Origin of the sequence: Streptomyces rapamycinicus NRRL 5491, assembly GCF_024298965.1 — a bacterium.
Taxonomy (GTDB): Bacteria; Actinomycetota; Actinomycetes; order Streptomycetales; family Streptomycetaceae; genus Streptomyces; species Streptomyces rapamycinicus.
In genome coordinates, this window is sequence record NZ_CP085193.1 from 9,139,598 (window position 1) to 9,253,185 (window position 113,588).

Annotated in this window: 96 protein-coding genes, 1 tRNA gene and 4 pseudogenes (1 of these 101 cut by a window edge); 51 read left to right on the top strand and 50 right to left on the bottom strand. The window is 72.0% G+C overall.

All coding sequences use genetic code 11. From position 1 onward, the window contains the following. Nucleotides 1-1,331, bottom strand: partial view of a homogentisate 1,2-dioxygenase gene (gene hmgA, locus LIV37_RS38470; protein ID WP_020872470.1) — the 5' portion only. Its footprint begins 103 nt before the window's first position; 1,331 of the gene's 1,434 nt are visible here — the first part of the coding sequence; its start codon is at nucleotides 1,329-1,331; the stop codon falls past the left edge of the window. A gap of 86 nt (nucleotides 1,332-1,417) precedes the next feature. Here hmgA and LIV37_RS38475 point away from each other — a divergent pair, with 86 nt between their 5' ends. The 4 genes from LIV37_RS38475 (at nucleotide 1,418) to LIV37_RS38490 (ending at nucleotide 7,417) form a co-directional block, all read left to right on the top strand. Continuing rightward, nucleotides 1,418-2,089, top strand: a complete 672-nt coding sequence (locus tag LIV37_RS38475) for a TetR/AcrR family transcriptional regulator (protein WP_020872471.1) — start codon at nucleotides 1,418-1,420, stop codon at nucleotides 2,087-2,089. A gap of 185 nt (nucleotides 2,090-2,274) precedes the next feature. Then, entirely contained in the window at nucleotides 2,275-4,503 is a 2,229-nt protein-coding gene (locus tag LIV37_RS38480) for a molybdopterin oxidoreductase family protein (RefSeq protein WP_020872472.1), read from the top strand. 121 nt (nucleotides 4,504-4,624) lie between these two features. Further along, nucleotides 4,625-6,115, top strand: coding sequence for a CitMHS family transporter (locus tag LIV37_RS38485; protein WP_020872473.1), 1,491 nt, complete (start codon nucleotides 4,625-4,627; stop codon nucleotides 6,113-6,115). A 3-nt stretch (nucleotides 6,116-6,118) separates the two neighbouring features. Next, complete coding sequence (locus LIV37_RS38490) at nucleotides 6,119-7,417, top strand: MFS transporter (protein ID WP_020872474.1); 1,299 nt, start codon at nucleotides 6,119-6,121, stop codon at nucleotides 7,415-7,417. Nucleotides 7,418-7,457: 40 nt separating this feature from the next. On the opposite strand, the gene LIV37_RS38495 is transcribed toward LIV37_RS38490, so the two are convergent. Beyond that, nucleotides 7,458-7,976, bottom strand: a complete 519-nt coding sequence (locus tag LIV37_RS38495) for a DUF402 domain-containing protein (protein ID WP_020872475.1) — start codon at nucleotides 7,974-7,976, stop codon at nucleotides 7,458-7,460. Between the two features lie 51 nt (nucleotides 7,977-8,027). On the opposite strand from LIV37_RS38495, the gene sigJ reads away from it, so the two are divergent. Together sigJ and LIV37_RS38505 are read left to right on the top strand one after the other, a co-directional pair. Continuing rightward, on the top strand, nucleotides 8,028-8,981 hold the full coding sequence (gene sigJ / locus LIV37_RS38500) for an RNA polymerase sigma factor SigJ (protein ID WP_020872476.1): 954 nt from the start codon (nucleotides 8,028-8,030) through the stop codon (nucleotides 8,979-8,981). Beyond that, nucleotides 8,978-9,760, top strand: coding sequence for an aminotransferase class IV (locus tag LIV37_RS38505; RefSeq protein ID WP_020872477.1), 783 nt, complete (start codon nucleotides 8,978-8,980; stop codon nucleotides 9,758-9,760). The genes sigJ and LIV37_RS38505 overlap by 4 nt, the downstream gene beginning before the upstream one ends. Nucleotides 9,761-10,302: 542 nt before the next feature. Here LIV37_RS38505 and LIV37_RS38510 read toward each other — a convergent pair. The 9 genes from LIV37_RS38510 to ispH form a co-directional block, all read right to left on the bottom strand. Further along, nucleotides 10,303-12,543: an MMPL family transporter gene (locus LIV37_RS38510; RefSeq protein WP_020872478.1), complete on the bottom strand. Its 2,241-nt coding sequence runs from the start codon at nucleotides 12,541-12,543 to the stop codon at nucleotides 10,303-10,305. A 97-nt stretch (nucleotides 12,544-12,640) separates the two neighbouring features. Further along, nucleotides 12,641-13,396 (bottom strand): transmembrane-type terpene cyclase, encoded by a 756-nt coding sequence (locus LIV37_RS38515; RefSeq protein WP_020872479.1) that lies wholly within the window; start codon nucleotides 13,394-13,396, stop codon nucleotides 12,641-12,643. Nucleotides 13,397-13,470: 74 nt separating this feature from the next. Next, nucleotides 13,471-15,090, bottom strand: coding sequence for a class I adenylate-forming enzyme family protein (locus LIV37_RS38520; protein ID WP_020872480.1), 1,620 nt, complete (start codon nucleotides 15,088-15,090; stop codon nucleotides 13,471-13,473). Between the two features lie 249 nt (nucleotides 15,091-15,339). Beyond that, nucleotides 15,340-16,308 carry a UbiA family prenyltransferase gene (locus LIV37_RS38525; protein WP_020872481.1) on the bottom strand — a complete coding sequence of 323 codons (969 nt, stop codon included), beginning with the start codon at nucleotides 16,306-16,308 and terminating at the stop codon, nucleotides 15,340-15,342. Then, on the bottom strand, nucleotides 16,305-17,513 hold the full coding sequence (locus tag LIV37_RS38530; RefSeq protein WP_020872482.1) for a 4-hydroxybenzoate 3-monooxygenase: 1,209 nt from the start codon (nucleotides 17,511-17,513) through the stop codon (nucleotides 16,305-16,307). The genes LIV37_RS38525 and LIV37_RS38530 overlap by 4 nt, the downstream gene beginning before the upstream one ends. A 10-nt stretch (nucleotides 17,514-17,523) precedes the next feature. Next, nucleotides 17,524-18,675 (bottom strand): flavodoxin-dependent (E)-4-hydroxy-3-methylbut-2-enyl-diphosphate synthase, encoded by a 1,152-nt coding sequence (gene ispG / locus LIV37_RS38535; protein ID WP_020872483.1) that lies wholly within the window; start codon nucleotides 18,673-18,675, stop codon nucleotides 17,524-17,526. Further along, nucleotides 18,672-20,570 carry a 1-deoxy-D-xylulose-5-phosphate synthase gene (dxs, locus tag LIV37_RS38540; protein WP_020872485.1) on the bottom strand — a complete coding sequence of 633 codons (1,899 nt, stop codon included), beginning with the start codon at nucleotides 20,568-20,570 and terminating at the stop codon, nucleotides 18,672-18,674. Before dxs ends, ispG begins: the two co-directional genes overlap by 4 nt. Before the next feature lie 64 nt (nucleotides 20,571-20,634). After that, nucleotides 20,635-21,693, bottom strand: a complete 1,059-nt coding sequence (locus tag LIV37_RS38545) for a polyprenyl synthetase family protein (protein ID WP_243146091.1) — start codon at nucleotides 21,691-21,693, stop codon at nucleotides 20,635-20,637. 11 nt (nucleotides 21,694-21,704) lie between these two features. Then, nucleotides 21,705-22,766, bottom strand: a complete 1,062-nt coding sequence (gene ispH, locus LIV37_RS38550) for a 4-hydroxy-3-methylbut-2-enyl diphosphate reductase (RefSeq protein ID WP_121824022.1) — start codon at nucleotides 22,764-22,766, stop codon at nucleotides 21,705-21,707. A gap of 755 nt (nucleotides 22,767-23,521) precedes the next feature. On the opposite strand from ispH, the gene LIV37_RS38555 reads away from it, so the two are divergent. The 3 genes from LIV37_RS38555 to LIV37_RS38565 are packed head-to-tail and all read left to right on the top strand — an operon-like array spanning nucleotide 23,522 to nucleotide 27,573. After that, the gene (locus tag LIV37_RS38555) at nucleotides 23,522-24,706 is read left to right on the top strand and encodes a 3-deoxy-7-phosphoheptulonate synthase (protein ID WP_121824021.1); all 1,185 of its coding nucleotides are present in this window, start codon (nucleotides 23,522-23,524) and stop codon (nucleotides 24,704-24,706) included. 43 nt (nucleotides 24,707-24,749) lie between these two features. Further along, a complete protein-coding gene (pabB, locus tag LIV37_RS38560) occupies nucleotides 24,750-26,882 on the top strand; it encodes an aminodeoxychorismate synthase component I (protein WP_020872489.1) in 2,133 nt (710 codons plus the stop codon). 55 nt (nucleotides 26,883-26,937) lie between these two features. After that, a complete protein-coding gene (locus LIV37_RS38565) occupies nucleotides 26,938-27,573 on the top strand; it encodes a TetR/AcrR family transcriptional regulator (protein ID WP_020872490.1) in 636 nt (211 codons plus the stop codon). Here the strand turns inward: LIV37_RS38565 and LIV37_RS38570 are convergent. Together LIV37_RS38570 and LIV37_RS38575 are read right to left on the bottom strand one after the other, a co-directional pair. Next, nucleotides 27,564-28,025 carry a MaoC family dehydratase gene (locus tag LIV37_RS38570; protein ID WP_020872491.1) on the bottom strand — a complete coding sequence of 154 codons (462 nt, stop codon included), beginning with the start codon at nucleotides 28,023-28,025 and terminating at the stop codon, nucleotides 27,564-27,566. The genes LIV37_RS38565 and LIV37_RS38570 overlap by 10 nt on opposite strands. 272 nt (nucleotides 28,026-28,297) lie before the next feature. Beyond that, nucleotides 28,298-28,909, bottom strand: coding sequence for a hypothetical protein (locus LIV37_RS38575; protein WP_020872492.1), 612 nt, complete (start codon nucleotides 28,907-28,909; stop codon nucleotides 28,298-28,300). Between the two features lie 200 nt (nucleotides 28,910-29,109). Here LIV37_RS38575 and LIV37_RS38580 point away from each other — a divergent pair, with 200 nt between their 5' ends. Then, entirely contained in the window at nucleotides 29,110-31,944 is a 2,835-nt protein-coding gene (locus LIV37_RS38580) for a penicillin acylase family protein (RefSeq protein ID WP_020872493.1), read from the top strand. 50 nt (nucleotides 31,945-31,994) lie between these two features. Here LIV37_RS38580 and LIV37_RS38585 read toward each other — a convergent pair whose 3' ends face one another. Further along, nucleotides 31,995-33,308, bottom strand: a complete 1,314-nt coding sequence (locus tag LIV37_RS38585; RefSeq protein WP_121824020.1) for a serine-threonine protein kinase — start codon at nucleotides 33,306-33,308, stop codon at nucleotides 31,995-31,997. A 299-nt stretch (nucleotides 33,309-33,607) separates the two neighbouring features. Here LIV37_RS38585 and LIV37_RS38590 point away from each other — a divergent pair, with 299 nt between their 5' ends. The 4 genes from LIV37_RS38590 (at nucleotide 33,608) to LIV37_RS38605 (ending at nucleotide 37,945) form a co-directional block, all read left to right on the top strand. Beyond that, nucleotides 33,608-34,648, top strand: coding sequence for a LysR family transcriptional regulator (locus LIV37_RS38590; RefSeq protein WP_020872495.1), 1,041 nt, complete (start codon nucleotides 33,608-33,610; stop codon nucleotides 34,646-34,648). A gap of 176 nt (nucleotides 34,649-34,824) precedes the next feature. Then, nucleotides 34,825-35,607 carry an SDR family oxidoreductase gene (locus LIV37_RS38595; RefSeq protein WP_020872496.1) on the top strand — a complete coding sequence of 261 codons (783 nt, stop codon included), beginning with the start codon at nucleotides 34,825-34,827 and terminating at the stop codon, nucleotides 35,605-35,607. Between the two features lie 70 nt (nucleotides 35,608-35,677). Next, a complete protein-coding gene (locus tag LIV37_RS38600) occupies nucleotides 35,678-37,321 on the top strand; it encodes a class I adenylate-forming enzyme family protein (protein WP_020872498.1) in 1,644 nt (547 codons plus the stop codon). A 30-nt stretch (nucleotides 37,322-37,351) separates the two neighbouring features. Then, on the top strand, nucleotides 37,352-37,945 hold the full coding sequence (locus LIV37_RS38605) for a TetR/AcrR family transcriptional regulator (protein WP_121825018.1): 594 nt from the start codon (nucleotides 37,352-37,354) through the stop codon (nucleotides 37,943-37,945). A gap of 125 nt (nucleotides 37,946-38,070) precedes the next feature. Here the strand turns inward: LIV37_RS38605 and LIV37_RS38610 are convergent, their stop codons facing one another. The 3 genes from LIV37_RS38610 to LIV37_RS38620 all read right to left on the bottom strand — a co-directional run bounded on the left by LIV37_RS38610 (nucleotide 38,071) and on the right by LIV37_RS38620 (nucleotide 41,037). After that, nucleotides 38,071-39,285, bottom strand: coding sequence for an acyl-CoA dehydrogenase family protein (locus LIV37_RS38610; protein WP_020872500.1), 1,215 nt, complete (start codon nucleotides 39,283-39,285; stop codon nucleotides 38,071-38,073). Between the two features lie 7 nt (nucleotides 39,286-39,292). Then, a complete protein-coding gene (locus LIV37_RS38615; protein ID WP_020872501.1) occupies nucleotides 39,293-40,315 on the bottom strand; it encodes a phosphotransferase family protein in 1,023 nt (340 codons plus the stop codon). A gap of 320 nt (nucleotides 40,316-40,635) precedes the next feature. Next, nucleotides 40,636-41,037: a winged helix-turn-helix transcriptional regulator gene (locus LIV37_RS38620; protein ID WP_020872502.1), complete on the bottom strand. Its 402-nt coding sequence runs from the start codon at nucleotides 41,035-41,037 to the stop codon at nucleotides 40,636-40,638. 122 nt (nucleotides 41,038-41,159) lie between these two features. Here LIV37_RS38620 and LIV37_RS38625 point away from each other — a divergent pair, with 122 nt between their 5' ends. Both LIV37_RS38625 and LIV37_RS38630 read left to right on the top strand, forming a co-directional pair. After that, complete coding sequence (locus LIV37_RS38625; RefSeq protein WP_020872503.1) at nucleotides 41,160-41,813, top strand: NADPH-dependent F420 reductase; 654 nt, start codon at nucleotides 41,160-41,162, stop codon at nucleotides 41,811-41,813. A 201-nt stretch (nucleotides 41,814-42,014) separates the two neighbouring features. Next, nucleotides 42,015-42,941, top strand: coding sequence for an NADP-dependent oxidoreductase (locus LIV37_RS38630; protein WP_020872504.1), 927 nt, complete (start codon nucleotides 42,015-42,017; stop codon nucleotides 42,939-42,941). A 477-nt stretch (nucleotides 42,942-43,418) separates the two neighbouring features. Here the strand turns inward: LIV37_RS38630 and LIV37_RS38635 are convergent, their stop codons facing one another. The 4 genes from LIV37_RS38635 to LIV37_RS38650 form a co-directional block, all read right to left on the bottom strand. Further along, a complete protein-coding gene (locus LIV37_RS38635) occupies nucleotides 43,419-43,757 on the bottom strand; it encodes a DUF202 domain-containing protein (RefSeq protein WP_020872505.1) in 339 nt (112 codons plus the stop codon). 18 nt (nucleotides 43,758-43,775) lie between these two features. Next, nucleotides 43,776-44,147 carry a YidH family protein gene (locus LIV37_RS38640; RefSeq protein ID WP_121825017.1) on the bottom strand — a complete coding sequence of 124 codons (372 nt, stop codon included), beginning with the start codon at nucleotides 44,145-44,147 and terminating at the stop codon, nucleotides 43,776-43,778. Between the two features lie 77 nt (nucleotides 44,148-44,224). After that, nucleotides 44,225-44,761, bottom strand: a complete 537-nt coding sequence (locus LIV37_RS38645; RefSeq protein ID WP_020872507.1) for an NUDIX domain-containing protein — start codon at nucleotides 44,759-44,761, stop codon at nucleotides 44,225-44,227. A gap of 29 nt (nucleotides 44,762-44,790) precedes the next feature. Beyond that, on the bottom strand, nucleotides 44,791-45,546 hold the full coding sequence (locus LIV37_RS38650) for a hypothetical protein (RefSeq protein WP_185058029.1): 756 nt from the start codon (nucleotides 45,544-45,546) through the stop codon (nucleotides 44,791-44,793). A gap of 312 nt (nucleotides 45,547-45,858) precedes the next feature. Between LIV37_RS38650 and LIV37_RS38655 the strand changes: the two genes are divergently transcribed. The 4 genes from LIV37_RS38655 (at nucleotide 45,859) to LIV37_RS38670 (ending at nucleotide 50,115) form a co-directional block, all read left to right on the top strand. After that, a complete protein-coding gene (locus LIV37_RS38655) occupies nucleotides 45,859-47,514 on the top strand; it encodes an FAD-binding dehydrogenase (protein ID WP_020872509.1) in 1,656 nt (551 codons plus the stop codon). Between the two features lie 148 nt (nucleotides 47,515-47,662). Then, the gene (locus tag LIV37_RS38660) at nucleotides 47,663-48,397 is read left to right on the top strand and encodes a molybdopterin-dependent oxidoreductase (RefSeq protein WP_020872510.1); all 735 of its coding nucleotides are present in this window, start codon (nucleotides 47,663-47,665) and stop codon (nucleotides 48,395-48,397) included. Next, nucleotides 48,381-49,064, top strand: a complete 684-nt coding sequence (locus tag LIV37_RS38665; RefSeq protein WP_121824019.1) for a cytochrome b/b6 domain-containing protein — start codon at nucleotides 48,381-48,383, stop codon at nucleotides 49,062-49,064. Before LIV37_RS38660 ends, LIV37_RS38665 begins: the two co-directional genes overlap by 17 nt. Before the next feature lie 61 nt (nucleotides 49,065-49,125). Beyond that, the gene (locus LIV37_RS38670) at nucleotides 49,126-50,115 is read left to right on the top strand and encodes a glycoside hydrolase family 6 protein (protein ID WP_020872512.1); all 990 of its coding nucleotides are present in this window, start codon (nucleotides 49,126-49,128) and stop codon (nucleotides 50,113-50,115) included. Here the strand turns inward: LIV37_RS38670 and LIV37_RS38675 are convergent. Beyond that, nucleotides 50,112-52,061 (bottom strand): glycosyltransferase family 2 protein, encoded by a 1,950-nt coding sequence (locus LIV37_RS38675; protein WP_243146090.1) that lies wholly within the window; start codon nucleotides 52,059-52,061, stop codon nucleotides 50,112-50,114. The genes LIV37_RS38670 and LIV37_RS38675 overlap by 4 nt on opposite strands. Nucleotides 52,062-52,338: 277 nt before the next feature. On the opposite strand from LIV37_RS38675, the gene LIV37_RS38680 reads away from it, so the two are divergent. Next, nucleotides 52,339-53,529, top strand: coding sequence for a glycosyltransferase (locus LIV37_RS38680; RefSeq protein WP_121824017.1), 1,191 nt, complete (start codon nucleotides 52,339-52,341; stop codon nucleotides 53,527-53,529). A 541-nt stretch (nucleotides 53,530-54,070) separates the two neighbouring features. Here LIV37_RS38680 and LIV37_RS38685 read toward each other — a convergent pair. Then, on the bottom strand, nucleotides 54,071-55,432 hold the full coding sequence (locus LIV37_RS38685; RefSeq protein ID WP_121824016.1) for an MFS transporter: 1,362 nt from the start codon (nucleotides 55,430-55,432) through the stop codon (nucleotides 54,071-54,073). A 46-nt stretch (nucleotides 55,433-55,478) separates the two neighbouring features. Then, complete coding sequence (locus LIV37_RS38690) at nucleotides 55,479-55,790, bottom strand: putative quinol monooxygenase (protein ID WP_121824015.1); 312 nt, start codon at nucleotides 55,788-55,790, stop codon at nucleotides 55,479-55,481. Between the two features lie 173 nt (nucleotides 55,791-55,963). Between LIV37_RS38690 and LIV37_RS38695 the strand changes: the two genes are divergently transcribed. The 6 genes and pseudogenes from LIV37_RS38695 to LIV37_RS38720 form a co-directional block, all read left to right on the top strand. Continuing rightward, the gene (locus LIV37_RS38695) at nucleotides 55,964-56,782 is read left to right on the top strand and encodes an Rv0792c family HTH-type transcriptional regulator (RefSeq protein WP_121824014.1); all 819 of its coding nucleotides are present in this window, start codon (nucleotides 55,964-55,966) and stop codon (nucleotides 56,780-56,782) included. Further along, nucleotides 56,779-57,840, top strand: coding sequence for a TIGR03619 family F420-dependent LLM class oxidoreductase (locus LIV37_RS38700; protein WP_020872515.1), 1,062 nt, complete (start codon nucleotides 56,779-56,781; stop codon nucleotides 57,838-57,840). The genes LIV37_RS38695 and LIV37_RS38700 overlap by 4 nt, the downstream gene beginning before the upstream one ends. Nucleotides 57,841-57,887: 47 nt before the next feature. Further along, nucleotides 57,888-58,631, top strand: a complete 744-nt coding sequence (locus LIV37_RS38705; protein ID WP_020872516.1) for a transglutaminase-like domain-containing protein — start codon at nucleotides 57,888-57,890, stop codon at nucleotides 58,629-58,631. Nucleotides 58,632-58,724: 93 nt separating this feature from the next. Next, nucleotides 58,725-60,134, top strand: coding sequence for an NAD-dependent succinate-semialdehyde dehydrogenase (locus tag LIV37_RS38710; protein ID WP_020872517.1), 1,410 nt, complete (start codon nucleotides 58,725-58,727; stop codon nucleotides 60,132-60,134). Between the two features lie 45 nt (nucleotides 60,135-60,179). Continuing rightward, complete coding sequence (gene npdG, locus LIV37_RS38715) at nucleotides 60,180-60,887, top strand: NADPH-dependent F420 reductase (RefSeq protein WP_020872518.1); 708 nt, start codon at nucleotides 60,180-60,182, stop codon at nucleotides 60,885-60,887. Nucleotides 60,888-61,020: 133 nt separating this feature from the next. Next, nucleotides 61,021-61,220: pseudogene (locus LIV37_RS38720) on the top strand (transposase); the annotation flags it as partial. A 282-nt stretch (nucleotides 61,221-61,502) separates the two neighbouring features. Here LIV37_RS38720 and LIV37_RS38725 read toward each other — a convergent pair. Next, nucleotides 61,503-62,443: pseudogene (locus LIV37_RS38725) on the bottom strand (AraC family transcriptional regulator). Nucleotides 62,444-62,524: 81 nt separating this feature from the next. Between LIV37_RS38725 and LIV37_RS38730 the strand changes: the two are divergent. Beyond that, on the top strand, nucleotides 62,525-63,382 hold the full coding sequence (locus LIV37_RS38730; RefSeq protein WP_243146089.1) for a Rossmann-fold NAD(P)-binding domain-containing protein: 858 nt from the start codon (nucleotides 62,525-62,527) through the stop codon (nucleotides 63,380-63,382). A gap of 36 nt (nucleotides 63,383-63,418) precedes the next feature. Here LIV37_RS38730 and LIV37_RS38735 read toward each other — a convergent pair whose 3' ends face one another. The 7 genes from LIV37_RS38735 to ribA form a co-directional block, all read right to left on the bottom strand. Next, a complete protein-coding gene (locus LIV37_RS38735; RefSeq protein WP_020872522.1) occupies nucleotides 63,419-65,953 on the bottom strand; it encodes a SpoIIE family protein phosphatase in 2,535 nt (844 codons plus the stop codon). Nucleotides 65,954-65,989: 36 nt separating this feature from the next. After that, complete coding sequence (locus LIV37_RS38740; RefSeq protein WP_020872523.1) at nucleotides 65,990-67,075, bottom strand: hypothetical protein; 1,086 nt, start codon at nucleotides 67,073-67,075, stop codon at nucleotides 65,990-65,992. Between the two features lie 21 nt (nucleotides 67,076-67,096). After that, nucleotides 67,097-68,011 (bottom strand): NAD(P)H-binding protein, encoded by a 915-nt coding sequence (locus LIV37_RS38745; protein ID WP_020872524.1) that lies wholly within the window; start codon nucleotides 68,009-68,011, stop codon nucleotides 67,097-67,099. 2 nt (nucleotides 68,012-68,013) lie between these two features. Continuing rightward, nucleotides 68,014-70,146 carry a xanthine dehydrogenase family protein molybdopterin-binding subunit gene (locus LIV37_RS38750; RefSeq protein WP_020872525.1) on the bottom strand — a complete coding sequence of 711 codons (2,133 nt, stop codon included), beginning with the start codon at nucleotides 70,144-70,146 and terminating at the stop codon, nucleotides 68,014-68,016. Next, entirely contained in the window at nucleotides 70,143-71,132 is a 990-nt protein-coding gene (locus LIV37_RS38755; protein ID WP_020872526.1) for an FAD binding domain-containing protein, read from the bottom strand. The genes LIV37_RS38750 and LIV37_RS38755 overlap by 4 nt, the downstream gene beginning before the upstream one ends. Then, on the bottom strand, nucleotides 71,129-71,635 hold the full coding sequence (locus tag LIV37_RS38760; RefSeq protein ID WP_020872527.1) for a (2Fe-2S)-binding protein: 507 nt from the start codon (nucleotides 71,633-71,635) through the stop codon (nucleotides 71,129-71,131). Before LIV37_RS38760 ends, LIV37_RS38755 begins: the two co-directional genes overlap by 4 nt. Nucleotides 71,636-71,815: 180 nt before the next feature. Continuing rightward, nucleotides 71,816-72,472: a GTP cyclohydrolase II gene (ribA, locus tag LIV37_RS38765; protein WP_121824011.1), complete on the bottom strand. Its 657-nt coding sequence runs from the start codon at nucleotides 72,470-72,472 to the stop codon at nucleotides 71,816-71,818. Nucleotides 72,473-72,569: 97 nt separating this feature from the next. Between ribA and LIV37_RS38770 the strand changes: the two genes are divergently transcribed. Further along, complete coding sequence (locus LIV37_RS38770; RefSeq protein WP_121824010.1) at nucleotides 72,570-73,319, top strand: creatininase family protein; 750 nt, start codon at nucleotides 72,570-72,572, stop codon at nucleotides 73,317-73,319. Continuing rightward, nucleotides 73,319-73,954: pseudogene (locus LIV37_RS38775) on the top strand (RibD family protein); the annotation flags it as partial. The gene LIV37_RS38770 and the pseudogene LIV37_RS38775, both read left to right, overlap by 1 nt. Before the next feature lie 279 nt (nucleotides 73,955-74,233). On the opposite strand, the pseudogene LIV37_RS38780 reads toward LIV37_RS38775, so the two are convergent. The 5 genes and pseudogenes from LIV37_RS38780 to LIV37_RS38800 form a co-directional block, all read right to left on the bottom strand. Beyond that, nucleotides 74,234-75,070 (bottom strand): annotated as a pseudogene (locus LIV37_RS38780) (lysylphosphatidylglycerol synthase transmembrane domain-containing protein); the annotation flags it as partial. Next, nucleotides 75,067-75,903 carry a class I SAM-dependent methyltransferase gene (locus tag LIV37_RS38785; RefSeq protein WP_020872531.1) on the bottom strand — a complete coding sequence of 279 codons (837 nt, stop codon included), beginning with the start codon at nucleotides 75,901-75,903 and terminating at the stop codon, nucleotides 75,067-75,069. The gene LIV37_RS38785 and the pseudogene LIV37_RS38780, both read right to left, overlap by 4 nt. After that, nucleotides 75,900-77,006 carry a glycosyltransferase family 4 protein gene (locus LIV37_RS38790; protein ID WP_121824008.1) on the bottom strand — a complete coding sequence of 369 codons (1,107 nt, stop codon included), beginning with the start codon at nucleotides 77,004-77,006 and terminating at the stop codon, nucleotides 75,900-75,902. The genes LIV37_RS38785 and LIV37_RS38790 overlap by 4 nt, the downstream gene beginning before the upstream one ends. Then, complete coding sequence (locus LIV37_RS38795) at nucleotides 77,003-77,401, bottom strand: 6-pyruvoyl trahydropterin synthase family protein (RefSeq protein WP_020872533.1); 399 nt, start codon at nucleotides 77,399-77,401, stop codon at nucleotides 77,003-77,005. Before LIV37_RS38795 ends, LIV37_RS38790 begins: the two co-directional genes overlap by 4 nt. 78 nt (nucleotides 77,402-77,479) lie before the next feature. Then, nucleotides 77,480-78,478 carry a zinc-dependent alcohol dehydrogenase gene (locus LIV37_RS38800; RefSeq protein WP_020872534.1) on the bottom strand — a complete coding sequence of 333 codons (999 nt, stop codon included), beginning with the start codon at nucleotides 78,476-78,478 and terminating at the stop codon, nucleotides 77,480-77,482. A 118-nt stretch (nucleotides 78,479-78,596) separates the two neighbouring features. On the opposite strand from LIV37_RS38800, the gene LIV37_RS38805 reads away from it, so the two are divergent. Further along, nucleotides 78,597-79,322 carry a CDP-alcohol phosphatidyltransferase family protein gene (locus LIV37_RS38805; protein ID WP_020872535.1) on the top strand — a complete coding sequence of 242 codons (726 nt, stop codon included), beginning with the start codon at nucleotides 78,597-78,599 and terminating at the stop codon, nucleotides 79,320-79,322. A gap of 93 nt (nucleotides 79,323-79,415) precedes the next feature. Here LIV37_RS38805 and LIV37_RS38810 read toward each other — a convergent pair whose 3' ends face one another. Beyond that, nucleotides 79,416-80,129, bottom strand: coding sequence for an SDR family oxidoreductase (locus LIV37_RS38810; protein ID WP_020872536.1), 714 nt, complete (start codon nucleotides 80,127-80,129; stop codon nucleotides 79,416-79,418). Between the two features lie 103 nt (nucleotides 80,130-80,232). Between LIV37_RS38810 and LIV37_RS38815 the strand changes: the two genes are divergently transcribed. The 4 genes from LIV37_RS38815 (at nucleotide 80,233) to LIV37_RS38835 (ending at nucleotide 83,137) form a co-directional block, all read left to right on the top strand. Then, entirely contained in the window at nucleotides 80,233-81,072 is an 840-nt protein-coding gene (locus LIV37_RS38815; RefSeq protein WP_121825016.1) for a helix-turn-helix transcriptional regulator, read from the top strand. A gap of 549 nt (nucleotides 81,073-81,621) precedes the next feature. Beyond that, complete coding sequence (locus LIV37_RS38825) at nucleotides 81,622-81,780, top strand: hypothetical protein (protein ID WP_020872538.1); 159 nt, start codon at nucleotides 81,622-81,624, stop codon at nucleotides 81,778-81,780. Continuing rightward, nucleotides 81,777-82,325 carry a sigma-70 family RNA polymerase sigma factor gene (locus tag LIV37_RS38830; protein ID WP_020872539.1) on the top strand — a complete coding sequence of 183 codons (549 nt, stop codon included), beginning with the start codon at nucleotides 81,777-81,779 and terminating at the stop codon, nucleotides 82,323-82,325. The genes LIV37_RS38825 and LIV37_RS38830 overlap by 4 nt, the downstream gene beginning before the upstream one ends. Beyond that, entirely contained in the window at nucleotides 82,322-83,137 is an 816-nt protein-coding gene (locus tag LIV37_RS38835; protein WP_020872540.1) for a hypothetical protein, read from the top strand. Before LIV37_RS38830 ends, LIV37_RS38835 begins: the two co-directional genes overlap by 4 nt. A gap of 126 nt (nucleotides 83,138-83,263) precedes the next feature. On the opposite strand, the gene LIV37_RS38840 is transcribed toward LIV37_RS38835, so the two are convergent. The 6 genes from LIV37_RS38840 to LIV37_RS38865 form a co-directional block, all read right to left on the bottom strand. After that, on the bottom strand, nucleotides 83,264-83,932 hold the full coding sequence (locus LIV37_RS38840; protein ID WP_020872541.1) for a potassium-transporting ATPase subunit C: 669 nt from the start codon (nucleotides 83,930-83,932) through the stop codon (nucleotides 83,264-83,266). A gap of 5 nt (nucleotides 83,933-83,937) precedes the next feature. Continuing rightward, complete coding sequence (kdpB, locus tag LIV37_RS38845; RefSeq protein WP_020872542.1) at nucleotides 83,938-86,103, bottom strand: potassium-transporting ATPase subunit KdpB; 2,166 nt, start codon at nucleotides 86,101-86,103, stop codon at nucleotides 83,938-83,940. Continuing rightward, complete coding sequence (kdpA, locus tag LIV37_RS38850) at nucleotides 86,103-87,764, bottom strand: potassium-transporting ATPase subunit KdpA (protein ID WP_020872543.1); 1,662 nt, start codon at nucleotides 87,762-87,764, stop codon at nucleotides 86,103-86,105. The genes kdpB and kdpA overlap by 1 nt, the downstream gene beginning before the upstream one ends. 8 nt (nucleotides 87,765-87,772) lie before the next feature. Then, the gene (gene kdpF, locus LIV37_RS38855; RefSeq protein ID WP_010351568.1) at nucleotides 87,773-87,862 is read right to left on the bottom strand and encodes a K(+)-transporting ATPase subunit F; all 90 of its coding nucleotides are present in this window, start codon (nucleotides 87,860-87,862) and stop codon (nucleotides 87,773-87,775) included. Then, nucleotides 87,859-88,056: a hypothetical protein gene (locus LIV37_RS38860; RefSeq protein WP_148717762.1), complete on the bottom strand. Its 198-nt coding sequence runs from the start codon at nucleotides 88,054-88,056 to the stop codon at nucleotides 87,859-87,861. Before LIV37_RS38860 ends, kdpF begins: the two co-directional genes overlap by 4 nt. A 198-nt stretch (nucleotides 88,057-88,254) precedes the next feature. Beyond that, nucleotides 88,255-88,342 (bottom strand) — tRNA-Leu (locus LIV37_RS38865). Between the two features lie 244 nt (nucleotides 88,343-88,586). On the opposite strand from LIV37_RS38865, the gene LIV37_RS38870 reads away from it, so the two are divergent. Further along, nucleotides 88,587-89,924 carry a M20/M25/M40 family metallo-hydrolase gene (locus LIV37_RS38870; RefSeq protein ID WP_020872545.1) on the top strand — a complete coding sequence of 446 codons (1,338 nt, stop codon included), beginning with the start codon at nucleotides 88,587-88,589 and terminating at the stop codon, nucleotides 89,922-89,924. Between the two features lie 362 nt (nucleotides 89,925-90,286). Next, nucleotides 90,287-91,195 (top strand): chaplin, encoded by a 909-nt coding sequence (locus tag LIV37_RS38875; RefSeq protein ID WP_020872546.1) that lies wholly within the window; start codon nucleotides 90,287-90,289, stop codon nucleotides 91,193-91,195. A gap of 183 nt (nucleotides 91,196-91,378) precedes the next feature. Here LIV37_RS38875 and LIV37_RS38880 read toward each other — a convergent pair whose 3' ends face one another. Then, the gene (locus LIV37_RS38880) at nucleotides 91,379-91,567 is read right to left on the bottom strand and encodes a DUF5703 family protein (protein ID WP_014059547.1); all 189 of its coding nucleotides are present in this window, start codon (nucleotides 91,565-91,567) and stop codon (nucleotides 91,379-91,381) included. A gap of 47 nt (nucleotides 91,568-91,614) precedes the next feature. Here LIV37_RS38880 and LIV37_RS38885 point away from each other — a divergent pair, with 47 nt between their 5' ends. Continuing rightward, nucleotides 91,615-92,313 (top strand): hypothetical protein, encoded by a 699-nt coding sequence (locus tag LIV37_RS38885; RefSeq protein WP_121824007.1) that lies wholly within the window; start codon nucleotides 91,615-91,617, stop codon nucleotides 92,311-92,313. Nucleotides 92,314-92,561: 248 nt separating this feature from the next. Here the strand turns inward: LIV37_RS38885 and LIV37_RS38890 are convergent, their stop codons facing one another. Both LIV37_RS38890 and LIV37_RS38895 read right to left on the bottom strand, forming a co-directional pair. After that, on the bottom strand, nucleotides 92,562-94,922 hold the full coding sequence (locus LIV37_RS38890; protein ID WP_121824006.1) for a helix-hairpin-helix domain-containing protein: 2,361 nt from the start codon (nucleotides 94,920-94,922) through the stop codon (nucleotides 92,562-92,564). After that, nucleotides 94,919-95,899 carry an aldo/keto reductase gene (locus LIV37_RS38895; RefSeq protein ID WP_020872549.1) on the bottom strand — a complete coding sequence of 327 codons (981 nt, stop codon included), beginning with the start codon at nucleotides 95,897-95,899 and terminating at the stop codon, nucleotides 94,919-94,921. Before LIV37_RS38895 ends, LIV37_RS38890 begins: the two co-directional genes overlap by 4 nt. Nucleotides 95,900-96,026: 127 nt before the next feature. Between LIV37_RS38895 and LIV37_RS38900 the strand changes: the two genes are divergently transcribed. Together LIV37_RS38900 and LIV37_RS38905 are read left to right on the top strand one after the other, a co-directional pair. Next, nucleotides 96,027-97,076 (top strand): LLM class F420-dependent oxidoreductase, encoded by a 1,050-nt coding sequence (locus LIV37_RS38900; protein WP_020872550.1) that lies wholly within the window; start codon nucleotides 96,027-96,029, stop codon nucleotides 97,074-97,076. Nucleotides 97,077-97,406: 330 nt separating this feature from the next. Next, nucleotides 97,407-98,216 carry a ferritin-like domain-containing protein gene (locus LIV37_RS38905; RefSeq protein WP_020872551.1) on the top strand — a complete coding sequence of 270 codons (810 nt, stop codon included), beginning with the start codon at nucleotides 97,407-97,409 and terminating at the stop codon, nucleotides 98,214-98,216. 20 nt (nucleotides 98,217-98,236) lie between these two features. Here the strand turns inward: LIV37_RS38905 and corA are convergent, their stop codons facing one another. Next, nucleotides 98,237-99,229 (bottom strand): magnesium/cobalt transporter CorA, encoded by a 993-nt coding sequence (gene corA, locus LIV37_RS38910; protein WP_020872552.1) that lies wholly within the window; start codon nucleotides 99,227-99,229, stop codon nucleotides 98,237-98,239. 96 nt (nucleotides 99,230-99,325) lie between these two features. Here corA and LIV37_RS38915 point away from each other — a divergent pair, with 96 nt between their 5' ends. The 4 genes from LIV37_RS38915 to mshC all read left to right on the top strand — a co-directional run bounded on the left by LIV37_RS38915 (nucleotide 99,326) and on the right by mshC (nucleotide 103,010). Next, on the top strand, nucleotides 99,326-100,021 hold the full coding sequence (locus LIV37_RS38915; RefSeq protein WP_020872553.1) for a histidine phosphatase family protein: 696 nt from the start codon (nucleotides 99,326-99,328) through the stop codon (nucleotides 100,019-100,021). 123 nt (nucleotides 100,022-100,144) lie between these two features. After that, nucleotides 100,145-100,735 carry a DUF3090 domain-containing protein gene (locus LIV37_RS38920; RefSeq protein ID WP_121824005.1) on the top strand — a complete coding sequence of 197 codons (591 nt, stop codon included), beginning with the start codon at nucleotides 100,145-100,147 and terminating at the stop codon, nucleotides 100,733-100,735. Further along, a complete protein-coding gene (locus LIV37_RS38925) occupies nucleotides 100,699-101,628 on the top strand; it encodes an SCO1664 family protein (RefSeq protein ID WP_121824004.1) in 930 nt (309 codons plus the stop codon). The genes LIV37_RS38920 and LIV37_RS38925 overlap by 37 nt, the downstream gene beginning before the upstream one ends. A gap of 152 nt (nucleotides 101,629-101,780) precedes the next feature. After that, nucleotides 101,781-103,010: a cysteine--1-D-myo-inosityl 2-amino-2-deoxy-alpha-D-glucopyranoside ligase gene (gene mshC, locus LIV37_RS38930; protein WP_020872556.1), complete on the top strand. Its 1,230-nt coding sequence runs from the start codon at nucleotides 101,781-101,783 to the stop codon at nucleotides 103,008-103,010. Between the two features lie 173 nt (nucleotides 103,011-103,183). Here the strand turns inward: mshC and LIV37_RS38935 are convergent, their stop codons facing one another. Further along, nucleotides 103,184-104,395 carry a PAC2 family protein gene (locus tag LIV37_RS38935; RefSeq protein ID WP_020872557.1) on the bottom strand — a complete coding sequence of 404 codons (1,212 nt, stop codon included), beginning with the start codon at nucleotides 104,393-104,395 and terminating at the stop codon, nucleotides 103,184-103,186. Between the two features lie 218 nt (nucleotides 104,396-104,613). Between LIV37_RS38935 and LIV37_RS38940 the strand changes: the two genes are divergently transcribed. From LIV37_RS38940 to LIV37_RS38970, 7 genes are all read left to right on the top strand, one after another. After that, the gene (locus LIV37_RS38940; RefSeq protein WP_121824003.1) at nucleotides 104,614-106,083 is read left to right on the top strand and encodes an enolase C-terminal domain-like protein; all 1,470 of its coding nucleotides are present in this window, start codon (nucleotides 104,614-104,616) and stop codon (nucleotides 106,081-106,083) included. After that, nucleotides 106,080-106,856: an SDR family NAD(P)-dependent oxidoreductase gene (locus LIV37_RS38945; RefSeq protein ID WP_020872559.1), complete on the top strand. Its 777-nt coding sequence runs from the start codon at nucleotides 106,080-106,082 to the stop codon at nucleotides 106,854-106,856. The genes LIV37_RS38940 and LIV37_RS38945 overlap by 4 nt, the downstream gene beginning before the upstream one ends. 99 nt (nucleotides 106,857-106,955) lie before the next feature. Further along, complete coding sequence (locus LIV37_RS38950) at nucleotides 106,956-107,990, top strand: sugar ABC transporter substrate-binding protein (RefSeq protein WP_020872560.1); 1,035 nt, start codon at nucleotides 106,956-106,958, stop codon at nucleotides 107,988-107,990. Between the two features lie 2 nt (nucleotides 107,991-107,992). Beyond that, entirely contained in the window at nucleotides 107,993-109,579 is a 1,587-nt protein-coding gene (locus LIV37_RS38955) for a sugar ABC transporter ATP-binding protein (protein ID WP_121824002.1), read from the top strand. After that, complete coding sequence (locus LIV37_RS38960) at nucleotides 109,576-110,610, top strand: ABC transporter permease (protein ID WP_020872562.1); 1,035 nt, start codon at nucleotides 109,576-109,578, stop codon at nucleotides 110,608-110,610. The genes LIV37_RS38955 and LIV37_RS38960 overlap by 4 nt, the downstream gene beginning before the upstream one ends. A 16-nt stretch (nucleotides 110,611-110,626) precedes the next feature. Beyond that, nucleotides 110,627-111,634, top strand: coding sequence for an aldo/keto reductase (locus tag LIV37_RS38965; RefSeq protein ID WP_020872563.1), 1,008 nt, complete (start codon nucleotides 110,627-110,629; stop codon nucleotides 111,632-111,634). Between the two features lie 25 nt (nucleotides 111,635-111,659). Next, nucleotides 111,660-112,511 (top strand): amidohydrolase family protein, encoded by an 852-nt coding sequence (locus tag LIV37_RS38970; protein ID WP_121825013.1) that lies wholly within the window; start codon nucleotides 111,660-111,662, stop codon nucleotides 112,509-112,511. Between the two features lie 262 nt (nucleotides 112,512-112,773). On the opposite strand, the gene LIV37_RS38975 is transcribed toward LIV37_RS38970, so the two are convergent. Then, nucleotides 112,774-113,445, bottom strand: coding sequence for a FadR/GntR family transcriptional regulator (locus LIV37_RS38975; protein WP_020872565.1), 672 nt, complete (start codon nucleotides 113,443-113,445; stop codon nucleotides 112,774-112,776). Nucleotides 113,446-113,588 lie beyond the last annotated feature (143 nt).

Below are 113,588 nucleotides of genomic sequence, written 5' to 3' on the forward strand. Positions count from 1 at the left end.
GTCTCGAACATGAAGGCAAGCCCGTCGTCCAGCCGGTGCGGCGCCAGCTCGGCCGCGCTCGCCCGCTCGAACGTCTCATGGTCCGGACCGTGCGCGGACATCATGTTGTGCAGCGAGCCACCGCCGGGTACGAAGCCCCCCGCGCCGCCGGTCTTCGCGTCGTACGCGCCCTCGATCAGCCCCATGTACTCGCTCATCACATTGCGGTGGAAGTACGGCGGCCGGAAGGTGTCCTCCCCGACCAGCCAGCGCGGGGCGAAGACCACGAAGTCCACGCCCGCGAGCCCGGGAGTGTCGGAGGGCGAGGTGAGGACCGTGAAGATGGACGGGTCCGGGTGGTCGTAGCTGATGGTGCCGAGCACATTGAAGCGGCGCAGGTCGTACACGTACGGCACATGGGTGCCGTGCCAGGCGACCACGTCCAGCGGCGAGTGGTCGTAGGTGGCGGCCCACAGATTGCCGCAGAACTTGTTGACCACCTCCACCGGGCGCTCCACGTCCTCGTACGCGGCGACCGGGGCGAGGAAGTCCCGGGGGTTCGCCAGCCCGTTGGCGCCGATCGGGCCGAGGTCGGGGAGGGTGAACGGGCGGCCGTAGTTCTCGCACACATAGCCGCGCACGGACGGCTCCAGGGGCTCCACCCGGAACCGCACCCCGCGCGGGATCAGCGCCACATGCCCCGGCTCGGCGCGCAGCAGCCCGAACTCGGTGTGCAGCAGCAGCCCGCCCCGCTCGGGGACGATCAGCAACTCGCCGTCCGCGTCGCTGAACACCCGGTCGGTCATGGGCGCGTTGGCGGCGTAGAGGTGGATGGCCATCCCCGCGCGCTGGGTGGCGTCGCCGTTGCCGCCCAGGGTCCACAGCCCGGCCAGGAAGTCGGTGCCCTCCGGCGGCTCCGGCAGCGGGTCCCAGCGCAGCCGGTTGGGGTCGGGCGCGGCCTCGGTGAACGGCGCCCCGCGGAGCGCGCCGCCCGCGACGCGGGTGAACGGCGGATGCGCGGCGGAGGGCCGGATGCGGTACAGCCAGGAGCGCCGGTTGGTGGCGCGCGGCTCGGTGAAGGCGCTGCCGCTCAGCTGCTCCGCGTAGAGCCCGAGCGGGGCGCGCTGGGGGGAGTTGCGGCCGATGGGCAGTGCGCCGGGCACGGCCTCGCTGCTGTGCTCATTGCCGAAACCGGAGGCGTAGACCAGCTCTTCGGCCGTCTTGCGCGCCCGCTCGATCCCCTGCTCGTGTCCTGGCTGGCTGACGTGCTGGCTGACGTGCTGACTGCCGTGCTGGCTGCCGTGCTGGTCGCCGTGTCGCCTGCCGTGCTGGATCCCCGTGCCGTCGCCCATCGCGCGCTCCCACCGCTCCGCCGCACACCACTAGTTTCCACTTGATTCCTATGTCAGACGATAGGAATCGAAACCCGGGCCCGTCAATGATCGGGCAGGATGGTGGCGTGCCCATACCGCCCCTCCGCCGCCATCCGGTCCAGCGCCGCAGCGCCGAGCGCCTCGGCCGGATCCTCGACGCGTGTGCCGAGCTCCTCGACGAGATCAGCTACGAAGAACTGAGCACCCGGGCCGTCGCCGAGCGCGCCAACGTGCCCATCGGCTCGGTCTACCGCTTCTTCTCCAACAAGCGGGCGATGGCCGAGGCCCTGGCCCACCGCAATCTGGACGAGTACGCCGAGCGGATCACCCGGCGGCTGGCCGCCTCGGACGCGGCCTCCGCCTCCGGCTCCGGGCCGGACGGGGGCGGCGGCTGGCGGGAGGCGATGGACGTCGTCGTGGACGAGTATCTGGCGATGAAGCGCGGGGCGCCGGGCTTCGCGCTCATCGAGTTCGGCCATCCGGTCCCGGCCACCGCGCCACCGGAGCAGCCCAACCACCTCGTGGCCGACCGGCTGCGGACACTGCTCGCCGACCGGCTCCGTGCGGGCGGGGACGAGGCGGTCGAGGAGCGGCTGCGGGTGGCCTTCCTGCTCGCGGTCGAGACGGCGGACGCGCTGCTGCGGCTGGCGTTCCGGATGGACCCGGAGGGCGATCCGGCGATCGTGGCGGAGACGAAGGAGCTGCTGCGCGCCTATCTGGCCCGGGTCCTGGACTGATCAGGGCTCCGCTTGGAGATCCGGGCTCCGCTCGGGGATCGGGGCTCCGCTCGGAGATCCGGTCGATCGGGATCCGGTCGATCGGGAGTGTTCCCGTCGATCCCTCCCCGACATGCCTACCAGTCGGTATGGTGAGCGGGTCCGGCGCGTCATCGCGGCCTCGCCGCCGTCCCTGGGAGAGACCGATGAGCACTGCCCCGCGTATCTGCCCGCTCTGCGAGGCCACCTGTGGGCTGACCCTCACCATCGACGAGGGGAGGGTGACCGGGGCGCGCGGCGATCGTGAGGACGTCTTCAGCCGTGGCTTCATCTGCCCCAAGGGCGCCGCGTTCGGGCAGCTCGACGCCGACCCCGACCGGCTGCGGCGCCCCCTCGTCCGCCGTGCCGGGCGCCTGGTCGAGACCGGCTGGGACGAGGCGTTCGCGGCCGTGGCGGAGGGGCTGGCCCCGCTGCTGCGCGAGCACGGGCCGCAGTCCGTGGGGGTCGTGCTCGGCAACCCCAATGTGCACACCGTGGCCGGAGGGCTCTATCCGCCGCTGCTGCTGGGCGCGCTGCGCACCCGTAACGTCTTCAGCGCCAGCACCCTCGACCAGATGCCCAAGCACGTCTCCAGCGGGCTGCTGTACGGCGACGCCAACGCGCTTCCGGTGCCCGACCTGGACCGTACGGACCATCTGCTGATGCTCGGCGCCAACCCGCTGGACTCCAACGGCAGTCTCTGCACCGCCCCCGACTTCCCCGGGCGGCTGCGCGCGCTACGGCGGCGCGGCGGCCGGCTGGTGGTGGTCGACCCCCGGCGCACCCGTACGGCCGCGCTGGCCGACCGCCATGTGGCGATCCGGCCCGGCACCGACGCCCTGCTGCTCTTCGCCATGGTGCAGGTGCTGTTCGCCGAGGACCTGGTGGCCCCGGGCCCGCTCGCCGAGCACGTCAGCGGGGTGGCGGAGGTGCGGCGGCTGGCCGCCGACTTCCCGCCGGAGGCGGTGGCCGAGGCGTGCGACGTGCCCGCCGGGGAGATCCGCGCCCTCACCCGTGACCTGGCCGCCGCGTCCCAGGGCGTGGTGTACGGGCGGGTCGGCTCCACCACCGTCGAGTTCGGCACCCTCACCAGCTGGCTGGTCGATGTGGTCAACGTGCTCATCGGGCAGCTGGACCGGCCCGGCGGCATGATGTTCCCGCTCGCCGCGACCGGCCGCCGGGAGCGCCCGGCGCGGCCCGGGAAGGGATTCGCGCTCGGCCGCTGGCACAGCCGGGTCAGCGGATACCCCGAGGCCAAGGGCGAACTGCCCACCGTCGCGCTCGCCGAGGAGATCGAGACCCCGGGCGAGGGGCGGATACGGGCGGTGCTGGCGCTCGCGGCCAACCCCGTGCTCTCCGCGCCGGACGGCGACCGCCTGGACCGGGCGCTGGCCGGACTCGACTTCATGGTCAGCGTCGATCCGTACCTCAACGAGACCTCGCGCCACGCCCATGTGGTGCTGCCCCCGCCGCCGCCCAGCCGCAGCCCCCACTTCGACTACGCCTTCAACAGCCTGGCCGTGCGCAACCAGGTCCGCTACACCCGCCCGGCGATCCCCCTGGAGGCGGACCGGCTGAGCGAGAGCGCCATCCTGGCGCGGCTGGTGCTGTGCGTGAGCGGGAACGACGGCGCCGACCCGGAGGCGGTGGACGCCATGGCGATCCAGGGGACCCTCGGCAAGGAGGCCGCCGACCCGTCGTCCCCGGTGCACGGACGCGAGCCCGGCGAGCTGGCCGCGCTGCTGACCGGGGTGGACGGCCCCGAGCGCCGACTGGACATGATGCTGCGGCTGGGCCCGTACGGCGACGGCTTCGGCGCCGACCCCGACGGGCTGAGCCTGGAGAAGCTGCTCGCCCATCCGCACGGCATCGACCTGGGCCCGCTGCGGCCGCGCGTCCCGGGGCTGCTGAAGACCCGCAGCGGCACGGTGGAGCTGTGCCCGGAGCCGCTGGCCGCCGATGTGGAGCGGCTGCGCCGGTCGCTGGCCGACCGGCCCTCGGGGCTGCTGCTGGTCGGCCGCCGCCATCTGCGCTCCAACAACAGCTGGATGCACAACGTCCCGGCCCTGATGGGCGGCAGCAACCGCTGCACCCTCCAGGTGCACCCCGAGGACGCCACCCGTCTTGGCCTGGCGGACGGCGGTCTGGCCCGGGTCAATGGCGAGGGCGGGGAGCTGGAGGTGCCGGTCGAGGTGACGGACGCGGTACGGGCCGGAGTGGTGAGCCTGCCGCACGGCTGGGGCCATGCCCGCCCCGGCGTCCGGCTGTCCGTGGCCGGGGCCCGGCCCGGGGTCAACGTCAACCAGCTCTTCGACGGCTCACGGCTGGATCCGCTCTCGGGGACGGCGGTGCTCAATGGCCACCCGGTGCGGGTATCACCCTCGCTACGGCACTGACCTGGGGTTTTGCGCTTATTGCTCACGCGTCAAGACCTTGTTAACGGAAAGTTGCCGCACCTAACGTCGCCTCGACCGCCAAATCTGGGGGAGTTCAAAGGCGAACGTGAGGTAGCCAACTATGCTGACCATCCTCGGCTTCGTCATGATCGCGACATTCCTTGTCCTGATCATGATGAAGAAGATGTCCCCGATGGGCGCCCTGGTGCTCATCCCCGCGCTGTTCTGTGTGCTTGTCGGGAAGGGGGCGCACCTCGGGGACTACGTCCTCAAGGGCGTCGGCGATCTGGCACCCACGGCCGCCATGCTGATGTTCGCGATCATCTACTTCGGGGTGATGATCGACGTCGGCCTCTTCGACCCGATCGTCCGGCTCATCCTGCGGTTCTGCAAGGCGGACCCGATGCGGGTGGTGGTCGGCACCGCGATCCTCGCGGCGATCGTCTCGCTCGACGGCGACGGCTCCACCACCTTCATGATCACCGTGTCGGCCATGGTGCCGCTCTACCGGCGGCTGAAGATGAGCCTCGTGGTGATGACCGGTGTCGCGGCCATGGCCAACGGCGTGATGAACACGCTGCCCTGGGGCGGCCCGACCGCCCGCGCCGCCACCGCGCTCAAGGTCGACGCCAGCGACATCTTCGTGCCGATGATCCCGGCCCTCGCGGTCGGTCTGCTCTTCGTCATCGCCCTCTCCTACGGCCTGGGCCTGCGGGAGCGCAAGCGGCTCGGCGTGCTGACGCTGGACGAGGTCACCGCCGGCGACCCGGAGCAGGTGCTGGTCGGCGCCGGCTCCGGCGGCAAGGGCGGCAAGGGCCGTAAGGGCGTCAAGGCCGCGCTGACCGGGGGCGGCGCGGGCTCCGGCACTGACGCGGAGGCCCGGCCCTCGAACGGCTCCGGTTCCTCGGACGGCTCCGGTTCCGGGGACGGCTCCGGCTCCTCCGACGCCTCCGACGAGGACGCCGACGAGTTCAAGGGGCTCGACCCCCACCGCGCCACCCTGCGCCCCAAGCTCTACTGGTTCAACGCGGCCCTGACCGTCGCCCTGCTCGCCCTGATGGTGACCGAGACCATGCCGATCCCGGTCCTCTTCCTGCTCGCCGCCGCCGTCGCGCTCACCGTCAACTTCCCGAACATGAACGACCAGAAGGCACGGGTGGCCGCGCACGCCGAGAACGTCGTCAACGTCTCCGGCATGGTCTTCGCCGCGGCCGTCTTCACCGGCGTCCTCACCGGCACCGGCATGGTCGAGCACATGGCCCGCTGGCTGGTCGACGGCGTCCCCGAGGGCATGGGCCCGCACATGGCCATCGTCACCGGTGTGCTGTCCCTCCCGCTCACCTACTTCATGTCCAACGACGGCTTCTACTTCGGCATCGTGCCGATCCTCGCCGAGGCCGGGGCCGCCCACGGGGTCTCCGCGCTGGAGATCGCCCGCGCCTCGCTCGTCGGACAGGCCCTGCACATGTCGAGCCCGCTGGTCCCCGCCGTCTACGTGCTCGTCGGCATGGCGAAGGTCGAATTCGGCGACCACACCCGGTTCACCGTGAAATGGGCGGCGCTCACCTCCCTGGTGGTGCTCGCCGCCGGTCTCGCCTTCGGCATCATCTGACCCGTGAAGATCTCGAAGCCCGGCAGGGGCTGGCTGCTGCGCCTGGTCATCGCCTTCTCGTTCACTCAGGGGGCGGTGAGCATGGCGCGGCCGGCCGTCTCCTACCGGGCGCTGGCGCTCGGTGCCGACGCCCGTGCCATCGGTGTGATCGCCGGTATCTACGCCCTGCTGCCGCTGTTCGCCGCCGTACCCCTCGGGCGGCGCACCGACCACGGGCGGTGCGCCCCGCTGCTGCCCATCGGGATGGCCCTCATCGCCACCGGCTGTGTGTTCAGCGGGAGGGCAGGGTCGCTGCCCGCGATGGCCGCGTGGAGCGGGGTGATGGGCCTCGGCCATCTGTCGTTCGTCATCGGCGCCCAGTCCATCGTGGCCCGCCAGAGCGCGCCCGAGGACCAGGACCGCAACTTCGGCCACTTCACCATCGGCGCCTCGTTCGGCCAGCTCATCGGGCCCATCGCGGCCGGTCTGGTGGTCTCCGAACACGACGGGGCGATGGGCCGCACCAGCGCCGCCGCGCTGTTCGTCTCCGCCGCCCTCGCGGCCCTCTCCGTCACCTCGCTGTGGCGCATCGAGCGCCGCCCCGACGGCACGGCGGCCGGGCCCGCCGAGGAGGCCCCGGCCCGCAAGGTCTCCGTACGGTCCATCCTGACCACCCGCGGGGTCGCCTCCGGCATGTTCATCAGCCTCGCGGTGCTCTCCGCCACCGACATCCTCACCGCCTATCTGCCGGTCGTCGGCGAACAGCGCGGCATCTCGCCCGCCGTCGTCGGAGTGCTGCTCAGCCTGCGCGCCGCCGCCACCGTGGCCTGCCGGCTCGCCATGACCCCGATGATCCGGCTGATGGGCCGCACCGTGCTGATGGCCGTCAGCTGTCTGGGCGCCGCGCTGCTGTGCGCGGGCATCGCCCTGCCGGTGCCCGCCTGGGCGCTCGGGGTGCTGCTGGCCGGGCTCGGCTTCTGCCTCGGCGTCGGCCAGCCGCTGTCGATGACGACCGTCGTCCAGGCGGCCCCCGAGGGGGCGCGCAGCACGGCCCTCGCGCTGCGGCTCACCGGCAACCGGCTCGGCCAGGTGGCCGCGCCCGCCTCCGCCGGTGTGCTCGCGGGGCTCGTGGGCACCGCCGCCCCCTTCGTCATGCTGGGCGGACTGCTGCTGATATCGGCGGCGATAGCCGTCCGGCCGCTGCGCGGGCGCCCGGCCGCGGGTCCCGCCGCGGACCGGCCGGTGGTGGAGAAGCCGCCTGCCAAGGGGCGTACGGAGGAGTCGACCTCGGCCTCGCGGGGCACGGGACGACCGCCCCGGTGAGCGGACGGTGCGACGGCGGTGAGCCGACCGCGAGATGGCCTCAGGGCCGCTCGCCGTCGACCATGGCCAGCCACGCCTTGGAGGCGTCCCCGAACGGCTCGGCGCGCCCGTCGACCGCCTCCATCAGCCACCGCCCCGCCGCCTCGGCCTCCGCTATGACGTCCGCCGGATAGCCGTACCGCACCTGGTGCTCGGCGAACTCGTCCTCGTCGTCCAGCAGGGTCGAGCCGTCCGTCCGCTTGCGGATCACATCGAGATCCAGGTCCACCATCGACACCTCGTGCGAGGAGAGCCACTCGGCGGGCGTGGCGATGTCGCAGTAGATCTCGGTCTCCCGGGGCGGGGCGTTGAACGCCGCGGTCCACCACGCGTCGCGCGGCAGGAGGACCACATGCGCGCAGGCGATCGGCACCATCGGGCCGTACCCCTTGCGCATGACGCCGCCGCCGGGCAGCCCCAGCCAGACCCCATGGTCGTCCTCGCCCAGCCTGCGCATCCGCAGGTTCCAGTGCAGAGAGCCGTCGTACTTGCGGTAGTTGACGGATACGAGATCTGGCATGAGCCGATCCTATGCGGTGGCCGGAGCGGCACGCCGCCTAATATCGATGCAATGAACACCCCCGTATCGCCGTGGAAGGACCGCGCGGGACCGCAGGACAGGCCGGTGCCGGATGCGGGGAGCGAGGACTTCCTCCACCATCGTGAGCTGCTCTTCTCCATCGTCTACAACATGCTCGGCACGGTCACCGACACCGAGGACGTGGTGCAGGAGACCTGGCTGTCCTGGGCGTCGGCCCAGGACAAGGAGATCGCCAACCCCCGGGCCTATCTGGTGCGGATCGCCGTCAACCACGCGCTCAGCCAGATGCGCCGCGCCCGCCGCCGCCGGGAGAGCTATATCGGTCCCTGGCTGCCCGAGCCCGTACTCACCGAACCGGACGCCCCCGACACCGCGATCCGCACCGAATCGGTGTCCCTGGCGATGCTGGTCGTCCTGGAGACCCTGACCCCCCTGCAGCGCGCGGTGTTCGTGCTGCGCGAGGCGTTCGCCTACGACCACGCGGAGATCGCCGCGATCCTGGGCCGCAGCCCGGCCGCCGTCCGCCAGCTCGCCCACCGCGCCAAGGAACGCGTCGAGGCCCGGCGGCCGCGCTACGACCTCGACCGCTCCACCCAGCGCATCGTCACCGAACGGTTCCTCGACGCGGCCATCGGCGGCGACCTCGACGCCCTGATGGACGTCCTGGCCCCCGAGGTGGCCATGTGGAGCGACGGCGGCGGCAAGCGCCGCGCCGCCCTCCGCGTGATCGAGGGCCGGGACAAGGTGGCCCGCCTGGTGGCCGCCGTCAGTGCCCAGCTGCCCACCTTCCACGCGCGCCCGGTGCAGATCAACGGGGGCCCGGGGGTGGTCCTGTTCATCGGCGGGACGCTGTACGCCGCCGCGGTGTTCGACCCCGCGCCCGACGGCGAGCGGGTGCGCGGCATCTACGGTCTGATCAACCCCGACAAACTCGGCCGACTCGCCGAGTCCGTCCACCCCCCGGCTGGAACACTGGCCCCATGACAGAGCTGAACGGGGAACCGGCGGGCATCCGCGAGCTGACGGCGCTGGCCATGACCAACTACGGCCACTTCACCACCATGCGGGTGCAGGACGGGCGGGTACGCGGACTCTCCCTCCACCTGGACCGGCTGGTACGGGACTGCGGTGTGCTGTTCGGCACCGACCCGGACCGCGACCGCATCCGCGAACTTGCCCGGCGCGCCGTCGCGGACACCGAGGGGCCGCTCACGGTCCGGGTGACCGTGTACGACCCCGACCTCGGCCTTGAGCGGCCCGGAGCCGACGCCACGCCGCGGATCCTGGTCACCACCCGGCCCCCTGCCGCGCCCGCACTGCCACCGCTGAGCGTGCGCACCGCACCGCACCACCGCGACCTGCCGGAGGTCAAACACGTCGGACTGTTCGGCCTGTTGCGGCTGCGCCGACTGGCCCAGCTCGACGGCTACGACGACGTACTGCTCACGGACGAGCGGGGCGCGGTGTCCGAGGGCGCGACCTGGAACGTGGGGTTCTTCGACGGCGATCGCCTGCTCTGGCCGGACGCCGCGTGCCTGCCAGGCGTCACCCAGGAACTGCTCCGCTGCGGCCACGGCGGACCGCAGCACACCGCGCGGATCGACCGTGAGCGGCTCGGCGAACTGCGCGCGGCGTTCGCCCTCAACGCGGGGGTGGGCGTACGGCCGATCCGGTCGATCGACGGGGTGGAGTTCGACCCGGAGCATCCCGTCCTGGCCACGCTGCGCAAGGAGTACGCCACGACGGAAGCGGAACCGCTGTAGGACGGCCCGCATGAGGGGCGCCCGGCGGACCGCACTGCCTGCGGCGGGCCTTCCCCCTCCCCGCCCCTCCCCGAAACTGGGGCTCCGCCCCAGACCCCGGTGGGGCTCTGCCCCGGGCCTCAGCGGGGCTCTGCCCCGGGCTCCGGTGGGGTTCCGTCCCGGGCCCCGGTGCGGGTCCGCCCCGGACCTCGGTGCGGGGTTTCGTCCCAGACGCCGGGCCGGGGCTTCGCCCTCTCCGGAGCAGCGGTCTGCGGCTCCGCCGCGCGGCGGCGGGTCCGGCCCGGGCCTCGGGGTCCAGGGGCGAAGCCCCTGCCACGCGGCGGAGCCGCATATCGATACCGCGGGAAGGGGCGGGGAGGGGACAGATCCGCCGGACGTCCCGGAGGCGGCCCGCGTGTGACGGCCCATGAGGGGGCGACGGCGTGAAACGGCCCGTGCCAGGCCGCCCGCATGCGGCGGGTCCGCCGCCCGGGGTGCCGGGCGGCGGACCCGTGAGCCGCCCGTGTGGTGGGTGGCGGACCCGCCGCATGCGGGGTGGGCCGTCAGCCGGTCAGGGCCCGGTCGCCGTCGTGGCGAGGGGCCGGGGCCGAGGGCTCCTCGCGCAGGCCGTACCGGCTGTGCAGCCGCCGCAGCGGCGCCGGGGCCCACCAGGTGGCGCGCCCGCCCAGCCGCATCGCGGCGGGCAGCACGGCCCCGCGGATCAGCGTCGCGTCCATCAGCACGGCCAGCGGCAGCCCGACCCCGTACGCCTTCACCAGCGAGATGCCGGAGACGGTGAAGGCCAGGAAGACCACCGAGATCGCCACCGCCGCCGCGGTCACGATGCGGCCGGTGCGTTCCAGGCCCTGGGCGACGGCGGCCGTGGGCGAGCCGGTCAGCTCGTACTCCTCGCGCATCCGGGACAGCAGGAAGACCTGGTAGTCCATCGCGAGCCCGAAGGCGAGGCCGAAGAGCATCACCGGGATCGTGGCGGCGATGTTACCGGTCGGGGTGAAGTCGCCGAACAGCCCGGCGAGATGGCCGTCCTGGAAGACCCAGACCAGCGCGCCGAAGGTGGCCGTCAGGCTGAGCGCGCTGAGCACGAGCGCGAGGAACGGCAGCATCACGCTTCCGGTCACCAGGAACAGCAGCACCAGCATGGTCAGCAGTACCGTGCCCAGGGCGTACGGAAGCCACTTCTCCAGGGCCGCCGCGGCGTCGTGGTTGGTGGCCGCGGCCCCGCCCACCAGCGCCTCGAACGGCGCCTTCTGCGAGCGGATCTCGCCGACCAGCCGGTCCGCGTCGTCCGCGCCGGCCGTCTCCGGCACCACGGAGAAGTAGACGGCGTCACCCGAGGCGAAGCGCGCGTACCGCTGGTCGGGCGGGGCGGCCTGGCGGCCCTCGGCGTAGGCGCCGGTGGCGGTGCGCACCGCGGCCACGTGCGGCAGCTGGGACAGCCGCTTGGCGTACGCGCCGACGGCCGCCCGGTCGGAGCCGCCCTCGGGCGCCACGACCTGGAGCGCGTTCTGCTCACTGCTGTCGAACTCGGCGCGTACGGTGTCGGCCACCTGACGTGCCGACGAGGACGCGGGCATCACCCGCTCGTCCGGCATGCCGAGGTTGATGCCGAGGAACGGCGCGCCGAGCAGCAGCAGGAACCCGGTCACGATGGTCACGATCGGCACCGGGCGCCGCATCACGGTGGTGGCCAGCCGGTGCCAGAAGCCGCTCTCCACGCTCCGGGCGGCGGCCGCCTCGGGGCTCACCCCGCGCCGCCTGCGGAACACCCGGCCCTTCTCGATGCGGTCACCGAGCAGCGCGAGCAGCGCCGGCAGCACGATGAGCGAGGACGCGCCGGACAGCAGCGCCGTGAGCGCCCCCGCGTAGCCCATGGACCGCACCGCCTGGAGCGGGAACCAGGCCATGGCCAGGGAGGATACGGCCACGGTCAGCGCCGAGAAGGTCACGGTGCGCCCGGCGGAGGTCAGCGTCGCCCGGATGGCGTCCGGCGGGGCGAGCCCCGACCGCAGCTCCTCGCGGTAGCGGCTGACCATCAGCAGGCTGTAGTCGATGGCCAGGCCCAGACCCAGCAGGGTCACCACGCTCGCCGCGAGCGAGCCGACCGTCGTGACGCTCGCCAGGATCCACGTCAGCCCCATCGTCAGCATCATCGCCACCAGGGCGACGGCCAGCGGCAGCGCCGCGGCCACCGCGCTGCCGAAGATGAACACGAGCGCGACCAGGGTGATCGGGATGGCGACCGTCTCACCGGTGGTGGCGTCCTTCTGGCCCTGTTCCAGCAGCTCCCGCTGGAACTTCGTATAGCCGCCGAACTTCACCTCCAGCCCGTCCCGCGAGCCCTCGTAACGGTCCGCCAGCTCGGCGACGCGCTTCTGCGAGGTGGTGTCGTCCCCGGTGACCGTGCCCATGATCAGGGCCTTGTGACCGCTCTTGCCGCGCAGCTGCGGGGCCTTCCCGGTGGTCCAGTAGGAGCTGACGTGTCCCACTCCGGGTTCCTTGCCCAGCTTCCGGGTGAGCTCGGTGCCCGCCGCCGTCACGGACGGGTCGTCCACCCGCCCCTCCGACGTCACCAGCAGCGTGAGGTTGGGCAGCCCCTGCCCGAACCTCTTGTCCAGCGCGGTGATCGCCCGCGATGACTCCGATTTCGGATCGTCGAAACCGCCCGCCGTCAGCTTGTCGAACAACGTCGTACTCGCCACCCCGCCGACCACGGCGAGCAGCAGGCCGACGACCAACACCGCCAGGCGCTTCCGCACGACGAAACCGGCCAGTCTGTCCAGCATTCCCTCTTCCTTCCTCAAGCGCACCGCGTCTGGAATCCCGTCACGGCATCCCAGACGCCGCGCCCCTCCCGGATGTGACATTCCCGGGCCGCGTCGCTCACCGGACGGCTGTCAGAACGCCGGGTTCGTCGGGGACCTCGGCCGGGCCTCGGTTCCAGGCCCACGGCGAGCGGCCCTCCTCGCGGACCTTGCGGTACAGCAGCACGCAGTAGGCCGCGTCGATGGTCCAGACGGTCAGGAAGAGGAAGATGAACAGGTGGTGGCCCGGGTACATCACCAGCACCGTCCAGCCCGCGAAGAACGATCCGATGCCCTTGGCGAGCGCCACGTACATCGACTGCCCGAGCGAGGAGCCACGGCGGTTGAGCATGAAGATGAAGGACAGGCTCAGGAACACGTTCAGCCCGGTGCCGGTGTAGATGCCGGTGGCGTCCTTGAGCTCATAGGTGGTCATGATGTGGAAGGCCGCGGACCAGGCGATGACGCCGAAGACCATCCACCGGAAGGCCCGCCGGCTCATACCGGGATAGTCCTTCCATCCGTAGGCCAGCGTCTGCCGGAGGATGAAGCAGTCGACCAGGAACCAGCTGAGGTTGATCGGGCGTTGCACATCGGCCTGGTCCAGGATGAGGGAGAGGGTGAACTCCCAGGCGAGGTTGACCTCGACCACGAAGACGGGAATCCCCACCCGCTTGTCCAGTTTGGCGCGGTAGATGGCGAGTCCGTACGCCACCAGCCAGCCCGATGCGCACGGGCCCATCAGGATCCAGAACAGCCAACTCGGCCGGTCCGCCTCCGGCAGCGTCACCGGGGCGACGTTCGGGAGGTCGATGAGAGCGGGCGGGAACCACACGGCTAATTACCCCTCGTTCATGGTGGATGGATTCGTCTCGCTGCGATTGCGTGGCGTTGCTTGTATTGCGCGGGTCAGGTCCACTGGCCGGTGCCGTAGGTGTCGCTGGAACCCAGCAGCTGTTCGCGCAGCTCCCCCCGGCGCACCTTCCAGGTGGCGGTGCGCGGCATCTCGTCCCAGGGGACGAGCCGGGGCTTGTCCATCTCGGGCAGGCCACGGCAGGCGCGGTCCCACTCCTGGGGGTCCAGGGCGTCGTCGCGCATGCACAGCACCGGGATCGGCAGCTGCCCGGGGACCCCGAGCACGATCACCTCGGAGGCCCGGTCCAGCCGGTCGAGCAGGGTGGACTCCAGCTCGATGCTGCTCATCCCGGGGATCATGTCGACCTCGCGGTCGATCAGCCGGATGCGGCCGTAGCCCGCGTACTCGCCCAGGTCGCCGGTGTTCCACCAGCGGCCCTGGTCCTTGGCGCGGTGCCGGTCGTCCTCGCCCAGATAGGTCAGACAGCGCGACTTGGTCCTCACCATCAGCAGCCCCGGCTTCCCCCGGGGCCGTTTGCGGCCGGTCTCCGGGTCCACGACCTTGACCCGGACCAGGGGCGGGAACCCGACGTTGGTGGCGTCGTGCGCCCGGGGCTTGCCCGGGCGGACCATGGAGCGGGTGGCCACCCCGGCGGCGATGCCCGCGATCTCCGACTGCCCCACGCCCCAGGCCCACAGCGGCAGCCGGACCCGGGAGGCGCCGAGGAACTTGCGGACCGTCCTGGGGTGCACCGCGTCGAAGGTGCTGATGAACCGCCGTACGCCCGCGAACAGTTCGGGCCGGGTGTCGGCCAGCTCCTCCCAGTACTGGAAGACGTTCGGACAGGCCTCAAGCGAGGTGGGCGGGTGCGCGGCCAGCATGCGTGCCACGTTCTCCAGACCCGGATCTGAGAGGATCACCATCTTCCGCGGCCCGCGGAACAGCGTCCCGTTGGTCCAGGACAGATTGCGGTTGTGGGCGAAGGAGATCCCGCTGGCCACCACGTCCTCCGGCCGGGAGGTCATCAGCGGCAGCCGGTAGGACTCGATGCGGAACGGCACGGCCGCGAGCGTGGTGGCGGGCGAGTGCACCACCAGCTTCGGCACGCCCGTGGTGCCGGAGGTGTGGGTGACCAGCATGGGCTCATGGCGGCCGCGGAACCGCACCGGCGGCCGGGCGCCGCCGCGCACATCGTCGATGCGCAGGGTTCCGCCGGGCAGCCCCGGGCGGTCCTCGCCGACGGCCACCAGCGTCATGCCCGGGTCGTCGAGCGCGATCTGGGCGGCGGTCATCCGGGCCAGCACCGTCGTGCCCATCACCAGCACCTTCGGGGAGATCCTGGTGAGCAGGGCGCGGATATGCGCCTCCGACCGGATGGGCGCGATCATCACCGGCAGCGCCCCGAGCCGGGCGGCGGCCGCGGCGAGCAGGATGAAGTCGTAGTGGTTCTCCTTGACGATGGCGAGCCGGTCGCCGTGGCGCAGCCCCGCCCCGTGCAGCCAGCCCGCGGCGTCCTCCACGGTCGCCGCCAGGGCGGGCACATCGAAGCGGGTGCCGGAGTCCGGGGCGATGTCGAAGGGCCGGTCCAGATGCATGACCGTCGGCCTGCCCCGTTCGGCGGCCCAGTGGAACAACCGGCCTACGTTGACGGGCCGTTGGGAACGCGCCGCCATGTTCATCTCCTTGTATAGGGGTGCGAACGGGTGGGACGGGGGGTACGGCTAGGGGGCGGATCTTTCCCCTACCCGCCCCTTCCCGCAGCCTCGATATGCGGCTCCGCCGCGTGGCAGGGGCTCTGCCCCTGGATCCCGGGGTTCTGGGGCGGAGCCCCAGTTGTGGGAAGGGGCGGGTAGGGGGGAAGCGCCGATATGCGGCTCCGCCGCGTGGCCCGCCGCAGGCGTACGCGTACCGTCGGACACCCCTTAGATCAGGACGTAGAGCGCGGGCGCCAGCAGACCCAGGAAGCCCAGGTCATAGGCGTACAGCCCGAGCTTGCGGGCGCTCAGCCAGCGCCCCCGCAGCGGGCCCTCGCGCAGCTGGGCCAAGTGGAGAGCGGTCGCGGGCAGCAGGGTCAGCAGGGTCCACCACGGCCACCGGGTGGCCAGGCCCAGGACGCAGATCAGCGTGGCCGAGGCCAGGAAGAAGACGGCCATGGCGGTCTTGTAGACCCGCGGCCCGGTCGACGCGGCCAGCGTCCGGCGGCCCACCGAGCGGTCCCCGTCGGCGTCGTTGACGTTGGAGTAGCTGCTCACCATGACCAGCCAGAGCCCCAGCAACACGCCCACCAGCACCGCGGGGGACGACCAGTGCCGCTCCACCGCCAGGTACGGGGCCAGCAGCCCGGCCGTGGTGGCCAGGCACAGCAGTGTCTCCGCACCGCCCCGGTGGTAGCTCAGCCGCAGTCCGGCCGAGTACTGCACGCTGAAGAAGAACCCGACCCCGTAGAGGAGGTACGCCACGGCCGGAGCACGCCAGTCCAGCGCCCAGAACGCGCCGGTCCCCGCGAGCACCGCGACCGAGGCCGCGCAGGCGATGAACCGCACCGCCTCGCGCTCGGTGACCGCCCCGCTGAGCAGCGGCTTGCCGCGGATGTCGCGCTTGGTGTCACCGGCCTTGTAGTTGCGGGCGTCGCTGCCGTTGCGGAAACCCACCAGGTCGTCGGTGGCGCAGGTGCAGGTGACGATGCCCATGGAGCCGAGCAGGAACAGCAGCATCGCGGCGGTGGTCCCGGGGCGGTCGCGCGCCTGCGGGCTCAGGGTGAGCCACGCCATGCCCCAACCGAAGTAGTTCTGGTACACGAAGATCTTCGACAGCCGGAACAGACCGCGCGCCACGTCCCCGCCGCGGCGGGTGCGCGCCGTCGTCCGGCTCTCACTCGTCAGCGAGGTCACGGCCGTCCTCCCCGGGCCGGGGTCCGCTCCCGCGCCAGGCCCACATAGTTCTCGGCGAAGTTCCGCGCGGCGGCGGGGGAGTGCGTCACGGCCTCGAGCCGGGCGTGCTGCAGCCGCTCGTCGAACACCCGGCCCTCGGTCGGCCGGTGCAGCAGCCGCGACATCCAGTCGGAGAACTCCTGCGCCTGCCAGACCCCGGGCAGACAGGCGGCCGAATAGCCGTCCAGCGGGCCGCGGTCGCCGGTTTCGTAGTACTCCCGGAAGGCCGCGGCGAGCACCTTGATGTCCGCCACGGCGAGGTTGAGCCCCTTGGCCGCCGTCGGCGGCACGATATGCGCGGCGTCCCCGGCCAGGAACAGCCGCCCGTAGCTCATCGGCTCGGTGACGAAGCCACGCAGCGCCACACAGCTCTTCTCCAGGACCGGCCCCTCGGCCAGCTCCGGGGCGCCGTCGATGTCCAGCCGGGTGTGCAGCTCCTTCCAGATCCGCTCATCGGGCCAGTTCTCCACCGACTCACCGGCCTCCACCTGGAGATAGAGCCGGCTCACCGCGGGGGAGCGCATGCTGTGCAGCGCGAAGCCGCGGCCGTGCACCGCGTAGATCAGCTCCTCGGCGGCGGGCGGGGCCTGGGCCAGCACCCCGAGCCAGGCGTACGGATAGGTGCGCTCGTAGGTCGTCAGCGCGCCGGGCGGCACGGAGCGGCGGGAGACCCCGTGGAATCCGTCGCAGCCCGCGACGAAGTCACAGGCGATCTCCACCGGTTCGCCCGCCACCGTGCAGCGCACGGCCGGTGTGTCCGTCTCCAGGCCCCGTGGTTCGACGTCGGGGACGTCGAACCACAGCCGCGCCCCGGCCGCCGTCCGGGCCCGGATCAGGTCCTTCACCAGCTCCTGCTGGCCGTACATGTGGACGGTCCGGCCGGTCAGCTCGGTGAAGGGCATCCGGTGGGCGCGGGAGCCGAACCGGAAGACGAAGCCCTCGTGGACCAGCCCCTCGCGGTCCAGCCGGTCCGCCAGACCGGCCTCGCGCAGGAAGTCCACGGTGCCGCCCTCCAGCAGCCCGGCCCGCACCCGCCTCTCCACATGACCGCGGCTCCGCCGCTCCAGCACGATCGAGTCCACCCCGTGGAGCTGGAGCAGATGGGACAGCAGCAGGCCGCCGGGGCCCGCCCCGATGATCGCGACCCGCGTTGTCAGGCGCTTCACGGATGCCCCCTCATCCCACGCTGACGGTGGGGGACTCGGGGGCGTCCTGCGGGCCCGCCTCCTCGGCCAGGCGCATGGCCTCCTCGATCAGGGTCTCCACGATCTTGCTCTCGGGGACGGTCTTGATGACCTTCCCCTTGACGAAGATCTGGCCCTTGCCATTGCCCGAGGCCACACCGAGATCGGCCTCCCGCGCCTCACCCGGGCCGTTGACCACACACCCCATCACCGCGACCCGCAGCGGCACTTCCATGCCCTCGAGACCGGCGGTGACCTGGTCGGCCAGCTTGTACACATCCACCTGGGCCCGGCCGCAGGAGGGACAGGAGACGATCTCCAGCTTGCGCGGCCGCAGATTGAGCGACTGCAGGATCTGGGTGCCGACCTTCACCTCCTCCATCGGAGGCGCCGACAGCGACACCCGGATGGTGTCACCGATGCCCTGCCGCAGCAGCGCGCCGAAGGCCACCGCCGACTTGACGGTGCCCTGGAACGCGGGGCCCGCCTCGGTCACCCCCAGGTGCAGCGGATAGTCGCAGGACTCGGCCAGCAGCTCATAGGCGCGCACCATGACCACCGGGTCGTTGTGCTTCACCGAGATCTTCAGATCGTGGAAGTCGTGCTCGGCGAAGAGCTCCGCCTCCCACAGCGCCGACTCCACCAGCGCCTCGGGGGTGGCCTTGCCGTGCTTGGCCATCAGCCGCGCGTCCAGCGAACCGGCGTTCACCCCGATACGGATCGGAGTGCCGTGGTCCTTCGCGGCGCGGGCGATCTCCTTGACCTTGTCGTCGAACTTCTTGATGTTCCCCGGGTTCACCCGCACCGCCGCGCACCCCGCCTCGATGGCGGCGAAGACGTACTTGGGCTGGAAGTGGATGTCGGCGATCACCGGGATCTTGGACTTGCGGGCGATCTGCGGCAGCGCGTCGGCGTCGTCCTGGCTTGGGCAGGCCACCCGGACGATGTCACAGCCGGTCGCGGTCAGCTCGGCGATCTGCTGGAGGGTGGCGTTGACATCGGCGGTGACGGTGGTCGTCATGGACTGCACGGAGACGGGGAAGTCGCTGCCGACCCCCACCGCGCCGACGTGGAGCTGGCGGGTGACACGGCGCTTGCCGAGCACCGGTGGCGGCGCGGCGGGCAGGCCGAGATCGACGGTCATCGGGAATCCTCCTCGAGGCGCCGGACGCCCGGCGCACGGTCGGCCGCGATCCGCATCCGGATCGAGCGGGCCAGGTCTTCGGGGCTCAGGCCGCATTCGGCGAGGATGTCGGCGCGTTTGCCGTGGTCCAGGAAGCGCTGCGGAATCCCGAAACCGGACACCGGGGCCGGGACACCGGCGTCGCGCAACTCCTGGGCGAGCAGCGAGCCGTAGCCGCCCACGCGCAGGTTGTCCTCGACGGTCACCACGAGCCGGTACTGCTCCGCCAGCTTGATCAGCGACGGGCCGACCGGTCTGAGCCAGGCCGGGTCCACCACCGTGACGCCCAGGCCCTCCTCGGTGAGCCGGCGCGCCGCCTCGCACGCCGTCCCGGCCATGGCGCCCACGGACACCATCAGGACGTCGTCGCCGGGGGAGCGGTGCAGCACATCGATGCCGTCGTGCTGGTCGACGGCGGGGATGTCGGGCCCCACCGGGCCCTTGGGGAACCGGATGGCGCTGGGTCCTTCGGTGATCGCCACCGCCTCGCGCAGCGCGGCGCGCAGACAGGCACCGTCGCGAGGTGCCGCGACCCGCAGGCCGGGCACGATCCCGAGCACCGACAGATCCCACATGCCGTTGTGGGACGCCCCGTCGTCACCGGTGACCCCGGCCCGGTCCAGGACGAACACCACCGGGCAGGAGTGCATCGCCACATCCATCAGCAGCTGGTCGAAGCCGCGGTTGAGGAACGTGGAGTACACGGCCACCACCGGCACCATCCCCGCCATGGCGAGCCCGGCGGCCGAGGTGATCGCGTGCTGCTCGGCGATGCCGACGTCGAAGACCCGGTCGGGGAACTCCTCGGCGTACGCCGCGAGCCCGGTGGGCTGGAGCATCGCCGCCGTCACCGCCACCACCTCGGGGCGCTCACGGCCGATCTCGACCAGCTCCGCGCCGAAGACCGAGGTCCAGGACGGGCCCGGGGAGCCCAGCGGCTCGCCGGTGGCCGGGTCGCTGGCACCCACCGCGTGGTGGTGGTCGCGCTCGTCGGCCTCCGCGCGCCGGTAGCCGTGGCCCTTACGGGTCAGACAGTGCACCACGACCGGCCCGCCGAACCCGGCGGCCTGCCGCAGGGCGGCCTCCACCGCCGCGATGTCGTGTCCGTCGACCGGCCCGAGGTACTTGAGGCCCAGGTCGGCGAAGAGCCCCTGCGGGGCCAGCATGTCCTTCAGCCCCGTCTTGACCGCGTGCAGCGCCTCGTAGAGCTTCGGGGCCGGCCGTAGCCGCTGCTTGGACCACTCCAGGAACCGCTCGTAGTCGGGGGAGGTGCGCAGACCCGCCAGATGGGTGGCGAGGCCGCCCGTGGTCGGCGCGTAGGAACGGCCGTTGTCGTTCACCACGATGATGACGGGACGGTCCGGGGCGCCCGAGATGTTGTTCAGCGCCTCCCAGGCCATGCCGCCGGTCAGCGCCCCGTCCCCGATGACGGCCACCACCGCGCGGTCGGTCTCGCCCCGCAGCCGGAACCCCTTGGCGAGGCCGTCGGCGTAGGACAGCACGGTGGAGGCGTGGCTGTTCTCGATGGTGTCGTGCTCGGACTCGGCCCGGCTGGGGTAGCCGGACAGGCCGCCCTTCTGCCGGAGCCGGTCGAAGCCCTCCCGGCGGCCGGTAAGGATCTTGTGCACATACGCCTGGTGTCCGGTGTCCCACAGGACGCGGTCCCGGGGGGAGTCGAAGACGCGGTGCAGGGCGATGGTGAGTTCGACGGTGCCCAGGTTGGGCCCCAGGTGGCCGCCGGTCCGCAGTACCTTGTCGATGAGGAAGTGCCTGATCTCACCGGCGAGATCGGTGAGTTGGCGGGCGTCCAGGTGCTTGATGTCGGCGGGACCGTGGATGGTCTCCAGCAGTGTCATCCGGGTTTGCTCCCTCCGCGTCGGTGGAGCCGGGCGCGGTCGCTGTCGGTGCCCATCGGTGGCCTCAGGCGCTCCGGTAGGCGACCTCGTGGGCCATGGCGGCCAGTTCCTCGCGCCACTCCGGCTCCAGCGGGGCCTCGGCCATGGCGCGGCAGGCCCGCTCCACGAGCCCGTCGATGTGCTTCTCGACGTCGTCGCGCACACCCGTCTCGATCAGCAGCTGCCGCAGGTGGTCGGCGCCCCGCAGCTGAGCGGGCACCAGCTCCCGGATGTGCGCGTTGCGCTGGATGGCCAGGGCCATCAGCAGCGTCATCTTGTGCTGCTCGAAGTCCAGACCGCTCGGCTTGCCGGTGACCTCGGAGTCCCCGAAGGCGTCCAGCAGGTCGTCCCGCAGCTGGAACGCCTCCCCGAGCGCCGCCCCGTACTCCTCGAAGGCCGGTGCCGCGTCGGCTCGGCCGGCCACGGCCGCGCCCAGCACCAGCGGGCGGTGGATGGTGTAGCGGCCGGACTTGGCGATGGCGATCCACCGCGAGGTCTCCGGGTCCGGTTCGAACTCCACGGACGCCGCGACGTCCATGTACTGGCCGATGATCAGCTCCGAGCGCAGCAGATGCCACTCGGCGGCCACCGCGGGCTCCACCTCGGCCATGATCTCGTCGGAGTAGACCAGGGCCAGATCGCCCGCCAGGATCGCCACGTTCTCCCCGAAGCGCTCCGCGGTGCCCTGCCATCCGCGCTCGCGGTGCAGCGCGGCCTGGCTGGTGTGCACGGTCGGTGCGCCGCGGCGCACCGCGGACTCGTCCATCACGTCGTCGTGGATCAGCGCGCAGGCGTGGAGCAGCTCCAGCGCGGCGGCGACGGGGATGACCCGGCCGTCCTCCGGATCGCCGCCGGCGGCCAGATAGCCGCTCAGGCAGAACGCCGGGCGCATCCGCTTGCCGCCCGCGTCGACCAGGTGGGCGATCGCGTCGATGGGGACGCTGGAGCGGGGGTCGAGACCGTGCCAGCGCTCGTACTCCGCGGACAGGAAGGTGTGCAGCCGCTCCTCGACCCGGGGCAGCAGGCTCATCAGCGTCCGGCGGGCGGTGCCGGCCGGGCCCGGGGCGGGTCGGGGGGTCGCCATCGTATGGACCGTCACTTCGTCCTCCTAGGGGTTCCGGCCGGTGCGTCCGATGGGACCTTCGACCAGGCGTCGTCGAGCCGTTCCCGGTCGTCGGACCGGATGCCGTCGGTGAGCGAGAGGGGCATGGAGAAGACCACGTCCTCGACGGCCGTGGACTCGATGTCGACCTGGTCATGGCCGAATTCGGCCAGCCGGTCGAGGAGTTGGTGGACGAGGGTGTCCGGGACGCTGGCGCCGGAGCTGACGCCGACGGTGGTCACGCCCTCCAGCCAGCGGTTGTCCAGCCGGGAGACGTCCGGGACCAGGTGGGCGGGGGTTCCGGCGTCGCGGGCGACATCGACCATCCGCTGGGAGTTGCTGGAGTTCTCCGAGCCCACCACCAGCACCAGATCGGCCTGCTGGGCGAGGGACTTGATGCCGTTCTGCCGGTTCTGGCTGGCGTAGCAGATGGTGTCGGTCCCGGGGCCGGCGATGTCGTCGAACCGCTCGGTGAGGGCGCGGACGATGCCGGCGGTCTCGTCCACCGACAGGGTGGTCTGGGTCAGATAGGCCACCGGGGTGTCCCGGGGCAGGTCCAGCCGTTCGACGTCCTCGACGGTCTCCACGACCAGGGTCTCCCGCGGTGCCTCTCCGCGGGTCCCTTCCGTTTCCTCGTGTTCCGCATGCCCCACGAGCAGCAGTACCCGGCCGTCCCTGACCATCCGGCGCGCCTGTTGGTGCACCTTGGCGACCAGAGGGCAGGTGGCGTCGATGACCTGCAGATCTCTTGTGGACGCGGCGGCGCGGACGGCGGGTGCGACACCGTGTGCGGAAAAGAGGCACACGGCCCCTTCGGGAACGTCGTATTCCGATTCCACAAAGCGTGCGCCCTTGCGCTCGAGGAGGCCGACGACGTAGTGGTTGTGGACGATCTGTTTTCGAACATAAATAGGCGGGCCGTATACCTCAAGTGCCCGCTCGACCATGGCAATGGCGCGGCGGACGCCCGCGCAGAAACCGCGGGGTTCGGCGAGGATGACGCGTTTGCGGGGCGCTCTCGTATCGGGCTGGGAGGTCTTCGTGCTTAAGTGCATGACGTATTGCTCCAACGCCGGCTTGCGGCTCGGATGAGAATGGGCGCGTCGCTGTGCGGCCATGCCGCCTAAGGCGGTCATGGCTTTGTCCTGGCGTTTGCGGATGGCTGCCGAAGCGTCGGCGGCCCAGCGGCAAGCAATTGCTCACACGGCCATAGAAGCCGGTCTGAGCTGGGAAGACGCCGAGAGAGCCGCTACCAGGAGGCAGGGCGTTAAGGACGGTCTCCGGAAGCCGGTGCCCGGAGCCGATGCGATGGAAGAGACATTCACTTACCCCCGTAAGTCTCATGTGATTTCTACGCCATCCGTTGCAGTGCCCCCACTGGATAAGCGCAGGTCGAAAACACTATAGAAGGCGAGTCTGAGTGCAAGTCTTACGCATGTGACCTTCGTCACATTCCGAAATATCGGCGGAACTGTCGCTTACGGTTACACCCCATTGCTAAGCTCCCTGCCGCGTTGAATCGACCGTGTCGTCGGCTGCGCAACGGGGGCTCTGAGCCGGAAATTCCGGTAGTAACCGCTGGTAATCCCTTCCCGGGTGATGAAGAAATTCACTCGAAGGAGTGACGGACGTATATCCATCATTTCTATCTCCGCTGGTCGCGGTTTTGCGACCCGGAGCGGATACGTCCGTTTCCTCGGTTCCGTCGACCCGTCCGGCCCGCCGGTTCGGGGACCCCACGGGTGTCCCGCGCCGCCTCGGCGCTTCAGCAGGATGTGTCCGGCCCGACCGACCAGTGGAGGCTCCGTTCATGACCGCTCCCGGCCCGACCGCGGAGAAGGTGACCGCTCAGCAGCCGCCGTGGCCCGACCCGGACCGGCTCGATGAGATCCGGCACGCCCTGAGCGGCCGCCCCGCGCTGATCCCCCCGGAGGAGACCGAGCAGCTCACCCGGCGGATGGCCGCCGTGCAGCGCGGCGAGGCCGCCGTCCTCCAGGGCGGGGACTGCGCCGAGCTGTTCGCCGACGCCGCGCCGCCGGTGGTGCGGCGCAAACTGGGGCAGCTGCGCGAGCTGTCCACGGCGATCCGCACCGGTCTCGGCCTCCCGGTGGTGACGATGGGCCGGATCGCGGGCCAGTACGCCAAGCCCAGATCGGCGCCGTACGACGTGCTCGCCGACGGCGGCCGGTTACCCGTCTACCGGGGGGACGCGGTCAACGGCGCCGCCGCCGATCCGCGCGCCCGGATCCCCGACCCGGACCGGCTGCTCACCGCCTACGACCGCGCGGCCGCCGTGCTGTCCACGATGCGGAACGAACAGACGGCCCACGACGACGCCGAGCGGATCCACGCCTCCCATGAACTGCTGCTGCTCCCCTACGAATTGCCCCTGATCCGGGCGGCCGCCGACGGCGGCGGCTTCGCCTCCTCCGCCCACTTCGGCTGGATCGGCGAGCGGACCAGGGACCCCGAGGGGCCGCACATCCGGCTGGCCGCCTCGATCCGCAACCCGGTCGGCGTCAAGGTGGGGCCGTCGGCGACCCCCGCGGACCTGGTGGAACTGGCCCGGCTGCTCAACCCCGGGCGCCGGCCCGGCCGGCTGACCTTCATCGTGCGCATGGGCGCGGACCGGATCGGCTGGCTGCTGCCGCCGCTGGTCGAGGCGGTCGCGGAGACCGGGATCCCGGTGGTCTGGCTGAGCGACCCCATGCACGGCAACACCATCCGCTCCGGAAGCGGTCACAAGACCAGAACCCTGTGGGCGATCCGCGACGAGATGGCCGCGTTCCACCGGATCCTGCGGGACCGCCGTCAGTGGCCCGGCGGGCTGCACCTGGAGATGACGCCGGAACCGGTCACCGAGTGCGTCGCGGAGGCCGGGGACGCCGGGCCCGCCGCGTTCCCCCGGTTCCGGTCCCCCTGTGACCCCCGGCTGAACCCCGAGCAGGCCGCCGAAACGGTCCACGCGTTCACCTCGCTGCTCCGCGCGGGGTGAACCGTGCCGGTCATCCTTAAGCTCCGATAGGTTCGAGGTTTCGATGCGCACGCTGCTGGTAGACAACTACGACTCCTTCACCTACAACCTGTTCCACTACCTGGCCGAGGTCAACGGCCGGGAGCCCGAGGTGATCCGGCACGACGACCCCGGCTGGAAGTCCGAGATGCTGCGGGACTTCGACAACGTCGTCATCTCCCCAGGACCCGGCAGCCCCGAGCGCGCGGCCGACTTCGGCGTCTGCCGTGACATCGTCCTCGAAGGCGGCCTGCCGCTGCTCGGCGTCTGCCTGGGCCACCAGGGGGTGGGCCTGCTGAGCGGCGCCCGGGTGGTCCGGGCCCCCGAGCCCCGGCACGGGCGGCTGTCCCGGGTGACGCACGACGGCACCGGTCTCTTCACCGGACTGCCCAGCCCCTTCGACGTCGTCCGCTACCACTCGCTCACCGTCACCGACCTGCCCGAGGAACTGCGGGCCACCGCCTGGACCGAGGACGGTGTGCTGATGGGGATCGCCCACCGCGAACGGCCCCTGTGGGGTGTGCAGTTCCACCCCGAGTCCATCTGCACCGAGCACGGCCGGCTGCTGCTGGACAACTTCGCCGGCCTCACCCGGTCCTGGCAGACCCGCGCGGAAGTGGAGCCGGCGGCGCGGCGGCGCGGCACACCCTCCACCCTCCGCGGCGGCGCGGAGCCCACCGCCGCGCCGCGCACCACCCCGCGCTCCCTGCGGGTGCTGGTGGAGACCCTGCCCACCCGCTGGTCCGACGAGGTCGTCTTCGACCGGCTCTTCCGCGCCGACGGACACGCCTTCTGGCTGGACAGCAGCGCCACCGGGGGCGAGCGCGGACGGTTCTCGATGATGGGCGACGCCTCCGGGCCGCTGGCCCGGGTCGCCACCGCCGACACCTGGGCGGGCACGGTCACCGTCACCGCGGGCGGCTCCCGCGAGGTGCTGCACGAGGAGTTCCTGACCTGGATCGAGCGCGACCTGCGCGCCGCCCGGGTCCAACTGCCCGCGCTGCCCTTCGACTTCGCCCTCGGCTGGACCGGATACCTCGGGTACGAGCTCAAGGCCGAATGCGGCGGTGAGCGGACCCACCGCTCCCCGGAGCCCGACGCCGCGATGGTCTTCGCGGACCGCGCCGTGGTGTTCGACCACCAGACCTCGACCACCTACCTCCTCGCCCTGGCGGAGGAGGGCGCGGAGCGGGGCGGCGAGGAGCAGGCCAGGACATGGCTGCGCGGGACCGCCGGGCGGCTGGCGGAGCTGGCCGGGCGGGAGCCCCGCCCCACCCCGCTCACCACCGGCCCGGACGAGGTGCGGCTGCGCCATGACCGCGAGCGCTACCTGGAGAAGATCGCCACCTGCCAGGAGCTGATCACCGCGGGGGAGACCTATGAGGTGTGCCTGACCAACATGGCCGAGGCCGAAGGACGGGTGGACCCGTGGGCCGCGTACCAGTATCTGCGCCGGCTCAGCCCCGCGCCGTTCGCCGCCCTGCTCCGCTTCGGCCCGCTGTCCGTGCTGAGCACCTCGCCCGAACGCTTTCTGCGGGTCTTCCGGGACGGCACCGTGGAGTCCCAGCCGATCAAGGGCACCCGGCCGCGCGGCGGCTCCCCGGCCGAGGACGAACTGCTGCGGGTGGACCTCGCGACCAGCGAGAAGGACCGCTCCGAGAACCTGATGATCGTCGATCTGGTGCGCAACGACCTCGGCCGCACCGCGGAGATCGGCTCGGTGCGGGTGCCCAGGATATTCGACGTCGAGACCTATGCGACGGTCCATCAGCTGGTCAGCACCGTACGCGCCACCCTGCGGCCGTCCACCTCCGCGGTCGAGAGCGTGCGCGCCGCCTTCCCCGGCGGGTCGATGACCGGTGCGCCCAAGATCCGCACGATGCAGATCATCGACGATCTGGAGGCCGGGCCGCGCGGGGTGTACTCCGGCGCCATCGGCTACTTCTCGCTGTCCGGGGCGTGCGATCTGAGCATCGTGATCCGCACCCTGGTGGTGACCCCGGAGCGGGTCAGGTACGGGGTGGGCGGGGCGATCGTGGCGCTGTCCGACCCGGACGAGGAGTTCGAGGAGACGGCCGTGAAGGCGACCCCGCTGCTGCGGCTGCTGGGCGCGGAGTTCCCCGGCCGGGTGGGCACCGAGACGGCGGCGGCCCGCTGAGCGTCCACCGGACAGGACCTAAGCGCTTGCTCACTCTCCGTGTAGGGTGTGCGCCATGGACGCGGAGCCCAAGAACACCGGAGGCAAGGTCGAGCCCTGGGGCGACATCACCCCCGACGCCGCCCGGCGGCTGGTGAGCGCCGCCGTGCACGCCTTCGCGGAGCGCGGCTACCACGCCACCACCACCCGGGACATCGCCAGCCGCGCCGGAATGAGCCCGGCCGCGCTCTACATCCACTACAAGACCAAGGAAGAGCTGCTCTACCAGATCAGCAAGGTCGGCCATGAGCGGGCCCTGACGATCGTGGAGCGGGCGCGGGACAGCGAAGGCACCCCCGCCGAGCGGCTGGCCGACGCCGTCCGCTCCTTCGTCCGCTGGCACGCCGAGCACCACACGACCGCGCGGGTGGTGCAGTACGAGCTCGGCGCGCTCGCGGAGGAGCACCACGCCGAGGTCATCGCGGTCCGCAAGGCCACGGACGGGGCGGTGCGCTCGATCATCGAGGACGGGGTGAAGGCGGGCGTCTTCGACGTCCCGGACGTCCGCGGCACCACGGTCGCGGTGCTGTCCCTGTGCATCGACGTCGCCCGCTGGTTCAACGCCGCCGGGCGCAGCACCCCCGACGAGGTCGGCGACCTCTACGCGGGTCTGGTGCTGCGCATGGTGGGGGCCGGCGGCGGTCAGCGGTAGAAGCGGACGACGGATTCCGCCGCACACACCGGCTTGTCGCCGCCCTCCCGCTCCACGGTCACCGTCAGCGTCATCTGGAGACCGTCCTTGACCTCGGCCACGTCCACGATCCGGCCGGTGGCGCGCAGCCGGGAGCCGACCGGGACGGGGGAGGGGAAACGGACCTTGTTGACCCCGTAGTTGATGCCCATGCTCACGCCCTCGACCCGCAGCAGCTGCGGGGTGAACGACGGCAGCAGGGACAGCGTCAGATAGCCGTGCGCGATCGTGGTGCCGAACGGACCGGCGGCCGCCCTCTCCGGGTCCACGTGGATCCACTGGTGGTCGCCGGTCGCGTCGGCGAACAGATCGACGCGCTTCTGGTCGACCTCCAGCCAGTCGCTGGGGCCGAGTTCCTCGCCGACCGCGGACCGCAGTTCATCGGGCGAGGTGAAGATCCTGGGCTCTGCCATGCGTGCCTCCCGGGCAACCACTCACTAAGCGACTGCTCAGCATGGTGGGCTGACCTGGGCGCTGTCAACGCGGCCCGCGCCGACGCGGCCGTCGGCGTGCGTCAGCTGTCGACGGCGAGTGTCGGCGATCGACGGCGAGTGTCAGCGGTCGAGGGCGAGTGTCAGCTGTCGACGGTGACCGACGGCGGTCTCAGGGGATTCCGGCGCGCTCGCCGGTCGTCCGGTTGTTCAAAGGGTCCGACGAGCGCGCTCCCGGCCGGGGCGGCCGGGTGTCATACGGCGGCGTACCGGCTCATCCGGACCACGCGCCGGGCCGCCGCCAGGGCCTCGGTGGTCAGCAGCGGCAGCGGCACCACGATGCCGCAGTCCGCGCAGACCGGCCCGGCCGAGGGATAGCGGTCCAGGTCCTCGCGCCAGACCAGGCTCGGTCGGATGCAGACCGGGCAGGCCGCCCCGGGGCCCGACTCCATCGCCGCGATCAGCCGTCGCAGCACATCGGCGAGGCGGTCGTCGGGGTGGGTCGAGGGGCTCTCGCAGGGAATGATGTCGCATCCGCCCCAGGTGCGCAGATGCCAGTCGTCGACAGCGCTCGGCTGCCGGATGCCGAGAAGTTTCTCCTGCCTGCGCCGGGCGGCGAAGTCCGCCTCGTACGCGAGCCACAGGGTGCGGGCCTCCTCGAGCTCCTCAAGGGCGGTGAGCAGTCCTAGGGGGTCCGGCCTGCGATCCTCCGGGGTGATCCCGGAGCGGGTGCACAGATGGTGCCAGGTCGCCCGGTGCCCGTACGGCGCGAACCGTTCCAGGCATTTGCGCAGCGATGTGCGCCGAGCGGTGATGTGTCTGCGTGGATTGCGAACCTCTCGGGCGAGTGCTCTGAAACCGGCCACTTCCTACCACCTCCGCGATTGCGGACCCGACTCGTTGTCGAATGGACGTAACGCAGCGCGATCCGGATCCATCGAATTCCCTGGATCTTCGCGGGCAGTCCTCATTGGTCCCCAAGCGGAAAGAAGTTGACGCCCGCTCATCTTCCGGGCCGCTAATACCGCCGGTAACCTCCGTCCGACGGCAATCGGGAGGAGCGCACATGCGACGACGAACCCCCAGGCCCACCAGAACCCGCAAGTTCACCAGTACCGTGCTCGCCGCGGCCGCCGCGCTCGGCCTCGGCATCGCCCTCGCGGCCCCGGTGCCCCAGCCGGCCCGGGCGGAGCCCGCCCCGGCGGCCGCCACCGACTACTGCCGGGGCCAGTGCTCCGACATCCTCCCACCGGGCGCCACGGGCAACGCCACCCTCGCCGACATCCTCGCCAACCGGGTGCTGGGCACCCACCCCGAGCACAGCGCCGACCAGCTCGGCCCGTACGGCGATCTGGCGAGCGGCTACCCCACCCTCACCGACGACAAGCTGAACAGCTTCTTCAACGACTCCTCCTTCGGGGTCCCCGCCGACCAGGTCGCCTCGGTGACCAAGCCGCGCGACGACGTCACGATCACCCGCGACAAGAAGACCGGCGTCCCGCACATCCAGGGCACCACCCGCGAGGGCACCGAGTTCGGCGCCGGATACGCCGCCGCCCAGGACCGGCTGTGGCTGATGGACCTCTTCCGCCACGTGGGCCGCGGCGAGCTGACCCCGTTCGCCGGCGGCGCCCCCGCCAACCAGGGCCTGGAACAGGACTTCTTCCGCCAGGCGCCGTACACCGAAGCGGACTACCAGGCGCAGATCGACTACATCCTCGCCCACGGCGGAGAGCGCGGCCGCCAGGCGCTGGCCGACGCCCAGGCGTATGTCGACGGCATCAACGCCTACGCCAAGAAGTCCAAGGACGGCCGGTACTTCCCCGGTGAGTACGTGCTCACCGGCCATATCGACGCGATCACCAACGCCGGTGAGATCCAGCCGTTCAAGCTCACCGACCTGATCGCGCTCGCCTCCGTCGTCGGCGCGCTCTTCGGCAACGGCGGGGGCGGCGAGGTGGAGGGCGCGCTCTCGCTGCTCGCCGCCCAGCAGAAGTACGGCCTCGCCGAGGGCACCAAGGTGTGGGAGTCCTTCCGGGAGCGCAACGACCCGGAGGCGGTGCTGACCGTACGGGACGGCAGCTTCCCGTACGCCGGGAAGCCCGCTGCGCCCAAGGGCACCGCCCTGCCCGACAGCGGCTCGGTCACCCCCGAACAGCTCGTCTACGACCGCGAGGGCGGCGCCGCCACCAAGGCCCGCACCCGGGTCAGGGCCCCCAAGTCGTCCCTGGAGCCGCTGCGCGGCATCTACGACGACGGAGTGCTGCCCCGCGATCTGTTCAGCCGGAAGAAGGGCATGTCCAACGCGCTCGTGGTCTCCGGCAAGTACACCGGGAGCGGCCACCCGGTGGCCGTCTTCGGCCCCCAGACCGGCTACTTCGCCCCGCAGCTGCTGATGCTCCAGGAGATCCAGGGCCCGGGGATCAGCGCCCGCGGCGCCTCCTTCGCGGGGGTCGGGATGTACGTCCAGCTCGGCCGGGGCCAGGACTACGCCTGGAGCGCCACCACCTCCGCCCAGGACATCACCGACACCTACGCGGTCGAGCTGTGCTCCCCGGACGGCTCCGCGCCGTCCAAGGACTCCACGTACTACCGCTATCGCGGCGCCTGTGTGCCGATGGACAAGCTGGAGCGGCGCAACGCCTGGAAGCCCACCCTCGCCGACTCCACCGCCGCCGGCTCGTACCGGATGCAGGTCTACCGCACCAACTACGGGCTGGTGACCCATCGCGCGACCGTCGGCGGCAAACCGGTGGCCTACACCATGCTGCGCTCCACCTACCGCCACGAGGCCGACTCCATCATCGGCTTCCAGATGCTCAACGACCCCGGCTATGTGACCGACGCCAAGTCCTTCCAGAGCGCGGCGCAGCACATCAACTACACCTTCAACTGGTTCTACGCCGACTCCCGGCAGACCGGGTACTACAACAGCGGGCTCAACCCGGTGCGCGCCGCGGACGTCGACTCCTCGCTGCCGGTGCAGGCCGAAACCGCCTATGAGTGGCGGGACTTCGACCCGAAGGACAACACCGCGGCCGCCACCCCGCCCGCCGAACACCCCCAGTCCATCGGCCAGGACTACTACATCAGCTGGAACAACAAACTGGCCAAGGACTACAGCGCGGCCGGGTTCGGCAACGGCTCGGTGCACCGCGGCAACCTCCTCGACGACCGGGTGCGCGCCCTGGTCCGCAAGGGCGGTGTCACCCGCTCCGCGCTCACCCGTGCCATGGCCGAGGCGGCCGTCACCGATCTGCGCGGTGAGGACGTGCTGCCGGAGCTGCTGAAGGTGGTGCGCTCGGGGCCCATCGACGACCCCCAGCTGGCGACCGCCGTACAGCAGCTGGACTCCTGGCAGTCGGCGGGCTCACAGCGCCATGAGACCAGCGCCGGATCGCACACCTACGGCCACGCCGACGCGGTGCGGATCATGGACGCCTGGTGGCCGCTGCTGGTCGAGGCCGAGTTCAAATCCGGCCTGGGCGACGGGCTCTACGACGCGCTGCGCACCAATCTGTCCGTCGACGAATCGCCCTCGGCCGGGCACGGCCCCACCGGCTCGCACGCCGGATCGTCCTTCCAGTACGGCTGGTGGTCCTATGTCGACAAGGACCTGCGCACGGTCCTCGGTGAGGACGTCAAGGGCCCGCTGGCCCGGCCGTACTGCGGCGGCGGGCAGCTGACCGCCTGCCGTGACGCCCTGCTGGCCAGCCTGAAGACGGCCGTGGGCAAGACCGCCGCCCAGGTCTACCCGGGGGACGACAACTGCTCCGCGGGCGACCAGTGGTGCGCCGACACCATCATCCAACGGCCCGTCGGCGGGCTCACCCACGACAAGATCAGCTGGCAGAACCGGCCCACCTTCCAGCAGGTGGTGGAGTTCCCGGCGCACCGCTGAGGCCATGAGGGCGGGGCCCCGCACCCGGCGGGGCCCCGCCCTCAGGACCGCTACCCCTCTCCGATCCGGCCCGCGCGCAGCACCACCCGGGCCAGCTCCTCATGGCAGATGTCGCTGTGTGCCCCGGCCGGCGGCACACCGTGCCGGACCACCTCCGAGACATCGACGCTCACATAGCCCCCGGCCGGGAACGGGCCGTCCAGCGCCTCGGCCAGCTCCAGCCGCCGGCAGTCCGCCACCGCCTGGACGCCGTCGTACCCGATCGCCCCCCAGCGGATGTCGCCCGGCAGCAGCGAGGCATCGTCCCAGGACACCCGCGACGCCACCGGGTACAGCAGCCCGAGCGCGGTGTCATGGCGCGAATGGCAGGACACCACGGGCCCGCCGACCCGGCGCGGGGCGTCGTGCAGCACCCCGCCGCGGTCGGCGGCGTGTGGCAGCCGCTCGGCGAAGGCGTAGTGCGAGAACGCCCCCTGGAGCAGGGTCACCGACGCCACCGTGACGCCCTCCTCCAGCCCGGTCAGCGCGAACGACACCAGCCGGCCGCCGAAGCTGTGGCCGACCAGATGGAGCCGCGGCGCGGGCCGCAGGGCCGCGAGGGCGCCGAGCACCGGCCCGAGGCCCTCGCGCCCGACCGTGCCGGCCCGCCGCTTCATCACGTAGTACGTCCCCTGGCGCAGCAGTTCGTGCGCCCCGTCCCAGAGCCCGCCGAGCCCGCTGTCGAAGACGGCGCGGTCCTCCGCGTCGGTCTTCCCGCGCGCCTCGGTGAGCGCCGCGGCGAACCGCTCGCAGACCTCGGTCACGTCCTCCCCGAACATCGCCGGTACGCCGTCCTCGTCCGGCTCCGCGTCGGTGTCCGCCGCGTCCCCCGCGCCGCCGGACATCGCGCGCACCCGCACCAGACCGCGCAGCAGCACCGCGAACTCGTCCAGCGCCGCCAGCCGTTCCGGCCGCTCGGCCAGCAGCTCCGCGAGGCGCGCCACGATCTGCTGCCGCCCCGGGAAGACCACCTCCAGCGCCCGGTGGGTCTCCGCGTCGAGCCCCGGGGGCGCCCCGGGCGCCTGCTCCCGGGGTAAGCCCCCGAGCGACTCGTCGGCGAACCGCATCGACGGCCACACCACTCCCACATAGCCCGGCCGCGCCGGGCCCGCCTCGCCGAGCAGCCCCGGGAAGGGCGCGAAGAAGCGGTCGTACAGTCGTGTGGCCATCGTCCGGGTGTTGTTCCAGCCGTGCGAGAACACCACCAGATCGGTGAGCTCCGCCTGCGCGGCCTGTTCCAGCAGCCGGTCAAGCTGCCGGGTGTCGACGTCCCCGTAGGCGTCGAATCTCAGCTCCCAGTACGGCCTTACGCTCATCCCCGTCATCGTTCTTTCCCCTCGGATGGTCCGATGTGCGTGCATCGTCCCAACTGCTCCGACCGCTGGCCATACGACACGCGTACGGTCGCCGTCGGACAATCGGCCAGCCGTTCGACTTACCCGGAATGGGACGGGCGGAACCTGGAATGTTGGGCTCCGTCATCATCCGGCGATAGGGAATTCCCGAATATCCATCGGAAGAATATCGCCGCTGTTCTCGGGATCAGTACATGACAAGGCGCTGCACTATGCTGCGAACGGAAACGTCATTGGGGTGCCGAATACTCTTCGAGCGGAAGGCCGGAATGCCCTTAAAGGATCGATGGCAGTACCCGACGGCGCTGCTGGACACCACGATGGACCAGCTCAGGACGTTGCTCGCGGTCCATGAGGCGGGTACCGCGCTGGGTGCCGCCCGGCTGCTGGGGCGGGAGCAGTCCAGTGTGCAGAAACAACTGGACACCCTGAACCGGAACTTCGGCGCACTGTGCGGAGAGCCGCTGGTGGTCAAACGGGGACGCAGTCAGAATGTGCTCTTCACCGCGACCGGGGAGTCACTCGCCGGACTCGCGCGCGGCACCCTGGAGGACTGGCGGGACGGGCTGCACGACTGCCGCCGCCGACTCGGCAGCCGGCTCGTGGTCGGCTCCACCCGTTACACCCTCGGCTTTCTGCTGAATGCCGTGGAGCTGGTCACCGAGGAATTCGACGGCCGGGGCGTCGAGCTCAAGGTCGAGCATGTGCGCACCCGGGATCTGCTCCAGCGGCTCGACGCCAAGGAGCTCGACCTGGTCTGCGGCAGCGTCCTCACCACGGCGGGCCACGACGACCGGCTGAGAGGCTTCGAGGTGATGGAGTGGCGGCGCAGCGGTCTTTCCCTGGTCACCAGCCTCGACGCCGAGGAACTGCCCGGGCCCTCGGTCCCGGTGAGCGAGCTGCCCCGGCTGCCGCTCGCGGTCTCGGCCGACGGCCTCATACCCGGCTTCCTGCGCGGCTGGTTCGGCGCCCGCTACCGCCAGGAACTGCACATCGCCGCCGAGATCGACACCGTGCAGTACGGACTTGAGCTGCTCTCCTCGGGGGTGCTGCGCGGCTGTGTGCTGGTCACCGAGGGCATCGGCGACGCGGTGGCCGACGGGCGGATCCGGGCCGGGGCCGGGCTGCGCACCCTGGAGCTGACCGACGGCATGGGCCCGGAGCTGGAAGTGCTGGTCGGGGTGTTCGTACGGGCCGGGGAGCGCTCCGCGCAGGACGCCGGCCATCCGCTCAATGTGCTGTGGAGCGCGCTCGCCGGGGAGAACGCGCGGTGGCGCAGCGTCATGCGCAAGGAGCGCCCCGGCCGGTAACCCGCCCGCCGTCGGCGGGTGATCCCTCGACCGTCGGTGGGTAATCCCTCGACCGTCTGCCGGTAACCCCTCGACCGTCCGCGGGGTGGCAGATGTGCCTCTTCCGTTTGCACATACCGACTGGTTAGTCTGCTGCGGCAGGAGCCTGACAGAGCCGATCCGAGGAGCTGCGAATCGTGGGTACCGTGCATGGGGCGCGTGTAGTGGTCACCGGAGCGGGCGGCGGCATCGGCGCCGCCCTCGCCCGGCGCTTCGCCGCCGAGGGCGCCCAGGTCGTGGTCAACGACCTCGACGCGGCCAAGGCCGCCTCCGTCGCCGGGGAGATCGGCGGGATCCCCGTCCCCGGTGACGCCTCCGGTGTCGTACCCGCGGCGCGCGAGGCGCTGGGCGGCGGCATCGACATCTTCTGCGCCAACGCGGGGGTCGGCCACGACGGCGGCCCCGAGGCCGACGAGGCGCTGTGGCAGCAGTCCTGGGACGTCAATGTGATGGCCCATGTGCGGGCCGCCCGGGAGCTGCTGCCCGAGTGGCTGGAGCGCGGCAGCGGCCGCTTCGTGGCCACCGTCTCCGCCGCCGGGATCCTCACCATGATCGGCTCGGCGCCGTACGCCGTCTCCAAGCACGCCGCGCTCGCCTTCGCCGAATGGCTCTCGGCCACCTACCGCCACCGCGGCATCGGCGTCCACGCCGTCTGCCCGCAGGGGGTGCGCACCGACATGCTCACCGCCTCCGGGACCGCCGGGGAGCTGGTGCTGGCGCCCACCGCGATCGAGCCCGAGCAGGTGGCCGACGCGGTCCTCGCGGGGATCGACGAGGAGCGCTTCCTGATCCTTCCGCACCCCGAGGTGGCCCGCCACTACGCCTCCCGCGCCGGTGACACCGACCGCTGGCTGGGTGGCATCAACAAGCTCCAGCGCAAGCTCGAAGAGGTCGAGGCGGCGTCCGGGACCTCGGGCTGACCCGGCGGCCGGTCGCTCCCGTATCTTCCCGCCCCACCACCCTCACCCCCGTCCAGACAGGGCCGCTCCCATGACCACGTACCAGGACCAGCCATGGCTCGCTCAGCTCAATGAGAAGCAGCGCCGGCCGATCGTCCCGCGGCCGAGTCCGCTGCACGCGTTCCGGGACGCCGTGCGCACCGCCCCCGACCATCCGGCGCTCGCCTACTTCGACGGACGGCTGACCTACCGGGAGGCCGACGAGCTCTCCGACGGCATTGCCGGCCATCTCGCCGAGCGCGGCTTCAGGCCCGGCGACCGCGTCGCGATCATGCTCCAGAACACCCCGCACTTCGTGCTCGCGCTGCTGGGGGCCTGGAAGGCGGGCGGTACGGTCGTCCCGGTCAACCCCATGTACAAGGGCGCCGAGCTCGCGCACATCCTCGGCGACGCCGAGGTGAGCGCCCTGGTCTGCTCCCGCCACGGCTGGGAGGACTACATACGCGACACGGCCGCCGCGTCCCCGGTGCGCATCGCCCTCACCGCCGACGCCCGCGACCTCCAGACCCGCGACGACGAGCGGGTACTGCGCGACCAGCCCATCCCGGTCCCCGAGGACACCCAGGATCTCCTCACCGTCGCCCGCGCCGGGGCCCGCCCGCCGTCCGTCCCCGCCCCGAGCCCCGATGACATCGCACTGATCAGCTACACCTCCGGGACCAGCGGCACCCCCAAGGGCGCCACCAACACCCACGGCAACATCTCCTACAACGCCGACCGGCAGCACCTCCTCCATGAGCTGCCCACCGGTTCGACGCTCTTCGCGCTCGCCCCGCTGTTCCACATCACCGGCATGGTCTGCCAGCTGTGCGCGTGCGTCTCCGGAGCCGGCACCCTGGCCCTGGCCTACCGCTTCGAGACCGGTGTCGTCCTCGACGCCTTCGCCGAGCACCGCCCCCTCTACACCGTGGGCCCCTCCACCGCCTTCATGGCGTTGATGGCCCACCCCCGGGCCACCCGCGACCACTTCTCGTCCTTCCGCATCATCTCCTCCGGCGGCGCCCCGCTGCCGCCCGCGCTGGTCGAACGGTTCCAGAGCGGCTTCGGCCCGTATCTGCACAACGGCTACGGCCTCACCGAGTGCACCGCGCCCTGCGCCAGCGTCCCGCCCGGGGTCCGCGCCCCCGTCGACCCGGTCTCCGGCACCCTCGCCGTCGGCGTCCCCGGCGCCGACACCGTCGTGCGCATCGCGGACGACGAGGGGCGGGACGTGCCGTTCGGCGAGCAGGGCGAGATCGTCGTCAGCGGCCCGATGGTGGTGCCCGGCTACTGGCGGCGGCCGGAGGCGACCGCGGCCGCCCTCCCGGACGGGGAACTGCGCACCGGCGACATCGGTTTCATGGACGAGGGCGGCTGGCTGTACGTGGTCGACCGCAAGAAGGACATGATCAACGCCTCGGGGTTCAAGGTGTGGCCGCGCGAGGTCGAGGACGTGCTCTACACTCACCCCGCCGTGCGGGAGGCGGCCGTCGTCGGCAAACCCGACGCGTACCGCGGCGAGACGGTCAAGGCCTATGTGAGCCTCCGATCAGGGGCCGAGGTCACACCGGACGAGCTGTCCGCGTACTGTGCGGAGCGGCTGGCCGCGTACAAGTACCCCCGCGAGGTGGAGATCCTGCCCGAGCTGCCGAAGACGACCAGTGGCAAGATCCTCCGGCGGGAACTGCGAGGATGAGAGAGAAGAGGAAGAGAACGGGTGGCGACCATGGCCAGAGCGACGGACGGTGACGGACAGCCGGTGCCACAGCGGCTGCTGGCCGCTGCCACCCGCCTCTTCGCGGAGCGGGGCTACGACCGGACGTCCGTACAGGAGATCGTCGAGGCGGCGGGCGTCACGAAGGGCGCGCTCTACCACTACTTCGGCTCCAAGGACGATCTGCTCCACGAGATCTACGGCCGGGTGCTCCGGCTGCAGCAGGAGCGGCTGGACGCCTTCGCGGACGCCGACGCGCCGGTGGAGACGCGGCTGCGGGAGGCGGCAGCCGATGTCGTGGTGACCACGATCGAGAACCTCGACGACGCGACCATCTTCTTCCGGTCGATGCACCAGCTCAGCCCGGAGAAGCACAAGCAGGTGCGCGCCGAACGGCGCCGCTACCACGAGCGGTTCCGCGCGCTGATCGAGGAGGGACAGCGGGCCGGGGTGTTCAGCTCCCGGACCCCGGCGGACCTGGTGGTGGACTACCACTTCGGCTCCGTCCACCACCTGGGCACGTGGTACCGGCCCGGCGGCCGCTGGGCCCCCCAGGAGGTCGCCGACCACCTGGCCGACCTCCTGATGCGCGCGCTACGGCCGTAATTCCAGCCCGTCCAGGGGGCACCTCCCAGCGGCAGCTGGGGGAGCTTGAGGACCGGGGGTCTGGGGGCGGGGCCCCCAGTTACGGGAAGGGGCGGGGTGGGGAACAAACCCCGCCCCCGCCCCGCCTACACGTACCGCTTCAACTCCCGCCGCGCCAGCGACCGCTGATGCACCTCGTCCGGCCCATCGGCCAGTCGCAACGTACGCGCGGCAGCCCACAGCTCGGCCAGCGGAAAGTCCTGGCTCACCCCACCCGCGCCATGCAACTGCACCGCCCGGTCCAGGATCTCCACCACCGTGCGCGGAGTCGCGATCTTGATGGCCTGGATCTCGGTGTGCGCCTCGCGGTTGCCCACCGTGTCCATCAGCCAGGCCGTCTTCAGCACCAGCAGCCGAAGCTGCTCGACCGCCACCCGCGCGTCCGCGATCCACTCGTGCACCTGCCCCTGCTGGGCGAGCGCCTTGCCGAACGCCTGCCGGGCCACCGCCCGTCGGCACATCAGCTCGATACCGCGCTCGGCCATGCCGATCAGCCGCATGCAGTGGTGGATCCGGCCGGGGCCGAGGCGGGCCTGGGCGATGGCGAAGCCGCCGCCCTCCTCGCCGATGAGGTTGCCGACCGGCACCCGCGCCCGGTCGAAGACCACCTCGGCGTGGCCGCCGTGGTAGTGGTCCTCGTAGCCGTACACCCGCATCGCCCGCCGCACCTCGACACCCGGGGTGTCGCGCGGCACCAGCACCATCGACTGCTGGCGGCGCACATCGGCGCCCTCCGGGTCGGTCTTGCCCATCACGATGAAGATCTTGCAGTCGGGGTTCATGGCCCCGGAGATGTACCACTTGCGCCCGGAGACCACGTAGTCGTCGCCGTCGCGCTCGATCCGGGTCTCGATGTTGGTCGCGTCGGACGAGGCGACCTCCGGCTCGGTCATCGCGAAGGCCGACCGGATCTCGCCCGCGAGCAGCGGCTCCAGCCACTGCTTGCGCTGCCGCTCGTCGCCGAACTGGGCGAGCACCTCCATGTTGCCGGTGTCGGGGGCGGCGCAGTTCAGGGCGGTGGGGGCCAGCTGGGGGCTGCGGCCGGTGATCTCCGCGAGCGGGGCGTACTGGAGATTGGTCAGCCCCGCGCCGTACTCGGCGTCGGGCAGGAAGAGGTTCCACAGGCCCTGGCGGCGGGCCTCGGCCTTGAGCTCCTCGACGATCGGCGGGGTCAGCCAGGGGGAGTCGAGGGCGGCCCGCTGCCGCTCGGCCACCGCCTCCGCGGGATGGACGTGCTCGTCCATGAAGGCGAGCAGCTTGGCGCGGAGCTCTTCGGTCCGGGCGTCGAATGCGAAGTCCATGACGGGATCAGCTCTCCTGGAGGGTGGTGAGGCCGTGGTCGATGAAGGCGGGGACGATGTCGCCGATGCGGTCGAAGCCCGCGCCGAGGGTCTGGCCGAGGGTGTAGCGGTAGTGGATGCCCTCGAGGATCACCGCCAGCTTGAAGTAGGCGAAGGCGGTGTACCAGGAGACGCCGCTGACATCGCGCCCCGAACCCTCGGCGTAGCGCTGGATCAGCTCGTCCGTGGAGGGGTGGCCGGGGGCGCCCTGGGTGGAGGAGATGGGGGAGTCGGCGAGATTCGGATGACCGCTGTACATCACGATCAGTCCGAGGTCGGTCAGCGGATCGCCGAGCGTGGACATCTCCCAGTCGAGGATCGCGGTGATCCGGTCGTCGGCGTTCACCAGGACGTTGTCGAGGCGGTAGTCGCCGTGCACGACCGTGGGCGCGGGGGAGGCCGGGAGCGCCTTGGCGAGCCGGGTGTGCAACTCGTCGATCCCGGCCATCTCACGGCTGCGCGAGGCGGTCAGCTGCTTGCCCCAGCGGCGCAGCTGCCGCTCCAGGAACCCCTCCGGGCGCCCGAAGTCACCGAGGCCGACCTCCGCCGGGTCGACGGAGTGCAGCGCCACGAGCGTGTCGACGAGGGAGAGCACCACCTCCCGGGTGCGCTCCGGACCGATGGCGGCGAGCTGCTCGGCGGTGCGGTACGGGGTGCCCTCGACGAACTCCATGACGTAGAAGGACGATCCGATCACCGACTCGTCCTCGCACAGCAGCACCGGCTCCGGCACCGGCACGGCGGTCGGGTGCAGGGCGCTGATCACCCGGTGCTCCCGCGCCATGTCATGGGCGGTGGCCAGCACATGGCCCAGCGGCGGACGGCGGACCACCCAGCGCGACGTCCCGTCGGTGACGGTATAGGTGAGATTCGAACGGCCGCCTTCGATCAGCTCGGCCCTCAGCGGCCCGCGCACCAGCCCCGCGCGTTCACGGTCGAGGTGGGCGCGGAGCCGTTCGAGGTCGAGCCCTGGGGGATTGCCTGCGTTCATCGAACCTCTCTCGTACTCGTATACGGGGAACGGGCGGGCCGTTCGTCCCGCCTCATGATGCCGACCAGTCGGTATGTAGTCCAGTGGGTCTCGGGTGCGGGGCGTGTGACGTGGCGGTTCGGAGGGGGCTGAGAGGGCGGGCTTGGGGTGGCCTCCCGGGGTGGGCCCGAGGTGGGCCCGCGAGCGGGCCTCCGGGGCGGGGCACCGGGGTGGGCCCTCGGAGCAGGCCACCGGAGCAGGCACCCGGGGCGGGCCCCCGGAGCAGGCGCCCGGGGGCAGGCTCCCGGGGCGGGCCCCCGGAGCAGGCCACCGGGCGGGGCCTACCGCCCCTGCCGACCTCGGCGCCGCTCGGCTCGTTCCTGGGCCTCGACCACCGCCTCCCCGTACGCCACCGACCAGGCGCCGAGCGCCTCGACCGGCCCCAGCAGGGTCTCCCCGAGTGGGGTCAGCCCGTACTCGACCCGGGGCGGCGCCTCCGCGTACCGGTGCCGCTCCACCAGCCCGTCGTCCTCCAGGCGGCGCAGGGTGTCGTTGAGCACCTTCGCGCTGATGCCGCCGATGGCCTCGCGCAGCTCGCCGGGGCGGCGCGGTCCCTCCCGCAGCCCGAAGATCACGACGGCGGTCCAGGTGCGGGCCAGCAGGTCGAAACCCAGCCGCGCCCGGCAGTCGGCGATGAATCCGTCCGGGGCGGTGGGCCGTGTCGGCGTCGCCGGTTCGCTCACTGATGACCTCCTGGCCGATGACCTCCTGGCCGCTGTCCTAGCGCATCCGTCGCACACCGCACGGTGTGCGACGGACTTCCTAGTGTCGCTGCCCTACGACGCGCGAGGATGAGGAGACCGCGATGCGGATCGGAGTGCTGGGCACGGGCAACATGGCCGACGCGCTGGGAACCCAGTGGGCACGGGCGGGCCACGAGCTGCTGATCGGCGGCCGCTCGCGGCCGAAGGCGGTGGCGCTGGCCGCGCGGATCGGCCACGGCGCGCGGGCGGGGAGCTTGCGCGAGGCCGCCGGATTCGGCGAGGTGACGCTGCTGGCGGTGGCGTACGAGGGCGTTGAGGCGGCCCTGGACGCGGCGGGCGCGGCCGAGGGGACGCTGTGCGGCCGGGCGCTGATCGACTGCACCAACGCGATCGTCCCCGGCCGCTTCACCCTCGCCACGGACGGCGGACCGGGCATGGCCGAGCGGATCGCCGCGCGTGCCGTCGGGGCACGGGTCGTGAAGGGGTTCTGCCACTGCGCGGACGCGGTGTGGCGGATGACCCCGCCGGTCTTCGCCGACGGCCCGCTGGGGGTTCCGCTGTGCGGGGACGACGAGGACGCCCTGGAGGCCGTACGGACCCTGGTCCGCGACATGGGCTGCGTACCGCTGGACGGCGGTGGCCTGGAGAGGGCCCGCCTGCTGGAGTCCACCGTGGCGTTTCTGCTGGGCTTCTGGTTCGGCGGGGTGGAGCCGCGCGCCGCGCTGCCGCCGCTGGCGGTGCAGGGGCGGGCGTAGCGGGCGGGGGTGGGCGGCGCGGATGGGTGCGGATGGGTGCGGATGGGTGCGGATTTGCGGTGGCGGTGGGCGAGCAGGAGCGTCGAAGGGGAGGGGCGGGCAAGAAGACGCCGGGACGGGGAACCCGCGAACGAAACCGCGAACCCACGAAGGAAGCCGCGAACCCGCGAACGAACCGCGAAGACCGCGAGGAGCACCACCATGAAGGCCATCAGCTACCGCCGCTACGGCGGCCCCGAGATCCTGGAGTACGGGGAGCGGCCGGAGCCCAAGGTCGGCCCCGACTCCGTGCTGATCAGGGTCAAGGCCGCCGCCGTGAACCCCGTCGACTGGAAGGCCCAGGCCGGATACCTCGAACCGGTCCTGGACGCGGTGTTCCCGGTCATCCCCGGCTGGGACGTCGCGGGGGTCGTGGAGCAGCCGGGCCCGGCGGTGACGGAGTTCCAGCCAGGTGACGAGGTGATCGGATACGTAAGGGAGGACTTCCTCTCCCGGGGCACCTGCGCCGAGTACGTGGCCGCACCCGTCCGCACCCTCGCCCGCAAACCGCGGAACCTCTCCTTCACGCAGGCCGCGGGCATCCCGCTGACGGGCCTGACGGCGTACCAGACGCTGGTGCGGGCGCTGAGGGTCGGCGAGGGCGACACGGTGCTGGTGCATGCGGGCGCGGGCGGGGTCGGCTCGATGGCGGTGCAGCTGGCCCGGCACATGGGGGCGCGGGTGATCGGCACGGCGGGGGAGCGCAACCACGAGTATCTGCGGGCGCTCGGGGCCGAGCCGACCGCGTACGGGGACGGGCTCGCCGACCGGGTCCGCGCCCTCGCCCCGAACGGGGTGGACGCCGTGCTCGACCTCGTCGGCGGCGACGCGCTCGCCGTCTCCTCCGAACTCCTCGCCCCCGAGGGCCGCCTGGCCTCCATCGCCGATCCCGCCGTCCTCGGCCTGGGCGGCCACTACGTCTTCGTCCGCCCCGACCCCAACGACCTCCAGGACCTCACCGACCTTGCCGAACGCGGCGCCCTCGGCGTCGAGGTCTCGGCGGTCTTCCCCCTCCAGAAGACGGCGGACGCGCAGCGTCTGAGCATGGAGGGCCACGTCAGGGGCAAGATCGCCATAACGGTGGACTGACCGGACGCCGCCTGCGGCGGGCCAAGCCCCCGGACCAAGGGGGCTCCGCCCCTTGAACCCTGCCAGGGCTCCGCCCCGGCCCCCGGAGCTCACGTGCCGACGGGGCCGCCTGCGGCGGGCTGAGCCCCCACCCCGCCCCTTCCCGAAACAAGGGGCTCCGCCCCTTGGACCCCGTCGGGCTTCGCCCGGGGACCCGACTGGGGTCTGCGGGTGTGCGGGGTTCGGGGCCCCGCCTCGGGCTCTGCGGCGTGCGGGACGGCGCGGGGTCGGCGTGCGCGCCGGCGTGGTTGGGGTCCGGGGCGGAGCCCCGGCGGGGTCAAGGGGCGGAGCCCCTTGTATCGGGAAGGGGCGGGGTGGGGAATCGCCCGCCGCAGGCGCCCCCGGCCCGCACCCGTGCCCCGGTCCGCACTCGCGCCCCCGGTCCGCACTCGCGCCCCCGGCCCCACCCAGCCGTACCCGCACCCGACCCAGCCACCCCTACCGCAGCGTCGCCGCCCCCAGCACCGCCAGCGCGACCGTGCAGGCGACGACGGCCGCGGCCGCCCGCGGGGACAGGGCGGGCGGCCGGGGCGCGTGCATGGCCCGGATGCGGAGGTGGGCCAGGGCCAGGAAGGCCAGCCAGGCCAGCACCACCAGGGCCAGGACCACGAGCGAGACCGGGTCGATACCGCTGTGCAGCGTCTGCCGCCCCGCGAGCGAGGCGGCCACCGCGCACGCGAGTGTCGTACGGCGCCACGCCAGCCGTGTCCGCTCCGGCTGGAGGCCGGGGTCCCGGTCCCGCGTTCGGGACCCGTCGGTCCCATTCCCTTCGGGCATTGCCTCACACCTCCCGGCTCACCCGCCCCACCCGAAGGCGGCCACGATCACCATCAGCAGTGCGACCACCCCGACCGCGAGCCCCAGCACGATCGGGAAGCGGGACGTCGGCAGGTCCTCGCCGCGCCGCATGGCCCGTTCGCAGCGGACCCAGTGGCTGATGGCCCGCAGGGCGCACAGCGCGCCAGCCGCCAGCAGCATGAGCGCGAGTGCGAGCCGCAGTGGGCGGCCGGTCTCCGGGAGGAACTGGTCGACCGCGAATCCGCCGCCGACCAGCGCCATCGCGGTGCGCAGCCAGGCCAGGAAGGTCCGTTCGTTGGCGAGCGAGAAGCGGTAGTCGGGGGTGCTGCCCTCCTCGCGCAGTCGCTCGGGCGCGAACCACAGCCGGATGTCCGAGACCGCTGAGAGGCGGCCACGGCCACCCGGCTCGGTGTGGCGGGAAGGCTCCGAAGGCCCGGAAGAGTCCGTCACCTTTCGACCTTCTCACGGCGCCACTCCACCAGCCGCTGGTACGCCTCCCACCCGTCCGGCACCCACTCCCACTCGGGCAGTCGCCGCGTCAGCTCCTCCTCGGTGAGGAACGTGTGCCAGGCGACCTCCTCGGCCTGCGGATCGACGGGCAGCTCGCAGCGCACCTCGTAGATCCGGCTCCACCAGGTGTGCTCGGGCGTCTCGTAGAGGAACGAGAACAGCGGTACGGGCTCGGGCAGCCCCCGCACCCCCAGCTCCTCCTCGGCCTCGCGCAGCGCCGCCTCGTCGTAGCCCTCGCCCGCGCCGACGACGCCGCCGACGAACATGTCGTACAGCGAGGGGAAGACCAGCTTCTCGGCGGTGCGGCGATGGACGAAGATCCGGCCCTGGGCGTCCCGCGCCTGGATGAAGACGCAGCGGTGGCGGAGCCGGTGGGCCATGGCGTCACCGCGTCGGGCCTGGCCCACCACGCGATCCCGCTCGTCCACGATGTCGAGCAGTTCGTTGGCGGAAAGCGGTTCCTGATCAGGCATACCGCCATACAAGCAGATCGGGGGCGCGGTCAGCGCCGGTGCCCACCGCCGTAGCCGCCCCCGTACTCGCCGCCGTAGCCGTTTCCGCCGCCATAGCCGTTGCCACCGCCGTGGCCGTTCCCGCCGCCATAGCCGCCGCCGTAGCCGTTCCCGCCCCCGTAACCGCCGCCTTGGCCTTGCCCCTGCCCCTGACCCTGCCCCGGTCCGTACGGTCCGGAGCCACCGTCCTGGCCGCGCTGCCTGGCCTGCTGCTCGGCCCAGCTGTCGAACGCCTCCACCGCGTCCTGCCAGTCGTCGTACTGCCCCGGTCCCCGGGACGACCAGCCCGGCCAGGAGGGGGTGGAGCGGCCCTTGCCGGACGACGGGGCCGCGGGCTTGTCCGGTGCGGAGTCGCCCGCCGGCGCCTGGGCCGTCGGCTGGGTGGCGGCCGGTGGCCGCGGCTTGGGCTTCTCGGCGCGGGCGCCGCGCAGCGGGGTCTCGCCCGCCGCCGCCTCGGCGTACGGGACGGCATGGCTCTCGGGCTCGTCCGGCGCGGCCGTCGAGCTGTCGTGGCCGGAGGCGGCCGTCGCCTGGCGGGCGTCCTTGCCCATGAGCATGAAGAGCGCGGTGGCCGCGCCGGTGGCCGACAGCAGAATCGCCCCGGCGGCCGCCTTGCGCCGGTTGTCCACCGCGCGGCGGCGGGCGTGCCGGGGGCCGACCACTTCGCCGCGGAGCACCTGTGCCTCGTCCGCGGGCGGCCCGGCTTCGACGGGCTGCGGGCCGGGTGTGATGAGCGTCGGGTTCACCACACGACGTTCGACATCGGGCCTCGGCCCTAAGTGCTCAACGGAGCGTTCAGCCATGGTCGATGATGATGCCCGTTTGGCCGAACCCTGTCCAATGTCGGTGAATGAATGTGACCTTTCGTTCCACGTCCAGGTTGCGCGGAGGGAGTTTGGCCGTCCGGCGCGGGGGCGGCAGCGGCTGGAAACCGCTCCCATACCCCGGGTTGACGCCGTACTGACCGGTAGGCAGGATCGCGGTCATGGCGCCGTCGGCACACCGCCGGCCCACCGTCGGCGAGCGTCGGCGGGCTCACGAGAACGGGACACCACACCATGGCGTACGACGCGGATGTCATCGTGGTCGGCGCGGGGCTCGCGGGCCTCGCGGCCACCGCCGAACTGGCCGACGCCGGTCGTAAGGTGATCCTGCTCGACCAGGAGCCCGAGCAGTCGCTCGGCGGCCAGGCCCACTGGTCCTTCGGTGGTCTCTTCCTCGTCGACTCACCCGAGCAGCGCCGGCTGCGCATCCGTGACAGCCACGAACTCGCCTGGCAGGACTGGCTGGGCACGGCCGGGTTCGACCGCGAGGAGGACCACTGGCCGCGCCGCTGGGCCGAGGCGTACGTGGACTTCGCGGCGGGCGAGAAGCGGTCCTGGCTGCACGCCCAGGGGCTGCGGCTGTTCCCGCTGGTCGGCTGGGCCGAGCGCGGCGGCTACGACGCGACCGGACACGGCAACTCCGTCCCCCGCTTCCACATCACCTGGGGCACCGGACCCGGCATCGTGGCCCCCTTCGAGCGGCGGGTGCGGGCGGCCGTCGCCCGTGGCCTGGTCGAGCTGCGCTTCCGGCACCGGGTGACGGGGCTGGCCCGCAGCACGGGCACGGTCGACACCGTCACCGGCGACATCCTGGAGCCCAGCCGGGCCGAGCGCGGCAGCCCCAGCAGCCGCGAGGTCACCGGCGCCTTCGAACTGCGCGCCCAAGCCGTGATCGTCACCTCCGGCGGCATCGGCGGCAACCACGACCTCGTCCGCGCCAACTGGCCCGAGCGGCTCGGCTCCCCGCCCGAGCAGATGATCTCCGGGGTCCCGGCCCATGTGGACGGCCATATGCTCGGCATCGCCGAGGGGGCCGGTGGACGGATCATCAACCGCGACCGGATGTGGCACTACACCGAGGGCATCCAGAACTGGAACCCCATCTGGCCCCGGCACGGCATCCGCATCCTGCCCGGCCCGTCCTCCCTGTGGTTCGACGCGCGCGGCAAGCGGTTGCCGGTGCCGCTGTTCCCCGGTTTCGACACCCTCGGCACGCTCGAGCACATCATGCGGACCGGCCACGACTACACCTGGTTCGTGCTCACCCAGAAGATCATCGAGAAGGAGTTCGCGCTCTCCGGCTCCGAGCAGAACCCGGACCTCACCGGCAAGAGCGTCCGCGGGGTGATCGGCCGCGGCCGGGCCGGGGCGCCGGGCCCGGTCCAGGCGTTCATGGACCACGGCGCGGACTTCATCGTCGAGCGGTCGCTGCCGGCGCTGGTCCGGCGGATGAACGAGCTCACCAAGGAGCCGCTCATCGACGAGGCCGAGCTGCGGCGGGAGATCGAGGCCCGGGACCGTGAGATCGCCAACCCCTACACCAAGGACCTCCAGGTCACCGCGTTGCGCGGGACCCGTAAGTACATCGCCGACCGCCTCATCCGCACCGCGGCGCCGCACCGCGTTCTCGACCCCAAGGCGGGCCCGCTGATCGCGGTGCGGCTGAACATCCTGACCCGTAAGACGCTCGGCGGCCTGGAGACCGACCTCTCCTCCCGCGTCCTGACCGAGGGCGGCGAACCGCTGCCCGGCGTCTACGCGGCCGGTGAGGCGGCGGGCTTCGGCGGCGGCGGAGTGCACGGCTACCGCTCCCTGGAGGGCACCTTCCTGGGCGGCTGCCTCTTCTCGGGCCGTACGGCGGGCCGCGCGGCGGCCGAGGCGGTGGGGTAGGCGGGGTAGACGGGGCAGGCGGGACAGGTGGGGCAGACGGTAGTGGCGTAACCCTCTCGTACGCCGCTCGCCCGCGGAGTCTTACCGAAGTCTGACGAATCCCGGCAGGAGATGGCGCACCACCCCCGCCCGGTGCTCTCATCAGTCCATGGACCCCAACACCGGTGCCGGACCGGACGGCGACGGCACGCCCGTCGGCCGGCGCCTCGTCCTCGGCATGCTGGGCCTCGGCGCGGGCGCGATGGCGGCGGCCCCCTGGCTCCAGGGCAGGCTGGAGACCGCCCTGGGCGCGGTGGCCGACAAGGACCCGACGGGGGTGACCGGACTCCTCCCCAACGGCGGGGGCTTCCGCTACTACTCCGTCACCTCCTCCGTGCCGCACAAGGACGACGGCTCCTACCGCCTCACCGTGGACGGACTCGTCGACAAGCCCGGCGCGTACCGCCTCGCCGATCTGCGCGCGCTGCCGCAGACCCGCCTGGTGCGCGATGTCCAGTGCGTCACCGGCTGGCGGGTGCCCGAGACCCCGTTCGAGGGGGTGCGGCTGTCGGCGCTGCTGGACGCCGCCGGAGTGCGCCGAGGGGCCAAGGCCGTCCGCTTCACCTGCTTCGACGGCGCGTACAGCGAGAGCCTGACCCTCGAGCAGGCGCGGCGGCCGGACGTACTGGTCACGCTGAAGCTGCGGGACAAGCCGCTCGGCCACTCCCACGGCGGGCCGGTGCGGCTGTATGTGGCGCCGATGTACTTCTACAAGTCGGCGAAATGGCTCTCCGGTATCACCGTCACCGATGAGGTGCGGCCCGGCTATTGGGAGGAGCGGGGCTATGACGTCGACGCCTGGGTCGGCAGGTCGAACGGACGCGACGATGACCCCACCGCCTGAGCGGACGACGGCCCCTCCGCCCCGGGCCGGGGAGCGGGACGGCGGCTCCCGGGTGCTCCGGTTCAGCCCCGCCGAGCGCTGGATCCACCGCACCACGGCCCTCCTGCTGGGCGCGTGTGTGGTCAGTGCGGCCTGCCTCTATCTGCCCGCGCTCGCCGAACTCGTCGGCCGGCGCGAGCTCGTCGTCACCGTCCATGAGTGGACCGGCATCCTGACGCCGCTCCCGGCCCTGCTCGGCCTCGTCTCCCGCGCCTTCCGCGCCGATCTCACCCGCCTCAACCGCTTCGGCCCGCACGACCGCCGCTGGCTGCGCGCGGCGCTGCGCCGCGACCACCGGCCCCAGGAGCGCCCGGCGGGGAAGTTCAACGCCGGGCAGAAGCTGTACGCGGGATACATCGCGGGCGCGGTGCTGGTGATGGCGGGCACCGGGCTGCTGATGTGGTTCACCGGTCTGGCCCCGCTGGTGTGGCGCACCAGCGCCACCTTCGTCCACGACTGGCTGGCGCTGGCCATCGGCATCGTCCTGCTCGGCCATATCGGCAAGGCGCTCGCCGATCCGGAGGCCCGGCGCGGGATGCGCACGGGCCGGGTCGAGCGGGCGTGGGCGGCCCGGGAGCACCCCCTGTGGCGTACGGACGAGGACGCGCGGGAGCGCCGACAGCGCTGAACCCACGACACCCGGTGCCATGATTCGTCGCATGCGAGAGAAAGGTGCAAGAACAAGCGTTATGCGGCTTTGGCTGCATGCCGCCGTATGCCTCGCGGTGATGCTTCCGCTGGGCGGATGCCGCATGTTCGAGTCCCCGCTGCGGCGCGGCGGCCTCTGGGTGAACCCGGACAGCCCCGCCGCCCGGCAGGCTCATGAGAGGGAACACGAGGGAAAGAACGGCGACGCCGCGCTCATCCGGCAGATCGCCCAGCAGCCGGTCGCCGAATGGTTCGGCCCGGCGCCGCCCCGGGAACGGGCCCGCTCCATCACCGAATCGGCGGCACGGACCGGGTCCACCCCCGTTCTGGTGGCCTATCACATCCCGTACCGCGACTGTGGGCGGTACTCGGCGGGCGGCGCGCGGAACCGCGCGGCCTACCGGTGGTGGATCGAGCAGTTCACGCTCGGCATCGGCGATCGCAGGGCGATCGTCGTCCTGGAGCCCGACGCGGTGGCCCAACTGGTCGACGGCTGTGTGCCGCGCAGGCTGCGCAAGGCCCGGCTGGAGATGCTGCGCGACGCGGTCGCCCTGTTCGCCGCGCTGCCCCGCGTCCAGGTGTACCTGGACGCGGGGAACCCGAGCTGGATCAAGAATCCGGCCCGGCTGGTGCGGCCGCTGCGCGAGGCCGGTATCGAGCAGGCGGACGGCTTCGCGCTGAACGTCTCCAACTTCCAGCCGACCCGCCGCACCAAGGCGTACGGCCATCGGCTCTCCACCGCCCTCGACAAGGCCCACTTCATCATCGACACCAGCCGCAACGGCAACGGCCCGCTGCGGGCCCGGGGTGCGGCCCGGCACGGCATCCGGGCGCGGGACCGCTGGTGCAACCCGCCGGGGCGGGCGCTGGGCGAGCCGCCCAGCACCCACACCGGGGACCGCCTCGTGGACGCCTATCTGTGGATCAAACGGCCCGGGGAGTCCGACGGCACCTGCAACGGCGGCCCTCCGGCGGGCCACTGGTGGACCAAGTACGCCCTCGACCTGGCCCGTAACGCCCCCCACCGCTAAGCGCTCCGCTGGAAGTGCCCTGACCTGCCGCCGGTCGGCTGCGGCGCCGTCGTGGCCGGTCGCGCCGTTCCCCGCGCCCCTTCGGGGCGCCTCTCCTTCGGTGTCGCGCAGGGGCCGGCCGCGTCGCGCGCCGTCGGTACCGTGCCACGCGCCGGACGCTTCCGGCCGCGGCGCAGCAGCCCCACCGACCAGATCGCCACCGGAGCCAGACACAGGGCCAGGGCGAGCACCGCCCACACCCGCATCACCGCATGGGTGTGCCCCAGGAAGAACGAACCGACCAGCGAGGAGCCGAACACCCCCGCCCACAGCAGATGGATACGGAACGTGGAGAGCCGGTCCGGGCTGGACGAGTCGCCCTTGGGCGTGACCACGAACCGGCTGGTACGCCGCAGCACCGCGTCGCACAGCGACTTGGCGTAGATCGGGGCGGACAGCGCCGAGAGCAGCATCCCGGCAAGCCCGCCGGAGCCCTCCGGCTCGTGCGGGGAGACGTTGTGCCGCCGGTTCCAGATGTACAGCCCGATCTGCAGCATCGCCGCGTCGCTGTAGAGCATCATCCACATCTCGGCCGGGATGTGGATCCCGGCGGCGCCCAGCACCAGGAACAGCGCGCACGACAGCGCGGAGAGGAGCCAGTTGACCGCGGTCATCGGGTAGTACGCGATCATCAGCGAGTAGTTCAGCAGCTTGCCCGGCGACAGGGTGAAAGGGCCCTTCCAGAACTGCTTGAGCACGGTCTCGTAGGTGCCGCGGCTCCACCGCATCTGCTGGGTGAAGAAGTCCGTCCAGGTGCTCGGCCCTTCGCCGACCGCGAGCACATCGGGGGTGTAGACCGAGCGCCACTTCTTCCGGGTCGCCGGGTTGCGGTGGCGGTGCAGTTCGAAACCGGTGGCCATGTCCTCGGTGATCGAGTCGTACAGTCCGCCGATCGAGCGCAGCGCGCTGATCCGCACCGCGTTGTTGGTGCCCACGAACATCGGGCCGCCATAGGCGTTTCCGGCCCGCTGGATCAGCGCGTGGAAAAGGAACTGCTGGCTTTCGGCGGCCTTGGTGACCGGGGTGTCGTAATTCCCGTAGACCTGCGGGCCGACCACGAAGGCGATATCCGGATCCCGGAAGTAACCCAGCATGCGCTCCAGGAAGTTGGGCAGCGGCACATGGTCGGTGTCCACACACGCCATGAATTCATAGCCGTCGCCGTGCGCGTCCAGCCAGGCGTTGTAATTCCCGTGCTTGGTCCGCGCCCGGAAAGCGCCCTTCGGCTGATTCCACTTCTTGATGCCCTTGCGCGAGAAGTGCCGTACGCCCAGCCGCTTGCACAGCGCCTTGACCTCGTCGTCGTCCCCCTCGTCGAGCAGCCAGACGTCCAGCGGCCCGGTGTGCCGGATCCGCACCGCCCCCTCCAGCGTGGCCCGCACCATCGCGATCGGCTCCTTGCCGGGCACGAAGCTGGTCAGGAACGCCACCCGGGTCCCCGGCGCGGCCACCACCGGCACCGGATCCCGCGCCACCAGCGTGGCATGGGCGTTGGAGACGACCGTGAACAGGCGAAACCCCTCGATCAGCGCGATCGAGACCAGCATCGCCAGATCCGCCGCCCGCTGCCACCCCGGCGCGTAGGCGCGCTCCACCCAGTGGTCCGGGTGCAGCAGCCACAGCAGCAGCACCGCCGAGCACACCGGCGCCGCGCACAGCAGCAGCGCGGCACGGATCCGGTGCGGCTCCTGCGCCAGCAGGCTCCGGCAGCGCACCCGGTAGGGGCGGTCCGTGGGGGCCTTGGTCAGCGGGCCCGCCAGCTCGCTGTACCGCTTGTACTCATACACCGGGGCGGGACGGTGGTGCGGGACGCGGGAATCCGACGCGGTACGCGCGGGCGGCGGCCCGGCTACGGCGCGTGCGGTGGTTTTCCGGGGGGAATCTCTGACGGGGGTCGGTGCAGACATCTGGGCACTCCCGCGGGGCTGGCTCGAACCGAATGTCGCGCCACGATGACCCATACGGGCCATATTCTTCAGGTCATCGCGCGAGATGAGAAGGTAACAATCCCATGGGGCATGAGCGCGCACATCGGATATTCGGCGCGCCATTGTTGACGGTCCGTAAGGCATCCACTCCGATGGCCCAGCGGCGCGCGTCTTACGTGATTTACATCCCGCCGTCTGGCAGGGTCGGCACCGATCGAAGCCCATCGGAATACGGAGGATGGGGCGCAGTCGCCCGATGAGAGTCCTGCACATCATCTCCCGCCTCGGGGCCGGAGGAGCCGAACAGCAACTGCGGCTGCTGCTGCGCCATGTGCCGGTCCGCTGTGACGTCATCGCCCTCTCGGGCCCCGGCGCCACCGCGCACGGCATCCGCGCGGACGGCGTCCCGGTCACCCATCTGCCCCTGGACGGCGGCCGCGAGCGGCAGCTCACCACCGTGCCGAGGCTGGTCCGGGTCATCCGGTCCGGCGGCTACGACCTGGTGCACACCCATCTGTACCGGGCCTGTGTGCTCGGCCGGATCGCCGCCCGGCTGGCCGGGGTGCGGGCGGTCATCGCCACCGAACACAGCCTGGGCGAACGGCGGATCGACGGCCGCCCGCTCAACGCCGCCCTCCGCGCCCGCTACCTCGCCGCCGAGCGGCTGGGCTCGGCGACCGTCGCCGTCTCGGCCGCCGTGGCCGACCGGCTGCGCGACTGGGGCGTGCCCAACCGCCGGATCCATCTGGTGCCCAACGGGATCGACGCCCGCCACTTCCGCTTCGAGCCGACCGCCCGGGCGGCCGCCCGCGCCCGTCTCGGCATCCCCGACCGGGCCTTCGTGGTCGGCGGGGTGGGCCGCCTGGTGGCGGACAAGCGGTTCGACACGGCGGTGCGGGCCGTCGCCGAGGTGCCGGACGCCCGGCTGCTGCTGGTCGGCGAGGGCCCCGAACGCCCCGCCCTTGAAGACCTGGCCGCCCGCCTCGGCATGGCCGACCGGGTCCGGCTGCTGGGGGAGCGCGACGGCGCGGTGGCCCCGGCCGACGACCGGCCCGCGGGGCTGCCCGCGCTGCTGGCCGCCATGGACGTCCTGGTCTCGCCGTCCGCCGAGGAGGCGTTCGGCCTCGCGGCACTGGAGGGGCTGGCCGCCGGGCTGCCGGTGCTGCACACCGTCTGCCCCGCCCTCGACGAACTGCCCGCCGGCGCCGCCCCCGCCGCCCGCCGTATCGCCCCCGGCCCGCCCGCCCTCGCCGCCGCCCTGCGCGCGCAGGGCGCCCAGGGCCCGCTGCGCTTCCCGGTCCCGGACGCCGTCGACCGCTACGACATCGCCCGCGCCGCCCGCCGCCTGATGGACCTCTACGACCGCACCACCACCTGCGGCCCGGACGGCTGCCTGCGGGTCCCCCCGGCCAGCCGCATGCCCCGGCGCGGCGCTCCCGCGGGCTGAGCTTGGCTCAACGTTGTGGGAACGAGCCCCGAGTTCGACGAACGGATCCGTCGGCTCTCGAACCAGTGGTACGGATCCGGCACCGCTGTCGCGGAGCAGTGGTCCCCGGGCTCTGACCGGCCATCGGGTGACTTGGGGCCGTCCGTCGAGTTTGTCGCCCGCATGACCGCGGTTGGCAACCTTGACGGACACTTCTTGTCTGTCGTCGGTCATGGTGCAGCAGGTCCGCATGCGCCTGGTCGTCCTGAAAGCAGACGGTCTGCGTCACGTGCCACCTGCAGCCCGACTCCATGTCGGTTGCCAGGCTTCACCTGGCGCGACTACACCCGGCTCGGGAAGTTCATGCTTGTCCGCTGCTCGATCGCCAGCCGACCGTATGGCTCGGGTGGGCGCCGTTGTGGATCACGGGCGCGGAGCCTTCGGGAGTCCTCCGGCGTTCTCGGCGCAGGGCCGGGTGGTGCTTGGCCGGCCAGGTGGTGTTCGCAGTTGGTCCCACCGGCTGCCGTTGTGCGGTCGTGGCCGGTGGGGACCTGGAAGCGGCTCACCGGGGGAGGGGTTGTCCCTTGGTCTCCGGCCCGACGAACCAGACGGTGGCGATGGCGATGGCGTACATCACCACTCCGACGATGGTGGCAGCGGCGGTGATCCCGCCGAGCAGGCTGATGAGCATTCCGGTGCCGAGGGTGACCAGTGCGTCGGCGATGCGTGCGGAGTTGAACACCGTGGAGATCGCTGTGGCGCGACCGGAGGTGGGGAACAGTTCGGGCATGTAGATGGGCATCCAGGCGAACTGGCCCAGGATGAAGAACCCGGCCACGGCTGCCACGGCCAGTGCCGCCTGCGGGGTGTGGACGGCGCAGAAGAAGACCGGGACGACGGCCGCGGATACGGAGTAGTAGAGGAGCATGGTGGGTTTTCGGCCCCAGCGGTCGGCCAGGTAACCGAGCAGGAGGTAGCCGGGTACGGAGGCGCCGTTGAAGACCAGGCCGGCGTTGGCACCCCATCGGGTGCCCGTCTCGCCGGTGTCCTTGGCGAGTTGGGCGGTGTATGCGGGGATCCAGGCCGACACGGCGTACAGGCCGATGACCGACACGACGGTCAGCACGAGCAGCCGCAGCCCGCGACGGCGCAGGTGGGGTTGGCTGAAGACGGCGGTGAAGGGGGAGCGCAGGAGTTCCCTGTCTGCGGCTGCGACGGTGTTGCCGGCTTCTTGGGCGGCTTTGGCCTTGCGCCGCCGGTCGCGGACCGAGGTCCACATCTCCGGGTCGCGGACGGCCCGCCGTACGTAGAGGACGATGAGTGCCGGGAGCGTGCCGATCAGGAAGAGGTAGCGCCAGGCGTTGTCGCCCACGGGCTCCAGCAGGTACCAGGCCAGTGCGGCGATGACCGCGCCGACGCCGAAGCCCGACTGAAGTACTGCGGCGGCTCGTCCTCGTGAACGGTCCGGCCAGAGTTCGCCGATCAGGGCGGTGGCACTGCCCCACTCCGCTCCCAGTCCCATGCCGGTGATGAAGCGCAGGGTGAGCAGCCACCAGTAGTCGGGTGCGAGTGCGGTCAGACCGGTGAAGAGGGCGTACCAGAGGATGGAGAGGATGAGGGTGCGGCGTCGGCCGAGTCGGTCGGCCGCGAAGCCGGCGAGGATCCCGCCGAGCGCCCAGCCGGCGAGGGTGGCCGCAAGCAGGCCGCTGACGTAGGTGGGAAGGTCTGCCAGCTGTGCTTCGGTGCCCACCGCCATGACGGCCGTGGGGCCGACGAGGACGAGGGCGTAGGTCTCGAACCCGTCGAAGGTCCATCCCAGCCAGGACGCGAACAGCGCACGGCGGCTGCTCTTGTCGATGTGGCGCACGGCTGGGGACGGGCCGAGAGTTCTGGGGGGCGACACGTCGTTTTGCAGGTCGGACATGGTGCTCTCCTTTGAGCGGTCGCGCGACGTCGTGACGTGCCCGTTGTCAGTCGATGACGTTGACCGGCCTGAGGACGGAGACCTCGACCGGTTTGGCGAGGAGGTCGGACAGCTGGGCGCGGTATGCCTTGTAGTGGGCCGTCGTGCGGTGCGCCTCCAGGGCCGCGGAGTCCTGGTAGCGCTCCAGGAGGACGAAGTCCGATGCTTCCGTCTCGGTGGTGTAGAGGTCGTAGGAGCGGCATCCCGGCTCGGCGCGGGTCGGGGCGATCATTCCTTCGAGCAGGGCCCGCAGCTGCGGAGCGCGGTCTGCGGCCGGGGTGAAGCGGGCGATCACGGTCACAGGGTTCTGGTCTGACACGGGGGGCTCCTTTGATTCCCGGCGGGGCTACTTGCGCCCACCAGATGTAAGACGTTATAAAACGTCTTATGAAGCTCGTCAAGGGTTCGGTGACTCCGCCGGCCGTGACACCCGAAGGGGTTGTTACGCGTCCGGGCCTGCTGCCGGGTTCAATACGACTTATGACATCTGACATGGGCAACGAGCCCCGCTTCGACCTGTCGGCCGCCGGATTCCGGATCGAACGGGGCCGGACACCGGCGACGACGCAGCTGGCGGAGCAGATCAAGGCACTGATCCTCAAGCAGCAACTGCCGCCGGGAACGCGGCTGCCCACGGAACGGGAGCTGATGGCTGAGACCGGTCTGAGCCGCATCACGGTCCGTGCCGCCGTGGGTGCACTGGAGTCGCAGGGCTGGGTGGTACGCAAGCAAGGACTGGGCACCTTCGTCTCCGAACCGGTGGACCAGGAGCTGTCCTCCGGCGTGCGCACCATCACCGAGGTCCTGCTCGAACAGGGCGTCACACCGCACATCGACGTCCTGGGCTTCGGGGTCGAATCCGCTGCGCCCCACGTCGCGCAGGTCCTCGGGGAGTCCGAGGTACTGACGATCCGGCGCCGGTACGGGGACGGGGAGAAGCCGGTCGCGCTCGTCACGATCCACCTCCCGACGCGGGTGCTGGAGGCGGCCGGGCCGCTGCGCTCCGGCGAACCCGCCACCGAGACCACGTACACGATGTGGGAGCAGCGCCTGGGGGTGCGGATCGCCCAGGCCCAGCACCAGATCCACGCGGCCGCGGCTTCTCCGGACGTCGCCGCGGCGCTGGAGATCGACGAGTCCGCACCCGTGCTCGTCCTGGAGCGGGTCAGCCTCGGCCACGACGACCGTCCACTGGAAGTCGTGATCTTCCACTACCGGCCGGAACGCTACGGATTCACCGTAACGCTTCCCCGCACCGTCTCCGGTGCCCCGGTCGGCATGACCGACATGACAGAAAGGCAACGTCCATGAACGACGACGATCCCTCCGGCGCGGGTCCCGCCCACGAGCCCGAGCCGCACATCGGGCTGATCCTGGCCCTGACCATCCGCGGCCTCGCCGTGGGCAACTATCCCGACATGGTCCGCGCCGCGCAGGCCGCCGAGTCCTACGGATTCGACTCCGTGTGGCTGTGCGACCACTTCCTGACCCTCAGCCCCGACGACTACGTCCGGGACGCGGGCATCACCGCCGGACCCGAGAGCGACGGCGATGCCCAGCAGAGCCGCTCGTCGTCGGTCCCGCTGCTCGAATGCTGGACCGCGCTGTCGGCCCTGTCCCGCGACACCACCACCGTGCGCCTGGGCACCAGTGTGCTGTGCAACTCCTACCGCTATCCCGCCGTGCTCGCCAAGATGGCCGCCACCCTCGATGTCATCTCCGGCGGCCGACTGGACCTGGGCATGGGAGCGGGCTGGTTCCAGCAGGAGTACGAGGCGTACGGCATCCCGTTCCCCCCGACCGGGGACCGGGTCACCGCGCTCGGCGAGTCGCTCCAGGTGATGCGCCAGGTGTGGACCGAGGCGCATCCGACCTTCCACGGCGACTTCTACAGCATCGACGGGGCGGTCTGCGATCCGCCCCCGCTCCAGCAGCCGCATCCGCCCTTGTGGGTGGGCGGCGAGGGACTGCGGGTCCACCGCACCGCCGCCCGGCACGCCAACGGCATCAACGTCCGATGGTGGCCCGCCGAGAAGTGCGCGGAGCGCCGCGCGTTCCTGGACCGTGAGTGCGAGGCGATCGGCCGCGACCCGGCGACCCTGCGCCTGTCGATCACCACCCTGCTCGCACCGACCGACTCCTCGGCACAGCAGGACGAGCTGCGTACCCGCTTCCAGTCGATTCCCGACACCGGACTGATCACCGGGACGCCGGAAGCCTGTGTCGAGCGCATCCGCGCCTACCAGGACGCCGGCATCGACCACTTCCTGTTCACCATCCCGGACGTCGCGGACTCGACCTATCTCGACGTCGTCGGGGAGCAGATCCTGCCCCACATCAAGCCCGCACGGCACACGCAACCCACCTGACCCAGCCGCGCGACCACGACGCCAACGACTCAACGAAGGGCTACTCCGTGACCTCCGAGACGACCGCACACAACGAGCTCACCACCATCGACGAGGCGTACCTGAGGCCGACCGCCTACATCGATTCCGACCACCCGCTCGTGGTATCCACCGCACGAGAGCTGACGGACGGTGCCGCCACCGACAGCGAACGACTGGGCCGCATCTACCACTACGTCCGCGACCTGCCCTACGACATCCTCGCCTCGTTCCGCTATCTCGCCGAGGGCGAATCGGCGGCCAGCGACGTCCTCGCCCACGGCGTCGCCTTCTGCATGGGCAAGGCGAGTTCGTTCGTCGCCCTGTCCAGGGCCGCCCGCATCCCTGCCCGCATCGCGTTCCAGGCGCTCCACGCCCCGAAGATGGAATTCCTCTCACCGGAGGTCCGCACCCTGTGGGGAGGGCCGGTCGGACGGCCACTGCCCTGGCACTCGCTCGGCGAAGCCTTCCTCAACGGCCGGTGGATCAAGCTGGACGCAACCATCGACGCGCCCACAGCGACCCGTCTGGGCAAGCCCTACACCGTCACCTACGACGGCGTCACGGACATCCCGACCGTCGAGGGGCCCGTGCTGCGGGAGAACGGCAGCTACGCCGACTATCCCGCCGAAGTGGCGCGATGGTACGAGCAGGTCGCCGGCGAAGTCCTCGAAGCGCTTGCATCGCCCGCCGCGCACGAGCGGGTCGCCGGCGACGACGTGCTGTGGAGCGGCCCCGATCCAGAGCTGGTCGGCCGCACTTCCGTCGCCTGATCCGGCCACCCGAGGAGCGCCCCGAGACACCGACCGCCGGACATGCCCGCCCTTCGCGGACCATCACGTCAACCCCCAAGGAGTGAGGCCACCATGGCCGTTCACCAGATCAACTCCGTCAACCCGGCCACCGAGGAAGTCATCGCCCAGTTCACCCCCCACTCGCCGACAGCTGTCGACGCGGCAGTCGAGCGGGCATCCCTCGCCGCCAGGAGGTGGCGGGCGATACCCGTACCGGCACGTGCCGAGCACCTCAAGCGGGCCGCCGCGCTACTACGCGCCGAACGGGACCAACTCGCCGCACTCATCACCGAGGAGATGGGCAAGCCCATCGCCGAAGCGGAAGCCGAGGTCGACAAGTCCGCCTGGTGCTGCGAGTACTACGCGACGCAGGGACCGGAACTACTGATGCACCAGCCCGTGGCAACCGGGGCCGCCCGCAGCCACGTCGCCTTCGACCCGCTGGGCCTCGTCCTGGCGGTCATGCCCTGGAACTATCCGCTCTGGCAGGTGTTCCGCTTCGCGCCGCCCGCACTGCTGGCCGGCAACGGCATCGTACTCAAACACGCCTCGAACGTGCCGCGTTGTGCCCTGGCCATCGCCGACATCTGGAACCGGGCCGGCTGCCCGCCCGGTCTGTTCACCACGCTGCTCGTCGGCCCCGACGCGGTGCCGGACCTCATAGCCGATCCCCGCATCCACGCCCTGACCCTCACCGGATCGACCGAAGTGGGCTCTGCCGTCGCTGCTATGGCCGCGCACCACCTCAAGCCACAGGTCCTCGAACTCGGCGGCTCGGACCCCTTCATCGTCCTCGCCGACGCGGACGTCCCGGCCGCCGCCGCGGCGGCGGTCAGCGCACGCATGCACAACACCGGGCAGAGCTGCATCTCCGCCAAGCGGTTCATCGTCGAGGAAACGGTCGTCGAGGAATTCACCGACGCGTTTACCGCCGGTGTCGCCGCACTGACCGTGGGCGACCCGTTCCGCCAAGACGTACAGATCGGCCCGCTCGCCCGGCCCACTCTCCGCTCCGACCTCCTCGACCAGGTCGAGCGCAGCACCGCGGCGGGCGCCCGCGTCGTCACCGGCGGCACCGTCCCCGACGGCCCCGGGTACTTCTACGTGCCCGCCGTCCTCGACCAGGTCACCCCGACCATGGCCGTCGCAGCGGAAGAGACATTCGGGCCGGTGGCCGCCGTCGTCTCCGCGAAGGACCCGGCCCAGGCCATCGACATCGCCAACGCCACCGAATTCGGCCTCGGCGCCGCGCTCTGGACAACCGACCCCGAGCGCGCCGATCGCCTGATTCCCGGCATCGAGGCCGGCGCGGTATTCGTCAACGGGATCGTCGCCTCCGACCCGCGGCTGCCGTTCGGCGGCATCAAGCGCAGCGGCTACGGACGCGAGCTGGGCGCCTTCGGACTCCGTCAGTTCACCAACGTCAAGAGCGTGTGGATCGGCCCCGCACACAACGCACAGAGCCACCCCCTCAGCGAATGACCAGCATTCTCTTCTCCCGAACCAGCCGACCGAAGGCGATCACCCATGACAGTCACTCAGCCGGACACGCTCCCCGCCACAACAACGCACCACGAGAACACCGTCGCCATCGTCGGCGGCACCGGCGCCCTCGGTCTTGGGCTCGCCACCCGGTGGGCCCACAGCGGCGTCAATGTCCGCATCGGATCCCGGCGTGCAGAAGCGGCGCAGGGCTGCGCCGACAAACTCCCCGGAGCGGTCGGCGGGGACAACACCACAATGATCGAAGGCGCGGCGGCGGTGGTCGTCGCCGTGCCCTTCAGCGCACACGTCGAGACGATGCGCTCCATTGCGAAAGCCATCCAGCCCGGACAACTGGTCATCGACACGACCGCGCCCCTTCTGCCCGCCGGCCCCCGCGGCCTGCGTCCCATCGTCCCCTGGGCCGGTTCTGCCGCCGAACAGGCCCAGGCCCTGCTGCCGGACGGTACAAGCGTGGTCTCGGCTCTGCAGACGGTCAGCGCCGCCACCTTGCAGGACATCGAGCTCCGGCTGGACGAGGACGTATTGCTCTGCGGCGATCACACGGCCGACAAGGTCCTGGCCGCGGATCTCATCGACCGTATCCCCGGGCTGCGCACCGTCGACTGCGGCCTGCTGGACATGAGCGGTGTCTGCGAGCGGATCACCGCGCTGCTGATCGGGATCAACAGGCGTTACAAGACCCACGCCGGCATTCGGCTCACAGGTCTCCCCGAGCCTCTCGCCCGATGAGCTTGTTCTCTTTCTTCCGGCCTCGAACGGTGTCTCGGACTGAGCCGCTCACCTGAGGGTTCGCCAGACGCGGGGGCGGCCTTCGTCTGATCATGTGCTCCGACCAAGGTGCACGTGATCACGACGAAGGCCCGGCCGGCTCGACGTCGATCGGCTGCGGACGGTGCTGGCCGGGCTGTCGTTGCCGCGGTTCGAGGCGGGCGTCTGGTCCTGGCGGTCGATGTGTCGCCGTGGCTTCGCCCGGACGCGCCATGCTCGGCGGAGCGCCTGTTCTGCCACGTCTACGGGCGCGCGAGGACAGCCTCGCAGTTCATTCCGGGCCGGCCCTACTCTTTGGGTCGGGACGGACGATCAGTGCACTGCCCGCGTCGTCGTTGTCATGGGCGGGCGCCCGGGGCCAGGCGGCGGAGTGGTTCCCGCACCCGTGGTCGGGGCGGTCGTCGCCCGGGTCCGGCCGTGCCCCGCCGTTCGGGGGAGGGGCGTCTGCCGGGGGCGCCGCGGGCGGCTCGGCGATGCCGTGTTCGCGCCATGTCGGCCGCCGTGCCCCCCTGTCGCCGCGGGCGAGGCCGTGTCCGGGCGTCCGTGGGACGGACCGGCGTCCGTGAGGGGTGCGGGTCAGTCGGCGGGCGCCGACGCGCGGTGCGCCCGCGGGCTCAGGCCGCGCTCGCGCTTGAAGGCGGCGCTGAGGGCGAACGCGCTGCCGTAGCCGACCCGCCGTGCCACCGCCGCCAGGGTGTGCTCCGGATCCCGGAGCAGATCCGCCGCGAGCGCCAGCCGCCAGCCGGTCAGATACGCCATGGGCGGCTCGCCCACCAGCGCGGTGAAGCGGCGGGCCAGCGCCGCGCGCGAGACACCCGCCTCGGCGGCGAGCCCGGCGACCGTCCACGGATGGGCCGGGTTGTTCTGCAGCAGCCGCAGGGCGCGGCCCACCACCGGGTCGCCCAGCGCCCGGTACCAGCCAGGCGTCCGGGCCTCCGGCCGGGAGAACCAGGCCCGCAGCACCGAGATCAGCAGCAGGTCCAGCAGCCGGTCCAGGACCGCCTCCTGCCCGGGCTCGTCCTTGACGATCTCCTCGCCGAGCCAGGGCATCAGGGGGCAGTCCCACACCCGGCCGTCCAGCGCCAGCAGCGGGGGCAGCGCGTCCAGCAGCCGCCCACTGATCTCCCCGTCCAGCAGATAACTGCCGATGAGCATCACGGCCGAGCCGTCCGGGCTGTTGCCCCAGGTGCGTACCCCGAGCGCCATCGCCTCGGCCAGATCGACGCCGTCCGCCGTGCGGCACACCTCACCGGGGAGGATCCACGCCTGCGGCGCGGTCGCGGGGTCCCCGGCCACCGTGTACGGATCCGGGCCGCGCGCGATCGCCACGTCCCCCGGGCGCAGCCGCACCGCCTCGCCCCCGTCCGGCACCACCCACGCCTCGCCGCGTGCCATGGTCATCACACACAGCGGGGCCTGGTCCTCGATCCGCACCGCCCAGGGCGGCTCCATCACGACCCGCAGCAGAAGGGCCCCCGGGCCCGCGGGCCGTCCAGCAGATTCGCCAGCGCGTCCATGGCGCCCAGCGTAGACGCTCGCGCATGCGGCGGAGCCTCTCGGCCATGGCTCGTCTCACCTGCCGCGAGTTGACTGGCCGTATGACGACACAGCACACGCGATCACAGCCCGCAGAGCACACGACCGTCCTGGTGCTCGGGGGCACCGGGAAGACCGGCCGCCGGGTCGCCGACCGGCTGAGCCGGGCCGGACACCCGGTGCGGATCGGCTCCCGGTCCGGCGAGACGCCGTTCGACTGGGAGGACCCGCGCACCTGGGAGCCCGCGCTGGACGGGGCGGCCGCCGCGTACCTCGCCTACTACCCCGACGTCTGCGGCCCGGGAGCCGCCGCCACCCTCCGCGCCTTCACCGAACGGGCGGCCGAGCACGGCACCCGGCGGCTGGTGCTGCTCTCCGCCCGGGGTGTGGAGGCGGCGCTGCCCGCCGAGGAGGCGGTGCGGGTGCCGGGCGTGTCGGCGACCGTGCTGCGGGCGAGTTGGTTCTTCCAGAACTTCGACGAGGGCATTCTGCGCGACGGGGTGCTGGACGGCGAGATCGTCTTCCCCGCCGGGGACGTCAAGGAGCCCTTCGTGGACGCCGACGACATCGCCGAGGTCGCGGTCGCGGCGCTGACCGGGGACGTATCCGGCGACCGGACGTACGAGATCACCGGACCGAGGCTGCTGACCTTCGCCGAGGCGGCCGCGGAGATCGCCGCGGTGACGGGCCGCACGGTGCGCTATGTGCCGGTCTCCGCCCGGAGTTACGGGGCCGCGCTGGTGCGCGACCACGGGCTGCCGGACGAGTTGGGGGCGTTTCTGACCGAGCTGTTCGCCACCTTGCTGGACGGGCGCAACGCGCATCTGACGGACGATGTCCGGCGCGTCCTGGGCCGTGCGCCCCGCGACTTCGCGGACTACGCGCGGCAGGCCGCGCGGGGCGGGGTCTGGACCGGCTGAGGACGACGGACCCCGCCGCCTTCCGTGAGGGACGGGTCAGGGGAGTGGCTGTTCGGTCCAGATGCACTTGCCGGTGGGTGTGTAGCGGGTGCCCCAGCGCTGGGAGAGGGCCGAGACCAACTGGAGGCCGCGTCCGCCCTCGTCGGTTTCCGAGGCGTGGCGGATCCGGGGGGTGGTCAAGGAGCCGTCGGTCACCTCGCAGATCAGCCCCTCGCCGCGCAGCAGCCGCAGCTCGACCGGGCCCCTGCCGTGCCGGATCGCGTTCGCGACCAACTCGCTGACCAGCAGCTCCGCGGTGGGGGTGAGTGGTGCCAGCTCCCAGCGGGTCAGCTGGTCGCGGACGTGGTCGCGCGCCTCGCCCGCGGCGATCGGGCCCTCGGACAGCGGCCAGGCGGCGATGTGGTCGGGGGCGAGCGCATGGGTGCGGGCGATGAGCAGTGCCGCGTCATCGGCGGTGAGCTGCTTCTCCGGCAGCAACTCGGCCAGCACCTCGTCGCACAGCCGCTCCAGCGACGCGTGTCCGCCCTGGTCTCCGTCGGGCCAGGTGTCCCCGGGGCCGGATGCGCGGGCCGCGCTGGACAGCGCGCTCGCCAGGTGCCGCATCCCGCGGTCGATGTCCCGGGCGGCGGATTCCACCAGGCCGTCGGTGTACAGCACCAGCAGGCTGCCCTCCTCCAGGGTCACCTCGGTGGTCTCGAACGGCGGCCGGGCCGCGCCCAGCGGGGGGTCGGGGACGCCGCCGGCGAAGCGGACCGGGTGGCCGGGGCGTACGACGGCCGGGGGCGGATGTCCGGCGCTGGAGAAGACGCAGCTGGCGCCGACCGGGTCGTACACGGCGTACAGGCAGGTCGCGTAGAGGTTGTCCCCCAGTTCGCTCACCACGTCGTTGAGCCGGGTGAGCAACTCGGCGGGCGGGAACTCCAATTCGGCCAGGGTGTTCACGGCGGTGCGCAGCCGGCCCATGGTGGCCGCCTCGGACAGCCCGTGACCCATCACATCGCCGATGACCAGGGCCACCCGGGCGCCGGACAGCGGGATCACGTCGTACCAGTCACCGCCCACGTCGATGCCCTCGCTGGCGGGCAGATAGCGTGCGGCGGTGGTGACCGAGGACAGCGACGGCAGAGCGCGGGGCAGCAGCCCCCGCTGGAGCTCCTTGGCCCGGGTGTGCTCCACGTCGTACAGCCGGGCGCGCTCGATGGCCTGCCCCATCAGTCCGCTGAGCGCGGTCAGCAGGGCCCGCTCCTCCGCGTCGAGCCGGCGCGGCTCGGCGAAGGCGACCACCGAGCAGCCGATGTTCCGGCCGGAGACGATCAACGGCAGAAAGGCCCATGCCTGCTTCTGCGCCGCGGCGGGCCGTCCGGCCATGCCGGGGTAGCGCGCGGTGTACTCCTCGGCCGACTCGACGAAGGCCGGCGCCCCGGTCTGGTACACCTCCGAGACCGGCGACACATCGTGGATCGAGGCCCCGTCGATCGACTCCAGGAAGGGCTGCGGATAGCCGACGGCCCCGGCGATCCGGATCACGCTGCCCTCGATGAGCTGCACCACCATCCCCGAGGCGCCGAACGGCGGCAGCACCCGGTCGGCGATGGCGTTCACCACGTCGCGCATCGTCAGCGCCTGCGCGAGGGCGTCGGTCAGCTCGCCGATCCGCGCGGTGCGCTCGGCCGCCGCTTGCTCGGCCGCGGCCCGCTCCGCCTCCCGCGCCCGGCTCGCGGTGATATCGGCGGCGTAGACCGTGAGCCCGTTCGGCACCGGGACCAGCCGCATGGAGTACCAGCGCTGATTGGTGGGCCAGCGCACCTCGAACCCGACCGGGGTGCCGCTCTCGGCGGCCCGCCGGTAGCGGCTCCGCAGGTCCGGCTCGGCCTCGTCGACGCTCAGCCGCGCGAAGGCGTCCCACAGCGTCCGGCCGAGAGTCGTCCGGGCGGCGCCGAGCAGCCGCTCCGCCTCGCCGTTGACGAAGGTGATGCGCCAGTCACCGTCGACCGCGAAGAACGCGTCGCTCATATGCCAGAGCGCCTGGCCCACCTGGTCGTCCGCCAGCAGGGTGCCGGTGCCGTCCCGGTCCCGCTTCCGGTCGGGAGGGTCCTCCCGCAGCCGTGGGGCGGCCCACGCGGCCAGCGCCTCGACGGCCGCCCACCGCTCCGGTGCGGGCCGCTCGGCCGGGACCATCAGCACCGACAGCGTGCCGGTGACCCGCTCCGGAGTGATCAGCGGAACCGCCAGCAGCCCGCTTCCGGCGGGCAGCGCCGGGCCCGTGCCGTCCCCGGCGCCGAGGGCCGGCGCCCACACCGGTGTGCCCTGGGCCATCGCACGGGCCGGGGCGCTGGCGCCGGCCGACTCGACCTCCGCCCAGTCCCGGGCGACCGGACGGATCAGCCCGTGCACCGCCGTGAGCAGCAGCGACCGGGCGCCGGGGCCGCGCAGATGCACCATGCCGCCGAGACCGCCGGTCTCCGTCACGGCGTGGTCGAGCGCGAATCCGAGCAGATCGGGGCCGCTCAGCCCGTCACCCGCCTCGGTGATCATGCGTATCCGGGCGGCGATGGCGTCGTCCATGCCCATGGGGAAAATTTACTCCCTTAGAGGTGCGTTCCAGTGCTAACCGGTCGGGCGGCGGTCGACCGGGGTCAGCGGGGACCAGACGGGCAGCGTGGTGCGGCGCGGCCCCGACCAGGGGGCCGGGACCGCGTCGATGTCCCGTGCCAGCCGATAGGCGAGCGTCTCGTAGTTCACCCGCCGGCCGCGGAAGTGCGGCCACGCCTCCTCCGCGGTGCGCTCCATCGGATAGCCGTGGGCGCGCATCCGCTCCACCCCGAGCAGGAAGTCCTCGTAGCCGAGCCGCACCGGATCGTCCGGACGCGGGTCGACGTCGTACGGGATGCCGCGGATGTCGGCGATGTCGCGCAGACAGACGAAGCCCGCCCGCAGCGCCAGCCGGGTCCGGGCCTGTGGCTGCGACGGGTTGAAGGCCGCCCGCAGCGCCGCCGCGTCCAGCACCGCCAGCAGTGCGATCAGCCAGTTGCGGTCGGCCTTGGGGGAGCGGAAGTGGATCAGGACCGGATAGGTGGTGTGGGTCTCGCTCACCACGGCGCACCACTGCTCCCAGCCGCGGAAGAGGTCGCCGATGTCGTCCAGCAGGCCCACCTGGGCGTAGCGGGCGAGGATCTCCGGGCCCCACGGCGGGGCGCCCGCCCGGGTCTGCAACAGGGTGACCTGGGTCTCGCGCCGCTGATATGCGTTGTACAGGGTGGGCAGGTAGCCGATCTGCAGGCCGACCACGATGGGGCCGGTGGCCGCCGCGCAGAAGTCGATGGCGGTCAGGCTGGCCCGGCGGCTGCTGGCGAAGCCGAGGGTGAAGAGCGAGGACCCGGCCTCGTGGATCCCCTCGTGTACGTCCAGTCCGCTCACCGCGGCCTCCAGCAGCCCGTAGCCGATCATGAAGGAGAGCAGCCAGCCCAGCAGCGTGATCACGATGGACACCGGCGCCACCGGGGCCAGCACCCGGTCCTTCGCCTCGATGCCGTGCAGCCGGTCGGCCAGAAAGCGGAACGGACGGCTGACCGAGCGCTGGACGAACCCGGTGAACCCGGCGGGGGTCGGCCGGGGGATGACCAGGGTGCGCAGCACCGAGGAGAAGATTCCCAGCACGATGACGGCGCCGATGACGCCCAGCAGTACTCGCACCGCGCTTCCGTTCCGCCCACGTCATTTCGTGAACATCCCGGGGTGCTCGCGGACGTACTCCCGCACCCCGGTCGCGGGCCTTCCCGTGATCGTCTCGATGTCGTCGGTCCAGCGGTCGTAGCGGTTCTCCGCGTGCAGCCGCGCCATCGTGGCGAGGTGGTCGAAGAGGTGGTCGGGCAGGTCCAGCGCCTTCAGGTCGTGGTTGACCCAGGCCTCGTAGGAGACGTCCACATAGGCGACCGGCCGGCCCAGCGCGTCGGCGAACTCCCCGGCCATGGTGGTCATGTCGACGGAGGCCGGGCCGGTCAGGTGGTAGGTCCTGCCGATGTGCGAGGAGGGGTCCACCAGGATCGCCGCCACCACCGCGGCGACGTCCCGCGCCGCGACCGGGGAGGTGCGCCCGGTGCCGAACGGCAGCCGGATCGTGCCCTCCTCGGCGATGGAGCGGTAGACGAAGGCCGTGAAGAGCGGATTCTCCAGGAAGACGGTGGGCCGGAGGTGGGTGACGGGCAGTCCGGACCAGTTGAGCGCCTGCTCCGCCAGCCAGTGCTCCCGCTGCTGCGTGGACTCCGAGGTGCTGGAGAGGTCCATCTGGGAGACCGTCATCTGCGACATGTTGACCAGCGCGTCCAGCCGCGCGTAGTCGCGGGCGACCGCCGCCGTGGTCACCGTCGCCTCCAGATACTTCGGCGACACGCTCATGCCGAAGTACATCCGCCCGCAGCCGTCCAGCACGCGGGCCACGTCCGGGGCGCGGGTCAGATCGCCCGCCACCACCTCCGCGCCCGTGGCGCGCAGGGCCTCGGCCCGCTCGTCCTCCCGGTGGACCATGGCGCGCACGGGCAGCCCGCGGCGGCGCAGCTCCTCCACCACGGTACGGCCGACCGCCCCGGTACTGCCCGCGGCGCCGGTCACCAGGATCGGTGGATCGGGCATGGCTAGGACACCAACTTGTCGAGGGTGATGGGCAGTTCGCGGATCCGGACACCGGTGGCGTGGTGCACGGCGTTGGCGATGGCCGCCGCGGTGCCCGTGATGCCCACCTCGCCGAGGCCCTTGGCCCCCATGGGGTTGGTGTACGGATCGGACTCGTCCACCCAGTGGGCCTCGACCGAGTGGACATCGGCGGCGGAGGCGATGTGGTACTGGGCGAAGTCCTGGTTGACCACATGGCCGAACCGCGGGTCCAGCACGCTGTGTTCGTACAGCGCCATCGAGATGCCCTGGGTCATTCCGCCGATCAGCTGGGAGCGGGCCGTCTTGGGGTTGATGACCCGGCCCACGTCGAACATGCCCAGCAGTCGCGCCACCCGCACCTCGCCGGTGTCCTCGTCCACCCGTACCTCGGCGAACTGGGCGCCGAAGCTGTGCATCGCGAAGCGCTCGGCCTCCGGATTGCCGCCGGGCAGCTCCGCGGTGACCTCCAGCCCCTCCGACGGCGCGATACCGCCGTGCTCGGCCTGCAGCCGGGCCCGCAGCCGGTCCGCAGCCTCCCAGATCGCGGTGCCCCAGCTGTTGATGCCCGCCGAGAACCCGGCGACCGACGCGGCAGGCAGCGCCGTGTCCCCGATCCGCATCTCCACCTGCCCGACCGGGACGCTCAGCGCGTCCGCGGCGATCTGGGTGAGCGCCGTCCAGGTGCCGGTGCCCAGGTCGGCGGCGGCGATCCGGACCGTGTAGTGGCCGTCCGGGGCGAGCCGGATCGTGGCCGCGTTGCCGGGGAAGCGGGGGGAGGGGTACGTCGAGGCGGCCACGCCGGTGCCCACCAGCCAGCGGCCCTCGCGCCGCGACCGGGGAACCGGGTCGCGGTGGTCCCAGCCGGCCCGGCGGGCGCCCTCGCGCAGACACTCCGTCAGATGGCGGCTGGAGAACGGCAGCCCGGACTCCGGATGCACCTCCGGCTCATTGCGGATCCGGAACTCCACCGGGTCGAGACCACAGGCGATCGCCATCTCGTCCAGCGCCGACTCCAGCGCGAACATCCCCTGCGCCTCGCCCGGCGCCCGCATGATCGTCGGCACCGGGACATCCAGCGGGGCCAGCCGGTGGGTGGTGCGCCGGTGCGGCGCCGCGTACATCATCCGGGAGCAGACGCCCACCTGCTCCGCGTACCCCTTGGCCTTGGCGGTCTGCTCGATCACCTCGTGGCAGAGCGCGGTCAGCCTGCCGTCCCGGCCGGCGCCCAGCCGGATCCGCTGGATCGACGCCGGGCGGTAGCCCACCAGGGCGAACATCTGCTGCCGGGTCAGCGAGAACTTGACCGGCCGCCGGACCATCCGGGCCGCCATCGCGGCGAGCACGGCGTACGAGTGGGGGTAGACCTTCGAGCCGAACGCGCCCCCGACATGCGGGGAGATCACCCGCACCCGTCCCGGCTCGAGACCCAGCACCCCGGAGATCAGGGCCTGGCTCATGGAGGCGCCCTGGGTGGAGCAGCGCACGGTCAGCTCCCCGTCCAGCCAGGTGACCACGGCGGTGTGCGGCTCCATCGGGTTGTTGTGGTACATCGGCGTGGAGTACGTGACGTCCACCATGGTCGGCGAGGCCGCCAGCGCCGTATCGACGTCCCCGAGCACACTGTCGGCGGGCGAGCCGTCCTGGAGCTCCCCGCCGCCCGAGCCGAAGGTCGCTGCGTGCACCGGGGAGTAGAGGTCGCCGCGGTCGGCGCGCAGCTCCACATCGGGGGGCCGGCTCTCGTAGTCCACGCGGACGAGCCCCGCCGCGCGGCGCGCGGTCTCCAGGCTCTCGGCCACCACCGCCCCGATGAACTGGCCGCGCCAGGCGACCTCGTCGGACTGGAGCACCGCGAGCTCCGGATCCTCCGGCCGGGTCAGCGTGGGCGCGTTGAGATGGCTGAGCACCGCCAGCACCCCCGGCTCCGCCTCCGCGAGCGCGCCGTCCACTCCGGTGACCCGCCCGGCGGCGATCGTGGACTGCAGCGGATACAGATAGACGGGCTGGTCGAGGGGCCATTCATAGGCGTAGGTGGCGGTGCCGGTGACCTTCTGCACACCGTCGATACGGTCCATCGGGACGCCGATGGCGCGGGGGCGTGCCGTGACGTCGCTCATCGCGCCTCCTCCAGCAGCTCCAGCAGGGTGCTGACCATCGTGTTGCGGGCGAGCGGGACCTTGAAGGCGTTGCCCGCCAGCGGCCGCGCCGCGGCCAGTTCGGCGGCGGCCGCGTCCACGAAGCTCTCCCGGGTGGCGGGCGCGCCGCGCAGCATCGCCTCGGCCGTGGTGGCCCGCCAGGGCTTGTGCGCCACTCCGCCCAGCGCGATGCGCGCATCTCGTACCGCCCCGTCGGTGACCTCCAGCGCGGCGGCGACCGAGACCAGCGCGAAGGCGTACGAGGCGCGGTCGCGCACCTTGCGGTAGCGGGAGCGGGTCGCGGAGTGCGGGGGCGGCAGCTCCACTCCGGTGATCAGCTCACCGCGCTCCAGGACGGTGTCGCGGTCGGGGGCGTCCTCCGGCAGCCGGTGCAGCCGGGTCAGCGGGATCCGCCGCTCGGCGGCCGGGCCGGTCACCGTCACCACCGCGTCCAGCGCGGCCAGCGCGACGGCCATGTCGGAGGGGTGGGTGGCCACACAGACGGGGGAGGCGCCCAGGATCGCCATATCGCGCTGATAGCCCTCCATCGCCGAGCAGCCCGAGCCCGGTATGCGCTTGTTGCAGGGGGTGGTGACGTTCTGGAAGTACGGGCAGCGGGTGCGCTGGAGCAGATTGCCGCCGGTGGTGGCGAGGTTGCGCAGCTGGCCCGAGGCGCCCGAGAGCAGCGCCTGGGAGAGCACCGGATAGCGCCGCCGGACCCGCTGGTCGGCGGCCAGATCGCTGTTGGGCACCGCCGCGCCGATCCGCAGCCCCCCGTCGGGCAGTTCCTCGATCCGGTCCGAGGTGAGCCGCCGGACGTCGATCAGCACCTCCGGGGTCGTCACCTCAAGACGCATCAGATCGACCAGATTGGTGCCCCCGGCCAGATAGGCCGCCTCGGGCTCCCTCACCAGGGTGGCGACGGCCGCCGGCACCTCATCGGCGCGTTCGTAGCGAAAGGGCTTCATCGGTGCGCCACCTCCGCGATCGCCGGGACGATGTTCGCGTACGCGGCGCAGCGGCACAGATTGCCGCTCATCCGCTCGGCGATCTCCTCGTCGTCGAGCACCACATCGGTGGCGCCCGGATCCTTGCTCACGGCGCTGGGCCAGCCGTTCCCGGCCTCCTGGAGCATCCCGGCCGCCGAGACGATCTGACCGGGTGTGCAGTAGCCGCACTGGAAGGCGTCATGGGCGATGAACGACCGCTGGAGCGGATGCAGCTCACCGTCGGTGAGCCCGGCCGCCGTGACGATGTCCGCGCCCTGGTGGGCGACGGCCAGTGCGAGGCAGCCGAGGATCCGGCGGCCGTCGAGCAGCAGGGTGCAGGCGCCGCACTGTCCGTGGTCGCAGCCCTTCTTGGGGCTGGTGTTCCCCAACTGTTCGCGCAGGGCGTCCAGCAGTGTCGTACGGGTGTCGACGGTGAGGCGGTGCTCGGTCCCGTCCACCCGGAGCTCGATCTCGAGGTCCATGTTCCCTACCCTTGATCGTCGTCCTTCGGAACGTCACGGGGCACCCCCATTCTCGGACATTTAGGTACTGATCGCCCGTTCGGCGGTATGGTCACGCCGAAACGCCGCACCGATACGGGCCGCGGCCCACACCCGGCCGACACCGGTGGACCAGGCCGCGGCCCGGGGCCAGAACCTCCTTCAGGTGCGCTGGATCACGGCTTCCAGATGGGGCAGATAGTGGTCCATGCGATCCCGCTTGGTGAGCAGATACGGGAGGTTCTCCTTGTGCGGAGTCATCAGCAGCGGCACCTGCTCGCTGACCCGGACGCCGTGCCGCAGCAGCGCGTCCCGCTTCTGGGGGTTGTTGGACAGCAGCCGTACGGAACGCACCTCGAGGTCGTGCAGCACATCCGCAGCCACCTTGTAGTCACGGGCGTCCGCCGGCAGGCCGAGGGCGAGGTTGGCCTCGACGGTGTCCAGCCCCTCGGACTGGAGCTTCATCGCCTGGAGCTTGGCGAGCAGCCCGATCCCGCGCCCCTCATGGCCTCTCAGATACACCAGAACGCCCCGGCCTTCGGCCGCGATCGCCTTCAGCGCGGCGGACAGCTGGTCGCCGCACTCGCAGTGACGGGAGCCGAACGCGTCTCCGGTGAGGCACTCGGAATGCAGCCGGGTAAGCGCTTCCTCCCCGCCGACATCGCCGTATACCAGCGCTATTTGTTCATCACCGCGCACGAGGTCCCGATAGCCGATCGCGAGAAAGTCGCCATGCTTCGTGGCCAGCCGGACATTCACCACTCGTTCGACACCCGAGGTGCGGGTGTCGACATCGAACACGCCATCACTTTCTGTCATGTCCCGATCTTATCTGGAAAACCACCGCCCTTGTACAGGAGAATGAGAAAGCCGCAGCAACAAGCTGTCAGGACGACGCATGAAAGGTCCACGAGATATGAGCGGTTCGGGAACGCGCCCGCAGGCCGGCATGGTGTTGCCGACACGGACGACGGAGGAAGTGCGGGCCGACCGGGTCGATGTCGCCGTTCTTCCCGTAGGCAGCTTCGAACAACACGGCGCATTTCTCCCACTGGTGACCGACACGGTCATCGCCTGCACGGTCGCAGCTGAGATCGCGGCCGCGTATCCGGTGCTCCAACTGCCCCCGGTGACGGTCTCCTGCTCCCATGAACACGCCGCCTGGCCAGGGACGGTGTCGATATCCGCGGCCACCCTCTACGCCGTCGTCCGCGATATCGCGGACTCACTCAGGCGCTCGGGTATACGCGGTCTGATTCTGGTGAACGGACACGGCGGAAATTATGTACTGCGCAACATCGTGCAGGAATCCGCGGGCACTGACTTCCGCATGGCGCTATTCCCCGGATCGGCCGACTGGGAGACCGCCAGGACACGCGCCGGAGTACGCACCCCGGCCAACAGCGATATGCACGCGGGCGAACTGGAGACATCGATCCTCCTGTATGCCCATCCGGAACTCGTACGGCCCGGTCATGAAACCTCCGACTGGATATCCGACGATCGGAAACATCTGCTCACCCTCGGTATGTCCGCCTATACCGAGTCCGGGGTCGTCGGCCGTCCGTCCAGGGCATCCGCGGACAAGGGAAAGGAACTCCTGGCCGGGCTCGTCGACTGCTTCGCCGAGTATCTTTCCCTGGTCGGTGCCGAGAAGGAGGCGTGATGACCTTCCTGGAGACGGAAGAGGCATGGGAGCGGCTGCGCTCCGTCCGGACCGAGGCGGACACCGGGGCCGCCGGTCTGGTCCGGGGCCCGGACGGCCGGTGGCGGTGGAACGAGGCCGCCTCGCCGGAGGCCCGGCTCCTGGTCGACCGCTACCTCCCGCTGTGCCTGGCCGGGCCGCGGCTGACCATCGCTCAGCTCGGCCAGAGCCTGGACGGCTTCATCGCCACCCGCACCGGCGACGCCGACTACGTCACCGGCGAGGAGGACCGCCGCCATCTCCACCGGCTGCGCGCACTCGCCGACGCGGTGGTCGTCGGGGCCGGCACCGCCGTGGCGGACGACCCCCAGCTGACCGTGCGCGCCTGCGCGGGCGCCCACCCGGTGCGGGTCGTTCTCGATCCGCGCGGACGGGTGCCGCTCGGCCGACGGGTGTTCACCGATGGCTCAGCTCCGACCCTCTGGGTGGTGGGCACCACCGGTGAGCGCCGGCCGGCGCCGCCGGACGGCGTGGACGTGCTGACGCTTGACGACCCGGACGCCTTTGCCCCCCACCACCTGGTGCGGGCGCTTCGGCGGCGCGGGCTCGGCCGGATACTCGTCGAGGGCGGCGGGGTCACCGTGTCGCGCTTCCTGCACGCGGGGGCGCTGCACCGGCTCTACGTCACCGTGGCCCCGGTCCTGCTCGGCGACGGCATCCCCGGGCTGCGCTTCGACGGGACGACCGTCATGCGGGACGCGCTCCGCCCCCCGGTCCGCCGCGACACCCTCGGCGAGGACTCCCTCTTCGAACTCGACCTGTCGGCCCCGCAGCCGGCCGTACCACTGGACGGCCAGCACCACGACACCGGGGAGGCTCGCGGCGAAGGTGAGCACCCCGTAGACCATGGCCACGGTCAGCCCCTGGCTCGCGCCCAGGCCCGCGGCGCCGAAGGCCCAGGCGGTCACGCCCTCGCGGGGGCCCCAGCCGCCGACGTTCAGCGGCAGGGCCATGGCGATCAGGGCGAGCACCATCAGGGGCACCAGCTCGGTCAGCGGGGCGTCTGACCCCGCCACCCGCGCGGCCAGGACGAACGTCGTCAGATGCCCGGCCAGCACCACCACTGAGGAGATCACCACCCCCGGCCAGCTGCCCCGGGCCAGCAGCCCGCGGCGCGCCTCGAGGAGTGCGCCGCGGACCGAGCCCCGCCGCCGCCCGGCCACCGGCGCCGCGCGGCGGTGGCGCCGGACGGCCACCACCGCGAGGAGCGACAGGACGCCCACCGTGGCCAGTACCCATGCCGTGGCCGGCCCGCCGATCAGCCGGCCGGTGTGTTCCAGGACCAGGGAGGGGTGGGCCAGCAGGATCGCCACCCCCACCGCGATCAGCACCACCTGGCCCGCGACCCGCTCCAGCACCACCGCGCGCACGCCCCGGCCGACATCGCCCGCGTCCCGCCCGTGCCGCACCGCGCGGTGCACATCGCCGAGCACCCCGCCGGGCAGCGCGGCATTGAGGAACAGCGCGCGGTAGTAGTCGGCGACGGCCGGGCCCAGCGGCAGCCGGATCCGCAGCCCACGCGCCACCAGACACCAGCGCCAGGCTTGGAAGACCGTGGTGAGCAGGCCGAGGCCGACCGCCGCCAGCAGGGTGCGCCCGTCGACGGTGCGCAGGCCCTCGACGAAGGCGCCGGTACCCAGCCGCCACAGCACCACCCCGAGGATGGCGACGCCCGCGGCCGCCCCGAGCCGGGCCCGCAGCGCGCCGGTCACGCGGCCGCCCCCAGTGTGCGGGGCGCGGGCAGCGCCAGCAGATCGTGGTGGTGCACCACCACCCGCAGCGCGCCCGCCGCGGCCATCGCCAGCCGGCGGCGCAGATACGCCTCGGCGTGCGCGCCGAGCTCCGGCCGGTGGTCCACGGCCGCGCCCACCCAGCCCCGCAGCCACTCGGCCGTCAGCGCGGAGTGCTCGGCGCCCAGCACCCAGGGGCTGGCGTGGGTCCGTACCGTCGCGCCGTGCCGGGTGAACGCCTCGGAGGCCACCGCCATCGCGTCGGGGCCCACCAGACCGCCGCGCCGCTGATGGGCGTTGAACGCCTCGGTGATCTCCGCGTCCATCGGGTCGGCCGGGGTGAGCTCGACCCGCCCCACCACGGACAGCGCCAGCAGCGCCGGGCACTCCGCCTCGGCGCAGGCCGCGGCGATCCCGTCCACCTCCTCGGGGGTGAGCACGTCCAGCAGCGCGGACGCCGTCACCAGCGAGGCGCCGTCCAGCGTGCTCGCGGTCAGCCGGGAGAGGTCGCCGCGCGCCGTCGCGACGGTGATGCGGCTGCCGTCGGTGGCGGCCCGGGGCATCCGCACCGCCGCCCGGTCCAGCAGATCGGGGTCGCGGTCGTGCAGGATCCACAGCTGCGGGCCGCTCAGCCGGGGCGCCAGCCAGCGCCCCATGGAGCCGGTGCCGCAGCCCAGGTCGTGGATCACCAGCGGCGGGCCGGACAGCCGGGGGCCGAGCGCCTCGAGGAGTTCGGGGGAGCGGGCCGCCGCGTCGGCGGCCTCCCGCAGCTCCAGCCAGTCGGGTGTGTAACGCGGTACGTCGGTCGTCTTCACGCGGCCCTCCGCGGTTCGTGTCGGAGCTGTTCCAGCGCACCGGCCAGATTGCGGGTGGTGTTCTCCCACCCGGCCAGCGCGGTGCGCCGCTCGTGCGCGGCGGCGGTGAGCCGGCGCCGCGCACCGGGGTCGCCCAGCCAGCGGCGCAGCGCCGCGGTGAGCGCGTCGGGGTCGTCCGGGTCGACGAGGATGCCCGGCACCCTGCCGTCGGGTGCCTGCCCGACCGCCTCCGGAACCCCGCCGACGGCCGTGGCCAGCACCGGGATCCCCCGGGCCAGCGCCTCGGTCACCGCCATGCCGTAGGTCTCGGCGTACGAGGCGAGCACCATCGCGTCGGCGGAGGCGTAGCCGGCGTCCAGCTCGGCGCCGGTCCTCGGGCCGAGCAGATGCACCCGGTCGGCCACGCCCAGCTTCCCGACCAGCTTCCGGAGCCGGGCGGCGTACTCCGGGTCCTGCTCGAGGGAGCCCACGAGGTCGCAGCTCCAGGGCAGATCGTCGATCCGCGCGAGCGCCTCGACCAGCCGCAGCTGCCCCTTGCGCGGGGTCACCGAGGCCACGCACAGCAGCCGCGAGCCCTCGCCGCCCGAGGAGGCGAGCGGCGCGATGTCGGCGCCGGGCGCCGCCACATGGACCCGGTCCGGGACCAGCCCGTGCAGATCCACCAGCCGCCCGGCCGCCCAGGCGCTGGTGGCCACCACGGTCCGCACCGCGCGCAGCGTCCGGCCCTCCAGCGCCTTCAGATCCTCGGCCCGGCCGGGGGCCAGCCCGGTCTCGTCGCTCAGCGGCAGATGCACCAGCACCGACAGCCGCAGCCGCTGTGCCTGCGGAACGACGATGTACGGGAGCGCACAGGCCACCAGCCCGTCGAGCAGGACCAGCGTGCCGTCCGCCAGCGCGGTCAGGAGCCGGGCCAGCTCGGCGCGGGCGGCCGGGCCCGGCTGGGGCCAGTCGCCCGCGATGGCGTGCTCCTCGACCCGCCAGCCGGAGCCGGGCAGGTCCCGGCAGATCCGCCGGTCGTAGACGTTGCCGCCGCTCGGCGCGGCCGGATCGGCCACGCCGCCGGGCATCACGAAGTGCACCGTGCGCGGTGCGGCCCGGGTCATAGGCCACGCTCGTAACTCGCCCAGGCGACATGCGACTCATGCAGCGTGACGGCGATCCCGGACAGGCCCCGGGCGCCCTCGCCCAGCGCCCCCGAGCCCACCCGCTCGGCGAGGCGGTCGGCGATCACCTTGGCGAGGAACTCGGTGGAGGTGTTGATCCCCTTGAAATCGGGTTCGTCGTCGAGGTTGCGATAGCTGAGCGCGCCGCACACCTCCCCCAGCTCACGGGTGGCCAGGCCGATGTCGACGACGATGTTGTCGTCGTCCAGCTCGGCACGGCGGAAGGTGGCGTCCACGAGGAACGTCGCCCCGTGCAACCGCTGCGCGGGTCCGAAGACCTCGCCGCGAAAACTGTGAGCGATCATGATGTGATCGCGAACGGTGATGCTGAACAACGGATGACCCTCCAGATACGGCGCGTCGGGCCCTCGTCCGGGGCACGCCCTCTAGTACGGCCGTCGCGTTCCCCGTGTTCAGACGGATGACACGGCAGATTCCGCGTCGTAGCGAACCCGGTGGCACAGCCCCGGAATCTCGCCCGACGCGAGCCGCGGAAGCACCTCGGGAAGCTCCTCGAAACCGCATTCGCCGGTGACGAGGGCGTCGAAGGCGGGGTCGGCGAGCAGTTCGAGCGCCAGCGCCATCCGGTCGCCGTAGGAGCGGCGGGCGCCCCGGGCCGGGGACACCGTCCCCACCTGGCTGCTGCGCACCGTCAGCCGCCGGGAGTGGAACGCCTCGCCCAGCGGCAGGCCGATCCGCCGGTCCCCGTACCAGCTCAGCTCCAGTACGGTGCCCTCCGGGGCGAGGAGCTCCAGCGAGCGCGCGAGCCCCTGTTCGGTGGCGCTGGCGTGCACCACCAGATCGAGGTCGCCCGCCGCCTCCCCGGGGAGCGCGAAGTCCACCCCGAGCGCCCGCGCGACCTCCGCGCGCGCCGGGTCGGCGTCCACCAGCTGCACCCGTACGGCCGGGAACCGGGACAGCACCGCCGCGACGGAGGCACCCACCATCCCCGCCCCCACCACCGCGATCCGGTCGCCCAGCAGCGGCGCGGCGTCCCACGCGGCGTTCACCGCGGTCTCCACCGTCCCCGCCAGCACCGCGCGCGGCGCGGGCACGCCCTCCGGCACCGGGGTCACCGCGCTCGCCGGGACCACATAGCGGGTCTGATGCGGATACAGACTGAAGACGGTGCGCCCCCGCAGGGACGCCGGCCCCTCCTCGACCAGCCCCACATTGAGATAGCCGTACTTCACCGGCCCCGGGAACTCGCCGTCCTGGAACGGCGCGCGCATCGCGGAGTACTGGCTCTCCGGTACGCCACCGCGGAAGACCAGGGTCTCCGTACCGCGGCTCACCCCGGAGCACAGCGTGCGCACCACCACGTCCTCGGGACCGGGTTCGGCCAGGTCCACCTCCCGTATCTCGCCATGGCCGGGGGAGCGGAGCCAGAAGGCACGGGCGGTGCGCGTCATACGACGTTCTCCTGAGGGGCTGAACAATCGGACGGTGGCCCACGTACGGATGACCATGAAGCCGCGAACACGGTACGCGGCACCCATTCACTCCGCCACACAGCCCGGAGGGTGCACGGTGGCCCTGAACAATCCCTACAACACGACGCCGTTGCGGAACGAGACGGCGGTGGGCGCGGCCGCTCAGCTGCTGTTGCTCGTCCTGCTCGGCACGGCGATCGACCTCGGGCCCGCGGGCTGGCTGACCGGCCTGGCCTTCGCGGTCGCCACCTGGGCCGTGCTCACCCGCGCCCTGCAACGGTCCTGGCTCGCCTCCTTCGGCGCGGCCAACCGCGTCACCCTGGCGCGGGCCACGCTCGTCGGCGGGGTGACCGCGCTGGTCGCCGACTCCTTCGAGAGCCCGACGCCGGTCACCGCCCTGGTGGCGCTCACCGCGGTCGCGCTGATCCTCGACGCGGTCGACGGACAGGTCGCGCGCCGCACCGGCACCTCGTCCTCCCTGGGCGCGCGGTTCGACATGGAGGTCGACGCCGTCCTCATCCTGGTGCTCAGCATCTATGTGGCCACCCTCCTCGGCCCCTGGGTGCTGCTGATCGGCGCCATGCGCTACGCCTTCGTCGCCGCGGCAAGGGTGCTGCCCTGGCTGAACGGCCGGCTGCCCCCGAGCACGGCCCGCAAGACGGTGGCCGCGCTCCAGGGCGTCCTGCTGCTGGTCGTCGGCGCCGATGTGCTCCCGTATCCGGCGGCCTTCGGCGCCGCCCTGCTGGCCCTGACCCTGCTCAGCTGGTCCTTCGCCCGCGACATCAGGTGGCTGTGGCGCACCCGGGCCGACCGGGCGCAGTGAGCGCGGCGGCGCGCCGGGCGCACAGTGAGCGCCGGGCGCCGACGAGCCCGCCGCCCACCGCCACAGGGGCCCTGCTACCAGTGGAGGACCCCGCTACCAGGGCAGGGTGCCCTCGATGTCGAAGTAGCCTCCCGTCGGGCCGTCCGGGCCCACCGTCGCCATACGGACGATGATCTCGGCGCCCTGCTCGACGGTCTGGTGACCGGTGTGCCCGTTGAGGTCCGTCGCGGTGTAGCCGGGCTCCACGGCGTTGATCCGCATCTCCGGGAACGCCTTCGCGTACTGCACGGTGACCATGTTGACCGTGGCCTTCGACGCCGGATAGGCGACCCCCGGATAGGCGTGCATGGGGGTGCCCGGGGTGGAGACCCGGTCCAGTGAGGCCAGCCCGCTGCTGACATTGACCACGACCGGCGCGGCGGACCGCCGCAGCAGCGGCAGGAAGGCATGGGTCACCCGCACCACGCCGAAGACGTTCGTCTCGAACACCTCCTTCATCATGTCGGCGGTGACCTCGGCGGCGCCGATCACCCCGCCGTCCGGCATCCGCGCCTCGACACCGGCGTTGTTGATCAGTACATCCAGTCCGCCGTCGGCCTCGACCGTCTTCGCGGCGGCGGCCACGGACGCGTCATCGGTGACATCGAGGACGACCAGCCGCGCCCCCGCCCCCAGCCGCTCGGCGGCGCGACGCCCGCGCTCGGCGTCCCGGCTGCCCAGATAGACGGTGTGGCCCGCGGCGATCAGACGGCGGGCGGTCTCGAAGCCGAGACCCTTGTTCGCTCCGGTGATGAGTGTTGTCGTCATGCCCTCCAGGCTGCGTCCGGACCGGGGGAGCAGCCAGGTGCTCCGTCTTCCTGGGACCGCGGGTACCAGGCTCGCCCCCGGCCCGAGGTGCAGACTGGTGACCATGGCGACCACGGAGTTCGGACAGGCGGTACGGCGCTGGCGGGACCGGGTCCCACCGGAGGCCGCCGGGCTGCCGGCCGGCGGACAGCGGCGGGCGGCCGGGCTGCGCCGCGAGGAGCTGGCCCTGCTCGCCGGGATCTCCGTCGACTACGTCACCCGCCTCGAACAGGGCCGGGCCTCCCATCCCTCGACCCAGGTCGTGGAGGCCCTGGCCAGGGCGCTACGGCTGTCGGCGGCCGAGCGCGCCCACCTCTTCCGGCTGGCCGGGCTCGCCCCACCGGGCCCCGAGACGGTCCCCGCGTACATCACCCCGAGCGTCCAGCGACTGCTGGACCGGCTGACCGGAACGCCCGTCGCCGTGAGCGACGCGTCCTGGACGCTGCTCATGGCCAATCCGCCGTATGTGGCCCTGAGAGGCGATCCGTCCCGGTGGCGCGGCAACGAGCGCAACGGAGTCTGGCGCCACTTCGTCAGCGAGGACACCAGCTCCCGGCAGACACATGAGGCCCGGAACGAGTTCCAGGCCGCGCTGGTCGCCGACCTCCGTACGGCCGCCGCCCGCTACCCGGCCGACCAGCGGCTCCGGCGGCTGGTCGCGGAACTGCGCGCGAACAGCGAGCGGTTCGCCGAACTGTGGGACTCCGGCGCCGTCGGCCACCACGAGGCATCGCGCAAGACCATCGACCATCCACGGGTGGGCCCCCTGACGCTGGACTGCGACGTGCTCACCGTGGCGGGCAGCGATCTGCGCATCGTGGTCTACACCGCCGAGCCCGACACCGAGGACGCCGAACGCCTCGCCCTGCTCACGGTGCTGGGCACCCAGACGCTCACCGGCTAGGAGTGTCGTCCTACGGACCGTGCCGCCTACGGCGCGCTGTTCCCCTCCCCGCCCCTTCCCACAACTGGGGCTCCGCCCCAGCCCCCGGCCTGTGAGCTGACCGCGCCGACGGCTGGCTTGTCGACGCACTGGGGTCCAGGGGGGTGAACCCGGGGCTCGGCCCCGGACCCCGGCCGGCCGACCCGGATGTGCGCGGGCATCCGCCCGATCATCGACCGTACTGGCATGCCGACCGCGATCGGTCCGCCGGTGCGGGTGTGCACGGTGGCGACGGTCGGCTTGTCGACTCCTTGGGGTCCAGGGGCGGAGCCCTTGGTTACGGGAAGGGGCGGGGAGGGGAAAGACCCGCCGGACCCCCGTACCCCCGAATCTGGCGATGAGATTTTCATATTTGCGTAATTGGATCGCTGCGTTCCGTAAGATTTTAGGCTCATCCGATGCACGAACCGGCGTTGGCGCGCGCTATCTGAACAGAGGGCGCAACACGGCGCACTCGCGGGGCGTGTGGGGGCCACCCTCGTGCGACGAACAGAAGGACAGCGAAGTCCGGTGAATCTTCAAACCGTGGTGAACGTCGTCACCGCCGTACTCGTCACCCGGGTATTCGGCAGTGACGCCATCGCCCTCCTGCGCCGCGCGGCCGCGATGGGAGTCCGCGTCGGCGTATCGGAACTGCATCGCAACCATCAGGAGGGAGGGGAGCGGTGACCAACGACTTCCCGCGCTCGCGCGAGATCACCTCGATGACCGCCGGACTCCCCGCGGACTTCCGTGCCTTCCACCAACTCCACCGGAAGGCGTACATCGACCGGGCCATGGTCTACCTCGGCAACCACGCGGACGCCGAAGAGGCCGTCGACGCCGCCTTCGAACAACTCCTGCGCTGTTGGCCCAAGGTGCTGACCATGGAGAACCCGGCCGCCTACGCCTGGAAGGTCATGAAGAACCGGGTCATCGACCTCGCCAGGGCCCGCAACCGGGGCCCCGCCCTCCTGGACAACGCGACCTTCGAGACCGCGATCCTCAAGAACGCGGTCGACCCGATCGCCGCCCTGGAGGAGAGCCTGAACCTCTATCAGGCGATCAAGAAACTCCCCGAACGCCAGCAGGACGTGGTCATCCTGCTCCACTGCCGCGGCTACAGCGTCGCCGAGACCGCCACCCACCTCGGCATCACCGAGGCCGGTGTCCGCTCGACCGCCCGCTACGCCCGCCGCCGTCTGCAACAACTCCTGGCCAAGGACAACCGATGACCTCACCCATTGACCGCATCCTCGCGCGGGCCCTGCTCAATCCCACCCCTCCCATCGACTTCGAGGCCGCCGAGGCCCGGCTCGCCGCCCGCCACGCCCACCCCGGCGGCGCCCCGCCCCAGGAGCGCCCCCCGCAACAGGACCGGCGGACCGCCGCGGTCGCCGGAGCCGCGGCGCCGGGCGCGGACGAGCGGATGGCGCAGGATCTGCACACCCTGTGCGAGGCGATCATCGCCCGGCCCGACGCCCTGACCCAGCTGCGGGACTTCCTCACCCGCCGCATCCTCGAACCGCCCGGCTCCCGGGTCCTGGGATGCGTGCTCCAACTGGCCGGGCATGAGGACCACGCCCAGTTCTGGTGGCAGTTCGCCGCCGGGGCGGGCGACCCCGCCGCCGCGTACTGCCTCTACCTCCACCACATGGCGCTGGGCGAGGACGGCCAGGCGCACGCATGGCTCGAGTGGTGGCACGAGCAGGCGGGCAACGACATCCCGCCGGTCACCGACACCGTGGAGGACTGGACCGCCACCGACCATGAGATGGCCGCCGCCCTCCGCATCCTGCACGGCCTGAAGCGGGGACAGGAGGTCCCGCCCGCCACCAGGGCGGTCATCCACTACGTCGCCGAGGCCGTCGACTTCACCGACGACCCCGATATCGACCTCCCGCTGCCGGAGCCGGGGTTCGCCGACCGCATCGAGGATCTCACCACCACCAAGACCACCAAGGCCACCAAGACCACCACGGGCGCCGCGCGGCCGCCCGACCGGGCCGTGCTGCCGGAGCGGCCGCGCAGCGGTTCCCCCGCATAGCGGTTCCCCGTCCAGCGGCACGAAGAGCCGACGGCCGGAGAATGTGTCCGGCCGCCGACTCCCGTTCCCCAAGGCCGCGGTCGCGGAACTCCTCGGAAGGCCGCGTAACTCCTCGGCGCGCGAACCTCAGCGCTGGGCCACCAGATCCTCGAGCGCGACGTTCAGTTCGAGGACGTTCACCCGCGGCTCGCCGATGAAACCGGCCGTGCGGCCCTCGGTCTTGTCCTTGACCAGCGTCTCCACCTGGCCGACGGACAGCCCGTTCCGCTCCGCGACCCGATGGACCTGGATCTTCGCGTACCGCGGGGAGATGTCCGGGTCCAGACCGGAGCCGGAGGACGTCACCGCCTCTGCGGGGACCTGGGACGGCTTGACGGTGTAGCCGGGCACCGAGTTGTTCCTGACGACCGCGGCCTTGGCGTCCCGGACCTGCTGGAGGAGGTCCCCGCTGTCGGCGGAGAGGTTGGTGGCTCCGGACAGCAGCAGCTTGTACCGGGTGTTGACACTGTTGCTGCCGAGCCCGTTCGCCGGACGTCCCTGGAACCACTTCAGATCGGGTTCCGGGGTCTCCTGACCCTTCTTCAGCGGCAGGTCGTACGACTGCCCGATCAGCGAGGAGCCGACGACCTCGCCGTGTGCCGTGATCTCGGAGCCGTTCGCCTTGTCGTGGAACAGCCCCTGGGCGACGCCGGTGACCAGCAGCGGGTAGATGACGCCCGTGACCAGGGTCAGCATCAGCAGGGCGCGCAGCCCGGCGCCGAACAGCCGGACGGTGTTCGTGACGGAGTGGTTCATGGCGATCAGCCGATCCCGGGGATGAGGGAGATGAGGATGTCGATGATCTTGATGCCGACGAAGGGCGCGATCAGGCCGCCGAGACCGTAGATCCCGAGGTTGCGCCGCAGCATCCGGTCCGCGCTCATCGGCCGGTAGCGCACGCCCCGCAGGGCGAGCGGCACCAGTGTGATGATGATCAGCGCGTTGAAGATGACCGCGGACAGGATCGCCGAGTCCGGCGAGGACAACCGCATGATGTTCAGCTTGTCCAGGCCCGGGTAGACCGCCGCGAAGAGCGCCGGGATGATCGCGAAGTACTTCGCGACGTCATTGGCGATGGAGAAGGTGGTCAACGCGCCCCGGGTGATCAGCAACTGCTTGCCGATCTCCACGATCTCGATCAGCTTGGTCGGATTGGAGTCGAGGTCGACCATGTTGCCGGCCTCCTTGGCGGCCGACGTACCGGTGTTCATCGCCACCCCGACGTCCGCCTGCGCCAGCGCCGGGGCGTCGTTGGTGCCGTCCCCGGTCATCGCGACCAGCTTGCCGCCCGCCTGCTCCCGTTTGATCAGGGCCATCTTGTCCTCGGGAGTGGCCTCGGCGAGGAAGTCGTCGACGCCCGCCTCCTCCGCTATCGCCTTGGCCGTCAGCGGATTGTCACCCGTGATCATGACGGTCTTGATGCCCATGCGGCGCAGCTCGTCGAACCGTTCCCGCATGCCCTCCTTGACCACGTCCTTGAGGTGGATGACGCCCAGGACCCGGGCCCCGTCGGCGTCGTGCACCGCCACCAGCAGCGGGGTGCCACCGGCCGCGGAGATCCGGTGGACGATCCGGTCAGCGTCAGCGTCAGCGTCCGCCTCCGCGACCGCGTCCTGGGCGTCCGTGCCGCTCCGCTCCCGGACCCAGGCGATGACCGAACCGGCCGCCCCCTTGCGGATCTTCCGCTCGCCGACGTCCACACCCGACATCCGGGTCTGCGCGGTGAACTCGATCCACTCGGCCCCCACCAACTCGCCCTGGTGGCGCTCGCGCAGCCCGTACGCCTCCTTCGCCAGGACGACGACGGACCGGCCCTCGGGGGTCTCGTCGGCCAGCGAGGACAGCTGGGCGGCGTCCGCCACCTCGGCCTCGGTGGTGCCGGGCACCGGCACGAACTCCGCCGCCCGCCGGTTGCCCAGGGTGATGGTGCCGGTCTTGTCGAGCAGCAGCGTGGAGACGTCACCGGCGGCCTCGACCGCCCGGCCCGACATCGCCAGCACATTGCGCTGCACCAGCCGGTCCATGCCCGCGATGCCGATCGCCGACAGCAGGGCGCCGATCGTCGTCGGGATCAGACAGACCAGCAGCGCCACGAGCACCACCATCGTCAGATGCGTGCCCGCGTAATCCGCGAACGGCGGCAGCGTGGCGCAGGCGAGCAGGAACGCGATGGTCAGCGAGGCGAGCAGGATGTTCAGCGCGATCTCGTTGGGCGTCTTCTGCCGTGCGGCGCCCTCCACCAGGTTGATCATCCGGTCGATGAAGGTCTCGCCGGGCTTGGTGGTGATCCTGATGACGATGCGGTCGGACAGCACCTTCGTCCCGCCGGTCACGGCCGAGCGGTCGCCACCGGACTCCCGGATGACCGGCGCCGACTCGCCGGTGATCGCCGACTCGTCGACCGAGGCGACGCCCTCCACGACATCGCCGTCGCCGGGGATGACATCGCCGGCCTCGCAGACCACCAGGTCACCGATGGTCAGCCCGGTACCGGGGATCCGCTCCTCCGAGCCGTCCCCCAGCAGCCGTCGCGCGACGGTGTCGGTCTTGGCCTTGCGCAGGGTGTCGGCCTGCGCCTTGCCACGGCCCTCGGCGACCGCCTCCGCCAGATTGGCGAAGATCACGGTCAGCCACAGCCAGGCGCTGATCGCCCAGCCGAACCAGTCGCCCGGGTCCTGACACGAGAACGCGGTGGTCAGTACGGACCCGACCAGTACGACGAACATGACGGGCGACTTCACCATCACCCGCGGATCCAGCTTGCGGAAGGCGTCCGGCAGCGACCGCAGCAGCTGCTCGGGGTCGAAGAGACCCGCGCCGACACGGTCCTCGGCCGGGGTGTGCCCGGTGGGAACGCCGCTGTGCGGCGCCCTGGTCGGAGTGGCAGTGGACATGGAGTCCTCGTGGTTTCCTATGCGGTTGGTCATCACGCCAGCCCCTCGGCCAGCGGCCCCAGCGCCAGCGCCGGGAAGTACGTCAGACCGGTGATGATCAGGATCGCGCCCACCAGCAACCCGGTGAACAGGGGCTTCTCGGTGCGCAGAGTGCCCGCGGTGGCCGGGACCGGCCGCTGCCCGGCGAGCGAGCCCGCGAGCGCCAGCACGAAGACCATGGGCACGAAGCGGCCGAACAGCATCGCGAGCCCGGTCGTGGTGTTGTACCAGTCGGTGTTCGCGTTCAGGCCCGCGAAGGCCGAGCCGTTGTTGTTCGAGGCGGAGGTGAAGGCGTACAGCACCTCGGAGAAGCCGTGCGCACCGGAGCCCCGCATCGAGTCCGGCGGCGTCGGCAGGGCCATGGAGGCGGCGGTGAAGATCAGCACCAGCGCCGGGGTGACCAGGATGTAGCAGGCCGCCAGCTTGATCTCGCGGGAACCGATCTTCTTGCCCAGGTACTCGGGCGTACGGCCGACCATCAGCCCGGCGATGAACACCGCGATGATGGCCATGATCAGCATCCCGTAGAGCCCGGAGCCCACACCGCCGGGCGCGATCTCGCCCAGCATCATGCCGAGCATGGTGATGCCGCCGCCCAGGCCGGTGAAGGAGGAGTGGAAGGAGTCCACCGCCCCGGTCGAGGTGAGCGTGGTCGACACCCCGAAGAGCGCCGAGGCGCCCACCCCGAAGCGGGTCTCCTTGCCCTCCATCGCACCACCGGCGGCCTGCAGCGCCGGGCCGTGGTGGGCGAACTCGGTCCACATCAGCAGGGCGACGAAGCCGACCCAGATGGTGACCATGGTCGCCAGGATCGCGTAGCCCTGCTTGACCGAGCCGACCATGACGCCGAAGGTGCGGGTCAGCGCCAGCGGGATGACCAGGATCAGGAAGATCTCGAAGAGGTTGGTGAACGGGGTCGGGTTCTCGAACGGGTGGGCGCTGTTGGCGTTGAAGTACCCGCCACCGTTGGTGCCCAGCTCCTTGATGGCCTCCTGCGAGGCCACGGCCCCGCCGTTCCACTGCTGCGAGCCGCCCATGAACTGGCCGACCTCGTGAATGCCGGAGAAGTTCTGGATCGCCCCGCAGGCGACCAGCACCACAGCGGCGACCGCCGCCACCGGCACCAGGACGCGGACCGTGCCGCGCACCAGATCGGCCCAGAAGTTCCCGAGCTCACCGGTGCGCGAGCGCGCGAAGCCGCGCACCAGCGCCACCGCGACGGCGATGCCCACCGCCGCCGACACGAAGTTCTGCACGGCCAGCCCGGCGGTCTGCACGACGTGGCCCATGGCCTGCTCGCCGGCGTACGACTGCCAGTTGGTGTTCGTCACGAAGGACGCGGCCGTGTCGAACGCCTGCGCGGGCTCGATCGAGGAGAACCCCAGCGAACCGGGCAGGCTGCCCTGGAGCCGCTGCAGCAGATAGAGGAAGAGCACCCCGGCCGCCGAGAAGGCCAGCACCCCGCGCAGATACGCGGTCCAGCGCATCTCGGTGTCGGGGTTGGCACCGATGCCCTTGTAGATCCACTTCTCCACCCGCAGATGCCTGTCGGAGGAGTAGACCCTGGCCATGTAGTTGCCGAGGGGGACGTAGGCGAGCGCGAGCGCCCCCATGAGGGCGAGCAGCTGTAGCACGCCGGAGAGTACGGGACTCATGCTTGTTCTCAGAACCTCTCCGGGAAGATCAGGGCGAGGACGAGATAGCCCAGCAGGGCGACGGCCACGATCAGGCCGACGACGTTTTCGACGGTCACAGCTTCGTCACCCCTTTGGCGACAAAGGCCACCAGCGCGAACACCGCGATCGTGGCGATAACGAAGGCCACATCGGCCATCGCGAGCTCCTGGAGAAGAGGTCGGGGGAGATCCGCGAACAGCGGATCGAATGGACAACGCAAGAAGGAAACCCCGCCCCATGGCCGGATCCGACCGTCGTTGACGGGTCCCATACGGCGATCAGCACGCCTTTGACGCGGCTCTTACGGGCACTGCGGCGAGGGCTGGCCGGAACCGATCGTTCTGCCGCCGAGGGGTGGCGCGAGGCGCCGCGGGGCGGCACGGGCGGCGCGGAAGCCGGGGGAAGAAGGAGCCGAAACGACGAACACCCGCGCCCGGCGGAAAGCCGGAGGCGGGTGTCGATGTGTGCGTGGTGTCCGAGGGGGGACTTGAACCCCCACGCCCGATAAAGGGCACTAGCACCTCAAGCTAGCGCGTCTGCCATTCCGCCACCCGGACCAGGTGTCTGCCGGTCGGCCCGTGGCCGCTCCGACATGGAAAACCATAGCAAACATCGGGACGTGCTCGATCACGGCCGGTCGTGCCCGCGGGGCCGCCGAGTGGGCGGGCTGTGTGACGGGGGCATGACGGTGGTATTGCCGCCTTGGGCTGGGCGGGCGAGCGGAGGAGTATGGGCGGGTGACCCCCTGCCGCGGGGTCCGTGGCTGGGCGTTCCGCGGCAGTGCAACGACGAGGAGGCATCGTGAGTGAGTCGCTTTCGGGCGCGACGACGACCGGGACGGTCAAGGGTGAGGACGAGGTGGTCGACCTCTGCCGTGACCTGATCCGGATCGACACCAGTAACTATGGCGACCACTCCGGCCCCGGTGAGCGCGCGGCCGCCGAGTACGTCGCCGAGAAGCTGGCCGAGGTGGGGCTCGAGCCCAAGATCTTCGAGTCGCACAAGGGCAGGGCGTCGACCGTGGCACGGATCGAAGGGGAGGATCCGTCCCGTCCCGCGCTGCTGATCCACGGCCACACCGACGTCGTACCGGCCAACGCCGAGGACTGGACCCACCACCCGTTCTCCGGCGAGATCGTGGACGACTGCGTCTGGGGCCGGGGCGCGGTGGACATGAAGGACATGGACGCGATGACGCTCGCGGTCGTCCGGGAGCGGCTGCGCAGCGGCCGCAAGCCCCCGCGCGACATCGTGCTGGCCTTCCTCGCCGATGAGGAGGCGGGCGGGGTCTACGGGGCCAAGCACCTGGTCAACAACCACCCCGACCTCTTCGAGGGCGTGACGGAGGCGATCGGCGAGGTCGGCGGCTTCTCCTTCACCGTCAACGAGCAGTTGCGGCTCTATCTGATCGAGACCGCGCAGAAGGGCATGCACTGGATGCGGCTCACGGTGGACGGCACCGCGGGTCACGGCTCGATGACCAACAACGACAACGCCATCACCGAGCTGACCGAGGCGGTCGGGCGGCTCGGGCGGCACAAGTTCCCGGTGCGGGTCACCAAGACCGTACGGTCCTTCCTGGACGAGCTGTCCGACGCGCTCGGCACCCCGCTCGACCCGGAGAACATGGACGAGACGCTCGCCAAGCTGGGCGGCATCGCGAAGATCATCGGGGCCACGCTCCAGAACACCGCCGCCCCGACCATGCTCGGCGCCGGCTACAAGGTGAACGTCATTCCGGGGCAGGCCACGGCGCATGTGGACGGGCGCTTCCTGCCGGGGTACGAGGACGAGTTCCTGGCCGACCTCGACCGCATCCTCGGCCCGCGGGTCAAGCGGGAGGACGTGCACGCGGACAAGGCGCTGGAGACCACCTTCGACGGGGCGCTGGTGGAGGCCATGCAGTCGGCGCTGAAGGCCGAGGACCCGATCGCCCGCGCCGTGCCGTACTGCCTCTCGGGCGGTACGGACGCGAAGTCCTTCGACGACCTCGGCATCCGCTGCTTCGGCTTCGCGCCGCTGCGGCTGCCGCCGGAGCTGGACTTCGCCGGGATGTTCCACGGGGTCGACGAGCGGGTGCCGGTGGACGGGCTGAAGTTCGGTGTGCGGGTGCTGGACCGGTTCCTGGACGCCTGCTGAGGGCGTACTGAGGGGGCTGTCGGGCCCGCTGAGAGGCTGACACGATCGGCCTAATCGATCACACATACCGAAGGGACCAAAAAGGGTGAATGGTGTCGTAGCTTGATAGCTTGATTGCTCCCTCCTCGTTACATGGTGTGTGCGGCCCGTAACCGGGCCGCGATGCCGACAAGGGGGTGGTGCTGTGCCCCGCCTTCGGCAACTACCGCATCGATCACGTGACATCGGGTCACGGTCCACCGGGGTGTGATCCCGGGCGGTTTCGGAGTGTGCGTGCTCCGGGGCCGCTCGGGGATGGGGGTGCGGGCGAGATCGCCCGCGCGCGCTCCGTCCGGGACGGAAGGCTAGGGGAGCAGACAGTTATGCGACAGGTTGCGAAAAAGGGCCTGATCACCGTAGCCGCGGCCAGCGGCGTTCTCGCCGTGACCGGCGGCTATGCCCACGCGGCGGGGTCGGGCGCCGACGGTGGCGCCGCGTACTCGCCGGGCGTCGTCTCGGGCAACAACATCCAGGTCCCGGTGCATGTGCCGGTGAACCTGTGCGGAAACACGGTGAGCGTCGTCGGTGTCTTCAACGGCGCCGAGTGCGGCAACCGGTCCGGCGGTGGCTCGGGCGGCTCGTCCGGGGGTGGCGGCTCGCAGTCCGGCGGCTCGCAGGCGCAGGGCGGCAGCAGCGGCTCGTCGGGCATCGGTTCCGGCAACAACATCCAGGCCCCGATCGGCGTTCCGGTCAATGTGTGCGGGAACAACGTCAGCGCGGTCGGGTTCGGGAACAGCGGCGACGGCGGCGACTGCGGGGAGACGGTGCCGGCGGTGCCGGAGAACCCGGGGCAGCCGGAGGAGCCCGGCAACCCGGGGAATCCGGGCAACCCGGGAAACCCCGGGAACCCTGGCAATCCGGGGAACCCCGGGAACCCTGGCAATCCGGGGAACCCCGGGAATCCTGGGAACCCGGGTAACCCTGGCAACCCCGGCAACCCGGGGAACCCCGGAAACCCGGGCCAGCCTGGGAACCCGGGCAACCCCGGCAACCCGAGCAACCCGGGGGGTTCGAACCCCGGTGGTGGCTCGGAGCAGCCCGGGGACTCCTCGCAGGGCCACCAGGCCGAGCACACGGGAGTCCACGGCCTCGACCCGTCCGCGAACCTCGGCAGCAAGGAGCAGCTCGCGCACACTGGCGCGGGCCCCGTCGAGCTGGCCATTCCGGCCGCCGCGGGCCTGCTGCTCGCGGGCACGGTGCTCTACCGCCGGGCCCGCGCCGCACAGCGCTGATCACACCTCGCGCTGATGGGCGCTGACCGGTGCCGGACGGTGGCCGCACCGCACCACTCACCGTGCACCGCACCTCACACGCCACGCATCACACACCGGATCCCATACGCCGGGTGACGGTGGCATCACTCCGGGCGGGCCCCCCGCGGTCGGCGGGGCCCGCCCGGTCATGTCCCGGGCCCGCTACCAGGTCGCCCTGAGCTGGCGGATGATCCGGCGCCGCAATCGCACTCTGCGGCTGCCGTCGGGGTTGAGTCTCAAGCGATCCAACTCCCAGTGTCCGTACTCAGCATGGTCGGTGAGCAGGCGGGTAGTGGCCTTGCGGGAAACGCCGCGCGGCACATACACATCACAGAATTCGTATTCCGGCATCGCATCTATTGTGCGGGAACTGCCCTGCTACGGATAGCGTCTGCACTATGTCTGATGCTGCGCAGCCATCCGCTGCCGAGGTACGTGCCGCCGCCGAAGCGGTGAAAGCCGCACTGGATCGTCACCTCGACGCTGTCGAACGTCGGTCGGGGGAAGGCGATCCGGCCGTCTACGCCGCGTTCAACGAACTGGCCGCGGCAGCCGAGGTCTACGACGAGCTGCTCTATGACGCCTACGACGAGGTGACGCCCTTCGAGATCCCCGGTGACGACCGTCTCCCCGCCTACACCGGGCCGGAGGAGCCGAGCGCGCTGAGCGTGCTGATCCGCAGGGACTACGTCGTCGCCGAACCGCAGCGACTGCTCTCGCAGGCGCAGCGGATCGCCGACCTGGATCCGGACATCGACACGGGGAACGACAAGCAGAGCGGCGGGGCGGCCGCCGGGGAGAGCGTGCACACCGCCCTGGGGGTGGTCTTCGGCGAGTTCGAGCCGGACGAGATCGCCTCCCGGCACAAGGAGTTCGGCCTGGAGGAGGGCGACTCCACGCTCTGGGTGGTGGCGGCCGAGGAGCCCCCGGAGCCGGGGGAGTGGCTCTCCGCCCCCTTCGACCAGGCGGATCCGCATATGGTCGTGTGCCGCTTCGACATGAGCTCGGTCTTCGACGAAGAGCTCGAGGACGACGAGGAGCTCGAGGACGAGGACGAGGACGAGGATGACCTGGAGGTCCTGGAGCCGGGCAGCTGAGGTCTGGGGTTCCGGGCCGCCCGGCCCGGGGCCGTTTGCCTTCGGATTGCTCGGTTCCGGGCGGCTCGGGCCCGGCGGTGGCTTCGGGCCGCCCGGAACCGGGTCACTCGGCTCCGTAGTACCCCGGCCCCGGATCGCTTGGTCGTGAGGCCGCGCGATCCGGGGCCGGGGGCGTGCTGGAGGCTTGTCGCGGGGTGGGGCGGGGTGGGGGGGGGGGGGGGGGGGGGGGGCCCGGCCCGGTCCCGTGGTCAGCCGGTGGGCGCGGGTGGGACCTGGGCCTGGAGGAGGGCGCGCAGGCGGGTGGTGCGGTCCTTGAAGGGGATTTCCGCCACCGCTCGCGGCAGCGCCGCATCCGCGCCGTGCACCACCGAGAGATGGCGCTCACCACGGCCGAAGGCCGTATAGACCCAGGCCCGGGTCAGCCCCGCTGCGGCGTCGCCCGGCAGCACCACCACGGCCGCGGGCCAGCGCGCCCCCGCCGCCTGGTGCGCGGTGAGGGCCCAGCCGTGCCGCACCAGCTCGCCGACCTCCTCGCGCACCACCACGACCGGCGTGCCGGCGCAGTCCAGACGCAGCCCCTCGGCGTCCGCCGAGACCACGGTGCCCTGCACCGTACGGCCCGGGGCCGGGGTGTACGCCACGCGGTCGCCCGGGTCGAAGCCGCCGAACCGGCCGGGGCCGGGGTTGAGGCGGTCCTTCAGGGCCGCGTTGAGCGCGCGGGTGCCGGCCGCGCCGCCGTGGCCCGGGGTGATCACCTGGGTCTGCTCCGGCGGGACGCCGATCGCGCGGGGCACCGAGTCGGCGACGAGCTGCACGGTGCGGTGCACCGCCTCGCCCGCGTCCCGCACGGGCACGATCACGACCTCCTTGCCGGGCGCCTCCACCTGGCTGAGCTCGCCGATCCCGATGCCCGAGACCAGCTCGCCGATGGGGCCCGGGTCGGGGGTGCGGGAGACGACCTGCGGGCAGCGGCGGGCCGCCACCAGGTCCGCGAAGACCCGGCCGGGACCGGCCGACCACAGCACCCCCGGATCCCCGCTCAGCACCAGACGGGCGCCGTCCGGCAGCGACTCGACCAGCATCGCGGCCGTTTCCACATCGAGCTGCGGGGCGTCCAGCACGGCGAGCAGATCGAGCGCCAGCGCGCCCTCCTCGTCGCGTCCGGGGCCCTCGGCGCCGGCCAGCAGCCCGGCGACCGTGACGGCCGCCGAGGCGGCCTCCGGGGCCTCGTCCGGGTCTGCCTCCGGGCCCGCCTCCGGGCCGGTGCCCGGGGCCTCGCTGAGTGCGGCGGCCAGCCGCCGCCTGCCGTCCTCGGTGTGCGCGGCGGCGTAGGCCCGCAGGCCCATCGCACGGGCGGCGGCGACCAGTGCCGCCGGTTCGGCGCGCGCCGCCTCACCACCGCTGTGGGAGACCAGGCCGTGGGCCGCGACGGTACGGATGAGCTCCGCGGCGGAGGCGGACGGCGCGGCGGCGGCCGCGCCCTCCCACTCGGCGTCCCCCACGGGCGCCTCGCCGTCCTGTACGGGGGCGAAGGTGCTCGCCAGCCGGGCGAGCCCGTCGGCCAGGCTCTCCTCCGCCAGGGCATAGCGGTCCAGCCCCAGCAGCACCCGCACCGGCTGCTCGGCGTCCTCGTCCTCGGCCGCCCGGGGACGGGCGCCCGCCGGGGCGTCGAGCGCGTCCTGGAAGACCAGCACCGCGCCCTCCGCGATCGCGGTGCGCAGCGCCTCGTCCGGGTCCGGCACGGACGCCTTGGCGAGCGCGTCGCGCAGCGCGGACGACTCCAGCGCGGTGTGCCCCTCGAGGGCGGCGCGCTCCAGCAGCCAGCCGGTGAGCGCCAGCGCACGGCGCTCGTCGCCGGGCTCGCAGGCCGGGCCGAGGAGGGAGCGGGCGAAGCCGTCCGCCTGGTCGGGGCGTACGCCGGGCACGGCCAGCAGCTGCCAGGGGTCCTCGCGCAGCGCCTCGGCGGCGTGCTCCCCGAGCGTTTCGGCGACCTTCCCGGCCAGGGTCTCGGGGGCCCCGCCCGCCACGAGCACCTCCCGGACGTCGCCGCTGCCGGGGATCTCGCCCCCCGGTCCACGCGCCGGACGGGCCGCCGACGGCCGTACGGGAGCGGGCGCGGCGGCGGGCGCCGCCGCACGGGCCCGCTCACGGGGGGCCGCGGGGGCGGCGGGCGCCGCCGGACGCGCCGCCGGGGCGTCGTTGAAGAACGACGCCGCCGACCGCTCACCGCTCTCCACGGCCCGCACGGCAGCGGCCAACGCCTCAGCCGCCGCCGACCGCCCTCCCTTGCCCGCACCGCCGGAGGTCTCCGCGGCCTCGCGCGACTTGTCCTCCCCGCCGGGAGTCCCCGCCTCGTCGGCCGCGCCCCGTCCGGGGGATTCCGCGGCTCCGGCGGCCGCGACCGTCCCCGCGTCGTTCCGGTCCGCCCCCGCGGGGGCGGACGTGGCGGCGGGCTCGCTGCGGTCGTCCGGGGCGTGGCCCGGGGCCGTCCCGGTAGCGGGGTCGCCCGGGGCACCCGGCGCACGGGCCCCAGCGCTTTCCGGCCCCGCCGGCGAGTCGGCCTCCTCGGGCGCGGGTGTGGCGTCGCCGGCGAGGCGGTCGGTACTCACAGCGTGCTCCAGTCCTGATCGGGATAGCGGTGCACGGGCGCCGACACATCGTCGAGCGCCTGGCAGATCTCGTCCGGAAGACTAAGGGTCTCCGCCGACAACGCCGCCCTCAGCTGCTGGGCGTTGCGCGCGCCGACGATCGGGGCGGTGACGCCCGGGCGGTCGCGGACCCAGGCCAGGGCCACGTTGAGCGCGGTGGTCGCCAGGCCGTCGGCGGCTATGGCGACCGCTTCGACGATGCGGCTCGCCTCCTCGTCCAGATACGGCTCGACGAACGCCGCGAGCTCGGAGGCGCCGCGCGAGTCGGCGGGCGTCGTATGGCGGTACTTGCCGGTGAGCACACCGCGGCCGAGCGGCGAGGACGGCAGCAGCCCGACGCCCAGGTCGAGCGCGGCGGGCAGCACCTCGCGCTCCACACCGCGCTGGAGCAGCGAATACTCCATCTGGGTGCTGGCCAGCCGGGTGTGCGCGCCCGAGGAGGCCAGCTGCCAGGTGGCGGCCTTCGCGAGCTGCCAGCCGCTGAAGTTGGACACCCCCACATAGCGGGCCCGCCCGCTGCTCACCGCGATGTCGAGCGCTTGAAGGGTCTCCTCGAGCGGGGTGAACGGGTCGAAGGCGTGCACCTGCCACAGGTCGACATAGTCCGTGCCCAGCCGCTCCAGCGAGGCGTCCAGCGCGGCCAGCAGATTGCCGCGCGAGGCGTCGAAGCGGCGGTCGGGGTCGGGAACGCTGCCCGCCTTGGTCGCGATCTGGAGATCGCGCCGGGGCAGTAACCCCTCCAGCAACTGCCCCAGGAGGTATTCGGCGCCGCCGTCCGCGTACACATCCGCGGTGTCGACGAGCGTCCCGCCCGCTTCCCAGAACGCCTTGAGCTGATCCGCGGCGTCGTGTTCGTCGGTGTCCCGCCCCCAAGTGAGCGTGCCGAGCCCGAGCCGGGAGACGCGCAGGCCCGTGCGGCCGAGGTGCCTTAGCTCCATGAACGTCGAGATTACTGGCCGCAAAGCGCCACGTGGCAGCCTGTGGATAACCCGCCCCTGACGTATCAGGGCCATGCGCGCTAGAGTCCCCGGAGCAGCGACGTTACTGATCAGTAAGGGGTGCGGTATGAGGCTCGGCATCAACCTCGGCTACTGGGGCGCCGGAATGGACGCGGACAACCTCGCGGTCGCCCGCGAGGCCGACAAACTCGGCTATTCCGTCTGCTGGGCGGCGGAAGCCTACGGTTCGGACGCCGCCACGGTGCTCGCGTGGGTCGCCGCGCAGACCGAGCGCATCGACGTCGGCTCCGCCATCTTCCAGATCCCGGCCCGCACGCCCGCCATGACGGCGATGACCGCCGCCACCCTGGACACCCTCTCCGGCGGCCGTTTCCGCCTCGGGCTCGGCGTCTCGGGGCCCCAGGTGTCCGAGGGCTGGTACGGGGTGCGGTTCGACAAGCCGCTCGCCCGCACCCGCGAGTACGTGGAGATCATCCGCAAGGCGATGTCGCGTGAGCGGCTGACCCACGAGGGCCGGAACTGGACCCTGCCGCTGCCGGACGGCCCCGGCAAGCCCCTCAAGCTCACCGTGCACCCGGTGCGGGAGTACATCCCGCTGTACATCGCGGCCATCGGCCCGAAGAACCTGGAGCAGACCGGCGAGATCGCCGACGGCGCCCTGGTCCTGTTCTACGATCCCGAGCACGCCGAGGAGACCACCCTCAGCTCGCTGCGCGCGGGCCGCGAGAAGGCGGGCAAGGACCTCGAGGGGTTCGACGTGGTGCCCACCGTCCCGATGGCCCTCGGCGACGACGTCCGTGGCCTCGCCGACCAGTTCCGCCCGTACACCGCGCTCTACGTGGGCGGTATGGGCAGCGCCAAGCAGAACTTCTACAACAAGCTGGCGCAGCGCATGGGGTACGAGAAGGAGGCCGCCGAGATCCAGGAGAAGTACCTCTCCGGTGACAAGGAGGGCGCCGCCGCTGCCGTCCCCCACGAGCTGATCGACTCCACCGCGCTGCTCGGCCCCGTCGAGCGCATCGCCGACCGCATGCAGGCGTACGCGGGCGCCGGGGTCACCACCCTGTCGCTCACGCCCGCGGGCTTCACGCTGGAGGAGCGGCTGGCCGGGCTGCGGGCGGGCGTCGAGGCCCTGGAGCGGGCCGGGCTCGCGTAACGCGCGAAACGCGATGTGTCGGCCCGGCGCCACGCGCACGTGCCGGCCCGGCGCCACGCGCACGGTGTCGGCCCGGCGCCGAGCCGGGAGAGTCTGGAAAGTTCTGCGGCCGTGGTGGGGGCTCGGGGGTCTTCCCCGCCACGGCCGTCATCCAGCACAACGCCTCCGCCGCCCAGGGGTTACGCGGACGCGGCGTACGGAGGGGTCCCCCCGTTCGGCCGAGCCGGGTGCCCCAGCTGTTGCAGCCGCCCCCACCGGGCCGTTGACTTTTTCTGCGCACGGCGGCTTCTGCGCACGGCGGCGCATGACCAGCGCACGGAGGTGGCGGCGATGCTCTCGGCGAAAAGCGTGTTCCAGGAGATCCTCGACAACGACGAGTCGTTCCGGCTCTTCTGCTCCGTCGCGGCCAGCGGGGAGGCCCAGGGAGGCTGGGAGAACGGCCGGATCGCCGCCCTGGTGCCCGGGAGCCGCCGCGACCTCGCGCCCAAGATCGCCCGCCATGGCGCCGACGAGGACAAACACGGCCGGATCTTCAACGCTCTGCTCCGCAAGCGCGGTCTGGAGCCCATGGAGGTCCCGCGCGAGACCGACTACACGATGCTCCTGGAGGCGCGCGGCATCGGCCTCGCCCATGACAAGCTGCGCCGCGACGAGCCGCTCACCGAGCACGACATCGTGACCTACCTCGCCCACAGCCGGGTCACCGAACAGCGCGCCTCCGCCCAGATGATGATGTTGCGCAGGTACTTCGGCGGCCACCCCGACGTCGGCCGCGCGGTGCGCATGATCGCCGACGACGAGGACAGCCACCTCGCCTACTGCCACGAGGAGCTGCTGCGGCTGGCCGCCGACGGATACGGCCGGACCATCCAGCGGACCCTGCGGGAGAGCGCGCTCGTCGAGACGGAGGTCTACCGGGACGTCAGCCTGGCCGTGATGGCCCGCATGGGACGCCTCCTGGGCTGGCCCCGGCCGAAGTCCGCGCTCCTCGCGGCCGGGATCCACGCCCTGCACACATACGAGCGGCTGGGCGGCTGGCGGCGCATGGTGTCACTGCGGATGCCCGAGCGGCGGAACGCGCTCGGCGGAGGACCCGCGAAGAGCGCCTCCGGCGCGCCCGAGGCGCCCGAGTTTGTCTGACCGGCCCCTGAGACCGCCGCTCAGAGCCACCCGCGCCGCTTGAACCAGCGGTACAGCAGCGCGATCACACCGGCCATCAGCGCGACCACCCCCGGGTATCCCCAGGGCTGCTTCAGCTCCGGCATGTGTGTGAAGTTCATGCCGTAGATCCCGGCGATCATCGTCGGGACCGCGGCCATGGCCGCCCACGCCGAGATCTTCCGCATGTCGTCGTTCTGCCGCACGCCCATCTGCGCGAGATGGGCGGAGAGGATGTCCGACAGCAGCCGGTCCAGCCCCTCAACATGCTCGTTCACCCGGGTCAGATGGTCGCTGACATCGCGGAAGAACGGCCGGGAGCCCTCGTGCACGAACGGCACCCCGGCGCCGGTGAGCCGCTCCATCGGCTCCCCCAACGGCCCGGCCGAGCGGCGGAATTCCATCACCTCGCGCTTGAAGGCGTAGATCCGCCCGGCGGTGTTCTGCCCGGCGCCCGAGTTCGGGGCGAAGACCTCCGTCTCCAGCTCCTCCAGGTCCCCGTGCAGATCGTCGGCCACGTCCAGGTAATGGTCCACGACCGCGTCGGAGACCGCGTACATCACCGCCGTAGGGCCGTGCTGGAGCACCTCGGGCATCTTCTCCAGCCGGTCGCGCACCGAGCCGAGCGGATTGGCCTCGCCGTGCCTTACGGTCACCACGAAGGAGTCACCTACGAAGACCATCAGCTCACCCGCGGTGACGGTCCCGGCCTTGTCGTCGTACTGCACCGGCTTGAGCACCAGGAACAGCGAATCGTCATAGACCTCCAGCTTCGGCCTCTGGTGGGCGCACAGGGCGTCCTCGACGGCCAGCGGATGCAGTCCGAACTCGCTGGTGACCAGCTCGAACTCCTTCTCGGTCGGCTCATGCAGCCCGATCCACAAGAAGGCGTCCCCACTCGCCCGCGCCTCGTCCAGGGCGTCGGAGAAGTCAGCGGGTCCCTCGGTGCGGGCCCCGTCCCGGTAGATGGCACAATCCACGATCACGCTGCGCATTGTGCCTCGCGCGATGCCGATCGGCACAGGGGACCCCGTGCGGGATCGGTGCGCATCCCCGCTGAGCGGCGCCGGAGGGGTCGTAGGGTGGCAGCCATGCCCATGCTGATCCTCGTACGGCACGGCCGGTCCACCGCCAATACCGCGGGCGTCCTCGCGGGCTGGACGCCCGGTGTCGCCCTCGACGAGCGCGGTACGGCCCAGGCCGCGGCGCTGCCCGGCAGGCTGGCCGGACTGCCGCTCGCCGCCGCCGTCACCAGCCCGCTGCAGCGCTGCCGGGAGACACTGGCCCCGCTGCTCGCCGCCCGCCCCGAACTGCCGCTGCACCCCGACGACCGGATCGGGGAGTGCCACTACGGCGACTGGTCCGGCCGGAAGCTGGCCGAGCTCGCCGATGAACCATTGATGAACATCGTCCAGCAGCATCCGTCCGCGGCCGCCTTCCCCGGCGGTGAGTCCATGCGCGCCATGCACGCGCGCGCGGTCGAGGCGGTGCGCGACTGGAACGCCCGGATCGAGCGGGAGCACGGCGCCGACGCGGTCTATCTGATGTGCTCCCACGGGGACATCATCAAGGCGCTCGTCGCGGACGCCATCGGACTCCATCTCGATCTGTTCCAGCGGATCTCGGTCGAGCCCTGCTCGGTCACCGCGATCCGGTACACCCCGACCCGGCCCTTCCTCGTGCGGCTCGGGGACACCGGGGACTTCGCCGGACTGGCGCCGCGTGAGGCGAACTCCGGCAACCGCGGCGGGGACGCGGCGGTGGGCGGCGACACGGGAGCACCGTGATCGCCGTGCGCAGTAGGGTGGTGCCGCGGTGCGAGGGCGCCGTGACAGCCGTGACCGGGCGGTCGTGACACCCAGCGGTCAGCAGTCAGTCAGCAGAGCAGTCGAACCAAATGGAGCAGGACGTTGTCCCGTCAGGTGTTCCTCTATGACCCGCCGGACCGTTTCGTCGCCGGTACGGTCGGGCTGCCTGGTCGCCGTACCTTTTTCCTGCAAGCGTCCGCCGGTGGCCGGACCACCAGTGTCGCGTTGGAGAAGACGCAGGTCGCCGCGTTGGCCGAGCGGATAGACGAGCTGCTGGACGAGGTGGTGCGGCGCACCGGCGGAAACGCCCCGGTCCCGGCCGTCGCACCGACCGAACTCAGCGACACCGGACCGCTGGAAGTCCCCGTCGAGGAGGAGTTCCGGGTCGGCACCATGGCACTCGCCTGGGACGGCGAGGAACAGCGGATGATCGTCGAGGCGCAGGCGCTGGTCGAGCTGGAGGCCGAGTCCGAGGAGGACCTGGCCGAGGCCGAGGAGCGGCTGCTCCAGGACGATGTGAACGGCCCGCCCATGCTGCGGGTGCGGCTGACCGGGACGCAGGCGCGCGCGTTCGCCAAGCGCGCCCTGGAGGTCGTCAACGCCGGCCGGCCGCCCTGCCCGCTGTGCAGTCTGCCGCTCGACCCGGAGGGACACGTATGTCCGCGCCAGAACGGATACCGCCGCGGAGCCTGACGCCCGCCCGTCTCCCACCACCCTCAACGGAGGCTTCGCGCCTTTTGCCCGCGGCCGAGCTGCTGGCTCTCGGTGAGCTGACGGTGCGCGGCCGGGTCCGCGAGGCGTCCAACGCGGTGCTGTACTGCACGGTCGAGTACGAGGGCCACAGCGCCCCTTGTGTCTACAAGCCGGTGGCCGGGGAGCGGCCGCTGTGGGACTTCCCGGACGGCACGCTCGCCCAGCGCGAGGTCGCGGCGTACGAGATCTCCGAGGCCACCGGCTGGGGCCTGGTGCCGCCCACGGTGCTGCGCGACGGGCCGTACGGGCAGGGGATGTGCCAGCTCTGGGTGGAGGTCGAGACGGCCACCGACGGGCCGGACGGGGCCGACGGCGGGCCGGACGGTGACGGCTCGGCGGAGACCGGGGGAGCGGAGCTGCTCGCGCTCGTCGAGGGCGATGAGCCGGGCCCCGGCTGGAAGGCCGTGGGCTACGCCGAGGTGGGCGAGGGCCGTACGGCGCTGCTGGTCCACGCCGACGACGTACGGCTGCGCCGGCTGGCCGTCCTCGACGCGGTGATCAACAATGGCGACCGCAAGGGCGGCCATCTGCTGCCCGCGGCCGGTGGCCGGCTCTATGCGATTGATCACGGAGTGACCTTCAACGCCGACGACAAGCTGCGCACGCTGCTGTGGGGCTGGGCCGGGGAGCCGCTGCCGGACGATGTGCTGGAGGTGCTGCACCGGCTGGCGGGCGAGCTGGCCGACGGCGGCCCGCTGAGCGCCCGGCTGGCGGAGCTGATCACCGGGGCCGAGATCGAGGCCCTGCGGGCCCGTGTCGCCGCGCTGTTGCGCTCGGGGATCCACCCCGAGCCCAGCGGCCAGTGGCCCGCCATCCCCTGGCCGCCGGTCTGACCGGACGGGGGCCGCCGGGTCCCCGTCCGCAGCCCCCGGAACGCGGATCGGGCAGCTCAAGCAGCTCGTGGGCGTCCGCGCAAGACCGCCCATCCGGCCAACACCACTGGTCCGGTTCGTATACGGACGCTGCATCCGGTTACGCTCATTGCATGTATGCCTGGCCCGCTTCTGAGGTTCCCGCCCTGCCCGGCAGTGGCCGCGACCTGAGCATTCACGACACCGCGACCGGGGGAAGGATCACTCTGACCCCCGGTCCCGTCGCGCGCATCTACGTCTGTGGGATCACCCCGTACGACGCGACCCACATGGGTCATGCCGCGACCTACAACGCGTTCGACCTCGTTCAGCGCGTATGGCTCGACACCAAGCGCCAGGTGCACTACGTCCAGAACGTCACCGATGTCGACGATCCCCTGCTGGAGCGGGCGCGGGAGAACGGCGACGACTGGACGGCCCTCGCCGAGCGCGAGACCGCCCTCTTCCGCGAGGACATGACGGCCCTGCGGATGCTGCCCCCGCAGCACTACATCGGCGCCGTCGAGGCGATACCGGGGATCGTGCCGCTCGTGGAGCGGCTGCGCGACCTGGGCGCCGCCTATGAACTCGAAGGCGACATCTACTTCTCCGTGGAGTCCGACCCCTCCTTCGGCTCGGTCAGCCGGCTCGACGCCGAGGCCATGCGGCTGCTGTCCGCCGAGCGCGGCGGCGACCCGGAGCGCCCGGGCAAGAAGAGCCCCCTCGACCCGATGCTGTGGATGGCCGCCCGTGACGGCGAGCCGAGTTGGGACGGCGGATCGCTCGGCCGCGGCCGCCCCGGCTGGCACATCGAATGCGTGGCCATCGCCCTGGACCACCTCGGCATGAGCTTCGACGTGCAGGGCGGCGGATCCGATCTGGCCTTCCCGCACCACGAGATGGGCGCCTCGCACGCCCAGGTCCTCACCGGTGAGCGGCCGTTCGCCAAGACGTACGTACACGCCGGGATGGTCGCCCTGGACGGCGAGAAGATGTCCAAGTCCAAGGGCAACCTGGTCTTCGTCTCGGCGCTGCGCCGCGACGGCGTCGACCCGGCGGCCATACGGCTCGCGCTGCTGGCCCGCCACTACCGCTCGGACTGGGAGTGGACGGACGGGCTGCTGAGGGAGGCCGAGGAGCGCCTTGCCCGCTGGCGTGCCGCCGTCTCGCGGCCCGACGGGCCCTCGGCCGACGGGCTGGTGGGCGAGATCCGCGAGGCGCTCGCGGACGACCTGGACTCCCCGGCCGCCCTGGCCGCCGTCGACCGCTGGGCCGCCGCGCAGTCGGCCACCGGCGGTACGGACGAGGGGGCGCCAGGACTGGTCTCGCGCGCCGTGGACGCGCTGCTGGGCGTGGCCCTCTGACGCGCCGTCGGGGCGCCGCGCCGCGACGGTGAACGCATGAGCCCGCGCCGGGGTCCTCCCGGCGCGGGCTTCGCGCTGTGTCGTGCGGGGCGTGCGGGGCGTACGCGGCGTGCGGGGCGTACGCGGTGTGGCGCGCGTGGTGTGACGTCGGCCGCCGTGTGTGGCGGTCGTGGTTACCGGTCGGAGCCGGACCCCTCGTCCCCGTCGCCGCCCCGGTCCGTGCCGCCCTCGTCGCGGCGGGAGGCGTCCCGGTCCTCGGTGCCCCGGCCGTCGTCCGCCTCCTTGGCGTCGTCCGCCCCCTTGGCGCTGTCGGCGTCCTCGGCTTTGCCCGCGTCCTTGGCCTCGTCCGCGTCCTTGGCCTCGTCCTCGGCGCCGCCGGTGTCCTCGGCGTCGTCCTCCTTGGCCGGCTCGTCCTTGGGGGACGGCTTGCGCGGCCGCCCGTGGCCGGTGGAGGGGTCGCGCAGATAGGGGGCGCCCGGGCCTCCCGAGCCGCCCTCCAGGCCGCCGCTCTCGGTCGCGTGGCCGCCGGCGGGGCCGGGCTGGCCGTCGCGCCGCCGCAGATAGCGCTCGAACTCGCGGGCGATGGCCTCGCCGGACGCCTCGGGCAGCTCGGCGGTGTCCCGCGCCTCCTCCAGCGACTGGACGTACTCGGCGACCTCGCTGTCCTCGGCGGCCAGCTGGTCCACGCCCAGTTGCCAGGCCCGCGAGTCCTCGGTCAGCTCGCCGAGGGGGATGCGCACCGTGATGAGGTCCTCGAGGCGGTTCAGCAGCGCCAGGGTGGCCTTCGGGTTCGGCGGCTGCGAGACGTAGTGCGGTACGGCCGCCCACAGGCTCACCGCCGGGACGCCGGCGTGGGCGCACGCCTCCTGGAGGACGCCGACGATCCCGGTCGGGCCCTCGTAGCGGGTCTCCTCCAGATCGAGGCTGCGGGCCAGGTCCGGGTCGGAGGTGACCCCGCTGACCGGCACCGGCCGGGTGTGCGGGGTGTCGCCGAGCAGTGCGCCGAGGATGACGACCATCTCCACGCCCAACTCATGGGCGTAGCCGAGGATCTCGTTGCAGAACGACCGCCAGCGCATGCTCGGCTCGATGCCGCGCACCAGCACCAGGTCCCGGGACTTCTCCCCGGTGTCCGCCCGGACCACCGAGAGCCGGGTCGTCGGCCAAGTGATCTTGCGCACACCGCCCTCCAGGGCGACGGTGGGCCGGTTCACCTGGAAGTCGTAGTAGTCCTCCGCGTCGAGCGAGGCGAAGACCTCGCCCTTCCACTCCCGGTCCAGGTGCCCGACCGCGGTCGAGGCGGCGTCTCCGGCGTCGTTCCAGCCCTCGAAGGCACAGATCATGACCGGGTCGATCAGCTCGGGAACCCCCTCAAGCTCGATCACCCAGCGCCTCCTTCCGACCGGGGCGGACGGATGGTGCCGCCTCCAGCTGCAGTTTCCCATTGCGTGCCACCCAAGCCTACGGCTTTCCGGGGCCCCGGCCGCAGCCCCTGTCCAGGAGTACTAAGAGATTCATCCGATCTGTCCTTCGAAAGTTCCGACGCACCTCTGGACGAAACCCTTAGGGCAGCGCTATACATCGGATCATCGCGAAAGGTCCGATGTTCTCTCTCGCGCATCGTTTCAGGGAGCCCCCATTGAGTCAGCGTCCATCCGTCACCGAGCTCGAGGTCCATGACATCCGGTTTCCCACCTCGGAGCAGCTCGACGGCTCGGACGCCATGAACCCGGACCCCGACTACTCCGCCGCCTACGTCGTGCTGCGCACGGAAGCGGGGGAGGGCGCGGCGGCCTCCGAGGGACACGGCTTCGTCTTCACCATCGGCCGCGGCAACGATGTCACCGCGGCCGCCATCCGCTCCCTGCGCCCCCATGTGGTGGGCCGCCCCGCGCCGTTGACGGCCGCCGATCTCGCCGCCCTGCACCGCGAACTGACCCATGACTCGCAGCTGCGCTGGCTCGGGCCCGAGAAGGGCGTCATGCACATGGCCGCGGGTGCGGTGGTCAACGCCGCCTGGGACCTCGCCGCCCGGCAGGCCGGAAAGCCCCTGTGGCAGTTCCTCGCCGAGATGTCGCCCGAGGAACTGGTCGAGCTGGTCGACTTCCGCTACCTCAGCGACGCGCTCACCCCGGAGGAGGCGCTCGCCATCCTGCGCGCCGCCGAGCCCGGCCGCGCCGAGCGCGCCGCGCGGCTGCGCGAGCGGGGCTACCCCGCCTACACCACCTCGCCCGGCTGGCTCGGCTACTCCGACGAGAAAATGATCAAGCTGGCGCAGGAGGCTGTCGCCGACGGCTTCGGCCAGATCAAGCTCAAGGTCGGGTCCGATCTGGACGAGGACCTCAGACGGATGCGGCTCGCCCGCGAGGCCGTCGGCCCCGATGTGCGCATCGCCGTGGACGCCAACCAGCGCTGGGACGTGGCGGAGGCGGTGCGCTGGATGAGCGCCCTCGCGCCGTACGACCCGCACTGGATCGAGGAGCCCACCAGCCCGGACGACGTCCTCGCCCACGCCGCCATCCGCGCCGGACAGCCGGTCAAGGTGGCCACCGGTGAGCATGTCGCCAACCGCGTGGTCTTCAAGCAGCTGCTCCAGGCCGAGGCGGTGGACTTCGTCCAGATCGACGCGGCACGGGTCGCGGGGGTCAACGAGAACCTCACGATCCTGCTGCTCGCCGCCAAGTACGGACTTCCGGTGTGCCCGCACGCGGGCGGCGTCGGGCTGTGCGAACTCGTCCAGCACCTGGCCATGTTCGACTTCGTGGCCGTCTCGGGCAGCTGGGAGGACCGGGTCATCGAGTATGTCGACCACCTCCACGAGCACTTCGCCGATCCCGCGGTCGTCGAGTCGGGCCGCTACCGGGCTCCGACCGCGCCGGGCTTCTCCGCCCGTATGTACCCAGAGTCGATCGCCGCCTACCGCTATCCGGACGGGCCCGAATGGCGGGCCCGCCTCGCACGGCCCGTACCGGCACCGTCCGCACCGGCTCAGCCCGTACCGGCACCGTCCGCACCGGCTCAGCCCGTACCTGCACCGTCCGCACCCGCACAGCCTCAGGAGGACCACAAGTGACCACCGGCGACTTCGAAGGGCTGGCCGCGCTCGTCACCGGCGGCGCCTCCGGCATCGGCGCCGCCATCGCCGTCGCGCTGCGCGACCGGGGCGCGCGGGTCGCCGTGCTCGACCGCGATCCGTCGGGCGCCCCGGACGGCACGCTGCCGCTCAAGGCCGATGTCACCTCCGACGAGGGGGTCAGGACGGCGGTGGACGCGGCCGTAGCCGAGTTCGGCGCCCTGCACACCCTCGTCGGCAACGCGGGCATCGGCGCGATCGGCAGCGTGGAGGACAACTCCGACGAGGAGTGGCACCGGCTGCTGGACATCAACGTGCTGGGCCTGGTCCGCACCGCGCGGGCCGCGCTGCCCCACCTGCGCGCCGCCGCGGCCGACCGGCCCGGCGCCGTCTCCATCACCCACACCTGCTCGATCGCCGCCACCGCGGGGCTTCCGCAGCGCGCCGCCTACAGCGCCAGCAAGGGCGCGGTGCTGTCGCTGACCCTCGCCATGGCGGCGGACCACGTCCGCGAGGGGGTGCGCGTCAACTGCGTCAACCCCGGCACCGTGGACACCCCGTGGGTCGGCCGGCTGCTCGGCCAGGCCCCCGACCCGGCGGCCGAGCGCGCCGCCCTGGAGGCCCGGCAGCCCACCGGACGGCTGGTCTCCGCCGACGAGGTGGCCGCCGCCGTCGCGTACCTCGCCAGCCCCGCCGCCGCGGCCGTCACCGGCACCGCGCTGGCCGTCGACGGAGGGATGCAGGGGCTGCGGCTGCGCCCCGCCTCCTCCTAGACAACCGCCCCACCGCTTGAGACAACCGCACAACCGCCTCTGCCCGAGGCCGGTACCACCCGCACGACTCGACCCAGGAACGACCAAGGACGGGACTCGATGACGAGACTCCGCACCACCGGCACCGCCGCCTGCGCCGTGCTGCTGGCCGTCGCAGCGCTCACCGGCTGCAACCGAGAGAGCAATGGCGCCGGCGGCGGCAAGGTCGGCATCGACATGCCGCGGACGGACACCGACTTCTGGAACTCCTACCAGCAGTACCTGGAGAAGGGCATCGACAAGGGCACGGTCTCCGCGCTCCCGCTGTCCAACTCGCAGAACGACATCGGCAAGCTGGTCGCCAACGTCCAGGCGTTCACCGACCAGGGCGCCAAGGCGGTCATCATGGCGCCCCAGGACACCGGGGCCATCTCCTCCACCCTGGAGCAACTGGAGGAGAAGAAGATCCCCGTCATCAGCGTGGACACCCGGCCCGACTCCGGCAAGGTCTACATGGTGGTGCGCGCCGACAACCGGGCGTACGGCACCAAGGCGTGCGAGTACCTCGGCGAGAAGCTGGGCGGCAAGGGCCGGATCGCCGAGCTCCAGGGCGACCTCAGCTCCATCAACGGCAGGGACCGCTCGCAGGCGTTCGCCTCCTGCATGAAGAAGAAGTACCCCGGCATCAAGGTGCATGAGCTGCCCACCGACTGGAAGGGCGATGTCGCCTCGGCCAAGCTGCAGAGCCTGCTGGCCCAGCACAAGGACGTGAACGGCATCTACATGCAGGCGGGCGGCGCCTTCCTGCAGCCCACGCTCGCCCTGCTGGAGCAGAAGCGGCTGCTGAAGCACGCCGGTTCGGCCAAGCACATCACGATCATCTCCAACGACGGGATACCCGAGGAGCTGGACGCGATCCGCTCCGGGAAGATCGACGCCACGCTCTCCCAGCCCGCCGACCTCTACGCCCAGTGGGCCCTGAACTACGCGAAGGCCGCTCTGGACGGCAAGACGTTCAAACCCGGCCCGACCGACCACGACTCCAAGATCGTCAAGATCGGGAGCGGCCTGGAGGACCAGCTTCCGGCGCCGCTGGTCACCAAGGAGAACGTCGACGACAAGAAGTTGTGGGCCAACCAGCTCGAGAAGAAGTGACCATGGCGGAGGCCGAGCAGCCCGCCGTCGTACGGGCCCAGGGCATCGTCAAACGGTTCGGGCCCACCGTCGCCCTGGACCACGCCCGGCTGGCGGTGCGGCCCGGGGAGGCCCACGCGCTCGTCGGGCGCAACGGGGCGGGCAAGTCCACGCTGGTGTCCGTCCTGACCGGGATGGAGCGCCCGGACGAGGGCGAGGTGACCTTCGCGGGCGAGTCCGCCCCCGGCTACGGCGACACCGCCGCCTGGCAGCGCAAGGTGGCCTGCGTCTACCAGAAGTCGATGGTGGTCCCGGACCTGACGGTCGCCGAGAACCTCTACCTCAACCGCTTCCCGGGCGCGGGGCGCATCCGCTGGCGCGCCCTGCGCGAGGACGCCCGCGCGCTGCTGGCCGAGTACGGGGTGGAGGTGGATCCGCAGACGCGGGCGAAGGATCTCAGCGTGGAGCAGCGGCAGTTCGTGGAGATCGCCCGCGCGCTCTCCTTCGGCGCCCGGCTGATCATCCTCGACGAGCCCACCGCCCAGCTCGACGCGGGCGGGATCGACCGGCTCTTCGCCAAGCTGCTGGAGCTGCGCCGGCAGGGGGTCGCCTTCCTGTTCATCTCGCACCATCTGCAAGAGGTCTACGAACTCTGCGACACCGTCACCGTCTTCCGCGACGCCCGCCATGTGCTGACCGCCCCGGTCGCCGGCCTCCCCAAGGAGGAACTGGTGGCGGCGATGACCGGGGACGACGGCGGGGCGCCCGAGGGCGACTCCCGTGCCGGCGTCCGCGCCCCCGTCGCCCGTAAGGAGGCCGACCCGGACGGGGAGCCGGTGCTGCGCACCGAAGGGCTCGCCCTGGAGGGCGAGTTCGACCCGCTGGACCTGGTGGTGCGCCCCGGCGAGGTGCTCGGCCTGGCCGGGGCCACGGCCAGCGGCAACACGGCGGTCGGCGAGACCCTGGTGGGCTTGCGCAAACCGGCCGGGGGGCGGCTGTCGGTGCGCGGCCGGCCGGTGCGCCCCGGCAGTGTGCCGCACGCCATCGACGCGGGCATCGGCTACGTCCCGGAGGACCGGCACGACCAGGGCCTGGTCCTGGGCCGCAGCGTCGCCGAGAACGCCACGCTGACCGTCACCGACCAACTCGGGCCCTACGGCACGGTGCTGCCCTCCCGGACCCGCGCCTTCGCCCAGCGGATGATCACCTCCCTGGACATCAAGACCTCGGGGCCTTCGCAGCCCGTTTCGGGTTTGTCCGGCGGAAATCAGCAGAAGGTCGTCATCGCGCGGGCGCTGGCCCGTGAGCCCAGCGTCCTGGTCGCGATCCGCCCGACCGCCGGGGTGGACGTGAAGTCCAAGGACGCGCTGCTCGGCGTCGTACGGGACGTGGCCGCGTCCGGGAGCGGCGCGGTCATCGTCTCCGACGAACTGGACGATCTGCGGGTCTGCGACCGGATCCTGGCGTTCTTCCACGGGCGGGTGGTCGCCGAGTTCGGCAGCGGCTGGAGCGACCGTCAGCTCGTGGCCGCCATGGAGGGCATCACGGAGCCGGGCACCAACGGCACGGCGGGGGACACCGAAGACCGCACAGAAGGAAGGCAGACATGACCGATACCGCACGGCAGCGGACCGCCGAGGCGGTGGCTGACGACCCGGCGGGGGGCCGGCCGCGGATCGACATCGCGCGCTGGCGCGATCTGTCGCTGGTCCCCGTGATCTTCGTCCTCGGGGTGATCGGCTTCATCGTCTCGCCCGCCTTCCTCACCGAGGACAACCTGATCGGCGTCGTCCAGCAGTCCACCGAGCTGGGGCTGCTGGTGCTGGGCGAGGCGCTGATCCTGATCAGCGGGCGGATGGACCTCTCCCTGGAATCGACCATCGCCGTGGCGCCGGTGATCGCCCTGTGGTTGGTGCTGCCCGCGCACGGGGCGCGGTTCGAGGGCCTGGGGCTGCTGCCGGTGTGGACCGCGATACCGCTGTGCCTGGCGGTCGGGGCGCTGATCGGCGCGGCCAACGGCTTCCTGATGCTCAAACTGCGCGTCAACGGCTTCATCGCGACCCTGGGCATGCTCACCATGCTGCGCGGCCTCCAGGTCGGCATCGCCGAGGGCCAGTCGATCGTCAACGTCCCCGAGTCCTTCCGCTACCTCGGCAAGGCCGAGTGGCTGGGCGTGCCCGCCGCCGTGTGGATCTGCCTGGGGCTGTACGCACTCGGCGGCCTGGCGCTGGGCTATCTGCGGCACGGGCGCTCGCTGTACGCGATCGGCGGCAACCCCGAGGCCGCGCGCGCGGCGGGCATCCGGGTGGACCGGATCACCTGGATCGTGCTGAGCGTCGGCGGACTGCTGGCCGCCTTCGCGGGCATCCTGTACACGGGCCACTACGGCTCGGTCGCCGCGACCCAGGGCAACGGCTGGATCTTCCAGGTGTTCGCCGCCGCGGTCATCGGCGGGATCAGCCTCAAGGGCGGCCGCGGCACCCTCTTCGGCGCGCTCACCGGTGTGCTGACGCTGCAGCTGGTCGTCAATGTGATGACCCTCGGCGGGGTACCGCCCCTGTGGAACCAGTTCATCAACGGCTCGATCATCATCGTCGCGCTGATCATCTCCCGCTACGCCAGCGGCGAGAAGCAGGACTGAGAGCCGGGAGGAAGCCATGGCGGACGACGGCGGACGGGCCCCGAGCGGCCCGCGCGAACTGGGGCGCTCGGGGGTGTGCGTACCACCCCTGGGGCTGGGCTGCGCGCCGCTGGCCAATCTCTACGAGGCGGTGCCGGAGGAGCGCGCGCTGGACACCGTAAGGGCGGCGTTCGACACCGGCCTCACCTATATGGACACCGCGCCGCACTACGGCGTCGGGCTGTCCGAGGAGCGGCTGGGGCGGGTGCTGGCCGGGCGCGACCGCGCCGGGTACACGCTCTCCACCAAGGTGGGGCGGCGGCTGCGGCCGCGCGCCCCCGGGGAGCCCGTCCAGGCGGACGGGTTCGCCGACACCCCCGACCGGGTCCGGGAGTGGGACTTCACCCGGGACGGCATCCGCGCGAGCCTCGAGTCCTCCCTGGAGCGGCTCGGCGTCGACGCCGTGGACATCGTCTACCTCCACGATCCGGAGGACCACGTCCCCGAGGTCTATGAGACGGCCTTCGCGGCGCTGGCCGAGCTGAAGCGGGAGAAGCTCGTCCGGGCCATCGGCTTCGGCATGAACCACAGCGACCTCCTCGCCCGGTTCGTCGCCGACTTCGACGTGGACGTCGTGCTGTGCGCCGGGCGCTGGACGCTGCTGGAGCGCACCGCCTTCGACGATCTGCTGCCGGTGTGCGAGCGGCGCGGCACCTCCGTGGTGGCCGCCGGGGTCTACAACTCCGGGCTGCTCGCCGACCCCGCCCCCGGGGCCCGCTACGACTACCAGCAGGCTCCGCCCGAACTCCTCGCGCGGGCCCGGCGGCTGGCCGAGGTGTGCGCCGAGTTCGGGGTGCCGCTGCGGGCCGCCGCACTGCGCTTCCCCTTCGGCCACCCCGCGGTGGCCGCCGCGGTCGTCGGCTGCGCCTCCGCGGCCGAGGTCCGGGACAATGCCGAGCTGTTCGCCCACGACATCCCCGACGAGCTGTGGCAGGCCCTGGTCCGGCGCGGTCTGCTCGACGACGACATCCCGCTGCCGGTCTGAACCCCCGAGGAGTGCCCGAGTGCCCTTGCCGCGCCGTATCGACGCCCATCACCACCTGTGGGACCTGACCCGCCGTGAGCAGCCGTGGATGGACGGCGCGTGGGCCGAGCCCATCCGCCGCACCTTCACCCCGGACGACCTCGCCCCGCATCTGGACGCCCATGGGATCGATGCCACCGTCGTCGTCCAGTCCAGCTCCTCCGTGGCGGAGACCCGGGAGCTCCTCGCCCTGGCCGGCGGGTCGGACCGGATCGCGGGCGTCGTCGGCTGGGCCGACCTCACCGACCCCGGGGTGGGCGAGGTGCTCGCGGAGCTGGCCGCCGGACCCGGCGGCGACCGGCTGGTGGGCCTGCGCCACCAGGTGCAGGACGAGCCGGACCCGCGGTGGCTGGACCGCGAGGACGCCCGCCGGGGACTGGCCGCCGTGGCCGGCGCGGGGCTGGTCTACGACCTGCTGGTCACCCCGCGCGAGCTGCCCGCGGCCGTGGACGCCGTCCGTGAGCTGCCGCAGCTGCGCTTCGTCCTGGACCACGCCGCCAAACCGCCGGTGGCGAGCGGTGAGCGCGACCCCTGGGCGTGGCAGCTGGCCGCGCTCGCGGCCCTGCCGAACGTCGACTGCAAGCTGTCCGGTCTGGTCACCGAGGCCGACTGGGAGGGCTGGAAGCCCGAGCAGGTGCTCCCGTACGCCTGGCACGTGCTGGACGCCTTCGGGCCCGGCCGGGTGCTCTTCGGCTCCGACTGGCCGGTGTGCCTCCTGGCCGCGACCTACGACGAGGTGGTGGCCCTCGCGGACCGGGCCGCCCTCCGGCTCGGCGAGGACGAGCGCGCCGCCGTCTTCGGCGGCAACGCGGCCCGCGCGTACGGTCTGGGAACCTAGGGGGTTTCCGGCGGTACGCGTACGCCTGCGGCGGGCCCACGCGGCGGAGCCGCATATCGACGCTGTCCCCTACCCGCCCCTTCCCGACACCTGACGATATGCGGCTCCGCCGCGTGGGGGGCTCCGCCCCAGACCCCGCTCCTCAAACTCCCCCGGCTACCGCTGGGAGGTGCCCCCCCCCGAGCGGCTGGAAGGCGGGGCCCGCCGACGGGGGTCTGGGGGCGGAGCCCCCGGCGGGGGCCGGGGCGCGGCCCCGGTGGGCTCACAGCGTGGAGCGCAGCCACTGCTCCACGCTCGCGATGTGCACCGTCGCCCAGGACCGTGCCGCCTCCGCGTCACGGTCCCGCAGGGCGGCCAGGATCGCCCGGTGCTCGTGGAGGGTGCGGCTGACCGCGTCCTCCTGCGTCAGACCGCGCCACACCCGGGCCCGGGTGGTGGGCCCGGAGAGCCCGTCGAGCAGCGAGCACAGCACCGAGTTGCCGGAGGTCTGGACGATGCCGCGGTGGAACTCCAGATCGCAGGCGACCAGCTCCTCCACCGAGGGCTCCTGCCCGAGCGCGTCCAGCTGCTCCTGGAGCCGGTCCAGCTCGGCGTCGCTGATCCGGGTGGAGGCCAGCGCGGTGGCCGCGGGCTCCAGGATCCGCCGCACCGCCAGGAACTCCAGTACCGTGTCGTCGCGGTGGAAGTCCACCACGAAGCTCAGCGCCTCCAGCAGCAGCTGGGGATCGAGGCTGGTCACATAGGTGCCGTCGCCCTGCCGTACGTCGAGGATCCGGATCAGCGACAGCGCCCGGACGGCCTCCCGCAGCGAGTTGCGCGACAGCCCCAGATCGGCGGCCAGCTCACTCTCCTTGGGGAGCCGGTCACCGGGGCGCAGCGCGCCCGAGACGATCATGCCCTTGATTTTTTCGATCGCCTCGTCGGTGACCGCCATGGTGGACCTCCCCGGGTCAAACATCCGATGTATCAGGTCCATTATGACGTGCTTGGACCGGCGGCGTCTGCCGGGGACGCCGCCGGTCCGCTGTGACCTTTTACCAGGAGGGCCCGAAGCGGGCTCGGAGCTGGTTCATCGGA

Excerpts from the sequence above, each read along its gene's own strand:
- LIV37_RS38475 (WP_020872471.1), top strand. The coding sequence starts at position 1,418 with ATGATCGGGCAGGATGGTGGCGTGCCCATACCGCCCCTCCGCCGCCAT.
- LIV37_RS38480 (WP_020872472.1), top strand. The coding sequence starts at position 2,275 with ATGAGCACTGCCCCGCGTATCTGCCCGCTCTGCGAGGCCACCTGTGGG.
- LIV37_RS38485 (WP_020872473.1), top strand. The coding sequence starts at position 4,625 with ATGCTGACCATCCTCGGCTTCGTCATGATCGCGACATTCCTTGTCCTG.
- LIV37_RS38495 (WP_020872475.1), bottom strand. The coding sequence starts at position 7,976 with ATGCCAGATCTCGTATCCGTCAACTACCGCAAGTACGACGGCTCTCTG.
- sigJ (WP_020872476.1), top strand. The coding sequence starts at position 8,028 with ATGAACACCCCCGTATCGCCGTGGAAGGACCGCGCGGGACCGCAGGAC.
- LIV37_RS38505 (WP_020872477.1), top strand. The coding sequence starts at position 8,978 with ATGACAGAGCTGAACGGGGAACCGGCGGGCATCCGCGAGCTGACGGCG.
- LIV37_RS38510 (WP_020872478.1), bottom strand. The coding sequence starts at position 12,543 with ATGCTGGACAGACTGGCCGGTTTCGTCGTGCGGAAGCGCCTGGCGGTG.
- LIV37_RS38520 (WP_020872480.1), bottom strand. The coding sequence starts at position 15,090 with ATGGCGGCGCGTTCCCAACGGCCCGTCAACGTAGGCCGGTTGTTCCAC.
- ispG (WP_020872483.1), bottom strand. The coding sequence starts at position 18,675 with ATGACCGTCGATCTCGGCCTGCCCGCCGCGCCGCCACCGGTGCTCGGC.
- dxs (WP_020872485.1), bottom strand. The coding sequence starts at position 20,570 with ATGACACTGCTGGAGACCATCCACGGTCCCGCCGACATCAAGCACCTG.
- LIV37_RS38545 (WP_243146091.1), bottom strand. The coding sequence starts at position 21,693 with ATGGCGACCCCCCGACCCGCCCCGGGCCCGGCCGGCACCGCCCGCCGG.
- ispH (WP_121824022.1), bottom strand. The coding sequence starts at position 22,766 with ATGCACTTAAGCACGAAGACCTCCCAGCCCGATACGAGAGCGCCCCGC.
- LIV37_RS38555 (WP_121824021.1), top strand. The coding sequence starts at position 23,522 with ATGACCGCTCCCGGCCCGACCGCGGAGAAGGTGACCGCTCAGCAGCCG.
- pabB (WP_020872489.1), top strand. The coding sequence starts at position 24,750 with ATGCGCACGCTGCTGGTAGACAACTACGACTCCTTCACCTACAACCTG.
- LIV37_RS38565 (WP_020872490.1), top strand. The coding sequence starts at position 26,938 with ATGGACGCGGAGCCCAAGAACACCGGAGGCAAGGTCGAGCCCTGGGGC.
- LIV37_RS38570 (WP_020872491.1), bottom strand. The coding sequence starts at position 28,025 with ATGGCAGAGCCCAGGATCTTCACCTCGCCCGATGAACTGCGGTCCGCG.
- LIV37_RS38580 (WP_020872493.1), top strand. The coding sequence starts at position 29,110 with ATGCGACGACGAACCCCCAGGCCCACCAGAACCCGCAAGTTCACCAGT.
- LIV37_RS38585 (WP_121824020.1), bottom strand. The coding sequence starts at position 33,308 with ATGACGGGGATGAGCGTAAGGCCGTACTGGGAGCTGAGATTCGACGCC.
- LIV37_RS38590 (WP_020872495.1), top strand. The coding sequence starts at position 33,608 with ATGCCCTTAAAGGATCGATGGCAGTACCCGACGGCGCTGCTGGACACC.
- LIV37_RS38600 (WP_020872498.1), top strand. The coding sequence starts at position 35,678 with ATGACCACGTACCAGGACCAGCCATGGCTCGCTCAGCTCAATGAGAAG.
- LIV37_RS38605 (WP_121825018.1), top strand. The coding sequence starts at position 37,352 with ATGGCCAGAGCGACGGACGGTGACGGACAGCCGGTGCCACAGCGGCTG.
- LIV37_RS38610 (WP_020872500.1), bottom strand. The coding sequence starts at position 39,285 with ATGGACTTCGCATTCGACGCCCGGACCGAAGAGCTCCGCGCCAAGCTG.
- LIV37_RS38615 (WP_020872501.1), bottom strand. The coding sequence starts at position 40,315 with ATGAACGCAGGCAATCCCCCAGGGCTCGACCTCGAACGGCTCCGCGCC.
- LIV37_RS38625 (WP_020872503.1), top strand. The coding sequence starts at position 41,160 with ATGCGGATCGGAGTGCTGGGCACGGGCAACATGGCCGACGCGCTGGGA.
- LIV37_RS38630 (WP_020872504.1), top strand. The coding sequence starts at position 42,015 with ATGAAGGCCATCAGCTACCGCCGCTACGGCGGCCCCGAGATCCTGGAG.
- LIV37_RS38635 (WP_020872505.1), bottom strand. The coding sequence starts at position 43,757 with ATGCCCGAAGGGAATGGGACCGACGGGTCCCGAACGCGGGACCGGGAC.
- LIV37_RS38645 (WP_020872507.1), bottom strand. The coding sequence starts at position 44,761 with ATGCCTGATCAGGAACCGCTTTCCGCCAACGAACTGCTCGACATCGTG.
- LIV37_RS38655 (WP_020872509.1), top strand. The coding sequence starts at position 45,859 with ATGGCGTACGACGCGGATGTCATCGTGGTCGGCGCGGGGCTCGCGGGC.
- LIV37_RS38660 (WP_020872510.1), top strand. The coding sequence starts at position 47,663 with ATGGACCCCAACACCGGTGCCGGACCGGACGGCGACGGCACGCCCGTC.
- LIV37_RS38665 (WP_121824019.1), top strand. The coding sequence starts at position 48,381 with ATGACCCCACCGCCTGAGCGGACGACGGCCCCTCCGCCCCGGGCCGGG.
- LIV37_RS38670 (WP_020872512.1), top strand. The coding sequence starts at position 49,126 with ATGCGGCTTTGGCTGCATGCCGCCGTATGCCTCGCGGTGATGCTTCCG.
- LIV37_RS38675 (WP_243146090.1), bottom strand. The coding sequence starts at position 52,061 with ATGTCTGCACCGACCCCCGTCAGAGATTCCCCCCGGAAAACCACCGCA.
- LIV37_RS38680 (WP_121824017.1), top strand. The coding sequence starts at position 52,339 with ATGAGAGTCCTGCACATCATCTCCCGCCTCGGGGCCGGAGGAGCCGAA.
- LIV37_RS38685 (WP_121824016.1), bottom strand. The coding sequence starts at position 55,432 with ATGTCCGACCTGCAAAACGACGTGTCGCCCCCCAGAACTCTCGGCCCG.
- LIV37_RS38695 (WP_121824014.1), top strand. The coding sequence starts at position 55,964 with ATGGGCAACGAGCCCCGCTTCGACCTGTCGGCCGCCGGATTCCGGATC.
- LIV37_RS38700 (WP_020872515.1), top strand. The coding sequence starts at position 56,779 with ATGAACGACGACGATCCCTCCGGCGCGGGTCCCGCCCACGAGCCCGAG.
- LIV37_RS38710 (WP_020872517.1), top strand. The coding sequence starts at position 58,725 with ATGGCCGTTCACCAGATCAACTCCGTCAACCCGGCCACCGAGGAAGTC.
- npdG (WP_020872518.1), top strand. The coding sequence starts at position 60,180 with ATGACAGTCACTCAGCCGGACACGCTCCCCGCCACAACAACGCACCAC.
- LIV37_RS38730 (WP_243146089.1), top strand. The coding sequence starts at position 62,525 with ATGACGACACAGCACACGCGATCACAGCCCGCAGAGCACACGACCGTC.
- LIV37_RS38735 (WP_020872522.1), bottom strand. The coding sequence starts at position 65,953 with ATGGGCATGGACGACGCCATCGCCGCCCGGATACGCATGATCACCGAG.
- LIV37_RS38745 (WP_020872524.1), bottom strand. The coding sequence starts at position 68,011 with ATGCCCGATCCACCGATCCTGGTGACCGGCGCCGCGGGCAGTACCGGG.
- LIV37_RS38750 (WP_020872525.1), bottom strand. The coding sequence starts at position 70,146 with ATGAGCGACGTCACGGCACGCCCCCGCGCCATCGGCGTCCCGATGGAC.
- LIV37_RS38755 (WP_020872526.1), bottom strand. The coding sequence starts at position 71,132 with ATGAAGCCCTTTCGCTACGAACGCGCCGATGAGGTGCCGGCGGCCGTC.
- LIV37_RS38760 (WP_020872527.1), bottom strand. The coding sequence starts at position 71,635 with ATGGACCTCGAGATCGAGCTCCGGGTGGACGGGACCGAGCACCGCCTC.
- ribA (WP_121824011.1), bottom strand. The coding sequence starts at position 72,472 with ATGACAGAAAGTGATGGCGTGTTCGATGTCGACACCCGCACCTCGGGT.
- LIV37_RS38770 (WP_121824010.1), top strand. The coding sequence starts at position 72,570 with ATGAGCGGTTCGGGAACGCGCCCGCAGGCCGGCATGGTGTTGCCGACA.
- LIV37_RS38790 (WP_121824008.1), bottom strand. The coding sequence starts at position 77,006 with ATGACCCGGGCCGCACCGCGCACGGTGCACTTCGTGATGCCCGGCGGC.
- LIV37_RS38800 (WP_020872534.1), bottom strand. The coding sequence starts at position 78,478 with ATGACGCGCACCGCCCGTGCCTTCTGGCTCCGCTCCCCCGGCCATGGC.
- LIV37_RS38810 (WP_020872536.1), bottom strand. The coding sequence starts at position 80,129 with ATGACGACAACACTCATCACCGGAGCGAACAAGGGTCTCGGCTTCGAG.
- LIV37_RS38815 (WP_121825016.1), top strand. The coding sequence starts at position 80,233 with ATGGCGACCACGGAGTTCGGACAGGCGGTACGGCGCTGGCGGGACCGG.
- LIV37_RS38835 (WP_020872540.1), top strand. The coding sequence starts at position 82,322 with ATGACCTCACCCATTGACCGCATCCTCGCGCGGGCCCTGCTCAATCCC.
- LIV37_RS38840 (WP_020872541.1), bottom strand. The coding sequence starts at position 83,932 with ATGAACCACTCCGTCACGAACACCGTCCGGCTGTTCGGCGCCGGGCTG.
- kdpB (WP_020872542.1), bottom strand. The coding sequence starts at position 86,103 with ATGACCAACCGCATAGGAAACCACGAGGACTCCATGTCCACTGCCACT.
- kdpA (WP_020872543.1), bottom strand. The coding sequence starts at position 87,764 with ATGAGTCCCGTACTCTCCGGCGTGCTACAGCTGCTCGCCCTCATGGGG.
- LIV37_RS38860 (WP_148717762.1), bottom strand. The coding sequence starts at position 88,056 with ATGGGACCCGTCAACGACGGTCGGATCCGGCCATGGGGCGGGGTTTCC.
- LIV37_RS38875 (WP_020872546.1), top strand. The coding sequence starts at position 90,287 with ATGCGACAGGTTGCGAAAAAGGGCCTGATCACCGTAGCCGCGGCCAGC.
- LIV37_RS38880 (WP_014059547.1), bottom strand. The coding sequence starts at position 91,567 with ATGCCGGAATACGAATTCTGTGATGTGTATGTGCCGCGCGGCGTTTCC.
- LIV37_RS38885 (WP_121824007.1), top strand. The coding sequence starts at position 91,615 with ATGTCTGATGCTGCGCAGCCATCCGCTGCCGAGGTACGTGCCGCCGCC.
- LIV37_RS38895 (WP_020872549.1), bottom strand. The coding sequence starts at position 95,899 with ATGGAGCTAAGGCACCTCGGCCGCACGGGCCTGCGCGTCTCCCGGCTC.
- LIV37_RS38900 (WP_020872550.1), top strand. The coding sequence starts at position 96,027 with ATGAGGCTCGGCATCAACCTCGGCTACTGGGGCGCCGGAATGGACGCG.
- LIV37_RS38905 (WP_020872551.1), top strand. The coding sequence starts at position 97,407 with ATGCTCTCGGCGAAAAGCGTGTTCCAGGAGATCCTCGACAACGACGAG.
- corA (WP_020872552.1), bottom strand. The coding sequence starts at position 99,229 with ATGCGCAGCGTGATCGTGGATTGTGCCATCTACCGGGACGGGGCCCGC.
- LIV37_RS38915 (WP_020872553.1), top strand. The coding sequence starts at position 99,326 with ATGCCCATGCTGATCCTCGTACGGCACGGCCGGTCCACCGCCAATACC.
- LIV37_RS38925 (WP_121824004.1), top strand. The coding sequence starts at position 100,699 with ATGTCCGCGCCAGAACGGATACCGCCGCGGAGCCTGACGCCCGCCCGT.
- mshC (WP_020872556.1), top strand. The coding sequence starts at position 101,781 with ATGTATGCCTGGCCCGCTTCTGAGGTTCCCGCCCTGCCCGGCAGTGGC.
- LIV37_RS38940 (WP_121824003.1), top strand. The coding sequence starts at position 104,614 with ATGTTCTCTCTCGCGCATCGTTTCAGGGAGCCCCCATTGAGTCAGCGT.
- LIV37_RS38950 (WP_020872560.1), top strand. The coding sequence starts at position 106,956 with ATGACGAGACTCCGCACCACCGGCACCGCCGCCTGCGCCGTGCTGCTG.
- LIV37_RS38955 (WP_121824002.1), top strand. The coding sequence starts at position 107,993 with ATGGCGGAGGCCGAGCAGCCCGCCGTCGTACGGGCCCAGGGCATCGTC.
- LIV37_RS38960 (WP_020872562.1), top strand. The coding sequence starts at position 109,576 with ATGACCGATACCGCACGGCAGCGGACCGCCGAGGCGGTGGCTGACGAC.
- LIV37_RS38965 (WP_020872563.1), top strand. The coding sequence starts at position 110,627 with ATGGCGGACGACGGCGGACGGGCCCCGAGCGGCCCGCGCGAACTGGGG.
- LIV37_RS38975 (WP_020872565.1), bottom strand. The coding sequence starts at position 113,445 with ATGGCGGTCACCGACGAGGCGATCGAAAAAATCAAGGGCATGATCGTC.